Annotated in this window: 100 protein-coding genes, 5 tRNA genes and 3 pseudogenes (2 of these 108 only partly in view); 90 read left to right on the forward strand and 18 right to left on the reverse strand. The window is 66.1% G+C overall.

The features are described from left to right. Positions 1 to 821, forward strand: the 3' end of a protein-coding gene (gene leuS / locus ACSE4D_RS16595) for a leucine--tRNA ligase (RefSeq protein ID WP_436326316.1). 2,095 nt of this gene lie to the left of the window's left edge; the window shows 821 of its 2,916 coding nt (coding positions 2,096-2,916); its start codon lies off the left edge, out of view; it ends in the stop codon at positions 819 to 821. A gap of 34 nt (positions 822 to 855) precedes the next feature. Continuing rightward, on the forward strand, positions 856 to 1,689 hold the full coding sequence (nadE, locus tag ACSE4D_RS16600) for an ammonia-dependent NAD(+) synthetase (RefSeq protein WP_425119562.1): 834 nt from the start codon (positions 856 to 858) through the stop codon (positions 1,687 to 1,689). A gap of 133 nt (positions 1,690 to 1,822) precedes the next feature. Here nadE and ACSE4D_RS16605 read toward each other — a convergent pair whose 3' ends face one another. Next, positions 1,823 to 2,539, reverse strand: a complete 717-nt coding sequence (locus tag ACSE4D_RS16605; protein WP_425119561.1) for a hypothetical protein — start codon at positions 2,537 to 2,539, stop codon at positions 1,823 to 1,825. A 96-nt stretch (positions 2,540 to 2,635) separates the two neighbouring features. On the opposite strand from ACSE4D_RS16605, the gene ACSE4D_RS16610 reads away from it, so the two are divergent. The 5 genes from ACSE4D_RS16610 (at position 2,636) to holA (ending at position 9,190) form a co-directional block, all read left to right on the forward strand. Beyond that, entirely contained in the window at positions 2,636 to 3,943 is a 1,308-nt protein-coding gene (locus ACSE4D_RS16610) for a UDP-glucose dehydrogenase family protein (RefSeq protein ID WP_425119560.1), read from the forward strand. Continuing rightward, positions 3,940 to 4,815, forward strand: a complete 876-nt coding sequence (locus ACSE4D_RS16615; protein WP_425119558.1) for a DegV family protein — start codon at positions 3,940 to 3,942, stop codon at positions 4,813 to 4,815. Before ACSE4D_RS16610 ends, ACSE4D_RS16615 begins: the two co-directional genes overlap by 4 nt. A gap of 141 nt (positions 4,816 to 4,956) precedes the next feature. Further along, the gene (locus ACSE4D_RS16620) at positions 4,957 to 5,874 is read left to right on the forward strand and encodes a helix-hairpin-helix domain-containing protein (RefSeq protein WP_135541157.1); all 918 of its coding nucleotides are present in this window, start codon (positions 4,957 to 4,959) and stop codon (positions 5,872 to 5,874) included. Between the two features lie 85 nt (positions 5,875 to 5,959). Beyond that, entirely contained in the window at positions 5,960 to 8,110 is a 2,151-nt protein-coding gene (locus ACSE4D_RS16625) for a ComEC/Rec2 family competence protein (protein ID WP_436326317.1), read from the forward strand. A gap of 96 nt (positions 8,111 to 8,206) precedes the next feature. Then, positions 8,207 to 9,190 carry a DNA polymerase III subunit delta gene (gene holA / locus ACSE4D_RS16630; RefSeq protein WP_135541155.1) on the forward strand — a complete coding sequence of 328 codons (984 nt, stop codon included), beginning with the start codon at positions 8,207 to 8,209 and terminating at the stop codon, positions 9,188 to 9,190. Between the two features lie 143 nt (positions 9,191 to 9,333). On the opposite strand, the gene rpsT is transcribed toward holA, so the two are convergent. The 3 genes from rpsT to ACSE4D_RS16645 all read right to left on the reverse strand — a co-directional run bounded on the left by rpsT (position 9,334) and on the right by ACSE4D_RS16645 (position 11,327). Continuing rightward, a complete protein-coding gene (rpsT, locus tag ACSE4D_RS16635) occupies positions 9,334 to 9,594 on the reverse strand; it encodes a 30S ribosomal protein S20 (RefSeq protein ID WP_135541149.1) in 261 nt (86 codons plus the stop codon). A 291-nt stretch (positions 9,595 to 9,885) separates the two neighbouring features. Then, positions 9,886 to 10,515 carry a type II toxin-antitoxin system PemK/MazF family toxin gene (locus ACSE4D_RS16640; protein WP_135541147.1) on the reverse strand — a complete coding sequence of 210 codons (630 nt, stop codon included), beginning with the start codon at positions 10,513 to 10,515 and terminating at the stop codon, positions 9,886 to 9,888. A 47-nt stretch (positions 10,516 to 10,562) separates the two neighbouring features. Beyond that, a complete protein-coding gene (locus tag ACSE4D_RS16645; RefSeq protein WP_425120619.1) occupies positions 10,563 to 11,327 on the reverse strand; it encodes an endonuclease/exonuclease/phosphatase family protein in 765 nt (254 codons plus the stop codon). Positions 11,328 to 11,446: 119 nt separating this feature from the next. Between ACSE4D_RS16645 and lepA the strand changes: the two genes are divergently transcribed. Both lepA and hemW read left to right on the forward strand, forming a co-directional pair. Next, a complete protein-coding gene (lepA, locus tag ACSE4D_RS16650; RefSeq protein ID WP_135541143.1) occupies positions 11,447 to 13,315 on the forward strand; it encodes a translation elongation factor 4 in 1,869 nt (622 codons plus the stop codon). After that, positions 13,316 to 14,545 carry a radical SAM family heme chaperone HemW gene (gene hemW / locus ACSE4D_RS16655; RefSeq protein ID WP_135541141.1) on the forward strand — a complete coding sequence of 410 codons (1,230 nt, stop codon included), beginning with the start codon at positions 13,316 to 13,318 and terminating at the stop codon, positions 14,543 to 14,545. It begins immediately after the preceding gene. Between the two features lie 74 nt (positions 14,546 to 14,619). Here hemW and ACSE4D_RS16660 read toward each other — a convergent pair whose 3' ends face one another. From ACSE4D_RS16660 to ACSE4D_RS16685, 6 genes and pseudogenes are all read right to left on the reverse strand, one after another. After that, entirely contained in the window at positions 14,620 to 15,249 is a 630-nt protein-coding gene (locus ACSE4D_RS16660; protein WP_135541139.1) for a DUF4870 domain-containing protein, read from the reverse strand. Between the two features lie 37 nt (positions 15,250 to 15,286). Further along, positions 15,287 to 15,400 (reverse strand): DUF4870 domain-containing protein, encoded by a 114-nt coding sequence (locus ACSE4D_RS16665; protein WP_425120618.1) that lies wholly within the window; start codon positions 15,398 to 15,400, stop codon positions 15,287 to 15,289. Between the two features lie 128 nt (positions 15,401 to 15,528). Further along, positions 15,529 to 15,693, reverse strand: a pseudogene (locus ACSE4D_RS16670) (DUF4870 domain-containing protein); the annotation flags it as partial. Between the two features lie 570 nt (positions 15,694 to 16,263). Then, a pseudogene (locus ACSE4D_RS16675) lies at positions 16,264 to 16,989 on the reverse strand (transposase); the annotation flags it as partial. A gap of 34 nt (positions 16,990 to 17,023) precedes the next feature. Next, positions 17,024 to 18,207 (reverse strand): IS3 family transposase gene (locus ACSE4D_RS16680; protein WP_420896842.1). Its coding sequence is split into 2 segments (ribosomal slippage): positions 17,024 to 17,947 and positions 17,950 to 18,207, totalling 1,182 coding nucleotides; the frame shifts between segments, so codons are not numbered across the junction. A 61-nt stretch (positions 18,208 to 18,268) separates the two neighbouring features. Beyond that, positions 18,269 to 18,745 (reverse strand): annotated as a pseudogene (locus ACSE4D_RS16685) (IS110 family transposase); the annotation flags it as partial. 682 nt (positions 18,746 to 19,427) lie between these two features. Between ACSE4D_RS16685 and ACSE4D_RS16690 the strand changes: the two are divergent. Further along, positions 19,428 to 19,892 (forward strand): hypothetical protein, encoded by a 465-nt coding sequence (locus ACSE4D_RS16690; RefSeq protein WP_426936257.1) that lies wholly within the window; start codon positions 19,428 to 19,430, stop codon positions 19,890 to 19,892. A 49-nt stretch (positions 19,893 to 19,941) separates the two neighbouring features. Here ACSE4D_RS16690 and ACSE4D_RS16695 read toward each other — a convergent pair whose 3' ends face one another. Further along, entirely contained in the window at positions 19,942 to 20,583 is a 642-nt protein-coding gene (locus ACSE4D_RS16695) for a DUF4870 domain-containing protein (RefSeq protein ID WP_135542408.1), read from the reverse strand. A gap of 105 nt (positions 20,584 to 20,688) precedes the next feature. After that, on the reverse strand, positions 20,689 to 21,549 hold the full coding sequence (locus ACSE4D_RS16700) for a DUF3097 domain-containing protein (protein ID WP_205683402.1): 861 nt from the start codon (positions 21,547 to 21,549) through the stop codon (positions 20,689 to 20,691). Between the two features lie 174 nt (positions 21,550 to 21,723). Here ACSE4D_RS16700 and hrcA point away from each other — a divergent pair, with 174 nt between their 5' ends. The 8 genes from hrcA (at position 21,724) to zapE (ending at position 29,760) form a co-directional block, all read left to right on the forward strand. Beyond that, positions 21,724 to 22,767, forward strand: a complete 1,044-nt coding sequence (hrcA, locus tag ACSE4D_RS16705; RefSeq protein WP_135542410.1) for a heat-inducible transcriptional repressor HrcA — start codon at positions 21,724 to 21,726, stop codon at positions 22,765 to 22,767. Between the two features lie 129 nt (positions 22,768 to 22,896). Beyond that, positions 22,897 to 24,012, forward strand: coding sequence for a molecular chaperone DnaJ (gene dnaJ / locus ACSE4D_RS16710; protein ID WP_135542412.1), 1,116 nt, complete (start codon positions 22,897 to 22,899; stop codon positions 24,010 to 24,012). Then, on the forward strand, positions 24,009 to 24,761 hold the full coding sequence (locus ACSE4D_RS16715) for a 16S rRNA (uracil(1498)-N(3))-methyltransferase (protein ID WP_135542414.1): 753 nt from the start codon (positions 24,009 to 24,011) through the stop codon (positions 24,759 to 24,761). Before dnaJ ends, ACSE4D_RS16715 begins: the two co-directional genes overlap by 4 nt. A gap of 55 nt (positions 24,762 to 24,816) precedes the next feature. Further along, the gene (locus tag ACSE4D_RS16720; protein WP_135542416.1) at positions 24,817 to 25,869 is read left to right on the forward strand and encodes a PhoH family protein; all 1,053 of its coding nucleotides are present in this window, start codon (positions 24,817 to 24,819) and stop codon (positions 25,867 to 25,869) included. Further along, entirely contained in the window at positions 25,866 to 26,354 is a 489-nt protein-coding gene (gene ybeY, locus ACSE4D_RS16725; RefSeq protein ID WP_135542418.1) for an rRNA maturation RNase YbeY, read from the forward strand. The genes ACSE4D_RS16720 and ybeY overlap by 4 nt, the downstream gene beginning before the upstream one ends. 1 nt (position 26,355) lies before the next feature. Next, a complete protein-coding gene (locus tag ACSE4D_RS16730) occupies positions 26,356 to 27,669 on the forward strand; it encodes a hemolysin family protein (protein ID WP_135542420.1) in 1,314 nt (437 codons plus the stop codon). Between the two features lies 1 nt (position 27,670). Beyond that, positions 27,671 to 28,606, forward strand: a complete 936-nt coding sequence (gene era / locus ACSE4D_RS16735) for a GTPase Era (protein ID WP_135542422.1) — start codon at positions 27,671 to 27,673, stop codon at positions 28,604 to 28,606. Positions 28,607 to 28,752: 146 nt separating this feature from the next. Continuing rightward, positions 28,753 to 29,760, forward strand: coding sequence for a cell division protein ZapE (gene zapE, locus ACSE4D_RS16740; protein ID WP_135542424.1), 1,008 nt, complete (start codon positions 28,753 to 28,755; stop codon positions 29,758 to 29,760). 203 nt (positions 29,761 to 29,963) lie between these two features. Here zapE and ACSE4D_RS16745 read toward each other — a convergent pair whose 3' ends face one another. Further along, positions 29,964 to 30,440, reverse strand: coding sequence for a PGPGW domain-containing protein (locus ACSE4D_RS16745; RefSeq protein WP_240690104.1), 477 nt, complete (start codon positions 30,438 to 30,440; stop codon positions 29,964 to 29,966). 136 nt (positions 30,441 to 30,576) lie between these two features. On the opposite strand from ACSE4D_RS16745, the gene ACSE4D_RS16750 reads away from it, so the two are divergent. The 17 genes from ACSE4D_RS16750 (at position 30,577) to ACSE4D_RS16830 (ending at position 47,163) form a co-directional block, all read left to right on the forward strand. Beyond that, a tRNA-Gly gene (locus ACSE4D_RS16750) sits at positions 30,577 to 30,649 on the forward strand. 26 nt (positions 30,650 to 30,675) lie between these two features. Beyond that, positions 30,676 to 30,746, forward strand: a tRNA-Cys gene (locus ACSE4D_RS16755). A gap of 30 nt (positions 30,747 to 30,776) precedes the next feature. Continuing rightward, a tRNA-Val gene (locus tag ACSE4D_RS16760) sits at positions 30,777 to 30,848 on the forward strand. Between the two features lie 37 nt (positions 30,849 to 30,885). Then, a tRNA-Val gene (locus ACSE4D_RS16765) sits at positions 30,886 to 30,957 on the forward strand. 161 nt (positions 30,958 to 31,118) lie between these two features. Next, on the forward strand, positions 31,119 to 32,396 hold the full coding sequence (locus tag ACSE4D_RS16770) for a DUF4352 domain-containing protein (RefSeq protein ID WP_436326318.1): 1,278 nt from the start codon (positions 31,119 to 31,121) through the stop codon (positions 32,394 to 32,396). A 207-nt stretch (positions 32,397 to 32,603) separates the two neighbouring features. After that, positions 32,604 to 34,610, forward strand: a complete 2,007-nt coding sequence (thrS, locus tag ACSE4D_RS16775) for a threonine--tRNA ligase (RefSeq protein ID WP_135542428.1) — start codon at positions 32,604 to 32,606, stop codon at positions 34,608 to 34,610. Further along, positions 34,607 to 35,212 carry an HIT family protein gene (locus ACSE4D_RS16780; protein WP_135542430.1) on the forward strand — a complete coding sequence of 202 codons (606 nt, stop codon included), beginning with the start codon at positions 34,607 to 34,609 and terminating at the stop codon, positions 35,210 to 35,212. Before thrS ends, ACSE4D_RS16780 begins: the two co-directional genes overlap by 4 nt. Further along, positions 35,209 to 37,155 carry an alpha/beta hydrolase family protein gene (locus tag ACSE4D_RS16785; protein WP_436326319.1) on the forward strand — a complete coding sequence of 649 codons (1,947 nt, stop codon included), beginning with the start codon at positions 35,209 to 35,211 and terminating at the stop codon, positions 37,153 to 37,155. Before ACSE4D_RS16780 ends, ACSE4D_RS16785 begins: the two co-directional genes overlap by 4 nt. 130 nt (positions 37,156 to 37,285) lie before the next feature. Continuing rightward, positions 37,286 to 37,765: an NUDIX hydrolase gene (locus ACSE4D_RS16790; protein ID WP_135542433.1), complete on the forward strand. Its 480-nt coding sequence runs from the start codon at positions 37,286 to 37,288 to the stop codon at positions 37,763 to 37,765. A 107-nt stretch (positions 37,766 to 37,872) separates the two neighbouring features. Continuing rightward, positions 37,873 to 38,625: a YebC/PmpR family DNA-binding transcriptional regulator gene (locus ACSE4D_RS16795; protein ID WP_436326320.1), complete on the forward strand. Its 753-nt coding sequence runs from the start codon at positions 37,873 to 37,875 to the stop codon at positions 38,623 to 38,625. Next, the gene (ruvC, locus tag ACSE4D_RS16800) at positions 38,625 to 39,221 is read left to right on the forward strand and encodes a crossover junction endodeoxyribonuclease RuvC (RefSeq protein WP_135542437.1); all 597 of its coding nucleotides are present in this window, start codon (positions 38,625 to 38,627) and stop codon (positions 39,219 to 39,221) included. Before ACSE4D_RS16795 ends, ruvC begins: the two co-directional genes overlap by 1 nt. Before the next feature lie 108 nt (positions 39,222 to 39,329). Continuing rightward, positions 39,330 to 39,926 (forward strand): Holliday junction branch migration protein RuvA, encoded by a 597-nt coding sequence (gene ruvA, locus ACSE4D_RS16805; protein ID WP_135542439.1) that lies wholly within the window; start codon positions 39,330 to 39,332, stop codon positions 39,924 to 39,926. Further along, on the forward strand, positions 39,923 to 41,020 hold the full coding sequence (ruvB, locus tag ACSE4D_RS16810) for a Holliday junction branch migration DNA helicase RuvB (protein WP_436326321.1): 1,098 nt from the start codon (positions 39,923 to 39,925) through the stop codon (positions 41,018 to 41,020). Before ruvA ends, ruvB begins: the two co-directional genes overlap by 4 nt. A gap of 81 nt (positions 41,021 to 41,101) precedes the next feature. Further along, positions 41,102 to 41,638 (forward strand): preprotein translocase subunit YajC, encoded by a 537-nt coding sequence (locus tag ACSE4D_RS16815; protein ID WP_240690106.1) that lies wholly within the window; start codon positions 41,102 to 41,104, stop codon positions 41,636 to 41,638. 38 nt (positions 41,639 to 41,676) lie between these two features. Next, the gene (gene secD, locus ACSE4D_RS16820; protein ID WP_240690108.1) at positions 41,677 to 43,833 is read left to right on the forward strand and encodes a protein translocase subunit SecD; all 2,157 of its coding nucleotides are present in this window, start codon (positions 41,677 to 41,679) and stop codon (positions 43,831 to 43,833) included. Then, entirely contained in the window at positions 43,830 to 44,846 is a 1,017-nt protein-coding gene (gene secF / locus ACSE4D_RS16825; RefSeq protein ID WP_425120457.1) for a protein translocase subunit SecF, read from the forward strand. Before secD ends, secF begins: the two co-directional genes overlap by 4 nt. A gap of 19 nt (positions 44,847 to 44,865) precedes the next feature. After that, entirely contained in the window at positions 44,866 to 47,163 is a 2,298-nt protein-coding gene (locus ACSE4D_RS16830; protein ID WP_135542442.1) for a RelA/SpoT family protein, read from the forward strand. Here ACSE4D_RS16830 and ACSE4D_RS16835 read toward each other — a convergent pair. Next, positions 47,142 to 47,696 (reverse strand): hypothetical protein, encoded by a 555-nt coding sequence (locus ACSE4D_RS16835; protein WP_135542444.1) that lies wholly within the window; start codon positions 47,694 to 47,696, stop codon positions 47,142 to 47,144. The two genes, ACSE4D_RS16830 and ACSE4D_RS16835, sit on opposite strands and share 22 nt — an antisense overlap. 142 nt (positions 47,697 to 47,838) lie before the next feature. Beyond that, positions 47,839 to 49,191, reverse strand: a complete 1,353-nt coding sequence (locus ACSE4D_RS16840) for a DUF349 domain-containing protein (protein ID WP_425120454.1) — start codon at positions 49,189 to 49,191, stop codon at positions 47,839 to 47,841. Positions 49,192 to 49,310: 119 nt separating this feature from the next. Between ACSE4D_RS16840 and ACSE4D_RS16845 the strand changes: the two genes are divergently transcribed. The 51 genes from ACSE4D_RS16845 (at position 49,311) to ACSE4D_RS17095 (ending at position 108,105) form a co-directional block, all read left to right on the forward strand. After that, positions 49,311 to 49,955 carry an MBL fold metallo-hydrolase gene (locus tag ACSE4D_RS16845; RefSeq protein WP_135542448.1) on the forward strand — a complete coding sequence of 215 codons (645 nt, stop codon included), beginning with the start codon at positions 49,311 to 49,313 and terminating at the stop codon, positions 49,953 to 49,955. A gap of 132 nt (positions 49,956 to 50,087) precedes the next feature. Beyond that, positions 50,088 to 51,422, forward strand: a complete 1,335-nt coding sequence (hisS, locus tag ACSE4D_RS16850) for a histidine--tRNA ligase (protein WP_135542449.1) — start codon at positions 50,088 to 50,090, stop codon at positions 51,420 to 51,422. A 58-nt stretch (positions 51,423 to 51,480) separates the two neighbouring features. After that, positions 51,481 to 53,265: an aspartate--tRNA ligase gene (gene aspS, locus ACSE4D_RS16855; RefSeq protein ID WP_135542451.1), complete on the forward strand. Its 1,785-nt coding sequence runs from the start codon at positions 51,481 to 51,483 to the stop codon at positions 53,263 to 53,265. After that, positions 53,265 to 54,692: a replication-associated recombination protein A gene (locus ACSE4D_RS16860; RefSeq protein ID WP_426936265.1), complete on the forward strand. Its 1,428-nt coding sequence runs from the start codon at positions 53,265 to 53,267 to the stop codon at positions 54,690 to 54,692. Before aspS ends, ACSE4D_RS16860 begins: the two co-directional genes overlap by 1 nt. Positions 54,693 to 54,799: 107 nt before the next feature. Continuing rightward, the gene (locus ACSE4D_RS16865; protein ID WP_436326322.1) at positions 54,800 to 56,377 is read left to right on the forward strand and encodes a cation:proton antiporter domain-containing protein; all 1,578 of its coding nucleotides are present in this window, start codon (positions 54,800 to 54,802) and stop codon (positions 56,375 to 56,377) included. A gap of 194 nt (positions 56,378 to 56,571) precedes the next feature. Continuing rightward, positions 56,572 to 57,213 (forward strand): 30S ribosomal protein S4, encoded by a 642-nt coding sequence (gene rpsD / locus ACSE4D_RS16870; RefSeq protein ID WP_425119349.1) that lies wholly within the window; start codon positions 56,572 to 56,574, stop codon positions 57,211 to 57,213. A gap of 274 nt (positions 57,214 to 57,487) precedes the next feature. Continuing rightward, a complete protein-coding gene (gene alaS, locus ACSE4D_RS16875; protein WP_135541111.1) occupies positions 57,488 to 60,142 on the forward strand; it encodes an alanine--tRNA ligase in 2,655 nt (884 codons plus the stop codon). Further along, positions 60,139 to 60,615: a Holliday junction resolvase RuvX gene (ruvX, locus tag ACSE4D_RS16880; protein ID WP_135541109.1), complete on the forward strand. Its 477-nt coding sequence runs from the start codon at positions 60,139 to 60,141 to the stop codon at positions 60,613 to 60,615. Before alaS ends, ruvX begins: the two co-directional genes overlap by 4 nt. Continuing rightward, complete coding sequence (mltG, locus tag ACSE4D_RS16885; protein WP_135541107.1) at positions 60,612 to 61,754, forward strand: endolytic transglycosylase MltG; 1,143 nt, start codon at positions 60,612 to 60,614, stop codon at positions 61,752 to 61,754. Before ruvX ends, mltG begins: the two co-directional genes overlap by 4 nt. After that, on the forward strand, positions 61,751 to 62,671 hold the full coding sequence (locus tag ACSE4D_RS16890; RefSeq protein WP_135541105.1) for a shikimate dehydrogenase family protein: 921 nt from the start codon (positions 61,751 to 61,753) through the stop codon (positions 62,669 to 62,671). The genes mltG and ACSE4D_RS16890 overlap by 4 nt, the downstream gene beginning before the upstream one ends. Positions 62,672 to 62,707: 36 nt before the next feature. Further along, on the forward strand, positions 62,708 to 63,460 hold the full coding sequence (locus tag ACSE4D_RS16895; protein WP_135541103.1) for a prepilin peptidase: 753 nt from the start codon (positions 62,708 to 62,710) through the stop codon (positions 63,458 to 63,460). 10 nt (positions 63,461 to 63,470) lie between these two features. Further along, positions 63,471 to 64,670 (forward strand): chorismate synthase, encoded by a 1,200-nt coding sequence (aroC, locus tag ACSE4D_RS16900; protein ID WP_135541102.1) that lies wholly within the window; start codon positions 63,471 to 63,473, stop codon positions 64,668 to 64,670. Continuing rightward, entirely contained in the window at positions 64,667 to 65,311 is a 645-nt protein-coding gene (locus ACSE4D_RS16905) for a shikimate kinase (protein ID WP_135541100.1), read from the forward strand. Before aroC ends, ACSE4D_RS16905 begins: the two co-directional genes overlap by 4 nt. Before the next feature lie 169 nt (positions 65,312 to 65,480). After that, a complete protein-coding gene (gene aroB, locus ACSE4D_RS16910; protein WP_135541098.1) occupies positions 65,481 to 66,596 on the forward strand; it encodes a 3-dehydroquinate synthase in 1,116 nt (371 codons plus the stop codon). Positions 66,597 to 66,809: 213 nt separating this feature from the next. After that, complete coding sequence (gene efp, locus ACSE4D_RS16915) at positions 66,810 to 67,370, forward strand: elongation factor P (RefSeq protein ID WP_135541096.1); 561 nt, start codon at positions 66,810 to 66,812, stop codon at positions 67,368 to 67,370. After that, on the forward strand, positions 67,371 to 67,781 hold the full coding sequence (gene nusB / locus ACSE4D_RS16920) for a transcription antitermination factor NusB (protein ID WP_135541095.1): 411 nt from the start codon (positions 67,371 to 67,373) through the stop codon (positions 67,779 to 67,781). Positions 67,782 to 67,891: 110 nt separating this feature from the next. Further along, entirely contained in the window at positions 67,892 to 68,443 is a 552-nt protein-coding gene (pyrR, locus tag ACSE4D_RS16925; protein WP_135541093.1) for a bifunctional pyr operon transcriptional regulator/uracil phosphoribosyltransferase PyrR, read from the forward strand. Further along, positions 68,440 to 69,420 (forward strand): aspartate carbamoyltransferase catalytic subunit, encoded by a 981-nt coding sequence (locus ACSE4D_RS16930; RefSeq protein ID WP_425119354.1) that lies wholly within the window; start codon positions 68,440 to 68,442, stop codon positions 69,418 to 69,420. Before pyrR ends, ACSE4D_RS16930 begins: the two co-directional genes overlap by 4 nt. After that, complete coding sequence (locus ACSE4D_RS16935) at positions 69,413 to 70,726, forward strand: dihydroorotase (protein WP_135541090.1); 1,314 nt, start codon at positions 69,413 to 69,415, stop codon at positions 70,724 to 70,726. Before ACSE4D_RS16930 ends, ACSE4D_RS16935 begins: the two co-directional genes overlap by 8 nt. Continuing rightward, positions 70,711 to 71,205, forward strand: a complete 495-nt coding sequence (locus ACSE4D_RS16940) for a PH-like domain-containing protein (protein WP_135541088.1) — start codon at positions 70,711 to 70,713, stop codon at positions 71,203 to 71,205. The genes ACSE4D_RS16935 and ACSE4D_RS16940 overlap by 16 nt, the downstream gene beginning before the upstream one ends. Beyond that, the gene (gene carA / locus ACSE4D_RS16945) at positions 71,202 to 72,362 is read left to right on the forward strand and encodes a glutamine-hydrolyzing carbamoyl-phosphate synthase small subunit (RefSeq protein ID WP_425119355.1); all 1,161 of its coding nucleotides are present in this window, start codon (positions 71,202 to 71,204) and stop codon (positions 72,360 to 72,362) included. The genes ACSE4D_RS16940 and carA overlap by 4 nt, the downstream gene beginning before the upstream one ends. A gap of 10 nt (positions 72,363 to 72,372) precedes the next feature. Continuing rightward, the gene (carB, locus tag ACSE4D_RS16950) at positions 72,373 to 75,648 is read left to right on the forward strand and encodes a carbamoyl-phosphate synthase large subunit (RefSeq protein ID WP_425119356.1); all 3,276 of its coding nucleotides are present in this window, start codon (positions 72,373 to 72,375) and stop codon (positions 75,646 to 75,648) included. Beyond that, complete coding sequence (pyrF, locus tag ACSE4D_RS16955; RefSeq protein WP_135541082.1) at positions 75,648 to 76,505, forward strand: orotidine-5'-phosphate decarboxylase; 858 nt, start codon at positions 75,648 to 75,650, stop codon at positions 76,503 to 76,505. Before carB ends, pyrF begins: the two co-directional genes overlap by 1 nt. A gap of 176 nt (positions 76,506 to 76,681) precedes the next feature. Beyond that, positions 76,682 to 76,993 carry an integration host factor, actinobacterial type gene (gene mihF / locus ACSE4D_RS16960; RefSeq protein WP_135541080.1) on the forward strand — a complete coding sequence of 104 codons (312 nt, stop codon included), beginning with the start codon at positions 76,682 to 76,684 and terminating at the stop codon, positions 76,991 to 76,993. 19 nt (positions 76,994 to 77,012) lie between these two features. Further along, positions 77,013 to 77,576 (forward strand): guanylate kinase, encoded by a 564-nt coding sequence (gene gmk, locus ACSE4D_RS16965; protein WP_135541078.1) that lies wholly within the window; start codon positions 77,013 to 77,015, stop codon positions 77,574 to 77,576. A gap of 12 nt (positions 77,577 to 77,588) precedes the next feature. Beyond that, positions 77,589 to 77,924, forward strand: coding sequence for a DNA-directed RNA polymerase subunit omega (gene rpoZ / locus ACSE4D_RS16970; RefSeq protein ID WP_240689955.1), 336 nt, complete (start codon positions 77,589 to 77,591; stop codon positions 77,922 to 77,924). Further along, complete coding sequence (gene coaBC, locus ACSE4D_RS16975; RefSeq protein ID WP_425119357.1) at positions 77,921 to 79,189, forward strand: bifunctional phosphopantothenoylcysteine decarboxylase/phosphopantothenate--cysteine ligase CoaBC; 1,269 nt, start codon at positions 77,921 to 77,923, stop codon at positions 79,187 to 79,189. Before rpoZ ends, coaBC begins: the two co-directional genes overlap by 4 nt. Beyond that, positions 79,186 to 80,391, forward strand: a complete 1,206-nt coding sequence (metK, locus tag ACSE4D_RS16980; protein WP_135541073.1) for a methionine adenosyltransferase — start codon at positions 79,186 to 79,188, stop codon at positions 80,389 to 80,391. Before coaBC ends, metK begins: the two co-directional genes overlap by 4 nt. Before the next feature lie 15 nt (positions 80,392 to 80,406). After that, on the forward strand, positions 80,407 to 82,494 hold the full coding sequence (locus tag ACSE4D_RS16985) for a primosomal protein N' (RefSeq protein WP_135541071.1): 2,088 nt from the start codon (positions 80,407 to 80,409) through the stop codon (positions 82,492 to 82,494). A gap of 29 nt (positions 82,495 to 82,523) precedes the next feature. Next, complete coding sequence (locus ACSE4D_RS16990) at positions 82,524 to 83,468, forward strand: methionyl-tRNA formyltransferase (RefSeq protein ID WP_425119358.1); 945 nt, start codon at positions 82,524 to 82,526, stop codon at positions 83,466 to 83,468. A 5-nt stretch (positions 83,469 to 83,473) separates the two neighbouring features. Continuing rightward, positions 83,474 to 85,027, forward strand: coding sequence for an RsmB/NOP family class I SAM-dependent RNA methyltransferase (locus ACSE4D_RS16995; RefSeq protein ID WP_425119359.1), 1,554 nt, complete (start codon positions 83,474 to 83,476; stop codon positions 85,025 to 85,027). A gap of 3 nt (positions 85,028 to 85,030) precedes the next feature. Then, positions 85,031 to 85,693 carry a ribulose-phosphate 3-epimerase gene (gene rpe, locus ACSE4D_RS17000; protein WP_425119360.1) on the forward strand — a complete coding sequence of 221 codons (663 nt, stop codon included), beginning with the start codon at positions 85,031 to 85,033 and terminating at the stop codon, positions 85,691 to 85,693. A 48-nt stretch (positions 85,694 to 85,741) separates the two neighbouring features. Continuing rightward, positions 85,742 to 86,407: a nicotinamide mononucleotide transporter family protein gene (locus ACSE4D_RS17005; protein ID WP_135541064.1), complete on the forward strand. Its 666-nt coding sequence runs from the start codon at positions 85,742 to 85,744 to the stop codon at positions 86,405 to 86,407. Positions 86,408 to 86,577: 170 nt separating this feature from the next. Further along, positions 86,578 to 86,841, forward strand: a complete 264-nt coding sequence (locus ACSE4D_RS17010) for a phosphoribosyl-ATP diphosphatase (protein WP_135541062.1) — start codon at positions 86,578 to 86,580, stop codon at positions 86,839 to 86,841. A 50-nt stretch (positions 86,842 to 86,891) separates the two neighbouring features. Beyond that, positions 86,892 to 87,731 carry an ATP phosphoribosyltransferase gene (hisG, locus tag ACSE4D_RS17015; protein WP_135541060.1) on the forward strand — a complete coding sequence of 280 codons (840 nt, stop codon included), beginning with the start codon at positions 86,892 to 86,894 and terminating at the stop codon, positions 87,729 to 87,731. After that, a complete protein-coding gene (locus ACSE4D_RS17020; RefSeq protein ID WP_135541059.1) occupies positions 87,712 to 88,173 on the forward strand; it encodes a PH domain-containing protein in 462 nt (153 codons plus the stop codon). The genes hisG and ACSE4D_RS17020 overlap by 20 nt, the downstream gene beginning before the upstream one ends. Before the next feature lie 2 nt (positions 88,174 to 88,175). Continuing rightward, positions 88,176 to 89,381, forward strand: coding sequence for a CaiB/BaiF CoA transferase family protein (locus ACSE4D_RS17025; RefSeq protein ID WP_135541057.1), 1,206 nt, complete (start codon positions 88,176 to 88,178; stop codon positions 89,379 to 89,381). Positions 89,382 to 89,392: 11 nt separating this feature from the next. Further along, positions 89,393 to 90,895, forward strand: a complete 1,503-nt coding sequence (locus tag ACSE4D_RS17030; protein ID WP_135541055.1) for a carboxyl transferase domain-containing protein — start codon at positions 89,393 to 89,395, stop codon at positions 90,893 to 90,895. A 9-nt stretch (positions 90,896 to 90,904) separates the two neighbouring features. Beyond that, positions 90,905 to 91,669, forward strand: coding sequence for an imidazole glycerol phosphate synthase subunit HisF (gene hisF, locus ACSE4D_RS17035; RefSeq protein ID WP_135541053.1), 765 nt, complete (start codon positions 90,905 to 90,907; stop codon positions 91,667 to 91,669). Continuing rightward, on the forward strand, positions 91,666 to 92,022 hold the full coding sequence (gene hisI / locus ACSE4D_RS17040) for a phosphoribosyl-AMP cyclohydrolase (RefSeq protein ID WP_135541051.1): 357 nt from the start codon (positions 91,666 to 91,668) through the stop codon (positions 92,020 to 92,022). The genes hisF and hisI overlap by 4 nt, the downstream gene beginning before the upstream one ends. A gap of 19 nt (positions 92,023 to 92,041) precedes the next feature. Further along, positions 92,042 to 93,601, forward strand: a complete 1,560-nt coding sequence (gene trpE, locus ACSE4D_RS17045) for an anthranilate synthase component I (RefSeq protein ID WP_135541136.1) — start codon at positions 92,042 to 92,044, stop codon at positions 93,599 to 93,601. Between the two features lie 7 nt (positions 93,602 to 93,608). After that, a complete protein-coding gene (locus tag ACSE4D_RS17050) occupies positions 93,609 to 94,121 on the forward strand; it encodes a Trp biosynthesis-associated membrane protein (protein ID WP_135541049.1) in 513 nt (170 codons plus the stop codon). A gap of 96 nt (positions 94,122 to 94,217) precedes the next feature. After that, positions 94,218 to 94,487 carry an HGxxPAAW family protein gene (locus tag ACSE4D_RS17055; protein ID WP_135541047.1) on the forward strand — a complete coding sequence of 90 codons (270 nt, stop codon included), beginning with the start codon at positions 94,218 to 94,220 and terminating at the stop codon, positions 94,485 to 94,487. Beyond that, entirely contained in the window at positions 94,484 to 95,281 is a 798-nt protein-coding gene (gene trpC, locus ACSE4D_RS17060; RefSeq protein WP_135541045.1) for an indole-3-glycerol phosphate synthase TrpC, read from the forward strand. Before ACSE4D_RS17055 ends, trpC begins: the two co-directional genes overlap by 4 nt. A 124-nt stretch (positions 95,282 to 95,405) precedes the next feature. Further along, positions 95,406 to 96,620 (forward strand): tryptophan synthase subunit beta, encoded by a 1,215-nt coding sequence (trpB, locus tag ACSE4D_RS17065; RefSeq protein WP_135541043.1) that lies wholly within the window; start codon positions 95,406 to 95,408, stop codon positions 96,618 to 96,620. Then, positions 96,617 to 97,408, forward strand: a complete 792-nt coding sequence (trpA, locus tag ACSE4D_RS17070; RefSeq protein ID WP_425119364.1) for a tryptophan synthase subunit alpha — start codon at positions 96,617 to 96,619, stop codon at positions 97,406 to 97,408. Before trpB ends, trpA begins: the two co-directional genes overlap by 4 nt. Next, positions 97,405 to 98,568: a prolipoprotein diacylglyceryl transferase gene (locus tag ACSE4D_RS17075; RefSeq protein ID WP_425119365.1), complete on the forward strand. Its 1,164-nt coding sequence runs from the start codon at positions 97,405 to 97,407 to the stop codon at positions 98,566 to 98,568. Before trpA ends, ACSE4D_RS17075 begins: the two co-directional genes overlap by 4 nt. A 185-nt stretch (positions 98,569 to 98,753) precedes the next feature. Continuing rightward, entirely contained in the window at positions 98,754 to 103,448 is a 4,695-nt protein-coding gene (gltB, locus tag ACSE4D_RS17080) for a glutamate synthase large subunit (RefSeq protein ID WP_135541037.1), read from the forward strand. Beyond that, positions 103,441 to 104,883, forward strand: coding sequence for a glutamate synthase subunit beta (locus tag ACSE4D_RS17085; RefSeq protein WP_135541035.1), 1,443 nt, complete (start codon positions 103,441 to 103,443; stop codon positions 104,881 to 104,883). Before gltB ends, ACSE4D_RS17085 begins: the two co-directional genes overlap by 8 nt. A 126-nt stretch (positions 104,884 to 105,009) precedes the next feature. Then, on the forward strand, positions 105,010 to 106,557 hold the full coding sequence (pyk, locus tag ACSE4D_RS17090; protein ID WP_135541033.1) for a pyruvate kinase: 1,548 nt from the start codon (positions 105,010 to 105,012) through the stop codon (positions 106,555 to 106,557). 183 nt (positions 106,558 to 106,740) lie between these two features. After that, entirely contained in the window at positions 106,741 to 108,105 is a 1,365-nt protein-coding gene (locus tag ACSE4D_RS17095; protein ID WP_135541031.1) for a dicarboxylate/amino acid:cation symporter, read from the forward strand. Between the two features lie 121 nt (positions 108,106 to 108,226). Here the strand turns inward: ACSE4D_RS17095 and ACSE4D_RS17100 are convergent. Further along, positions 108,227 to 108,308 (reverse strand) — tRNA-Leu (locus ACSE4D_RS17100). A 192-nt stretch (positions 108,309 to 108,500) separates the two neighbouring features. Between ACSE4D_RS17100 and ACSE4D_RS17105 the strand changes: the two genes are divergently transcribed. Continuing rightward, on the forward strand, positions 108,501 to 109,121 hold the full coding sequence (locus ACSE4D_RS17105; protein WP_425119370.1) for an ANTAR domain-containing response regulator: 621 nt from the start codon (positions 108,501 to 108,503) through the stop codon (positions 109,119 to 109,121). A 106-nt stretch (positions 109,122 to 109,227) separates the two neighbouring features. Here ACSE4D_RS17105 and ACSE4D_RS17110 read toward each other — a convergent pair whose 3' ends face one another. After that, complete coding sequence (locus ACSE4D_RS17110; protein WP_135541029.1) at positions 109,228 to 109,689, reverse strand: PaaI family thioesterase; 462 nt, start codon at positions 109,687 to 109,689, stop codon at positions 109,228 to 109,230. Between the two features lie 42 nt (positions 109,690 to 109,731). On the opposite strand from ACSE4D_RS17110, the gene polA reads away from it, so the two are divergent. Continuing rightward, positions 109,732 to 112,398, forward strand: a complete 2,667-nt coding sequence (polA, locus tag ACSE4D_RS17115; protein ID WP_436326323.1) for a DNA polymerase I — start codon at positions 109,732 to 109,734, stop codon at positions 112,396 to 112,398. Between the two features lie 160 nt (positions 112,399 to 112,558). On the opposite strand, the gene ACSE4D_RS17120 is transcribed toward polA, so the two are convergent. Beyond that, the gene (locus ACSE4D_RS17120; protein ID WP_135541025.1) at positions 112,559 to 113,398 is read right to left on the reverse strand and encodes a class I SAM-dependent methyltransferase; all 840 of its coding nucleotides are present in this window, start codon (positions 113,396 to 113,398) and stop codon (positions 112,559 to 112,561) included. A gap of 207 nt (positions 113,399 to 113,605) precedes the next feature. Between ACSE4D_RS17120 and rpsA the strand changes: the two genes are divergently transcribed. Both rpsA and ACSE4D_RS17130 read left to right on the forward strand, forming a co-directional pair. Further along, positions 113,606 to 115,090, forward strand: coding sequence for a 30S ribosomal protein S1 (rpsA, locus tag ACSE4D_RS17125; protein WP_135541023.1), 1,485 nt, complete (start codon positions 113,606 to 113,608; stop codon positions 115,088 to 115,090). Between the two features lie 46 nt (positions 115,091 to 115,136). Next, positions 115,137 to 115,343, forward strand: partial view of a hypothetical protein gene (locus ACSE4D_RS17130; protein WP_436326324.1) — the 5' end (the start) only. It continues 1,635 nt past the right edge of the window; the window shows 207 of its 1,842 coding nt (coding positions 1-207); it begins with the start codon at positions 115,137 to 115,139; its stop codon lies beyond the right edge, outside the window.

A 115,343-nucleotide genomic window follows, 5' to 3' on the forward strand; every position in this document is an offset into this window, starting at 1 on the left:
TCCAGGCGTATGCCTTCACCGATTCCCGCGGTGTCTACGTCCCCGCCGCCGAGGTGGAGGAGAGGACCGAGAGCAACGGCGAGCTGACGTTCTGGTACAACGGCGAGCAGGTCAACCGCGAATACGGAAAGATCGGCAAGTCGCTGAAGAACTCGGTCATGCCCGATGAGATGTACGACGCCTACGGTGCCGACACCTTCCGCGTCTACGAGATGTCGATGGGACCGCTGGAGCAGGACCGTCCGTGGGAGACTCGAGCCGTCGTCGGCGCTCACCGCTTCCTGCAGCGTGTGTGGCGACTCTTCGTCGACGAATCCACCGGCGAGTCCGTGGTCGAGGAGGGCGGCGCCGATGACGCCTCGCTCAAGGTCCTCCACCAGGTCATCGACGGAGTCCGTGACGATATGGACCATCTGCGGTTCAACACCGCGATCTCCAAGCTCATCGTGCTCACCAACCATGCGACCAAGCAGGGTGGGGCCAGCCGTGAGGTGCTGGAGCCGCTGACGGTCATGCTCGCACCCTTCGCACCGCACATGGCGGAGGAGCTGTGGCAGCGTCTCGGTCACGAATCGACGGTCACCTATGCGACCTTCCCCGAAGCGGACCCGCAGCACCTCGTCGACGACACCGTCACCTGCGTGGTGCAGGTCAAGGGCAAGGTGCGCGCCCGTCTCGAGGTCTCCCCGGACATCAGCGCCGACGACCTGGAGAAGCTGGCGCTCGAATCGCCGAATGCCGTGAAGGCGCTCGGCGGTGCGGGAGTGCGCAAGGTCATCGTGCGCGCACCGAAGCTGGTCAACATCGTTCCCGACGCCTGAGAAACGGCGCGGCCAATCGCAGGATCGAGAGTCAATGAGAGTCGAAACCGTTCAGGAGCAGATCCGTTCTCAGCTCGGAGTGAGACCGACGATCGACCCCGCCACCGAGGTGGCACGCCGGGTCGAGTTCCTCGTCGACTATGTCCTCACCACCGGTGCGAAGGGTCTCGTGCTCGGCATCAGCGGCGGCCAGGACTCCACCTTGGCCGGTCGGCTGTGTCAGCTGGCGGTGGAGGATCTGCGCCGCCGCGGTGCCGAGGCCGAATTCTGGGCGGTGCGCCTGCCCCACCATGTGCAGACCGATGAGCAGGACGCTCAGGACGCCATGTCCTTCATCGGTGCCGACCATGAGGTCGTCCTCAACATCGGTGCCGCCACGGATGCGGCCGCTGATGAGTACGAGAAGGCGACGGGCACACCGATCACGGATTTCGGCAAGGGCAATGTCAAAGCCCGGATGCGGATGATCGCACAGTTCGAGCTGGCGGGGGAGAAGCGCGCGCTCGTCGTCGGCACCGATCACGCCGCCGAGGCGGTCACCGGCTTCTTCACGAAGTTCGGTGACGGTGCGGCCGATGTCGTCCCCCTGGCCGGACTGAACAAGCGGCAGGGTCGGGCCCTGCTGGCCCACCTCGGCGCTCCCGAGCACCTCATCGTCAAGGTCCCGACGGCGGATCTGCTCGATGACGAACCCGGGCAGACCGACGAATCCTCGCTGGGTCTCAGCTACGACCAGATCGACGATTTCCTCGAAGGCAAGGAGATCGAGGCGGCGGCCGCCTCGGCGCTCATCGAGAAGTACCGGCGCTCCGAACACAAGAGGCGCACCCCGGTGGCCCCGACGGACACCTGGTGGATCCGGCACTGAGGACTTCTGCAGAACCGAGGCATCGGCGAAACATCTGACCGCCGCTGACGATTGCGTCAGCGGCGGTCAGATGTTTCCGGAGTCAGGACTCTTTGCCGTCGGGAGCTGCCGTCGGGATCCGGCAGATGCCCACTCAGTCGGTGAACGGTGGGGTTCCGGAGACGAGTCCGAGTTCGAGCGCAGTCTGGTTGAACTCCCAGCGGGAGGAGACGAATTCGTCGCTGAGGCGTTCGCCGCGGCTGCGAGCTTCCGTGTACTCGCGCCAGCCCTCGTTCCGGGCGTCACCGGGCCGGATCTCACGAGTCGTCGAATCCTCGTCCGATACCTGCGTTTCGTCCTTGACCCACAGCGACAGACCTTCTGCGGCCCGGTAGAGGTTCATGAACGCGGTGTGCGAGCGCGGATTGTCGAAACTGGTCTTCTTGAACTCTTCGCAGAACGTGTACAGGGGCTCGAGCTCGTCGACGGCGAGAGTGCCGAAGGTGGCATCGAGACGCAGCGACTGGACGAGGCCGCCTGAATCCGGGATGAGTTCGAGGATCCGTCGGGCGCGTCGCTCGTCGGGAAGCAGTTCGATCGTGTCTTCGACCGGGGTGAGACCGGGTGTGTCCATCCGTCCGCGCTCGGTGCTCAGCTGCTGGCGCAGCGCATCGATCTGCCGCTGGGACCGCCGCCATTCACCGTGGAACATCAGCAGCGCCACGATCACTGCCAGGCACAGCACGAGCCCGATGATCCACGCGGCAGGGTGCAGTGCGGGGATGGCGAAGGCCACAATGCCGAGCACGGTGAGCACCGCAAACGTCACGGCGGCCGGTGAGTTGGTGAGGAAATCCAGGAAACGCTTCACATTTCCCAGCCTACTGTTTCAACCTCCACATATCGTGCAACCGGGTGGCATATAGTGTGGTGCGAAAACGCATGCCTATTCGCAGGAGAGCTCAGCTTGAAGATTTCAGTCATCGGTTGCGGATATCTGGGCGCGGTGCATGCGGCGGCCATGGCCTCTCTGGGACATGAGGTCATCGGTGTCGACGTCGACGAAGCCAAGGTGGAGGCGCTGACCTCCGGGTGTCCGTCCTTCTTCGAACCGGGACTGAGTGAACTTCTCGTGAAGGCTCAGGACAAGGGCAGACTCGAATTCACCACCGATGCCTCCCGCGCGGCCGGTGCGCGCGTGCATTTCGTCTGTGTCGGCACTCCGCAGAAGCCCGGCGAGTTCGCCGCCGACGTCACCTTCGTCGACGCCGCCGTGGAATCCCTGCACGAGCACCTGACTCCGACATCCGTGGTTGTGGGCAAGTCGACCGTTCCCGTCGGCACGGCGGACCGACTGGCCGGTGTCATCGCCGACACGGGTGCGGCGATGATGTGGAACCCCGAGTTCCTCCGCGAAGGCCACGCCGTCGAAGACACCCTGCACCCGAACCGTCTGGTCTATGGCGTCGCGCCCGGTGCCGCCGGGCAGGAATCGGCGGCGGTCCTCGACGAGGTGTACGCGGCAATTCTTGCCGAGGACACCCCGCGCATGGTCACCGACTTCGCCACCGCCGAACTCGTCAAGACCGCGGCGAACTCATTCCTGGCCACGAAGATCTCATTCATCAACGCCATGGCCGAACTCTGCGAAGCCTCCGGTGCCGACGTCACCCAGTTGGCCGATGCCATCGGCATGGACGATCGGATCGGGCGCAAGTTCCTCAACGCCGGCCTCGGCTTCGGCGGCGGCTGCCTGCCGAAGGACATCCGCGCGTTCATGGCCCGTGCCGGTGAACTCGGCGCCGATCAGGCGGTGGCATTCCTCAAGGAGATCGACTCGATCAACATGCGTCGTCGCGTACGCATGGTCGACATCGCCCGCGACGCCCTCGGCGGGTCATTCATCGGCAAGAAGATCACGGTCCTCGGTGCGGCGTTCAAACCCGACAGCGACGATGTCCGCGATTCCCCGGCACTTGCCGTGGCCCGGCTGATCGCCACCCAAGGGGGAGTCGTCACCGTCACCGATCCGCAGGCGATCGGCAATGCCCGCATCTCGTTCCCCGAACTCAACTACGTTGCCGACACCGCGGAGGCGCTGACCGGTGCCGATGCTGTGCTGCTGCTGACCGAATGGCGCGAATACCGGGATCTCGACCCGGCGGAGACCGCGCAGCTGGTCAACGGGCACGTCCTCGTCGACGGCCGCAATGTGCTCACTCCCGCGCTCTGGCGCGAGGCCGGGTGGACGTATCGAGCTCTGGGCCGTCCATGAGGATCGGGCTGGTCACCGACTCCACGGCACAGCTGTCGCCAGCCGAATCGAAGGCGCTGGAAGAAGCCACCGACGGTCTCTTCGCTGTGGTCCCGCTGACCGTCCTCGTCGGCGGAGTCGCCTTCGCCGACGGCGAGATCGACGCCGGCCAGCTGTGCGCGAAGATGACCGCCGGCGCCGAGGTCTCGACCTCGATGGCCACCCCGGACCAATTCGCTCAGGCCTTCTCCGGTCTCCGCAGCCGCGGGGCCGAAGCCCTCATCGTCATCACCATGTCCGGTGAGCTCTCGGGAACCTGCGACTCGGCTGTCAAGGCCGCCGAAGCCGAAGACATGCTCATCGACGTCGTCGACTCCCGGTCCACCTCGGCGGGGCAGGCCGGAGCCCTGGACATCGCCGTGGCCGGCATCCGGCAGGGACTCGACGTCGAATCCATCGCCGGGACCGTCGCCGACTGGTGTGCGGGGGAGACCCGCACCTTCTTCGCCCCCGGCACCCTCGAACACCTTCGCCGAGGCGGCCGCATCGGAGCCGCGGAATCGCTGCTCGGCAGGGCCCTGCAGATCGTGCCGGTGCTCGGTCTCAATGCCGGCGTCGTCGTGCCCCTGGCTCGAGTGCGCACCCGCGCCAAGGCCCTCGAGAAGATGGTGGCGCTCAGCGTCGCCGCGGCCGATGAGCTCTCCGACTCCGGTGCGCATGTGGCCGTGGAGATCCAGCAGGCCGAAGGTGAGACCGACGATGCCGATGTCGCGACCCTGACCGACCGCCTGCGCGAGCTCGGCTTCGACACCCGGTTCCGGACGCTGTCGACAATCATCACCGCGCATGTGGGGCCCGGCACGATCGGGGTGAGCGTCCAGACGACCCCCTGAGGGTTGCAGCACCGACTCCGCCACCGAATCGTGGGGACGGGCGCCTGACTCAGGCGCCTGGGGGCTGGGGACGCAGAAGCGCCGTCCACAGGCCCTTTTCTGTGTCTCGCTCGCCGCCGGGACGCGTCCTAGCCTCGGACCATGGCTGTGTCTCCGGATGATCGATTCGCCGGGCTCCTCAACGCCAGCGCCGAGCGCGGCGGGTGGGTGCCGGGCGATGTCTTCACCGCTGACTCCGCCGGTGAAGAAGAGCCTGTGGCACCCCGGCGGGTGCGGTTGCCTGTCCTCGTCGCGGTCGCCATCGCCACGGTCGGAGTGCTCGTCCTCGGATTCTTCCTCTTCCGCCCCGCCGACCGGCACACACCGACAGCCACCGGCGAACACCCCGCAGAGCAGGCCGACGGTCGGGAAGCAGCCTCCGAACCGGTCGGGTCCTCGACGACGGCCGGGGACGATGAGTCCGGCCAGGCTGCAGCGGCGGGAACCGGCAATGGGGAGGCGGGAACCGCCTCGGCGAAGGCAGCCGGACAGGTCATCGTCCATGTCACGGGAGCCGTGAGATCACCGTCCGTGGTCACTCTCGACAGCGGGGCCCGAGTGGAGGACGCCGTCGAAGCCGCCGGCGGTCTGAAAGAGGGGGCCGACGCCGAATCGGTGAATCTGGCCCGGGTGCTCGCCGACGGCGAACAGATCCACATTCCGCAGGAAGGAGAAGAACCCGCCGGGACAGAACCGGAGTCGGCCGGCAACACCGCGGGCGCGGCCGAAGGCGCCGGCGCCGAGGCCGGAACCGGCGCAGACGGTTCCAGCGGCACCGGGCCGGACCCAGCAGGAGCAGGCGGGGCCGCCGGTGGCCCTGAAGCGGCAGGACAGGTCGATCTCAACACCGCCGACCTCACCACCCTGCAGACCCTGCCCGGGGTCGGTCCGGTCACCGCCGAGGCCATCATCAGCCATCGGCAGAGCCAACCGTTCGCAAGCGTCGAGGATCTGCTGCTCGTCAAAGGCATCGGACCGAAGACCTTCGAAAGCCTCAAAGACCTTGTCACGGTGGGCTGAACGCGCAGCGGCCGTGTCGGCCTGGCTGCGATCGCGGGTTCAACTGTGGCCGGGGTCGGTCCGGCTCCTGTGCTGCGCGGCAGGGTTGTGGACCAGTGCCCTCTTCGCCCCAGGACCCTGGGCGCTGACACTGACGCCGCTGTTCGGTGCCCTCGGGTTTCTCCTCCTGCGACGGCACCACCACCTCGGCGTGGGTCTCGTCGTCTTCGCGTGCCTGCTGACGATACAGATCACCGCCCTGACCGCCGCACGGGGACCGGACGGGAAGGACGAGAGCGTCGGCATCGTCGTCGGTCACAGCCAGCCCGGTGCCACCGGCTGGACCCGGCTGACCCTGCTCAGCGGCACCGGGTTCACCGAGGTGCTCAGCCCCGAAGCCGTCGACGACGGGGCGAAGGTGCGGATGCGCACCGAACGCCTCGACGACATCCGAACGACCGAGACCGCCCCCGAAGTGCTCATCGCACCGAATGGGACCTGGCAATGGCGTGAGCATCTGCGCACCGAGCTGCGCACGAACGCGCTGGCCGCCGGCAACGACGGAGGACGCCTCTTGCCCGGACTCGTCGTCGGGGACACCGGACCACAGGACGCGCGGATGGCCGAGGAGATGCGAGTTGTCTCGCTCACCCACATCTCAGCGGTCTCGGGCAGCAACGTCACGATCGTCAGCCTCGGAGCCGGCCTGCTCGCGGGCGCCTGCCGGGCAGGACCGCGCCTGCGTGTGAGCATCGGAGTGCTCACCTGCATCGGCTACGTCTTCATCGTCGGTTTCGAACCCAGCGCGATCCGGGCCGCCGGCATGGCCATCGCCGCGGCGCTCGTGTTCCTGCGCGGGGGAGGGATCTCACCGGTGGCGGTGATGTGCTCGACGGCGAGCCTGCTTCTGGCCTTCGTCCCGGTCCTGGCCACCTCGGTGGGGTTCGTCCTGTCCGTGGTGTCCACGGCCGCGATCATGTTCGTCGTCCCGATCCTGCTGCGCCGACTCGCCGTCCATTTCCCGCTGCTGCCGAGCGTGCTCGTCACCGCTGTCATCGTCCCGTTCGTCGCCCAACTGGCCTGCACCCCGGTGCTCGTGGCCATCGACCCGCGCATCGGGCTCTGGTCCGTGGCCGCCAACGCCCTGGCCGCGCCCGCCGTTCTTCCGGCGACCGTGGCCGGGTTCCTCAGCCTCGTGAGCTCCGGAATCGGTTCCACCGGACTGCTCGGCCCGGACCTCGTCGCGGCCGTGCTCGCCGGGCTCGGTTCTCTGCCCGCGTGGTGGATCGTCCTCATCGCCCGGTTCTGCGCGGGCCTGCCCGGAGCGGCTCTCGACTGGCCGGTCCCACCCTGGGGGACCCTGCTGGCTGTGGGGCTGCTCGGGATCGCCGCGGTGGGGACCTGGCTGCTCGTGCATCGTCGCCTATGGGGTCTGCCGGTCCTCGTCCTGTGCCTCGTCCTCACCGCCGCCGTCGTCATCAGTGTGCGGTCGAAACCTCCCGCCGCCGACTGGCTCGTCCTCGTCTGCGATGTCGGGCAGGGATCCGGAGCGGTCATCAACCTCGGCGATGGTCGGGGGCTCGTCGTCGACACCGGCAAGGAATCCGAACCCATCGACATCTGCCTCGACGAGTCCGGGGTCGAAGAGTTCGACCTGCTCATCTCCCACTTCGACGCCGACCACTTCGCCGGGTACGCGGGAACGACCTGGGGGAGGCAGATCGACCGGCTCTTCGTGTCCGCGAACGTCGCCGACTCGGCCGAGGCCAAGCGGATGGTCGCCGACACCGGCGCCGAGGTGGTCCCGACCCATCGCGGGCAGACGCTGAGCTTCGGTGCGATTACGGCGCAGGTGCTGTGGCCGCCTCGGCGGGAAGTGCCTGCTGGAGAGGACGAGGAGCTGCGCAATGAGGACTCGCTGGTCGTGCGCATCGAGCAGGAGGGGCTGAGCACTCTGCTGCCCGGGGACGTGGGGGCCGAGGAGCAGTTCGTGCTCGCGCAGAGTGTGCAGCCGGTCGATGTGCTCATCGCCCCGCACCACGGTTCGTCCGATCTGGCGACGGAGTTCTTCACCGCTGCACACCCGCGCCTGGGCGTCGTGTCCGTCGGGGAGAACAGCTACGGGCACCCCACCGGCAGATCGCTGCGGGCTTTCGGACCCGTGCCGGTGCTGCGGACCGACCATTGCGGGTCGGTCGCCCTCTATGCCGAAGGACGGTTCAGCACGGGCCGCGGCTGCCCGGAGAGCCCGGGATGAGAAGGAGCGGACCGGTTCCGGGGGCGACCGCCTCGGTGTGGTCGCACGGGCCGGTGCGTGCGGTTCGCGTCTGTCGACCGCGATAGGCTGGGAACCATGGCAGTGAAGAAGACCCTGGTCCCGTGGAGTTCGGCGAAACCGGCCCCCGTCGTCATGATCTCCGGCAGCGAATCGGTGCTTGTGCGCATGGCCAAGGACCGGATCGTCACAGCGGCACGGAAGTCCGATCCCGAGGAGATCGAATTCGACGCGGCCGGGTACCAGACCGGTGAGCTGGCCATGGCGGCCTCACCCTCCCTCTTCTCCTCCTCGAAGCTCATCGTCGTCGACGCCGTCGAGAAATGCTCGGAGGATTTCCTCAACGATGCGTTGGCCTACCTCGACGAACCCAATGACGATGCCGTCGTGCTGCTCCTGCACGCCGGCGGCAACCGCGGTGCGAAGCTGGTGAAGAAACTCGACGCCGCCGGATTCCCGCGCATCGATGCGGCCGTGCTGAAGAACGAGAGCGACCGGGCGAAGTTCGCGCAGACCCGGTTCAAAACGGCGAAGCGTCGGATCGATGAGGCGGGAATGGCTGCGCTCATGTCGGCGCTGGGATCGGATCTGGCCGAGCTCAACGCCGGTGTCGACCAGCTCATCGAGGACACCGAAGGCACCATCACCGCCGAAGTCGTCGACCAGTACTACGGCGGGCGGGTCGAAGCGACCGGGTTCAAGGTCGCCGATGCGGCCGTGGCCGGGGATGTGAAGAAGGCGCTCAGCCTGCTCCGGCATGCCCTGTCGACAGGGTCCGATCCGGTTCCGCTCGTGGCCGCAGTGGCGATGAAGCTGCGCGGCATGGCGAAGGTGCAGGGGTTCTCCGGCACCAGCGGGGAGCTGGCCTCGGAGCTGAAGATGGCGCCGTGGCAGGTCGACCGCGCCCGACGCGAGGTGCGGCGGTGGAACGAAGTGGCGCTGGGCCAGTCGCTCATCGCCGCCGCCGAAGCCGATGAGGCCGTCAAAGGTGGCGGACGTGACCCGGTGTATGCCGTCGAATGGTTCGTCTCCGAGGTCAGCCGCCTCGCCCGCATCCGCTAACCCCCACCACTTGCTACCCGACGGGCGCCCAGCAACCTCGCGCGAGGTTGCTGGGCGCCCGTCAAGTAGCAATTTGGGGAAAAAGACACGGGGTCCGATCCTTTCGGACCGGACCCCGTGAAGCTATAGCCTCAGTCGTCAGCTCAGAGAGCGTTGATCTGCGTAGCCATGCGCGACTTGCGGTTCGCAGCGTTGTTCTTGTGCAGAACACCCTTCGAAACAGCCTTGTCGAGCATGCGGGCCGCGGCAGCATATGCCTGCTGCGCTTCGTCCTTCTTGCCGGCAGCAATGTTCTCGCGCACGACGCGGACGTAGGACCGAACCTCGGACCGGACAGCCTTGTTGCGCTGACGAGCCTTCTCGTTGGTCTTGTTCCGCTTGATCTGTGACTTGATATTAGCCAATTTCAACACTCTTTCGTGTTAGTGGTACATGGTCGTGAGGGCGCATCGGACCGACCTGACCGTCTCCGCGGGGAAACACATCGACGATATCGGATCCGACGGCATCTTCACCCGACCTCGGCGAGACACACGCCTTGATGAAGACACAGCAACCAATGATACAGGCCGGAGTCCCCGGCCGGAAATCCGCGGCATGAGGGTGTCGGCGGTGCAGACCGACGGCAGGTGACGCGCGCCATGGGACGACACCGGCACTCGGCAGAGACGGCACTGAGACCGGGGAGAGAAGTCTCAGGCGCCGACGTTCTTCGCCACGTGGTCGAAGACCTCACGCGGCATGATCGCCCCCTCGCGGCGGATCGACGTCGGATCGAGTCGGATGACGCGGTCGAGCCGGATCTCCGAAGGGCGGCCCTGCGAATCCCAGTCACCGGAACCGATGTTCATCCAGCGGGCGTGCCGATCCTCGCGGACTTCGCCGACCCCTCCGGGAATATGGTCCTTGCTCGTGAGCATGAGCGCGAGCACCCATTTCCCGTCCCGACCGACGACCAGCGACGGCCGGTCCTTGCCTTGCGAGTAGTCCTCTTCGAAGGGAATCCAGCCCCAGACGACCTCGCCCGGATCGGCCTCGCCGTCGAGGTCGGGGGAGTAGCTGACCTTGAGCGGGCCCGTGAAGTCACCCGGGTAGGCACCGCCGGATCGAGGTGATTCACCAGATCCTGACGACCTGTTCGGGCCATTCGACTGCGAACCGCTCGTCCCGGTGCTGCCGCCCTGCGGCGCGGGAGACTGCCGCGGGACATCGGTGCGGCCCGGTGCAGTGCCGGACTTCCTCTTCGACTGCGACTGACGCAGATAGCGCAGGCCCTCCCGGACCCCGATCCGAGCAGCCCGGTTGACCAGTGATTTCCAATTCATGCCCACAGCCTAATGGAGGTGCGTGAACTCCGGCGGGACCCGCAGAGTCAGGTGAACTCGAGAACCGCCTCGACGGGAAAGTGATCGGACGGGTACTTCCCCTCCACGGCGAACGTGTCGATGCGCGTGGAGATCGTGCGCAGGCCCGCCGTGGTGAGGATCCAATCGATGCGGGGCTCGCCGGCCTTTGGTCCCCGGTACCGGTGGAAGGTGCCGATGTCTTCGCCGGGCACCTCAGCGGCCGTGTCGGTGAGGCCGAGCTCTGAGCAGAAGAAGTCGTAGACGGGAGATCCGGTGGCGACGTTGAAGTCACCGGTGACGACGCATGGGCCGGCCGCCTCGGTGATGGTGTCGGCCATGATCCGCCCCGACTCGAGCCGGGCACGTTCGGACCTGTGATCGAGGTGGGTGTTGAGCACCCGCAGGCCTCGGCCGGTGCCGAGATCGCGGACGTCGACGGTCGTCAGGGTCCGGGCGTGCGAGACGCCCCAGGACTCCGAGGCGACGGTCTCGGGCTGTTCTGACAGCCAGGAGATGTCGACGGCATCGACATCGAAGCGGGTCGAATCGAGGATCACCGCGGTGAACTCTCCGGAATTGCCGCCGGAATGGCCCTCGCCGAGCCAGATGTACTCTTCGGGCAATAGGCTGATGAGGGTCTCGAGCTGATCGAGCTCCCCTTCCTGGGTGCCGATGATGTGCGGATGGGCGGCGCGGATGAGCTCGGCGGCGATCGGCATCCGATCGGCCACCGGGTGGCCGTCCATCGCCGGGTAGCGCAGATTGAAGCTCATGATCGAGAATTCGCTCATGGCTCCATCTTCCCTGATCGGGTCCCGAATAGGCGCGGATTCCAGCTCCGCATGCAAGTCATGAAAGAATGAGTGATCTGGTCTGTCTGGAGATCTGATCTGTCAAAGGAAGGGCGTTCATGTCACCTCAGGTGAATAAGGAAGCACTCAAGCGGATTTCACCGTCTGCCACCTCACCCGAGCTGATCCGCAATTTCTGCATCATCGCTCACATCGACCACGGAAAGTCGACTCTCGCCGACCGCATGCTCCAGATGACCGGTGTCGTCGAGAACCGCGATATGCGCGCCCAGTACCTCGACCGGATGGACATCGAACGCGAACGCGGCATCACCATCAAGTCCCAGGCGGTGCGCATGCCGTGGGAGCACGAGGACACCCCGTACGCGCTGAACATGATCGACACCCCCGGCCACGTCGACTTCAGCTACGAAGTCTCTCGCTCCCTGGCCGCCTGCGAGGGCGCGCTGCTGCTCGTCGACTCCGCTCAGGGCATCGAGGCCCAGACTCTGGCCAATCTCTACCTGGCCATGGAGAACGATCTGACGATCATCCCCGTGCTCAACAAGATCGATCTGCCCGCGGCGCAGCCGGAGAAGTACGCCGACGAGCTCGCGAACCTCATCGGCTGCGAACCCGAGGACTGCCTGCTCGTATCCGGCAAGACCGGTGAAGGCGTCGAGGAGGTCCTCGACCGGATCATCACGGACATTCCCTCCCCGGTCGGCGACGCCGAGGCTCCGGCCCGGGCGATGATCTTCGACTCCGTCTACGACACCTATCGCGGCGTGGTCACCTATGTGCGCGTCATCGACGGTTCTCTGACCCCGCGGGAGAAGGTCGAGATGATGTCGACGGGCACGACTCACGAACTGCTCGAGATCGGCGCCTCCTCACCCGAACCGAAGGCGACGAAGGGCTTGGGCGTCGGTGAGGTCGGCTACCTCATCACCGGCGTCAAGGACGTGCGCCTGTCGAAGGTCGGTGACACCGTGACGGCGGCGGCGAAGCCTGCCGCCGAGCCGCTCGAAGGCTACCGGGAACCCAAACCGATGGTGTTCTCCGGACTCTTCCCCATCGACGGCTCCGACTACCCGGTGCTGCGCGACGCCCTCGACAAACTCAAACTCAACGACGCCTCCCTGGCCTATGAGCCGGAGACCTCGACGGCGCTGGGCTTCGGTTTCCGCTGCGGGTTCCTCGGACTCCTCCATCTCGAAGTCCTGCGCGACCGTCTCGAGCGGGAGTTCGACCTCGACCTCATCTCCACCGCCCCGTCCGTGATCTACGACGTGACGATGGAAGACGGCACCGAGACGATCGTGACGAACCCGAGCGAATATCCGACGGGCAAGATCAAGGAAGTCCGCGAGCCGATGGTCCAGGCCACGGTCCTCACTCCGAGCGAATTCATCGGTGCGGTGATGGAGCTGTGCCAGGACCGACGCGGCAAACTCCAGGGCATGGACTACCTGTCCTCGGACCGGGTGGAGATCCGCTACCGCCTGCCGCTGGCCGAGATCGTCTTCGACTTCTTCGACCAGCTGAAGTCCCGGACGAAGGGCTATGCCTCCCTCGACTACTCCGACGACGGCCAGGACGCCTCCGATCTGGTCAAGGTCGACATCCTGCTCCACGGCGATCAGGTCGATGCGTTCTCCGCGATCGTCCACCGCGACAACGCCTACTCCTACGGTGTGGCGATGGCCGGCAAGCTGCGCAAGCTCATCCCGCGTCAGCAGTTCGAGGTACCCATCCAGGCGGCCATCGGCTCGCGGATCATCGCTCGTGAGACCATCCGCGCCATCCGCAAGGACGTGCTGAGCAAGTGCTACGGCGGCGACATCAGCCGGAAGCGCAAACTGCTCGAGAAACAGAAGGAAGGCAAGAAGCGGATGAAGATGGTCGGCACCGTCGAGGTGCCGCAGGACGCGTTCATCGCCGCGCTGTCCTCCGACGAACCGGATACGAAGGACAGCAAGAAGTAAGTGCCCGCTCAACCGACCGGTGAGGTCCCTCCGCTCGACGGCTCCCTTCCCGCCTCGGCGGGCATCGGTGCCGCCGACCGCGGGCTGAGCCTCTACGTCCACGTCCCCTATTGCCGGGTCCGCTGCGGGTACTGCGACTTCAACACCTACACCGCCGAGGATCTCGGTCCAGGTGCCTCCCGTGACGACTACCGCGGCAATCTCGCCCGTGAGCTCGATCTGTCCGTGTCCACCCTCGCCGAGGCGGGGGCGGGCGATCGTGAGGTCGCGACGATCTTCTTCGGCGGAGGAACCCCGACGCTGCTGGAAGCCGAGGTCCTCGCCGGGGTGATGGACGACATCCGCGCCCGGTTCCGCTTGGCCGCCGACGTCGAGATCACCACCGAGGCGAACCCCGACACCTTGGATCCGGCCTATATCGCGACCCTGGCGGGTGCCGGTTTCAATCGGATCTCCATGGGCATGCAGTCGGCGGTGCCGCATGTGCTGGCGACTCTCGACCGGACGCACGATCCGAAGAAGATCCCCGAGGTGGCCCGCTGGGTCAAGGAGGCGGGTCTCGAACTCAGCCTCGACCTCATCTACGGCACGCCGGGGGAGTCGATCGAGGATTGGCGTCGGTCCCTCGACGTGGCACTGGCGAATGAGGTCGACCACATCTCGGCCTATTCGCTCATCGTCGAACCGGGGACGAAGATGGGGGCGATGGTCCGCCGCGGGCAGCTGTCGATGCCGGATGAGGACGATCTGGCCGACAAGTACGAGATCGCCGATGCGGCGATGACTGCGGCCGGACTGCACTGGTACGAAGTTAGCAACTGGTCGACGGGTGAAAAGACCCGGTGCGAGCACAATATGGCGTATTGGCGCAATGCCGACTGGTGGGGGTACGGTCCCGGGGCACATTCGCATGTCGGGGGAGTGCGGTTCTGGAATGCCAAACACCCGCGGGCGTGGGCCGACCGGCTGCTGGCCGGACAGTCCCCGTCGATCGGACGCGAGGTCCTCGACGCGGGCACGCGCGAGATCGAGAGGATCATGCTCGCCGCCCGCATCGACGGCGAGCTGCGTCTCGAAACCCTGGCCCCGGGCAGTCAGCAGGCGATCAGAACCTTCGTGAAGCAGGGGCTTCTCGATCACGATGCGGCAGAGGACGGCTGGTTCCAGCCGACGCTGCAGGGTCGCCTGCTCGCAGACCACATGGTGCGCATCCTCACCGAATACGTGTGAGACCCCGCGAACGGGGATGAGAAAGGGCCGGTGTCCGGGCAGAGACTGCCCGGACACCGGCCTCGGCTCTCAGATCACTTGATCCAGTTCGGGGTCATCGGGATTCGGTAGCCCTCACCGCGATTGGCGGCCATCGCCGCGATGATTTCGATGACGATCATGTAGATGGTCAGCAGCGGCAGGAGCAGGAGGATGAGCAATCCGATGCCCACGATCGTGAGGATGCCGCCGATGAGTCCGATGCCGAATCCGGCGATGACGCCGATGATGAGCAGATTGAGTGACTGCGCACCATGGTGCCGAAGGTACGGGGACTTGTCCTTGTTGATGATGTAGAGGACGAGGGTGACGATCCAGCCGAGTCCGATGACATAGGTCGCAGCGTGTGCGAGGTGAGACCACAGTGCGGTGGTGCGCTCCGTCTCGTCGGCGTTCCAGAATCCGACCGATCCCGGGCCGTAGGCGGCGGAGGGCAGCTCGGTTCCGATGGGCACCGAGGCGGCCGGGGACTGAGCGGAGGACATCCCCATAGGTCCTGCGCTGTAGCCTCCGTGCTGCCCGTACGGCGGCTGGGAGCCCTCAGCCGGCCAGGGTCCGGACTGCGGGATCTGTGTGTACGGCTGTTGTGGACCGGATGACTGCGAATAGTTCGGCGGCATCGGACGCGAGGGTTCGTCGTCGGGCCGCTGCGGATTCTCTGACATGTCTGTCCCTTCCTGGATTCGTCGGCCGGACGCCGACTCATTTCACAAAGTTGATGGTGAGCGGGAACCTGTATCCCTCACCCCGGTTCGCCGCTGCGGCGGCGATGATGCAGAAGACGAAGTTAGACCACGGGGACGATGAATGCGGCATACATGAGGAGGAAACCGAACCCGAAAGTCACGAGGGCGAGCAGGAACCCGAAGAAGCCGAAGACGAAGAACGGCTCCTGTCGTGATGATCGTGTTTGTGATCATCGCGTTGAGACCCTGCCGGGAATGCTCACGGATGTACGGTGATTCGTCCTTCTTGACCAAGTACATGATGAGCGGCACGAACCCGAAGAAGATGGCACCGAGGTGGCGCCACAGTGCCGTGGTCCGTTCGGAGTCCGAGGCCGCCCAGAACTGTTCGGAACCGGAACCATAGGCGTGTTCGGGCAGCATCTCGGAATTGAAGAGCACAGGATTGACCACCTGCCTCTGCTGACCATAATCTGGCTGACCGTTGTCACCGCTCTACTGCCCATAGTCCACCTGGGTGTAGAGCGTACCGTAGTTCGGTGATCGGTTCGCCTGGGAACCGTAGGGCTGGGTGGAGACCGGCTGACCGTTCTGGCTGGACTGCGTACAGGGCTGCTGGGGCCCGAAGCCTGGGAATAGTTCGGCGGCACGTGGCGCCCGCTGGTCGGCTGTCCGGGGTTGTTCGACATGGTGGTCCTTTCGAAGTTGCTGCCCTCTCACAGTAGTGGAGACCACCACCGGGCGGCGGTGCGGAAAGCCGGACATCTGTGCCAGTTCTGTGACAGAAGCGCAGGCATCGTCTATCGACGTCGACCACTCACTGTGACGATGTCGATGAGTTCCTCGCCCCGCCCGACCGAGTGGGGGGTGCCCCTATGGTTTTCGTCAAGGGGTGACCAAGATTTCTTCGAATAGTCTTGCCGGCTGATGCTGGGCAGGACTGATTGGTCCGGGACGCAGTCTCGGACTGGACGTGGGTGCTTCGGAACCTGTCTACGCGGCAGTGGCCTCCATCGGTACGTGGAAATAGGAACCGTCACGCAGCATCGCGAACAATACGTTGCAGCGTCGACGAGCCAACGCGATCAGAGCCTGGTTATGCTTCTTGCCCTGGGCACGTTTCCGGTCGTAGTACGTCCTCGACAACGGGTCTTTCAACGCTGCGAATGCCGAGAGGAATAGCGCCCGTTTGAGGACTTTGTTGCCACGGCGGGACGAATGATCACCACGGATCGACGTCCCCGATCGCCACGTCACCGGTGCCAAACCGGCGTAAGAGGCCAAGTGCCCGGCAGTGGCGAAGTCCTTGCCCACGACCTCGGTCAGGATCCTCGCCGCTGTCCTGACGCCGACTGCCGGCATCGATGTCAGGAGCTCGAAAAGAGGATGCGATTCCACCAACTCCTCGATCCGTGCAAAGACCTCGTCCCGCGACGACCTCGTCTGAGCCAAAGCTGTGGCCAGTTGCGGGAGAACGATCCCTGCCGCATCGGTGCCCGCGACCACCACAGTCTGCTCGTCCAAGGCGGCGAAGATCGCTGTCGCCCAGCGTTTCCACGCTCGTGGAGCGTGTTTGGCCAGCAGCGTCTCGACCCGGTGCTTGCCGGCCCGACGTAGAGCCTTCGGTGTCGGGTACTTCACCAGCAGCGCCGTCATTGCAGGATGGTCCAGGTGGGCACCGATGACGGCTTCTAGTCCGGGGTGTATCTGGGTGAGTAGGCGGGACTGCTGAAGGTTTGGTTGACTCCTGGGTTTATGCCGCCAGGGCGACGGCCTTTTGGTGAACAAGCTCGTATTCAACCGGGGTCAGTTTACCCAAACGTCGCTGTCGACGCTTCCGGTGATAGGTCCGCTCGACCCAGTGGACGATCGCTGTGCGCAACCTCGCTCGCGTGTCCCAACGGCCCCGATCGAGGACGTTCTTCTGCAACACGGCGAAGAACGATTCCATCGCCGCATTATCACCAGCAGCACCGACCCGACCCATCGATCCGACGAGCCCGTAATGCCGTAGAGCCTGCTGGAACTTCCGAGAACGAAATTGCGAGCCGCGATCCGAGTGAACGACACACCCGGCAATCATTCCAGACCCGCCACGACGGGCCACAGCATCATCAATCGCCGCCACAGCCAGGCGAGATTTCATCCTCGAATCGATGGCATAGCCGATGATTCTGTTGCTGAACACGTCCTTGACCGCGCACATGTACAGCTTGCCCTCACTGGTGTGGTGTTCGGTAACGTCGGTCAGCCACAACTCGTTGATTGCCTTGGCAGTGAAGTCGCGTTCGACGAGGTCGTCACACACTGGTGGGCCGGGCTTCTTGCCGTGTTTCCGGGCTCGTTTGATCGTGTGCGAGAACAACTGCTGCTGGGAGCACAATCGCCACACACGACGCTCTGACGTCTGCAGACCCGCGGCGTGGAGTTCATCGGCGATGAACCGGTGCCCGAACTCAGGATCGTCCGTATGAACGTCGTAGGCGGCATTGATCAGATGTGCCTCGTCCCAGTCCCGAGCTGAGACCGGATGAGCGCACCACTTGTAGAACCCCTGCTTGGTAAAGCCGAGCACCCGACAGGTCACTGCCACCGGCACCCCGGTGGCAGCAAGGTCAAGGACCAGCGGGTACATCATTTTGGGTGATGGCCACCGAGCTTCAAGTTCGCTTGCGAGAGGTACGCTGCGGCCTCGCGGAGGATCTTGTTCTCACGCTCGAGCTCGCGAATGCGTTTCAGCGCTGCCGCCTGGGCGCGTGACTCCTCGACATCACGGGAGGGCTCGAGTCCGTGCTCGCGTAGCCGCGAGTCACGCACCCAGGCCTGGAGAGCTGACTTCGAGATACCGAGGTCGGCACACACCTGCTTCTGGGTCATTCCATCGTCCAAGAGCTCGAGCGCTGATTGCTTGAACTCATCGGTGTAGATCTTTGGCATGACTACTATCCTTCCTGGAATTTATCCAGTCGTGAAGTCAACCAAACCTTCAGCAGTCCCGGCCCCGGATCCTGTTCGACGTGGCCGTGGCTTGTTTGGCGAGGTCATCGTCGTAGCCACACAGCATCGACAGTTCCGCGACGTTTTCATCGCTGACCCGAATCCCGCGCAGGGTATGTGGCATGGTGCGGGCGGCTTCAGCGATGATCGCGGCATCCCGGGCATCGGTCTTTGCCTCTCCTGGGTGCAGGTCCGCGATGCGGCGCATCGCCAACCCGGGGAGGTAGGCCACGGTGACGCCGGCTGCTTGTGCGACGGCGACGGGTAGGGCTCCGATCGTGGCGGGCTGATCGACGACGAGCAGGAGTGTCCCGTGGGTGCGGAGCTTGTCGATGAGTGCTCGGAGTTTTGCTTCGTTCTGGGGCAGGGCCTTCGACAGTAGTTGGGTGCCGTCCCTGGCCAGCGCCACGGCGTGGTGGTCGTGTTTGCCGACATCGATGCCGATGAATACGTCAATGGTGTCGTGGTTGGTGATCATGTCACTCATCTTCTTCGACTGGTGTGACTGCGGTTGTGAGTGGTTCGGCTGGCCGGTGGTGCTGGGTGGCTCCGGGGTTCGGCATCCACGTTACGGTCGGGCTCGAGGCATGTGTTCTGCCAGTGGTTCTGGCCCCTATCAGCGATTTCCCTGGTGCCTTCGAACCTCGGTGACAACACCCCCCGGATCATGACGACTGGGGGCATGAATCATGCCGAGGTCCTCAGGCCAGCGACCCCTTCTATCCTGACGGATGTTGAGGCTACTTAAAAGGTAACGGGGTGGGGAGAGAGAAGAGCTCAGATTCCTGCCTCAGTTCGGCAACGGCTGTAGTAAGGTAGCAGCGGAATCGGTCATTGATGCAGAAAGGGCTGCCACGTCGTCTATGAGTACACCGAATCCGGGGCATGGGCAGAGGAACTGGTCAGAAGCCTGGCCTGCTCCCGCGATGTCGCTGACGGGTCACTCTCATTCTGAGTGGGGACATGCGCTCGGTCATCTGCCGACCGAAGACCCACGCGAGATTGCCGCACGGGCAAGGGAGGACTTGCTCCGTCGCCGGCGCGCAACGGATCGCGCTTCCTTGATAGGGTCGCATCCGCTGGAACGGAATGGGCACGGGAAAGCATTCGATGTTGCACGGAACTATCCCGGGACCTACCGCTCTGCGCGAGATCTGCAAGTGAATGTGTTTGGTGTGCCTAAGCGTCCCTTCGAGGTCATCACCGCCTCGGTGCTGGGGTTCATTGCTCCGTTCTTCGTTCTTGCGGCTCTCGTCTGGATGGCCTTCACCGGTGGGCGAGCGTTCCGGATCGTCGGCTGGGTGCTGCGAAAGATCGGAGACCTGACGGATACAGCGGTACTGTCCTGGGCCGGCGATCTATCGAGTGGAATCGCCACGGGGATCGTCGCAATCGCGTTTGTGGTCGGCCTCATCGTGATTGTGGGCTTCACGGCCTATGCATGGCGTCTGGCCGTCGGTCGTGGGCGTGCTCGTTGGGTGGCAATGGGATGTCTTGGCCTGGCCTTCGTGGTGATGACCCCGCTCAATCCGCTGTTGATCGGCTGCTTTCTGCTGTTCGGCACTGCGAGCATAGTGTTCGCCTTCTTGCCCCGCTCCTCGGCGTGGTTTGCCCGCGGCCGGTGATCGGACCAGGCAACACCATTGGGCGCCGTCGGTCAGGACGTCGGACGGGTCATTTGACCATCGAAATCGCCAGGGGGATCCTGTAGCCCTGGCCGCGATTGGCGGCGATAGCGCCATTGATGTGGAAGACGATGTTAACGATTGCCGCAGCCAGAAGAATCAGCAGGCCGACTCCCGTCAATGTGAATATTGAACCGATGAAGAAGATCGGGAACAAAGTCAGTTCGAAATTCAACGACTGGCGGGCATGTTCGCGAACGAACGGGGACTCGTCCTTCTTGACGAGGAAGAGGATGAGCGGCAGTAGCCAGCCCAGCAGGATGGATCCGATATGGGTCCAGACTGCAGTACTGCGGTCCGAGGGTGGTGTTTGCCAGAACCCTTCGGACCCGGTGCCGAAGGCTTGCGGCGGCAACAGCCGTGAGTCGTACAGCGCCTGGTCAGCTGCCGGGCCGTGGGCGCCTGGTGAGACCGAGTAGCTCTGCGGCACACCGTATGACGGTTGGGAACCATAAGGCTGCTGGGAACCATAAGGCTGCTGGGAACCGTATGACGGCTGGGAACCATAAGGCTGCTGGGAACCGTATGACGGTTGGGAACCATAAGGCGGTTGGAGTCCGGGTGCCTCAGGGTAATTCGGCGGCATCGGTCGCGGGTGGCTGTTGTCGGGCTGCTGGGGATTCTGTGTCATGAGCTTCCTTTCGATTCCTCCAGTCATCCACGTTACCGCAGATGTTGTCAACGCAGACTGTGTTGTCGACTTGCGTCGTCATCCTCCGTGCCTCGGGCGCCCCGATCAGCCGACAGTGACGAAGTCGATGAGCTCCTCGACCCGGCCCGACAGCGTCGGTTCGACATCGGCGATCGTCGTCACCTTTCCGAGGATGCGCACCCATCCGCGCGCGACATCGCGGTGATCGGCATGCGGCCAACCGATCCGACGCAGGATCCCCGTCTTCCAATCCTCTCCGCGAGGGACGACCGGCCACTCTCTGATGCCGACGACATGGGGTTTGACCGCCTGCCAGATGTCGACATAGGGATGACCGATGATGTGGACGACGTCGCGGTAGCGCGGATCGGCGCGTACCGCCTCGGCGATCTTCGACTCCTTTGTTCCATCGACCAGGTGGTCGGCGAGGACGCCGACCCGATGCTCGCGATCCGGACCGAAGGCCGCGAGTTTGTCGGCGACGTCATCGAGGCCGCCGAGGGGTTCGACGACCACGCCTTCGATGCGCAGATCATCACCCCAGATCTTCTCGACCAATTCGGCATCGTGCTTGCCCTCGACCCAGATGCGCGACCCACGTGCCACCCGCGCTTTGGCACCTGCCACCGCACGCGAGCCGGAAGCCGTTCGCCCGGGGGCCTGCGCTTTCTTCTTCGTCGGCAGCCGCAGATCGACCGGTTGCCCTTCCAGCAGGAAGCCCGGGCCCAGGGGGAACGCATGCACCCGGCCGTTGCGGTCCTCGAGATTGACGACGACACCGGCCGTGGTCTTCTCCGCTCCGACGACCGCACCGACATATCCGCTCATCGCATCTTCGAGCACCATGCCCAGGCCGAGTTCGACCGGGCGGGACTTCTTCGGACGGTGAGACGACGGTGAGGAGCCGGAGAGCACATCGGGGCCATAGCGATCAAAAACATTCACGGGACACCACCCTAATGAAGGAGCGTCGGGGTCGCGCGCAGACCCGCGGGACACCCCTGAAATGAAATCAGCGGTCGAGAGGCGTAGAATTGGCACTCAGTCGCAATGAGTGCCAGTTCGGGCATGCGGAGACCGACACGGGCACCGGGAACAGAGGCGGGGAGGAGGTCCGCGATGAACGACAGCAGACGAGCACAGGTACTGCGCGCCATCGTCGAGGACTTCGTCGCCACCAACGAACCCGTGGGATCGAAGGCGATCGTGCAGCGGCACACCCTCGGCGTCTCACCGGCGACGATCCGCAACGACATGGCCCAGCTCGAACACGAGGGCTACATCGCCCAACCGCACACTTCGGCGGGCCGGATCCCCACCGACCTCGGATACCGGATGTTCGTCGACTGCATCGACGAGTTCAAACCGCTGACCGGTGCCGAACGCAGTGCGATCTTCCAGCTCATCGACGGTGAAGTCGACCTCGACGGAATGCTCGACCGCACCGTACGCGTGCTGTCGGGGCTGACCCACCAGGTCGCCCTCATCCAATACCCGACGGTGTCCCGCGCCCGGATCAAGCACGTCGAGATCGTCGGCCTCGGACCGGGGCGGATCCTCGTCGTCCTCATCACCGACGCCGGACAGGTCGAACAGAAGTCCATCATCACCCCGACGCCGGTCGATGACGACGCCGTCCGCGGCCTGCGCGACCAGATCAACGCCGAGTTCGCCGGCCGCAAGCTCTCGCAGGTCCTCGGTTCCGCCCCCGGCGCCGAGGCGGCCGCGACTCCCGATCCTGCCGAGCCCGGGGCCCTCGACGATTCCGGACTGCAGCAGGTCCGCGCCGCCGTCGTCGACCTCGTCGCCGCCACTCGTGAAGAGCGCATCATCATGGCCGGCACCGCGAACCTCGCACGCTCCGGACGTGAGTTCGGTGAGAAGATGGGCCCGATCCTCGAGGCCTTCGAAGAACAGGTGGTCCTCCTCAAGCTGCTCACCTCGATGGCCGAAGACCAAGAGGAGATCAGTGTGCGCATCGGGCGTGAGAATACTCACGAATCATTGAGTTCGACTTCTGTCGTGGCCGCCGAATATGGTCATGAGGCGGGTTCCTCGGCCAGACTGGCGGTGCTCGGCCCGACCAGAATGGATTATCCGACGACGATCTCGGCTGTCCGGGCCGTCGCGAAGTACGTGTCCTCGATCCTCGATCGAGGGTAGGGCCGCTGAAGACGAAGAGCTGGAGGCGCCCGAATCAGGGCGAGACCATATCGGTGAGGACTGCGTGGAAGCGCGGTCGCCACCACCAAGAACTGAGAAGACCACTACGTCAGGGAGAGAGAAGTTTCTGTGGCCGATCACTATGAAACACTCGGAGTGTCCAAAGATGCTTCCGCGGCTGAGATCAAGTCGTCGTACCGGAAGCTGGCACGCAAGTACCACCCGGACGTCAACCCCGGTCACGAAGACGAATTCAAGGCCATCTCACTGGCCTACGATGTGCTCTCCGACCCGGAGAAGCGGCGCAACTACGACATGGGCGGCGGCGAGAACGGTCAGGGCTTCCCGGCCGGCGGCGGCTTCGGCGGCTTCGGAGACATCTTCGAAACCTTCTTCGGCGGCGGAGGGGGACAGGCCGCCGGTCCGATCCCACGCACCCAGCGCGGCAAGGACGCCCTCGTCGGAGTCAGCATCGACCTCAAGACTGCGGCCTTCGGCGGCACCGTCGATCTCGATGTGACCACCGCCGTCGTCTGCGACACGTGCTCCGGTGCCGGCACCCAGGAAGGCACGAAGATCGAGACCTGCAGCCTGTGCCACGGCGCCGGCAGCGTCCAGCGCATGACCCGCACCCTGCTGGGCCAGATGGTCACGAACCAGACCTGCAACTCCTGCCACGGATTCGGCACCGTCATCCCGAGCCCCTGCCTCAACTGCCAGGGCGACGGCCGCGTGCGCAAACAGCGGACCATGAAGATCCGCATCCCCGCCGGAGTCTCCGACGGCACCCGCATCCAGCTGTCCAGCCAGGGCGAAGTCGGACCCGGCGGCGGCCCCGCCGGCGACCTCTTCGTCGAGGTCATGGTCACCCGCCACGAGGTCTTCCACCGCGACGGCGACAACTTCCGTGCCGCGGTGTCCGTGCCGATGACCGCGGCCACCCTGGGAGCGACGATTCCGTTCGAGACCTTCGACGGCACCCAGGACCTCAACATCGCCCCGGGCACCCAGTCGGGCACGGTCGTCAAACTCGCCGGACTCGGCGCGGCCCGCCTGCGCTCGGAGACTCGTGGCGACCTGCTCATCACCGTCGACGTGCTCACTCCCGACAAGCTCGACGACGAGCAGCGCGAGCTGCTCGAGAAGCTGGCACAGCTGCGAGGGGAAGAAGCCCCCCGCGCGCAGATCACCACCGAGAGCCGCGGCGTGTTCTCCCGCATGCGCGAAAGGTTCGCCGGTCGGTGAGTCTTCCCGTCTTCCGCTCCGCCCTGGCCGCCGAGGCGGTCATCGGTCAGGTCCTCACCCTCGGTGAGGACGTGGCCGGACATGCGGTGCGGGTGCGACGGATCGGACCCGGTGAGCAGATCGACATCGTCAACGGGGCCGGTGCGCGAGCTCGTGGCACCGTCACGACCGCTTCACCGACGGACATCGCCATCGACGTCACCGCGGTGACGACGGAACCGCGGCCGGCTCCGCGGCTCGTTCTCGTCCAAGCCCTGGCCAAGGGCGACCGTGACCTGCAGGCCATCGAAACGGCCACGGAGATCGGGGTCGACGATGTCATCCCCTGGGCCGCCGAACGCTCGATCGCCGACTGGCCGGCGAAGAAGCGGGAGAAGATCGCCGCGAAATGGGAGAACCTGCTCAACGCCGCCTCCCTCCAAGCCCGGCGCTCCCACTTCCCGCAGCTGCACGAACTCGTTCGCGGCACGTCCCTGGCCCAGCGGCTCTCTGCTGCCGATGCGGTCTTCGTCCTCCACGAGACCGCGGAAGCGAAGCTGTCCACGGCACTCGAAGAGGTGGCGGCAGGGGAGGCACCCGAGCGCATCGTCTTCGTCGTCGGACCCGAGGGCGGTATCAGCGACAGCGAACTTGCGGCACTGAAAGACCGCGGGGCCACACCCGTGCTGCTGGGTCCGACCATCCTGCGCTCCTCGTCGGCGGGATCCGCCGGCCTCGTCATGGCTCAGAATTCATTGGGCCGTTGGTGAGCCATCGGACTAGGATGGAAGCACACTCCGGCGTCGCCGGTGACGGCACGCTCGCATGCAAAGGAACATTCTGGACATCACCCACCCCACCCCGAACCCTGTGAACACTCCCGACTCTCACGCGGCAGACACCGACGCCCAGGCAGACTCTCATGCCGCTGACTCCGTACGCCTCGTCATTCCCGACTCGATCGACCTCGTCGAATTCTTCGGGCCCGGGGAATCGAACCTGCGCACCCTCGAGAAGTCATTCGACGACCTCGACATCCACGTGCGCGCCAACCAGGTCCAGGCCGCCGGGGATCCGAACCGGGTCCAAGCCTTCGTCAGCGTCATCGGGGAGCTGAAGAAGCTCCACGCCGCCGGTCATCGGATCAACGATGAGACGATCGAACGGGTCACGAAGTTCTCCTCCGAAGGGGCGGCCGCCTCGGCGGTGCTGGGCACGAACATCCTCTCCACACGCGGAAAGTCGATCCGCCCGAAGACGATGGGCCAGCACGACTACGTCAAAGCCATCCGCAACCACACGATCACCTTCGGCATCGGCCCCGCCGGCACCGGCAAGACGTACCTGGCGATGGCGATGGCCGTCAACGCCCTCCAGCACAAAGAGGTCTCGCGGATCATCCTCACCCGGCCCGCCGTCGAAGCCGGCGAATCCCTCGGCTACCTGCCGGGCACCCTGAACGAGAAGATCGACCCATATGTGCGACCGCTCTACGATGCGCTCCACGATATGGTCGACCCGGAATCGATCCCGCTGCTCATCGAGACCGGCACGATCGAGGTCGCACCCCTGGCGTACATGCGCGGACGGACTCTCAACGATGCCTTCGTCATCCTCGACGAAGCGCAGAACACGACGGCCGAGCAGATGAAGATGTTCCTCACCCGCCTCGGCTTCGGCTCCCGGATGGTCGTTACCGGTGACATCTCCCAGATCGACCTGCCGGGCAAGACCCGCAGCGGACTCAAGGTCGTGCGCGACATCCTCGACGGGATCGAGGACCTGCAGTTCTGCGAACTGGGCAGCAAGGACGTCGTCCGGCATTCGCTGGTGACGAAGATCGTCGAAGCCTACGACCTGTGGGGAAGTGCCGAATGAACACCGAGATCCTCAACGAGACCGACGCCGAGGTGGACCTCGACGAGGTCGTGGCCCTGACCGAGTACCTCGGGGAGGCCCTGCACATGCATCCCGGTGCGGAACTGGCCGTGACCATGGTCGATACCGCAGCGATGTCCGAACTCCACGTCACGTGGATGGACCTCGAAGGTCCGACCGACGTCATGTCCTTCCCCATGGACCAGCTCCACCAAGGAGAGCCGGACAAACCGACCGAAGGTCAGATGGGTGACATCATCATCTGCCCCGAGGTGGCCGCCGCCCAAGCCGACGCCGCCGGCCATTCGACAATGGACGAGATCCTGCTGCTCACGGTGCACGGATTCCTCCACCTCCTCGGCTACGACCACGGTGAGCCCGAAGCGCGGGAGGAGATGTTCGCCCTGCAGCGGCATCTGCTGCTGACCTTCTTCGCCGCTCGCTACGACGGTCGCACCGACATTCCCACCCCCACCGAGGTCTGAGGTGTTCGCGTACTTCCTCGGTGCGGCACTGTGCCTCATCATCGCAGCCATCCTCTCGGCGGTCGATGCGGCTCTGCTCAACGTGTCCCACCACGCCGTCGAGGAGGCGAAGGAAGAGGGCAAGCGCGCGGCCGTGCGGGTGGAGAAGATCCTCGGCGACCTGCCGACGAACATCAACGTCATCATCTTCGTCCGCAACTTCCTCGAGGCACTGGCCACGGTCTTCATCGCACTGGCCTATGACTCCTACTACTCCGTGGGACCGCTCATGGTCTTCCTCACGGTACTCACCGCCTCGGTGGCGGTCTTCATCATCACCGGCGTGTCTCCGCGCACGATCGGCAAGCGCCGGTCGCTAGCCGTGTGCCTCAACCTCAGCTGGATCGTGCGCATCGTCCTCGTCGTCCTCAAACCGCTCACCCGCATCCTCGTCGTCCTCGGCAACCTGCTGACCCCGGACAAGGTGTACAAGGACGGTCCGTTCGTGACTTCTGAGCAGCTGCGCGACCTCGTCGAGAGGGCCAGCGAATCCGATATCATCGAAGACGGCGAACGCGAGATGATCCAATCGGTCTTCAACCTCTCGGACACCTCGGCGAACGAAGTCATGGTCCCGCGCACCGACCTCGTCACCGTCGACGCCGACGTGGGTCTGCAGAAGACGATGAACCTGTTCTTCCGTTCCGGCTTCTCCCGGATCCCCGTGTGCGGGGAGGACCTCGACGACGTCCGCGGCGTCGCCTATCTCAAAGATGTGGCCCGCCGCCTTCAGCTCCACCCGGACGACACCGACAAGCCGATCGGGACGCTGGCGCGCAGTGTGCTCTTCGTGCCCGAGACCAAACCGGCCGACGATCTGCTGCGACAGATGCAGCTGGACTCCACGCACTTGGCGATCCTCGTCGACGAATACGGCGGCACCGCCGGGCTTGTGACCATCGAGGACATCGTCGAAGAGATCGTCGGCGAGATCGAAGACGAATACGACAACGGCGATGACGAACTCGTCGCCGCCGAGGACGGATCCTTCGTCATCAGCACGCGCATGTCGATCTCGGACTTCGCCGAATACTTCGACGTGCGCATCGACGAAGATGATGTCAACAGCGTCGGCGGGCTGCTGTCGAAGCTCATCGACAGGGTGCCCATCGACGGTTCGCATGCGAGCATCGCCGGCCTCCATATCGAAGCCATGGAAGGCCAGGGCCGCCGCCACCGCATCACCCATGTGCGGGTCACCCGCACCGCAGACGACACCGCCGCCGAGGCGCAGACCGCCGCGGCAGGAAGCCCGGGGACGAAGGAAGAGGACTGACATGGAATTTCGCACAGACTATCCCGAGGGCTACCGTGCCGGGTTCGCCTGCTTCGTGGGACGGCCGAACACCGGCAAGTCGACGCTGACGAACGCCTTGGTGGGGGAGAAGGTGGCGATCACCTCGGCAAAGCCGCAGACGACGCGGCACACGATCCGCGGAATCGTCCACCGGGACGATCACCAGCTGATCCTCGTCGACACCCCCGGACTGCACAAGCCCAGGACGCTGCTGGGCTCCCGGCTCAACGACCTCGTGGCCACCACCCTCAACGAAGTCGACGTCATCGGCTTCTGCCTTCCCGCCGATGAGGCGATCGGTCCCGGCGACCGTTACATCGCCTCCCAGCTGGAGCTGCTCGACGGGCGGACCCCGATCGTCGCGCTCGTGACGAAAGTCGACCTCGTATCCAAGGACAAGGTCGCCGAGGCGCTGCTGGCCGTCGGCGAACTCGCCGACTTCGCCGACGTCGTCCCGGTCTCCGCGGCCGACGGTTTCCAGATCGACACCGTCGACTCCGTTCTCTCCTCCCATCTGCCGGAGTCGCCGCCGCTCTACCCCGACGGCGACCTCACCGATGAGCCGGAGGAGAAGATGATCGCCGAACTCGTCCGTGAAGCCGCCCTCGAAGGCGTCCGCGACGAACTGCCGCACTCCCTGGCCGTCCAAGTCGAGGAGATGTACCCGCGGGAGGGCCGCAGCGAGGACAATCCGCTGTGGAACGTCCACGTCAACCTCTTCGTCGAACGACCCAGCCAGAAGGCGATCATCATCGGCAAGGGCGGCAGCCGACTCAAAGCGATCGGTTCGGAATCCCGCCAGGGCATCGAACGCCTCCTTGGCACCAAGGTCTACCTCGACCTCCACGTCAAGGTCGCCAAGGACTGGCAGCGCGATCCCAAACAGCTCGGCCGACTCGGCTTCGACTTCAGCTGAGACGAATAGATCCGCTTCGGCGGACGAAGGCGCGCCGAAGCTGTGCGTGTGCGTCCGTCCACCTCGGTTCTCTGCGCCTGTGATGGTCCTCACCCGCTCGGGCCCGATTTCCGTCGGGCCCGCGGGCCTGCCTTAGACTAGGCCGAGTGAATGCCGAGCAGACTCTGGTCGCACTGAGCGACCGATCCCCACAGGTTGCCCCCGAAGAGCTCATCGCAGGCCTTGTCCCGCCGCCTCAGTTCGAGGACGTGTCCTTCGACAGCTATCGCACGGACCCCACCGAGCCCTCGCAGGCCGAGGCTCGGAGAAGACTCGAGCAATTCGCAGCACAGTCGAACTCGAAGGGGTTCTTCGGCAAGCTCTTCTCGAAGGGGAAGTCCGGTCCCAAGGGCGTCTACCTCGACGGCGGCTACGGTGTCGGCAAGACTCACCTGCTCGCGTCCGCGTGGCACGCCAATGAGAAGCCCGCCACCTTCGGCACCTTCGTCGAATACACGAACCTCGTCGGTGCTCTGGGCTTCGCCCGCGCCCGCGACGACCTGTCGCAGATGAAGCTCGTGTGCGTCGACGAATTCGAACTCGACGATCCGGGGGACACCGTGCTCATGTCCCGGCTCATGCGCGAACTCACCGATGCGGGCGTGAAGATCATCGCAACGTCGAACACCTTGCCCGGCTCGCTGGGAGAGGGCCGCTTCGCCGCTCAGGACTTCCTCCGTGAGATCCAGGCGCTGGCCGACCAGTTCGAGGTCTTTCGCATCGACGGTCAGGACTACCGCCACCGTGCGCTGAGCTCCCCGGCAGATCCGCTGCCGGCCGACGAGCTCGATGCGGCCACGGCGAAGCTCGAAGGCACCGTCGCCCGAGATGAGTTCTCCCAGCTGCTGTCTCATCTGTCGACGGTCCATCCGTCCCGCTACGGGCGGATGGTCGACGGCGTGGACTCCGCCGTGTGGGAGGACGTCACGACGATCGAGAACGAGAGCGTGGCGCTGCGCTTCGTCGCTCTGGTCGACCGGCTCTACGACCGCAACGTCCACATCGTCAACTCCGGTGTGCCGTTGGACAAGATCTTCACCGAGGAGTCTCTGGCCGGCGGCTACAGGAAGAAGTACATGCGCTGCCTTTCGCGGCTGACCGCGCTGTCATCCTGACTCCACCGCTGTCATCCTGACAGCGGCTCCGCACGTGCCCGTCGACCACGGTGAATGGTCGGCGGGCTCTGTGCATTCGGCCACCGTCGGGTCAGAGCTACCGGCGGGTGAGGGACGGCGGCGGGACTGCGACCTCGGCATGTCAGCGGCGTCGGCCAACTGTGCGGACGTGCGTGGCGGGTTCGGGTGCGCGGGGCGGACGTTCAGTGCAGACCGAGCAGTTCGAGCACGGCGAGATCCGGCACCCACCCCGGCAGGCCGGTGAGGCGCAGGGTGCACCAGACGATGAAGCCGACGAAGGCCGCGGTGACCGCGCCGACGGTCCAGCGCACCCACAGCCGCTGGGCCATGATCCAGCGCGTCCACCGCTCGACATTCACGCGCACGAAGTGGAGCAGTCTCCGCGCCCAATGGAATTCGCTGGAGATGACGAACAGGCCGATGATGACGATGAGCCATCCCGGACCGGGCAGGGGCACAAGGACGAGGCCGATGAGCACGATGAGTGTGCCGAGTCCGCCGACGATGCTGCGATAGATGCGGGCGGTGTGATGGTTCGCCAACACCATCCTGCGCCAGCGGAGGAAACCCAGACGCAGTTTCCGCCACGGTCGGGGGCCTTGGCGATGGTGGCGTGACAACCAGCCCTTGGGGCGGGCGCGGGGACGTTCGTCGTTCACCCCACCACTATAAGTTGGCCAGCCTGAATGCTGGATCTGCGCATGTGATCACGATCACCCGATTCCGATTTTGCGTATGCCGCCCCCTCCGTATAGAGTTGTATCTCGTTGCGAGGGAAACCCCGCAGCGAGAAATGCGGATGTGGCTCAGTTGGTAGAGCATCACCTTGCCAAGGTGAGGGTCGCGGGTTCGAGTCCCGTCATCCGCTCGGAGGCGTCATGGCACTGCCTTGGCGGTGGCGTGGCCGAGAGGCGAGGCAGCGGCCTGCAAAGCCGTATACACGGGTTCGAATCCCGTCGCCACCTCGGATGGTCAGCAGCAATGCTGACCGACCAGCGCGATTGGCGCAGCGGTAGCGCGCTTCCTTCACACGGAAGAGGTCACTGGTTCGATCCCAGTATCGCGCACAGGGACCCTCGGGTTCCGGTGCAACAAAAGAATAGAGCGCGATTGGCGCAGCGGTAGCGCGCTTCCCTGACACGGAAGAGGTCACTGGTTCGATCCCAGTATCGCGCACAGAAGAAGCCCCGGGCGATCCGCCCGGGGCTTCGTGCATCCCCGAAGACTCGTGAACATCCGGCTCTGTTGCAGGTTTGGAACGCGAACATCATGCAGTGGCAGGCGGGTTTGCTAGTACGCTTGGCCTTGTATCTAACGACGATGACTTCGGAGCATTCATGTCTAATCCTCAGAACCCCTACGGTTCCGGTGACGGTTCGGGCGGGAACAACCCGAACGGCCAGAACCCGAACGGCCAGAACCCCAACGGTCAGAACCCGAACAACCAGCCGCCGAGCGCGCCCGGCTACGGCAACGACCAGAACGCGGGACAGCAGCCTCCCCAGTACGGATCCCAGCCGAACTACGGCCAGGGCGGGAATGACGGTTCGCAGGGGTACGGACAGCAGCCTCCGCAGTACGGTTCGCAGCCGAACTACGGTCAGCCGAACGACCAGAACCAGTACGGACAGCAGCCGAACTACGGTCAGCCGAACGACCAGTACGGCCAGAACCAGTACGGCGACAGCCAGTACGGACAGGATCAGTACGGCCAGAGTCAGTACGGCCAGAACCAGTACGACGCCAATCAATACGGACAGCAGCCGGCCTACCCGGGAGCCGAAGGGTCGTCCGATCAATTCATCCCGGCCAACCCGAACGCCGCTTACGGGCAGTACCCCTCGGGCGGCGGCACCTCGAAGAACATCTGGGGCATCCTCGCACTCATCGGCGGCATCGTCGGCGTTCTCGGCGCCTTCGTCTTCGGCGGCGGCGCGCTCTTCGGCATCGCCGCGATCGTGTTCGGATTCCTCGGACTCTCCGCGATCAAGAAGGGCCTGGCGAACAACAAGGGCTTCAACATCACCGGCATCGTCCTCGGCGGAGTGTCGATCCTCATCTCGATCGCCGTCGTGATCTTCACCATCCTCGGACTCGGTGCGCTGGCGAAGTGGGGCGAAGAGCAGGCGAGCCAGTCTCAGTCCGCGGCCCCGGCCGATCCGAGCCAGGGTGCCGGCCAGGACCCCGCCGAGAACAACGACGGCGAAGACGCTGCGCCCGCTCAGGCCGGCGAGGTCGAGATCGGCACCGATGTCACCGCCGCGATCAATGTCCGCTCGGGCACCGCGGGAGAATACGCCTCCGGTGCCGAGTCGACGAATGGTGAGATCGCCATCGTGACGATGACCGTGAAGAACGACTCGAGCTCTGACGTGAAGATGACTCTGACGAATCTGACCGCCACTGATGGAGGCAGCAAGGAATACGACGACGTCTTCGACAGCGGGAACTACAAGGGTTCGCTGGCCTTCACCGATCCCGTTCCTGCCGGCGGCGAAACGACCTATGAGCTCGCCTTCGGTGTTCCCAAGGCCGAAATCGATGGGATGCATCTCAAGCTCAAACTCGTCGACGATCTCGGCAAGGGCAAGGACTTCGAGTTCTACAAGCAGTGATGCTGTGAACCCGTGGCGTCGAGGCGGCCGATCGGCATCTCGACGCTGCGACGCCGGCAGCGGCAGGCTCGGTCTGGGCGGCGGTCACACGACTGCCGCCCGACTGATCTGTCACCGCCGAAGTGGTACTAGAATCTAAGGGCGAGAAGTCCTCGATCCGGACGACCCCGGCCGGACTCAGACGAACACAGACGAACGGAGAAATCAGTGGCAGACAGCATCGACTGCGCGGGCGAAAGCATTCCTTGGAAAGAGGGGCTGACCGGAACGGAGATCTTCTCCACCGACCGCACAGTCGTCGCGATGTGGCTGAACGGCGAACCCGCCGATCTCAGCCGCGAACTGCAGCCAGGTGATCGGATCGCTCCGATCACCATCGACTCCGAAGCAGGACTCGATATCCTCCGGCACTCGACCGGGCACGTCACCGCCCAGGCTGTTCAGGAGCTCTTCCCCGGCACCAAGCTCGGCATCGGCCCCTACATCACCGACGGCTACTACTTCGACTTCGACGTCGCCGAACCCTTCACCCCCGAGGACCTCAAGGCCATCCAGAAGAAGGCCGCTCAGATCGTGAAGTCCGGTCAGACCTTCAACCGCGTCGTCGTCACCGAAGACGAAGCACGTCAGCGCATGGCCAACGAGCCGTACAAGCTCGAACTCATCAACGACAAGGGCTCGGGCTCTGACGACGGCTCCTCCGTCGAGGTCGGCGGCGCCGAGCTCACCGTCTACGAGAACGTCGACCGCAAGGGCGAAGTGGTGTGGCAGGATCTGTGTCGCGGCCCCCACCTGCCGAACACGAAACTCATCGGCAACGGCTTCGCCATCACCCGGTCCTCGGCCGCGTACTGGCGCGGCGACCAGGCGAACGCGAGCCTGCAGCGCGTCTACGGCACCGCCTGGGCGACGAAGGACGACCTCAAGGCCTACCAAGATCGCATCGCCGAAGCCGAACGTCGCGACCACCGCAGACTCGGTGCCGAACTGGACCTGTTCTCCTTCCCCGAGGAGCTCGGCTCCGGCCTGCCCGTCTTCCACCCCAAGGGCGGAGTGATCAAGCGGGAGATGGAGGACTACGTCCGCGCCCGTCACATCGCCGAAGGCTTCGAATACGTCGGCACCCCGCACATCTCGAAGGAGACCCTCTACTACACCTCGGGCCACCTGCCCTACTACGGGGAGAACATGTTCCCGGCGATGTCCGTCGATGAGGTCCGCGACGACTCCGGGGCCGTCGTCAAGGACGGCACCCCGTACCGTCTCAAAGCGATGAACTGCCCGATGCACAACCTCATCTACCGCTCCCGCGGTCGGTCCTACCGTGATCTGCCGCTGCGGCTGTTCGAGTTCGGCACCGTCTACCGCGACGAAGCTTCCGGCGTCATCCACGGTCTCACCCGTGTGCGTGCCCTGACCCAGGACGACTCGCACTCCTACGTCGCCCAGGAGGACGCGGCGAAGGAGATCCGCCACCTGCTCAACTTCGTGCTCAGCCTGCTGCGTGACTTCGGCCTCGACGACTTCTACCTCGAGCTGTCGACCCGTGACGAAGAGGGGAAGAAGGCAGAGAAGTTCATCGGCTCCGACGAGCAGTGGGCAGAAGCCACCCGCGTGCTCGAGGAGGTCGCCGATGAGACCGGTCTCGAACTCGTCGCCGATCCCGGCGGTGCCGCATTCTACGGACCGAAGATCTCCGTGCAGGCCCGAGACGCAATCGGGCGGACCTGGCAGATGTCGACCGTCCAGCTCGACTTCAACCAGCCCGAACGCTTCGGCCTCGAGTACGTCGCCGCCGACGGCACACGCAAGCAGCCGGTGATGATCCACTCCGCGAAGTTCGGGTCCATCGAACGCTTCCTCGGCGTGCTCACCGAGCACTACGCCGGCGCTTTCCCCGTGTGGCTGGCACCCGTCCAGGTCACCTGCATTCCCGTGGCCGAGGAGTTCAACGACTACCTCGTCGAGGTGGCCGAGCAGCTGCGCGCGGCAGGTGTCCGAGTCGAGATCGACGACAGCGACGACCGCTTCGGCAAGAAGATCCGCAATGCCTCGAAGTCGAAGGTGCCCTTCACCCTCATCGCCGGCGGCGAGGACCGCGAGGCTTCGGCCGTGTCCTTCCGGTTCCGCAGCGGTGAACAGGACAACGGCGTTCCCGTCGCCGAGGCGGTGCGCCGCATCCTCGACGCGATCGAGACCAAGGCCCAAGTATGAGCGAAGGCCGCGAGGACGCGACCGTGCAGGACAACAGCGGCGGCCGCCTCGGTGAGGGGATTCCCTATCCCGAGGCCGCCGCCGGGTTCCCCGGTGAGCCCGACGGCTTCCAGCGCCTGTGGACCCCGCACCGGATGGTCTACATCGACGGTCAGGACAAGCCGAAGGATGCGGGGGAGTCCCAATGTCCGTTCTGTTCGGCTCCGTCGAAGACCGACGCCGAGGGGCTCATCGTCGCCCGCGGCGAGACGGTGTTCGCCGTGCTCAACCTCTACCCGTACAACCCCGGCCACCTGCTCATCTGCCCCTACCGGCACGTGGCCGACTACACCGATCTCACCGCCGACGAGACGAACGAACTCGCCCGGTTCACGCAGAAGGCGATGCGCGTCATCCGCGCCGTGTCCGGCCCCCACGGATTCAACCTGGGAATGAACCAGGGCCCCGTCGCCGGTGCCGGCATCGCCGCGCACCTGCACCAGCATGTGGTGCCGCGGTGGGGTGGAGATGCGAACTTCCTGCCCGTGATCGCGCAGACGAAGGCCCTGCCGCAGGTGCACGCCGATGTGCAGGCGCGGCTGTCAGAAGAATGGAACCGATGAACCCCGAAGACCTCGACACACTGGCCGAATACTCCTCACCCGTGCTGCGCGGCGACGAAGCCGTCATCACGATCCGCAGACCCGACCTCGAATCGAACAGCTACCTGTCCCAGCTGTTCACCCTGACCGCAGACGACTCGCGTCGGCTGACGCATGCCTGGCACGATTCGTCCCCGCTGGTCGGCCCGAATTGGTCCGGATACCTCAGCGCGGAGAAGAAGTCGCCTCCGCAGCTCCACGTCGGCGCCACCCTGGAGACGGCGCACCAGATCACGGACAGCCACCTCGGCGTGTCCGAATTCGCCCTCGACGATGCAGGGTCCCGTGCCCTCTACATCGCCCGCGCCGCCGAGCCCGGCCGCTACGGTCAGGACGAGGACATCCCCGCCGCCGAGGAGGCCCCGCGCCGGATCACCTCCGCGGCCTATCTGAGCAACGGCCTCGGGTACACGAACGACCGACCCGCCCGCGCCTTCCTCGTCGATCTCGCCGAACCCGGAACGGGCACGGTCGGAATCCGCGGAGCCGGGGAAGTTCCGCTCTCAACGTTTCTGAACGCACCGGTGACCGATGTCCACGATCCGCAGTTCTGCCCATCCGGAACCCGGATGTCCGTGGTCTCGGCACTCCACCCCGACGAAGGCCAGCCGGATCTGCGTTCGACGGTGTGGCTGCTCGGGGGCGAGGAGCCGACCCCGCTGCAGCTGCCGCGGATGAGCGTGAGCATGCATATCTGGCTCGACGAGGACTCCGTTCTGCTGATGGGAAATGATCTCACCCGCGATGAACTCGACTTCGTCGGACAGATGCCCGGGCTCTACGTCCACGAGCTGCGCACCGGAACCACACGGCGCCTGACCGACCCGGAGACCGTGGCACTGGCCCCCATCCGCCCGCAGATCCGCGGGGGAGCGGCCATCGCCGTCATCGACACCGATGGGGCGTCCCGGCTCGTGAGCATCGACCTTGGCGCCGAGGAGATCGGCATCGACGAACTCGACTTCCTCAGTGATGACACGACCGTCGTCAACGGCTTCGACATCGCGGATTCGACTCTCGTGTTCACCGGGGCGACCCCGAACTCACCTGCTGTGCTCGGCAGGATCGAACTCGACTCCGCCGCGGCCGCGGTCATCGTCAAGGAACACCCGGCACCGGCGAACTCCGTGACCCCGCAGGTCCTGCGCGTCGACGGCGAGGGCGGCTCCATCACCGGATGGTTGGCCACGCCGGAAGGACAGGGACCGTTCCCCGTCATCCTCAACATCCACGGCGGACCCTTCGCCCAATACACACACTCCTGGTTCGACGAGACCCAAGTGCTCACCTCGGCCGGCTACGCGGTCGTGTACTCGAACCCCCGCGGCTCGGGAGGCCGCACCCGCAGCTGGGGCACCGCGGTGCAAGGCGACATGGCGGCCCCGGCGATGTCCGATGTGCTCGCCGTGCTCGACTGTGCCCTGGAGACCGAACCCAGCCTCGACCGGAATCGGATCGGCATCCAAGGCGGCTCCTACGGCGGCTACCTCACCGCCATGACCATCGCCGCCGACCACCGCTTCCGCGCCGCCATCGTCGAGCGCGGATACCTCGATCCCGACAGCTTCGTCGGCACCTCCGACTTCGGACGCTTCTTCACCGAGGAGTACACGAGCCGCAGCCGCGAGGCCATCGCCGCCCAATCGCCGCTGGCCCACGCCGACCAGGTCGGAACCCCGACCCTGGTGATGCATTCGGAACTCGACTTCCGGTGCCCGCTCGAACAGGCCCAGCAGTACTATGCGGCTCTGCAGCGAGCCGGAGTCGACACGGAGATGCTCATCTTCCCCGGGGAGAACCACGAGCTCTCCCGTGCCGGGCAGCCACGCCATCGTCGACAGCGCTTCGAAGCCGTGCTCGACTGGTGGGACCGACATCTGGCGGCCCCCGCCGGACGGGCATGACCGTCGAGTTGGTCGGGAAGGCACGGTGCCGGTATCGTGCTCTCGACCCCTGTCGCGCTCTTGCCGAAAACCCCCAGCATCATTATTCTGCAAACACCTGCGTCCCCTCGTCGTCGACCACTGGAGAACCATGAAACCTCGTAAAGCCTCAAGGGTCGTATTACTCAATGAGCGCGACGAGGTTCTCCTGATCAGGGCCCAGGATCTGCTGACCCCGAGTCACCAATGGTGGATGACTTGTGGCGGCGGCTCCGAACTCGGCGAATCGGCCGCACAGACGGCGGCTCGCGAACTCGCCGAAGAGACCGGCATCGAATGCGAGCCGCACGAACTCATCGGCCCCCTGGCCACGCGTGACGAGGTCTTCAAGTTCACCGAGAAGTCACTGCGTCAGCTCGAGACCTACTTCGCGTTCCGGACGGCAGAGGACATCGAGCTCGAAGATGCGGTGTGGACGGACATCGAGAAGCGCAGCCTGCTGGAATTCCGGTGGTGGACCCGTGACGAACTCATGGCGACGACCGAAACGATCTATCCGAAGAATCTGCTCAGCCTCATCGATCTGGCGACGACCGGATCCGTGCCCGAGGTGCCGTTGGTCATCGACTGATGCGGGGCCACCCGCACCGTTGAAGCGGCGGGGACGGGCCCGGGCAGAGCGGAGAGCCTCGAGGAGCGTATAGACTTGAGAGGCTGTAACTACAGGAAGGAACACCAGTGGCAGGTCATTCCAAATGGGCAACGACTAAGCACAAGAAAGCGGCCATCGATGCCAAGCGCGGCAAACTCTTCGCCAAGCTGATCAAGAACATCGAGGTTGCGGCTCGCAACGGTGGACCTGACCCCGACGGCAACCCGACGCTCTTCGACGCCATCCAGAAAGCGAAGAAGAACTCGGTCCCCGCTGACAACATCACCCGCGCGGTCAAGCGCGGAGGCGGCCTCGACGGCTCGGGCGTCAACTACGAGACGATCATGTACGAAGGCTACGCCGATGGCGGAGTCGCCCTCCTTATCGAATGCCTCACCGACAACCGCAACCGTGCCACCTCCGAGGTCCGCGTGGCCGTGACCCGCAACGGCGGTTCGATGGCCGACCCGGGCTCGGTGACGTACAACTTCAACCGCAAGGGCGTCATCATCGTCAACGCCGCGGAGACCGACGAAGAATCGATCCTCCTGGCGACCATGGACGCCGGTGCCGAAGAGGTCAAGGACGAAGGCGAGAAGTTCGAGATCATCTGCGAGGCCACCGACCTCGTGGCTGTGCGGACGGCACTCGTCGACGCCGGCATCGACTACGACTCGGCCGAGGCCTCCTTCGTGCCTGGGCTCGAAGTCAGTCTCGATGCCGAGACCGCGCAGAAGGTCTTCACCCTCATCGATGCGCTCGAAGACTGCGACGACGTGCAGAACGTGTACTCGAACGCCGATGTCAGCGATGAGGCCCTCGCCGAACTCGACGCCTGATGCGCATCCTCGGCGTTGATCCCGGACTCACCCGCTGCGGGCTCGGTGTCATCGACACCCTGCCCGCACGGAAGGTGAAGATGGTCGCCGTCGACGTGCTGCGGACCCCGTCCGCGGACTCCGTCGACCTGCGCCTCGGATCCATCGCCGAGGCGTTCGACCAATGGTTGGACACCTACCGACCGGACGTCGTCGCCATCGAACGGGTCTTCGCCCGCAACGACGTCTCGACGATCATGGGCACAGCGCAGGTGTCCGGGCTGACGATGGGACTGGCCGCCCGCCGTGGCCTGCCCGTGGCCATGCACACGCCCTCGGAAGTCAAAGCCGCGACCACGGGATCCGGTCGCGCCGATAAGAAGCAGGTCACCACCATGGTGACGCGGATCCTCGGGCTCGACTCCCCGCCGAAGCCCGCCGACGCCGCGGATGCACTGGCGATCGCCATCTGCCATTCCTGGCGCGGGGCGCTGTCGGCGCAATCGACTCCGGGCAAGAACAAGGACCTCACCGAACGCAAGGCCGGCGGTCGGGAGGGCTCTGGGCTGACGAAGGCCCAGCAGCAGTGGGCAGACGCCATGCGCAAGGCCAAATAGTCGCCGGAACCAGCGGCATCGCGGGGTCTCTGGCGTGCCGGGACGAACGGTCAGCAGCGTTACTGCTAACCTGGATTCGTACACGTGTTCCCACCTGAAAGGCAGTCCGTGATCAGTTTCCTCAGCGGTACGGTGCATCGGATCGCAGCTGACCACCTCGTCGTGCTCACCTACGGGGTCGGCCGCAAGGTCCACGTCACCCCCGACACCCTGGCGAGCACCCGACACGGTGCGGAGATCGAACTGGTCACCAGCCTCGTGGTGCGCGAAGACTCGATGACGCTCTACGGTTTCGCCACCGAAGACGAGAACCACACCTTTGACGTCCTTCTCTCCATCTCCGGCATCGGCCCCCGCCTGGCCATGGCGATCCTGTCCGTTATGGGCCCCGACGAGCTCGCCGCCGCGATCGCGAATCAGGATGCGAACGCGCTCACCCGGGTTCCCGGCATCGGGAAGAAGGGCGCATCGCGGATCATCCTCGAACTCGAGAACAAGCTGCCGAAGCTCACCGCCTCGAGCCCGGGACCGACCCTGTCCTTCGGCGGCGGCAACCAGCAGGTCGTCGACGCCCTCGTGGGACTCGGGTGGAAGGAAGCACAGGCCGAGCAGGTCGTCGCCGACGTCGTCGAGGAGACCGGTGCTGAGGCCGGGACCTCTGTCATCCTCAAGGCCGCGCTCAAGGTGCTGGGTGCGAAGAAATGACCGGATCGTTCGAACCCGGAACAGGCGGCGATGACGTCGACTCCTATGAGATGGAATTCGGCGATCAGTCGATGACCGGCGCCGAACGCGACCGTCTCGTCTCCGGGCAGGCCGAGACGGCCGAACGCGACGCCGAGGCGGCACTGCGCCCGAAGGGCCTGGCCGACTTCATCGGTCAGCCCCAGGTGCGCGAACAGCTCTCACTCGTCCTCGACGCGGCGAAGGCCCGGCAGAAGGCGCCCGACCATGTGCTGCTCTCCGGCCCACCCGGGCTCGGCAAGACCACCCTGGCGATGATCATCGCCCACGAGATGAACGCGAGCCTGCGTGTGACCTCCGGCCCGGCCGTCCAGCACGCCGGGGACCTCGCGGCCATCCTGTCCTCACTCGAAGAGGGCGAAGTGCTCTTCATCGACGAGATCCACCGGATGGCGCGCGCTGCTGAAGAGATGCTCTATGTGGCGATGGAGGATTTCCGCGTCGACGTCATCGTGGGCAAGGGGCCCGGAGCCACTGCCATCCCGCTCGACCTCCCGCAGTTCACTCTCGTCGGAGCCACGACCCGCTCCGGTCTGCTGCCGGCGCCGCTGCGCGACCGTTTCGGTTTCACCGCACTCCTCGACTTCTACTCCAGCGCCGATCTGCTCACCGTGCTGCAGCGTTCGGCCCGGATGCTCGGCATCGAGGCGGATCTCGCCGGGCTGAAGGAGATCTCCACCCGCTCCCGTGGGACCCCGCGCGTTGCGAATCGGCTGCTGCGTCGCGTCCGCGACTGGGCGCAGGTGCGCGGCAGCGGCGTCATCGACGAGGAGGCCGCGGTGAATGCGCTGCGTGTCTACGAAGTCGATACGCTCGGACTCGACCGCCTCGATCGATCTGTCCTCCACGTGCTGTGCAAACGCTTCGGCGGGGGACCGGTGGGGCTGGGAACACTGGCCGTCTCCGTCGGAGAGGAAGCCGATACCGTCGAAACGGTGTCCGAGCCGTACCTCGTGCGCGAAGGGCTCATCAGCCGCACTCCACGCGGACGTGTGGCCACCTCGGCAGCCTGGAAGCATCTGGAAATGCAGATCCCAGCAAACTATGAGTACTGAACCCCGCAAATGAGTTCGCCTTGGACAGTGAGGACGAACTAAGCTGGTTCACTGGTTCATTCATATGAAAGGCTGATATCTGTGGATTTGTTGATCCCTCTTGCGCTTGCCGCGCTGCTGATCTTTTTCCTATTCAATTCTCGACGTAAGCAGAAGGCGCGTGCGGAGCAGATCAAGACGGGTCTGGTGCCCGGAGCGACCGTGATGACGACCTTCGGCGTCTTCGGCACCGTGCTGTCGATCGACGAGGAGAGCAACCAGGTGACCATCGAATCGGGTCCCGGCACCGTTCTGCGCGTCCACCGCCAGGCCATCGGCCAGATCGAGAACCCCGAGGCTGCCGCCGCCGCCCCTGTCGACGCTCCCGTCGCCGACGCTGCTGAGACGGATGTCGATGTCGACGACCAGGACGAGAAGCCGGCGATCACCGATGCCGAACTCGACGCTATGAACGCACGCAAGCGCGCCGAGCAGGATGCCCCTGACGACGATGCCGTCGCCGCCGAGGACGATGAGGCCGCGGCCTCCGACTCCGATGCCGGGGACTCGGCTGAGGCCGAAGACGCCGCCGAGGCGGATGCCGAGTCCTCCGATTCGGACTCCGACAAGAACAACTGACTCGTCCTCGCACTCTGCTCCCAATCGAAAGCTGAAACGTGTCCGATATCGAAGAAAAGCCACGTCCTGGTTTGCGCTTCCTGTGGCTGACGATCATCACCTTGGTGCTTGCCGGCATCATCGCCGCCGGTGTCATCTGGTCGAACGCCACGACGTCTCCGAAACTCGCCCTCGACCTCGAGGGCGGAACGTCGATCATTCTGGAACCGCAGGTGTCCAAGGGCACGGACATCAGCAAGGAGCAGCTCGACCAGGCCGTGGCGATCATCCGCCAGCGCGTGGACTCGACCGGGGTCTCCGAAGCCGAGATCACGACGCAGGGCGACCGCAACATCATCGTCAACCTGCCGGGCAACCCCGATGAAGAGACACGCAACCTCGTGCGGTCGTCGGCTCAGCTCGTGTTCCGCCGGGTGGCGCTGGTCGGTGACCCGCGCTCCCAGGAGCAGATCCAGAAGGAGCAGGAGCAGAGCGGCGACAAGGGCGAGAAGTCCGACGGCGATGATGGGCTGAGCGACGAAGAGCGCAAGCGCATCGAGGACCTCACCGGCAAGGACGGCCAGGGCGACGCTCAGGGCGAGGACCAAGCTCCGGAAGGCGGCGGCGAAGTCGCCAAGGCAGGAAGCGTCTCGTCGACGGACACCGAGGCGGCCGCGAAGTCGAAGGCCGCCGAACCCTCCGGTTCGGCCGGCACTTCGGCGAAGGACGGCGAGTCGAATCAGTCGAAGAAGGTCACCGATTCGACTCCGCGTCCGCTGTTCGATCCTGAGAAGGATGCGAGCGAATGGCAGTCCGAAGACATCATCAAGGAATACACGGAGCTCGACTGCTCGGATCCGAAGAACCGCACCGGCGGCGAACAGGAGCCGGCGGACAAACCCGTGGTCTCCTGCTCCGAAGACGGTCAGGCCAAGTACATCCTCGGTCCGGTGGAACTCTCCGGTGACCACCTCGCGGATGCGAACTTCGGCTACGCAGCGGGAGCCAACGGCGTGCAGACGAACAAGCCCGCCGTGAACCTCTCCTTCGACGCGACCGGGCGCGAGATCTTCAAGCAGATCACCTCGGACATCACCGGAAAACAGCAGCCGTACAACCAGTTCGCCATCGAACTCGATGGTCTTGTGCTCTCCGCGCCGACCTCGAACGCCGTGATCACTGACGGCAAGGCCGAGATCTCCGGCAACTTCACCCTCGATGAGGCGCAGACGCTGGCCAACCAGCTGAAGAACGGCTCGCTGCCGCTGAGCTTCCAGGTCCAGAGCGAAGACCAGATCTCTCCGACTCTGGGATCGAACTACCTGAAGATCGGTCTGCTCACCGGTCTCGTCGGACTCATCCTCGTCGTCATCTACTCGCTCCTGCAGTACCGTGTGCTCGGCCTGGTCACGGTGTCGAGCCTCGTCGTCGCCGGCGTGCTCACCTACCTGCTCCTGCTGCTGGCCTCCTGGAGATACGGCTATCGCCTCTCATTGGCGGGTGTCGCCGGCATCATCATCGGCATCGGCATGGCGGCGGACTCGTTCATCGTCTACTTCGAACGAGTGCGAGACGAACTGCGCAGCGGGCGCAATCTGCTCTCGGCAGTCGAAGTCGGCTGGGATCGTGCCAAACGCACGATCTACGCCTCGAAGGCTGTGAACATGCTCGCCGCGGTCATCCTCTACATCCTCGCGGTCGGTTCGGTGCGCGGCTTCGCGTTCACCCTGGGACTGACGGTGATCATCGACGTGCTCATCGTCTTCCTGTTCACCCACCCGATGCTCCAGGTGCTCTCACGCACGAAGTTCTTCGGTGAAGGACACCCGATGTCCGGTATGGATCCGCGTCTGCTCGGAGTCAAACCCGCCGCCTACCGCGGTGCGCTCAACCTCTCTGTCGACGACAAGGACAAATCCCCGGAGGCCAAGCGCCGTGAGAAGGCCCGGATGCGCAAGGCCGGTCTCGACAGTGGAAGCGAGGCGGTGGAAGCCGACTCGGCTGCCGGCGATGCGGCGGTCGAGTCCGAAACGACGAAGACAGCCGCGAAGGCCGAGCGGACGACTGAGAAGAAGCCCGCCGGCAAGAAGCGCAAGACCGGAGCGGTCGCTGCCGGCGGAACCATCGCCGAACGGAAGGCGGCCGCCCGTCGGGCAGCCGAAGAGGAGGCCGCCGAAGACTCGGCGGCCGACGAAGGCAAGGAGGCTGACAAGTGAAACGGTTCTTTGCCTGGGGCAACCGGCTCCACAGCGGCGAATCATCCATCCCGTTCGTCGGCAAGGCGAAGCTGTGGTTGGGCATCGCCGGGGTCCTCGTGCTCCTCTCTCTGCTCGTGCCGCTCATCTTCGGCTTCAACTTCGGCATCGCCTTCAAAGGCGGATCGCAGTTCCAGGTCGACCACGTCACGAACACTTCAGCGAGCAAGGGCGAAAGCCTCGTCAGCGACGTCGTTCCCGGATCCGAACCGCGGCTGACACCGACATCCGACACCGCGGTGCAGATCGAGACGAACCAGCTCACGGATGCGCAGATGCAGGAAGTCCGCGACGCCCTCGTCGCCGGCTACGACATCAAGCCCGAGGAGGTCACCTCGACCTTCGTCGGCCCCGAATGGGGCAAGGACGTGACCTCGAAGATGATCCGGGCGCTCGTGATCTTCGTGGGCATCGCGCTCATCGTCATGGCCCTGTACTTCCGGACCTGGAAGATGTCGATCGCGGCCATCGTCGGTCTCTTCGCCGTGATGATCGTGACGATGGGCATCTACTCGGCCACCGGCTTCGAAGTCACGCCCGAAGCGATCATCGGCTTCCTCACCGTCTTGAGCTTCTCGCTGTATGACACGGTCGTGGTCTTCGACAAGATCCGCGAGAACACCGCCAGGTTCGGGGACAAACGCAACCTGAAGTTCTCCGAACTCGTCAACCTCGGTGTCAATCAGACGACGGTGCGTTCGATCAACACCTCGATGGTCTCGGTGCTGCCGATCGCATCGATCCTGTTCCTTGGCGTGTTCCTCCTCGGTGCCGGAACGCTGGTCGATATCTCGCTGTCCCTGTTCATCGGTACTATAGTGGCAGCCGCTTCGACGCTGTTCGTCGCGAGCCCGCTCTACGCCCTGCTCCGGTCGAACGAACCGGCGGTCAAAGCGCAGGAGCAGGCCGTGCGTGAACTACGCTTGAAGAACGGGGAAGCAGACGTCCCACCGGTGATTCACGCCGAAGTCTGACCCCGAGAGAGGAGATGTTGTGGCTTCGTCCGCTGAATCGCGCCGTCCGCGAGGCATCTCCCGCTTAGCCTGGTGGGCGGCCAGGGCACAGAACAACCCTGGCTACCCCCGAGTGCTCGGCCCGATGATCAGGGCCCTGCAGTCGAACCATCCGAAAGCGGACATCGACCTCGTCGTACGCGCCTACAAGGTCGCCGAGGAGGCTCACCGCGGGCAGACCCGGAAGTCCGGTGACGCCTACATCACCCATCCGATCGCCGTGGGCACGATCCTCGCCGAGATCGGCATGCTGCCGGTCACGCTCGCCGCCGCGCTGCTGCACGACACCGTCGAAGACACCTCGTACTCGCTCGAGGAGCTCACCGAGGAATTCGGGTCCGAGGTCGCGGCCATGGTCGACGGGGTGACGAAGCTCGACAAGCTCACCTACGGCCAAGCGGCTCAGTCCGAAACCGTGCGCAAGATGATCGTGGCGATGGCCAAGGACATCCGCGTTCTCGTGATCAAGCTCGCCGACCGTCTGCACAACGCGCGCACCTGGCGTTTCGTCCCGGCTTCGTCGAGTACGAAGAAGGCCCGAGAAACACTGGACATCTATGCTCCGCTGGCGCACCGGCTGGGCATGAACACGATCAAATGGGAACTCGAGGACCTCTCCTTCCAGGTCCTTCACCCGAAGGTCTACGACGAAGTCGTCCGCCTCGTGGCCGATCGTGCCCCCGAACGCGAGAAGTACCTGGCCACGGTCTCTGACGAGCTGCAGGGCGAGCTCAAAGAGGCCGGGATCGAATCGGCGATCACCGGACGGCCGAAGCACTACTATTCGATCTACCAGAAGATGGTCGTCCGCGGACATGAGTTCGCCGACATCTACGATCTCGTCGGAGTCCGTGTGCTCGTCGAGTCCGTGCGCGAATGCTATGCGACTCTCGGCATCGTCCACGCCCGCTGGAACCCTGTTCCCGGGCGGTTCAAGGACTACATCGCGATGCCGAAGTACAACATGTACCAGAGCCTGCACACAACGGTGATCGGCCCGGGCGGCAAGCCCGTCGAAATCCAGATCCGCACCTACGAGATGGACCGTCGGGCGGAATTCGGCGTCGCCGCGCACTGGAAGTACAAGGATCTGAACAAGTCGTCGAAGGCCGCGACGTCGAACACCGCCCGGTCGGTCAAGGTCTCCGACGCCGGAGCGGTCGATGACGCGGCCTGGCTGCGTCAGCTGCTCGACTGGCAGCGGGAAGTCAGCGACCCCGACGAGTTCCTCGACAGCCTCCGCTACGAGGTGAACTCGAAGGAGGTCTACGTCTTCACGCCCAAGGGCGATGTGATGAGCCTGCCGGCCGGTGCCACCCCGATCGACTTCGCCTATGCCGTGCACACCGAGGTCGGACACAAGACCATGGGAGCCCGCGTCAACGGCCGCCTCGTCGCACTCGACACCGAGCTGAAGAACGGCGACTCCGTCGAGGTCTTCACTTCGAAGGACGAGAACGCCGGGCCCAGCCGCGATTGGCTCGGCTTCGTCAAGAGCCCGCGGGCCCGCAGCAAGATCCGCCAATGGTTCTCAAAGGAACGCCGCGAAGAGGCGATCGAGAACGGGCGCGAACAGCTGGCCCGCGCGATGCGCCGCCATTCGATCTCCGCCGCCTCACTGATGAGCCAGGAAGCCCTGCAGGTCGTGGCCACGGAGATGCGTCTGCCCGATGTCAGCGCCCTCTATGCCGCGATCGGAAACGGGGTGTCCTCGGCCCAGCACGTCGTCGACCTGCTGGCGAAGGAAGTCGGCGACGATGACGAAGAGGTGGTGCTGCCGCCGGAGCCGCGCAACCGCACCGGCCAGTCGTCGGGTCATCACTCATCGTCCGAAGGAGTGACGGTCAAGGGCGTCGACGATGTGCTCGTCAAGCTCGCCCGCTGCTGCACTCCGGTGCCCGGGGATGAGATCCTCGGCTTCGTCACCCGCGGTTCGGGTGTCTCTGTCCATCGTGTCGACTGTCCGAACGTCGCTTCTCTGAAACGGGAGCCCGAACGGATGGTCGAGGTCGCCTGGGGTGAGAAGACCAGCGGCATCTACCTCGTGCAGATCCAAGTCGAAGCGCTTGACCGCTCGGGTCTGCTCTCCGACATCACGAAGGTGCTCACCGAAACGCATGTGAACATCCTCTCGGCCTCCGTGGGCACCTCCCGGGCACGGGTGGCGCAGTCGAAGTTCGTGTTCGAGATGAGCGACGCGAGCCACTTGGACACCGTGCTCTCCGCCGTGCGGAAGGTCGAGGGCGTCTTCGACGTCTACCGCATCTCCGGCGGCTGAGTCCGCCGGTCGAGCGCCTGCCGCATCTGGGCGACGAACGGTCGGCGAGTGACAGCGGAGAGATACTCGCGGAATCTGCGGGCCAGACCGTCCGGGACCTCATCGAGGATGCCGCGCAGACTGTGTGCCGCCTCGTTACCGGGGTGCCGGAAGTGCGGGAAGAGCAGATCGTAGAGGGTCCGCTCCTCCGTTGTGATCGGCAGACCGTCGATGCGCAGCCATTCGTCATCGGCGATCGCGATCTCGTGGACGTCGACACCGTCATCGGCGACCCAGCGTCGCCGCGGCACGGTGATGAAGCTGAGCAATGACGGAGCCCTCCCGAGCCCCCGGTGGACCCACCAGGCGCTGTCATGGGAGAGGGCAAGCCCGGGAGGGATCGCCGAGTGCAGCGCCGCCATCCTGTCGGCGGGGGAGAGGATCGCCCCCTTGCGCACCCACGTCGATTCGGTGAGCCGGATGAGCAGACCGTCGAGCGTGAGCTCCGTGAGCTGCTCGTACCCGTAGTCACGCAGATGAAACAACGCCTCCATACTCCGACTATCGTCGGGTACGGAGGCGCTGACAAGACCCGCCGCCGGGCCTGTGGACAGTCACCGACTCGACCACCTGTGCCTGTGGACAGTCACTCAGCGGCCGGCCCGGGCCAGGCCGGAGCAGTTGAGGGTCGCGGTCTCAGTCGAGTTCGGCCGCCGTCTGCGCGAGCTGGTCCCGCCACGCGCGCCGGGCCTCGAGGGCTTCGAGAGCCTCGGCGACGGCCTTGTCGTCGCCGCCGGACTTCGCGTCCTCGAGCTTCTTCTCGAGTTCGACGATCGACTCATCCAGCTGGCTCAGAGCCCCCGAAGTGCGCGCCTTCGTCTCCGGGTTGCTGCGCTGCCACGCGGCCTCTTCGGCTTCGGCGAGGGCACGTTCGACCTCACGCAGGCCGTTCTCCATCCGTGAGATATCCGCGCGGGGAACCTTCCCGGCCTCTTCCCATTCGTCCTGGATGCTCCGCAGCTGCTTCTTCGCCGCCACCGGGTCCGTGATCGGCAGCAGCGCCTGTGCCTTCTTCAGCAGCTCCTCCTTGACGACGAGGTTGCCCTTGAACTCCTCGTCGAGCGCGGCGTTCTCGGCATCTCGAGCGGAGAAGAACACATCCTGTGCTGCACGGAAACGTGCCCACAGGGCATCGTCGTCCTTGCGCGAAGCCCGTGGAGCCGCCTTCCACTGGCTCATGAGTTCTTTGTACCTCTGGGAGACTGTGCGGAAATCGGTCGACGCGGACAGCGACTCCGCCTCGGTGACGATCTTCTCCTTGATCCGCTTGCCCTCGGCATTGAGTTTGTCGAGTTCGGCGAAGAACTCCTTGCGCTTGTGTTCGAAGGTGTTCCGGGCCTGCGAGAATCGTCCCCACAGTTCCTGGTCGACGGCACGCGGCAGACGCGGACCGCTGCGCTGCATGTCCTTCCACTGCGCGAACAGCTCCCGCAGCCGCGCCCCCGACTGCTTCCACTGGATCTTCGCGGGGTCCTGTTTGGCGAGGGCCTCGGCCTCGGCGACGAGCTCCTCACGGTCCTCCGCGGCCTGCAGCTTCGCCGCCTGGGCGCGTGCCGCCTGCTTCGACTCCGTGGCTTCGGCATCGGAGACGAGTGTGTCGAGAGTCGCGCTGAGACCCTTGAGATCACCGACGACATTGGCTTCGGGCAGCGTCTCCTGCAGGGACTTCGCCGCGGATACGATCTCCCGGCCGGGGGCCCCGGCCGAAAGGCGGTTGCGCAGCAGCACGGCGCTTTCGGCGAGTTCGACGTACTTCTTCGCGAAGTACTCGAGTGCCTCTTCGGGTGTGGCGTCCGGGTACTGGCCGACGGGACGCTCGCCGTCAGAGGTGGTGACGAACACATTGCCCTCGGCATCGGCACGACCATGTGTCACCGCGCGAGCCACCTCGGCGTCGTGGTCGATGTGGTTGGCACCGACCACCTGCGCGGCCTGCGGGCGAGGCAGGGACGACGGACGGGGGGTCGGCTTCGGTGTCGGGGTCGACATGGTTCTCACCTTGTTTCCATCGGTCGAACCGGCGGGGCTTTCCACCCGCCGATCACTCGATTACGGGATAGACGTTATCCCAGCATAACCATCAGCGTGCCGGTAGATAGACTTTGCACATGGATGTGTTCTCAACCCGTGCCGAATTCCTCGATGTCAACTGCTACGCCGTGCGTGCCGCCGGCGGCAGCGACTGCATTCTCATCGACTCCGGCTACGACTGCGCCCCCGGACTCGACCGCCTCCTGGTCAAGGAGGGACTCGAACCGCGAGCGATCTTCCTCACCCACGGGCACCCGGACCATATCCTCGGCCTGAGGAATGTGCTCGCCCGGTGGGATGTTCCCGTCCACCTCGGCGACGCCGACCGATACCGTTTGGACGATCCTGCATCGACACTCAACCCGCAGTTCGCGGCGATGCTCGCTCCTCTCGTCCAAGACTGGCACGCACCGGAGGTCATCGACGTCGCCGACGCCGAGAGCTTCGAATTCGCTGGTCTGACGGTCACGGCCCTGGCCGCACCCGGACACACGGAAGGATCGATGCTGCTGCGCGTCACCGACGGAGACGAGGAGATCATCTTCACCGGAGACGTCGTCTTCGCCGGAGCCATCGGCCGAGTCGATCTGCCCGGGGGAGACGCGCAGGCGATGCGGGAATCGCTCAAGGCCTTCGCGACACTGCCCGACGTGCCGATCTATCCTGGACACGGCCCGTCCTCGACAGTCGGACGCGAATTGGCCTCGAACCCGTTCTTCTGACACCGCGGGGACCGAACCCGCACCGGCAGAGGCGTCCTCCGCACCTGTTCATATCGACCGCAGAACCGCTGAGCAGCGACACTCAGCACCGATACACCGACACTCAGCACCGAACCGAAAGCAAGGAGCACCATGGCGAAGTCAGCCCGTCTGTCCGGATTCCCGGAACGACTTCCGGCCGAACGCGTGATCGAGAAGACCATCATCGACACCCTCGAACACACCTTCGCCCTGCACGGGTTCTCCGCGCTGAGCCACCGGGCGGTCGAACCGATCAGCCAACTGGCCAAGGACGGAGAGATCGACAAGGAGATCTTCGCCGTCTCCCGCCTGCACTCCGAAGGCACCGAACGCAACCCGCTCGGTCTCCACTTCGATCTCACGGTGCCCCTGGCCCGGTACATCGCGGACAACGCGAACGAACTGAGCTTCCCGTTCAAAGCCGCGCGCATCCAGCCCGTCTGGCGCGGCGAACGCCCCCAGGCCGGCCGCTACAGGGAATTCATCCAAGCCGATATCGACGTCATCGCCGACGGCGAACTGCCCGGCCACTTCGAGATCGAGATCCCGTTGGCCGTCGCCGATGCCTTCTCCCGACTCGCACCACTGGGCGTGCCCGGCGTCAGGATCGTCGTCAACGACCGGCGGCTGCTCGAAGGCTTCGCCCGCGGCATCGGACTGACGAACATCCAAGCCGTTCTGCGCTGCCTGGACAAGTACGACAAGATCGGGCCCGAGGAAGTGGCGAAGCTGCTCGCCGTCGAAGCCGGAGCGGATGAGGAACAGCAGCAGCTGTGCCTGCGGCTCGCTGCGATCGAATCCGACTCCCCGGACTTCGCCGCAGAGGTCCGCGCACTCGGCGTCGAACACCCGCTGCTCGATGCCGGCCTCGAGTCTCTGACGACGCTGCTGACAGCAGCGGCGGAACGGGCTCCCGGAGTCGTCATCGCCCAACTCAAGATCGCCCGCGGCCTCGACTACTACACCGGTGCCGTGTACGAGACGCAGCTCATCGGGCACGAAGAGCTCGGCTCCGTGTCCTCCGGCGGCCGCTACGATTCGCTCGTGAGCGTGGGGAAGAAGACCTACCCGGGGGTGGGCATGTCCATCGGCGTCTCTCGTCTCATGGCGTTCATCCTCGGCGAAGAATCGGACGTCCGCGCCACCCGCGGCACCCCCTCGGCGGTCGTCGTCGCGGTCACCGATGATGCCAAGCGGGGTGAAGCCGATGCCGTGGCCAGCGCGCTGCGAGCCCGCGACATCCCGTGCGAGGTCTCACCGAACGCGGCGAAGTTCGGCAAGCAGATCCGCTACGCCGAACGTCGTGGCATCCCCTTCGTCTGGTTCACCGATGGAGAGTCCGGCCACGAGGTCAAGGACATCCGCACCGGCGAACAGGTCTCGGCCGATCCCGCTGCCTGGGCTCCCAGCGCCGACGACCTGTGGCCGCGGGTGTACAGGGCCTGACCCGCAAACGACTATCATTGTTCACGCGCCAGACCACATCATCACAAAGGAGCCTTAGGTGCTGCGAAGCCACGAAGCCGGAAGCCTGCGAGCCGCGAACGCAGGAGAAACCGTCACCCTCACCGGGTGGGTCGACCGTCGTCGCGATCACGGAGGTGTCGCCTTCATCGATCTGCGTGACGCTTCGGGAATCGTGCAGGTCGTCGTCCGCGAGGATGACGCCCACCAGCTGCGCAACGAAACCGTCGTCAAGGCCACCGGCACCGTCTCGATCCGCCCCGAGGGCAACACGAACCCGAATCTGCCCACCGGCGAGATCGAGGTCATCGACACCACCGTCGAAGTGCTCTCCGAGGCTGCGGCGCTGCCGTTCCAGGTCTCCGATCATGCCGAGGACTCCGGTGCCGTCGGCGAAGAGACGCGTCTGCGCTACCGCTACCTCGATCTGCGCCGCTCCGGTCCGGCGAAGACGATCCGCCTGCGCTCCGATGTCAACAAGGCTGCCCGGTCGGTGCTCGACGCGCACAGCTTCGTCGAGGTCGAGACCCCGACGCTGACGAAGTCGACCCCGGAAGGCGCCCGCGACTTCCTCGTTCCGGCTCGCCTCAAACCCGGCTCCTGGTACGCCCTGCCACAGTCGCCGCAGCTGTTCAAACAGCTGCTCCAGGTCGCCGGCATGGAACGCTACTACCAGATCGCCCGCTGCTACCGCGACGAGGACTTCCGCGCCGACCGGCAGCCCGAGTTCACCCAGCTCGACATCGAAGCCTCCTTCGTCGAGCAGGAGGACATCATCGCGTTGGCCGAAGAGATCCTCACCGCGCTGTGGAAGCTCATCGGCTACGACATCACCACGCCGATCCCGCACATCACCTACCACGAAGCGATGGAGAAGTACGGTTCGGACAAACCGGATCTGCGTTTCGGTCTCGAACTGCACAACCTCACGGAGTTCTTCGCCGACACCCCGTTCCGCGTCTTCCAGTCCGACTATGTCGGCTCCGTGGTCTACCCCGGAGGCGGATCACTGCCGCGCCGTCAGCTCGACGGCTGGCAGGACTGGGCCAAGCAGCGCGGTGCCAAGGGTCTGGCCTATGTCCTCGTGGCCGAAGACGGAACCCTGACCGGTCCCGTGGCGAAGAACATCTCCGAGGAGGAGAAAGCCGGTCTCGTCTCCGCCGCGGGCGCCGAACCGGGCGACGCGATCTTCTTCGCCGCCGGCGAGCCGAACTCCTCCCGCGCCCTGCTCGGCGCCGCGCGCAATGAGATCGCTTCACGCACCGGGCTGATCAAGGACGGCGACTGGGCCTTCGTGTGGGTTGTCGACGCCCCGCTGTTCGAATCGGCCGCCGATGCTCAGGCAGCCGGAGACGTCGCTGTCGGCGGGGGGCAGTGGACGGCAGTCCACCACGCATTCACCGCCCCGAAGCCCGAGTTCCTCGACAGCCTCGAATCGGATCCGGGTGCCGCTCTGGCCTATGCCTACGACATCGTGTGCAACGGCAACGAGATCGGCGGCGGCTCCATCCGCATCCACCGCAAGGATGTGCAGGAGCGCGTATTCACGATCATGGGCATCTCCGAGGAGGAGGCGCAGGAGAAGTTCGGGTTCCTCCTCGAAGCGTTCAAGTTCGGTGCGCCCCCGCACGGCGGCATCGCCTTCGGCTGGGACCGCATCGTGTCCCTGTTGGCCGGAGTCGATTCGATCCGTGAGGTCATCGCCTTCCCGAAGTCCGGCGGTGGATTCGATCCGCTCACTCAGGCTCCGGCTCCGATCACCGACGAGCAGCGTGCCGAGGCCGGCGTCGACTACGAACCGGAAGACGACGACACCGAGGGCTGATGAGCCAAGAACCGAATCTGTTCTCCGACGGCCCGGACCAGGACGCCCCTGGTCCGGGCTTCGCCGGTTCCTCCGGTGCCTCCCAGGCTCGTGCCCTCGACCCTCTGGCCGTGCGGATGCGTCCGCGGACTCTCGAAGAAGTCGTCGGTCAGGAGCACCTGACGTTCCCCGGATCCCCGCTCAACCAGCTCGTCGAAGCCAGCGGGGGAGACCGGGCGGGGGCCTCCTCGGTGATCCTGTGGGGGCCACCAGGAGTCGGGAAGACGACCCTGGCCCATGTCATCTCCCACGCACCCGGACGGACGTTCGTCGAGCTGTCGGCGATCACGGCCGGAGTCAAGGACGTGCGCCAGGTGATCGAGAACGCCCGCCGCGAACGGGAGATGTACCAGCGCACCACGGTGCTCTTCCTCGACGAGATCCACCGCTTCTCCAAGGCACAGCAGGACGCACTGCTGCCGGCGGTGGAGAACCGACTGGTCGTCCTCGTCGCCGCCACCACGGAGAACCCCTCGTTCTCCGTCATCTCGCCGCTGCTGTCCCGGTCCCTGCTGCTGACTCTGCGTCCGCTCGACGATGAGGCGGTGGGCAGGCTGCTCGACCGTGCAGTCGAATCGGACCGGGGACTGGCCGGACAGTTCGAACTCGCCGAGGAGGCGCGGACGTTCATCGTCCGCATCGCCGGAGCCGATGCGCGCAGGTCACTGACCGTGCTCGAAGCCGCGGCGGGCATCGCCGCCGCCCAAGGCGAGCGTGGGAACGCCGCCGACTCCGCGGACGGTGCGGCGGCGCCGATCCTCATCACCGAGTCCGCCTGCGCCGAAGCCAGCAGCGAGACCGTGCTGCGCTACGACAGGAACGGCGACCAGCACTACGATGTGGTCTCGGCATTCATCAAATCGATCCGCGGCTCCGATGTCGACGCCGCCCTGCACTACCTGGCCAGGATGATCGTCGCCGGCGAGGACCCGCGCTTCATCGCCCGCCGCGTCGTCATCTCCGCGGCCGAGGACATCGGCATGGCCGACCCGCAGGCGCTGCCCATTGCGGTGGCCGCCTCGACGGCAGTGCAGAACATCGGGATGCCCGAAGGCAGGATCCCGCTGGCCGAGGCGGTCACCTACCTGGCCATGGCCCCGAAATCGAACGCCAGCTACCGGGCACTGGATGCCGCCATCGCCGATGTCAAGAACGGTCTGGCCGGCCAGGTGCCCACGCATCTGCGTGATGCCCACTACCCAGGAGCCAAGGAACTCGGCCACGGCGAGGGCTACAAGTACTCCCATGACTATCCTCACGGAGTCGCAGACCAGGAGTACCTGCCCGAGCCCCTGCGGGGCAAGCGCTACTACGAGCCGACCGGCAACGGACTGGAACGGACGATGGGCGAGCGGTTGGAGAATCTGCGACGACTGCTTCGCCCGTGAACCGCCCGTCGCTTTCGCGCCGAGGTCGAAGACGGTAATTTTAGTCACAGAGAGCAACGGCGCTGCATACGATGACAGGCGCTTCGGCACGGACGAAGGAGACCGCCATGGAGGAGATCATCGTCACCGTCGCGGCTGCTCTGGCTTTGGGCATGGTCGCCTATGAGCTGCGAGTTCCTCCTCTGGTCGGATTCCTCGCGGCGGGCTTCTTCCTCCATTTCCTCGGTTTCACCGCCTTCGCCGGGCTGCAGGAGGTCTCCGACCTCGGCGTCGTGCTCCTGCTGTTCACCATCGGCCTGAAATTCGATCTGCGTTCCCTCCTCCAGCCCGAGGCCTACGGCACGGCCGCCCTGCACATGATCACCGTGGTCCTCGTCGGCTCCGGCACCATCGGACTGGCCTCGGTCATCGGTGTCATCAGCCTCCACGGCGGACTCGGGACAGTGGGGCTGCTGGGCTTCGCCCTGTCGTTCTCATCGACGGTGCTCGTCGTCAAGGTGCTCGAAGACCGGTCCGACGACGGTTCCTACTACGGGCAGATCGCCATCGCCATCCTCGTGCTCCAGGACCTCGCCGCGGTCGCGTTCATCACGATCGCGGGGGAGGAGTCGCCGAGTCCCTGGGCCTTCGCCCTCGTCCTCCTCGTCCCGGCGGCATGGGTGCTCCACCGGCTGCTCGACCGCATCGGCCGCGGCGAGCTGCTCGTCCTCTTCGGAGCCGTCATGGCGCTGGGGCCCGGCTATGTCGCCTTCGAGTCCGTGGGCATCCACGGAGACCTGGGTGCTCTGGCGATGGGACTGCTCTTCGCCGGCCATCCCCGGTCGGGAGAACTGTCGAAGTCGCTCTTCAGCGTCAAGGAGCTCTTCCTCGTGGGCTTCTTCGTCGTCATCGGACTGCAGGCCGCTCCGAGTTGGTCGGACCTGGGGATGGCGCTCATCCTCTGCGCGGTCCTCCTGCCATTCAACTTCGTGAGCTTCTATCTCATGGGTCGGCTCTTCGGCCTGCGCAATCGCACCAGCATCCGCACCAGTCTGGCGTTGAGCAACTTCTCCGAGTTCGCTCTCATCGTGGTCGCCGTCGGTGTCGGCAACGGCGTCTTCGACAACAGCTGGCTGACGATCACGGCACTGGCCGTCGCCGTGGGAATGATCGCCTCCTCCTTGGCCAATGCCCGCAGCCTGCAGATCGTCGCCCGACTCGATGCGGTGCTCCCGAGTGAGAACGAGGCCAGGCTGCGGCCCACGGACCGCCCCCTTGACACCGGAGACGCCGAAGTCGTGGTGCTCGGCATGGGGCGCATCGGCCGCGGAGCGTATGAGAGGTTCGTCGACCTCGGTGCGCGCAGCGTCATCGTCATCGACAACGACCACGCCGTCATCGATGCGCTCATCACCGATGGCTTCACCGTCCTGGAGGGCGATGCGACCGATCACGAGTTCTGGCACCGACTGGTCGTCGGCGGCAATGCCCATACCGTGGTGCTGGCCATGGCGCTGCACGACTCGAACACCTTCGCTCTCGACCAGCTGCGCATCGCCGGCTTCGACGGAACCATCGCCGCCGTCGTGCAGCGACCCGACCAGGCGGCGCACTTCAACCAGTCGGGAGTCCACGCCGTGGTCAACATCTACAGCGGTTCCGGGGCGGCCGTCGCCGATGCGGCCATGAACACGCAGCAGAGGTGAGACCCGGGCGGCCCGCGCCGGCTGCCGCTTTGCGCGACCGCCGGAACAGCCGCTAAGATGGAGTGCTGTTGTGCCTGCACGCTAAAGGCGGTCGGTGCGAGCGGATCTCGACGCTCAATCCCTCCTTCCCATCCGGGGAAACAACGGTTGCGACTCGGGCGAGAACCGATGGCCGGTCGTGACGAATCATTGTGATGAAAGGTAACCAAGTGCCAGCACCAGCACGTAATCGCCGGATGACGCGCGTCTCGCGCGCCCTCGGCCTTGCTCTGACACCTAAGGCAGAGAAGTACTTCGAGCGTCGCCCCTATCCTCCAGGCGAGCACGGCCGTGCTCGCCGTCGCAACGACAGCGACTACTCGGTCCGTCTCAAGGAGAAGCAGCGTCTGCGCGCGCAGTACGGCATCCGTGAGGCGCAGATGCTCAAGACCTACAAGGAAGCCGCCCGTCTGCCCGGTCTGACCGGTGAGACCATGGTCGAGCTCCTCGAAATGCGTCTCGACGCACTCGTTCTGCGCTCCGGCTTCGCCCGCACCATGGCGCAGGCCCGTCAGTTCGTCGTCCACCGCCACATCACGGTCGACGGACAGCGCGTGGACCGTCCCTCCTTCCGCGTGAAGGAAGGCCAGACCATCCAGGTGCATGAGCGTTCGGCCTCGATGGATCCGTTCCAGGTCGCCGCTGCCGGCGGACACAAGGATGTCCTGCCCGCGGTTCCCGGTTACCTCAACGTCAACCTCGAAGGCCTGCAGGCCACCCTGCTGCGCACTCCGAAGCGCGAAGAGGTGCCCGTGACCTGTGACGTTCAGCTCGTCGTCGAGTTCTACTCGCGCTGATCGGCTGAGCCAAGCCACGAGCCGCCGCGACTGCCCGGGACCGTTGGTTCCGGGCAGTCGTGCATTCACCCTCGGGCGACCTCGACCGGTCGGGGCGAAGACCCCCGACGGGGTCGACCGGTCATCTGCGAAGAGTGCGGAGATCCGCTCCCGGTTCCCAGGCACGCCGCCCGACCTCGCATATTGCGGCCGAGCCATTAAACTAGTCCCTGTTAAGTGCGGGTACGCACGAGTAAGTGCGGTCACGCACGGGCAATACGTGAAAGGTCTTGGATTGAAGACGGCAGAGATCAAGCAACGCTGGTTGGACTACTTCGAAGCGAACGGGCACACCGTGGTCCCCTCGGCGTCGGTGATCAGCTCCGATCCGTCCATCCTGTTCAACATCGCAGGCATGGTCCAGTTCATCCCCTACCTCACCGGCCGGGAACCCGCACCATTCAACCGCGCCACCAGTGTGCAGAAGTGTGTGCGCACCGCCGATATCGAAGAGGTCGGCAAGACGACGCGCCACGGTACGTTCTTCCAGATGAACGGCAACTTCTCCTTCGGCGACTACTTCAAACGCGATGCCATCAAGTTCGCCTGGTCACTGCTGACGAACCCCGTCGCTGAGGGCGGCCTGGGCTTCGACCCCGAACTGCTGTGGGCGACCGTCCACGAGGACGACACCGAGACCATCGACATGTGGCTGGAGGAGACCTCCATCCCGCGTGCGCGCATTCAGCTGCGCGACAGCGAAGACAACTTCTGGCACACCGGCCAGCCCGGCCCCGGCGGCTACTGCTCGGAGATCTACTTCGACCGCGGTCCCGACTACGGCGTCGAAGGCGGCCCTGTGGCCGATGAAGACCGCTACATCGAGATCTGGAACCTCGTGTTCATGGAGTTCGAACTCTCCGAGGTGCGCTCGAAGGTCGATTTCGACATCGCCGGGGACCTGCCCGCGAAGAACATCGACACCGGTATGGGACTCGAGCGCGTGGCGTTCCTGCTCCAGGGTGTGGAGAACATGTATGAGATCGACGAAGTGTTCCCCGTCATCGAAGTCGCCAGCCGCCTCTCCGGCCGCGAGTACGGAGCAGACGAACACGCCGATGTGCAGATGCGCGTCGTCGCCGACCACGTCCGTTCGGCTCTCATCATCATCGGCGACGGAGTCCGCCCCGGAAACGAAGGCCGCGGCTACATCCTCCGCCGACTGCTCCGCCGTGCCGTGCGCGCGATGCGGCTGCTCGGTGTCAAGGACGAGGTCCTGCCCGAGCTGCTGCCCGTGTCCATGCAGGCGATGAAGCTGTCCTACCCCGAACTCGAAACCGACTTCGACCGGATCTCCCGGGTCGCCTACGCCGAGGAGAAGGCGTTCCTGCGCACACTGGAATCCGGCACCCAACTGTTCGCGAACGCCGCCGATTCGCTCACCGGACCCGAGAAGACCATCAGCGGCGACATCGCCTTCGCCCTCCACGACACACACGGCTTCCCCATCGACCTCACCATGGAGATGGCCGCCGAGGCGGGACTCAACGTCGACGAGACCGGGTTCCGTGAGCTCATGAGCGAGCAGCGCACCCGTGCGAAGGCCGATGCGAAGGCGAAGAAGGGCGGCGGGCACACCGACCTGTCCGCCTACTCCGCTCTGCTCGACGAAGGCAGCAGCGAATTCGTCGGCTACGACAGGCTCGAAGCCGATTCGCGGGTCCGCGGCATCGTCGCAGACGGGGTCGCCACCGAGGTGCTCACCGCCGGCCAGAGCGCCGACGTCGTCCTCGACCTCACCCCGTTCTACGCCGAATCCGGCGGCCAGCGCGCCGACGTCGGCCTCATCTCCGGGCACCGTTTCACCGCCCGCGTCACCGATGTGCAGAACCCGGTCAAGGGACTGCCCGCCCACCGTGTCGAGGTCATCGACGGTGAACTCCACGTCGGAGACGAGGTGCTCGCCGCCGTCGACCACGACCACCGGTTCCTGGGCGCCCAGGCTCATACCGCCACCCACCTCGTCCACGCTGCGCTGCGCGAGATCCTCGGCAACCACGCCGTGCAGGCGGGTTCGCTCAACCAACCCGGCTACATGCGCTTCGACTACTCCTTCCCCGAAGCCCCGAGCCCGCAGATGCGGGCCGAGATCGAAGAGGTCGCCAACCTCGCCGTGCGTTCGAACTACGAAGTCGGAACCGAATACATGCCCTTCGACGCGGCGAGGAAGTCCGGCGCCATGGCCCTGTTCGGTGAGAAGTACCCGAACGTGGTGCGCGTCGTCGACATCGGCGGGCCCTTCTCCCGCGAACTCTGCGGCGGCACCCACGTCGGAGCATCGGCCGAGGTCGGACCGATCTCCGTGCTCTCCGAAGCCTCCGTGGGATCGGGAGTCCGCCGCATCGAAGCCGCCGTCGGCATGGATGCCTTCCGCTCGCTGGCCGCCGAACGCACGATCGTGTCCTCACTGTCCGAAATGCTCAAGGTTCCCGGCACCGACGTCACCTCGCGGGTCTCGGACCTCATGAGCCGACTCAAGGACGCGGAGAAGGAGATCGCCCGCCTCAACGCACAGCAGCTGCTCGCCTCGGCCGGGAAGTACCTCGACGAGGCGCAGACCGTCGGTGACACCCTCTTCGTCGTCGCCGAGCTCGGCGATGTCTCCAACGCCGGTGACATCCGCACCGTCGTCACCGAGCTGCGCGGCCGCGTCAACGATCGGCAGGCCGTGGTCCTCGGGCTGGGTGTGAGCAACGGCAAACCCGTCGTCGTCATCGCCACCACCGAAAAGGCCCGCACCGCCAGTCTGCAGGCGGGCAAGCTCGTCTCCCTGGCCTGCAGCGAACTCGGCGGCGGAGGCGGCGGCCGGCCCGACCTCGCCCAGGGCGGCGGCAGCGACTCCACAGCGATCCCGGCCGCCATCGCGGCCGTCAAGGCGGCCATCCAGTGAGTTTCCGCCGAGGTCGCCGCCTGGGCCTCGACATCGGTTCGGTGCGGATCGGGGTCGCCTCCTGCGACCCCGACGGCATCCTCGCGACTCCGCTCTGCGTCGTCCGTCGCAAGGACGAACCGGCGGCATTGAAGGAGCTGCGCGAACTCGTCGAGGAATACGAACCCATCGAACTCCTCGCCGGTGACCCGAAGTCCCTCGACGGGGCTGCCCGCGCGGCGGCCGCCTCGGCGCTGGAATTCGCCCGCAAGGTCGCCGCCGCCACCGACACACCCGTCCGCCTCATCGACGAACGGTTCACGACCGTCGAAGCCCACCACGCCCTGGCTGCGGCCGGGAAATCCGTGCGTCAGCGGCGCGAGATCGTCGACGCCCAAGCCGCCGTCATCATCCTGCAGAACGCCCTCGAGTTCGAACACAACACCGGTGTCCCCGCCGGACGCGAGATGCCCGACGAGGAGAGTGAGCAATGAACCCGTTCCCTGGCGAGTTCTCAGCAGATGAAGGACTAACCCGTTCAGAGATCAAGGCGAAGGCGCGGCGGCGGATGATGCGCCGGCGGCGGACGACGACGATCATCGTCATCTGCGTCCTCGTCTTCGGCATCGGCGGATTCTTCGGGGTCAAGGCTGCCGGAGGAGTCTTCGACGACCTCTTCGGCCCCAAAGGCGATTACGAAGGCCAGGGCACCAACGAGGTGTCCATTGAGATCGCCCCCGGTTCCTCTGCGCGCACCGTGGCCAACCAACTCGTCGAAGAGGGCGTGATCATGAACTCGGGTCCCTTCCTCGACGAAGTCGAACGCCGGGATGCGACCATCCAGGCCGGCACGTGGACGATGCGGGAGAAGATGAGCTCGAAGGCCGCGGTCGAAGCGCTCATCAATCCCATCGCCCCACCGAAGATCACGGTCGCCGAAGGCAAGCAGGTCGAGGAGATCAAGGCGATCATGATCGAATCGGGGATGAATGCCGACGAGGTCGACAAAGCCCTCGACGACAAGACCCCGAAGGACTACGGCCTCGACATCGACGCCGAGAGTCTCGAAGGCTACCTCTATCCGGCGACCTACGAAATGAATAAGACGAAGACCGCCGAGGATGTCGTCCAGGAGATGGTCGACAAGACCGAAGCCGAACTCGACGACCTCGGCATCGAGGCCAAGGACGCCAATCGCATCCTCACCCTGGCCAGCCTCGTGGAGAAGGAATCCCCGGGCGATGAAGAGGTGCGCAGGAAAGTCGCCCGTGTGTTCCTCAACCGGATCTCGGACAAGTCGAAGACCGGCGGGCTGCTGCAGTCCGATGCCACCGTCGCCTACATCCACGGCGCCCGGTCGGACCTGACGACGACGAAGGAAGAGCGTCAGTCGGATTCGCCGTACAACACGTACAAGAAGAAGGGGCTGCCGCCCGGACCGATCAACGCCCCGAGCGAGGGCGCGGTGGAGGCCGCACTCAACCCGGCAGACGGTGATTGGCAGTTCTTCGTGGCCACGAACCCGGACACGGGGGAGACGAAGTTCGCGAACACCTACGACGAACACCAGAAGAACGTCGAGATCTACCGGAAATGGCTCAAAGAGCACAACTCCGACGGCGGCAAGGAATGAGGATTCGCGCCGCGGTGCTGGGATCGCCGATCGCGCATTCGAAGTCACCGCTGCTGCACCGCAGCGCCTTCGCCGCCCTCGGCCTGGGCACGAGCGAGTACTCCCGACACGAACTCGTCGCCGATGAGCTCGAGGCGTTCCTCGACGCTCATCCCGAGCACACGGGATTCTCGCTGACGATGCCGCTCAAGGACCGCCTCGTGACCTTAGCCGCCGAACGAGGCTGGTCGATCGATGACACGGCCGCTCTCACCGGAGCCGGCAACACCCTCGTGCGCACCGGAGACGAGACGGCGGTGGCGAACACGGATGTGCGCGGCATCGTCAGGGCCATCGCCCCGCACCTGAGTGCGGGACGGAACCACGATGTCACCCGGGAGAGCAGCGCGGGAACCGGACGAGCGACGATCCTCGGTGCCGGGGCCACGGCCGCCTCGGCGCTGGTGGCCTGCCGCGATCTCGGCATCGCCCATGTCGACTTCCGCGTCCGCAGACCCGACCGAGCCGGCCGGGTCCTCGACCTCGCCGCTCGGCTCGGTCTGACCGCCTCGGTGGGAGGCCTGGACCGGATCGATCCGTCAGCGGTCGTCATCTCCACTCTGCCCGCCGAGGCGGCCCCCGAACCGGTCTGGGGCGGACCCCGCGCGGATTGGGGTGGGGTGGCTCTCGACGTCGCCTACGCCGCGGATTCGGCGTTCCTCGCCGCAGCCGCAGCCCACGGACTGCACCCGGTCATCGGCACGGCGATGCTCGTCGAACAGGCTGTGGCCCAGTTCGAGATGTTCTTCGACGCCGCCGCGGCGACGGGCACCGACGAAGCCGGCGTGCAGCTGCCGGCGGGACCGGAACTGCTGGAGCGGATCGCGGACGCGATGTACGCTGCCCTGGCGGAGTCTCCCGCCCGGTCCCGGAACTGAGCGGAGGAGACGGTGGAGGCCGGGGTGCTGCACGGAATGGTCACTGGACTCACGGTCCTCACCGCTTTGGCCGTCGGCCTCCTGCTCGCCCGGACCCCGCGATTCTGGCTCCACGATGACAGCCATCTGGCCCGGTGGCGAGCCTTCCGGATCCCGCACGGACCCTGGCCGGTGCTGGTCGGAATCCTCATCGCCGTCGGTGCCGCCGGAGTCTTCCAGCTCACCGTGCTCGCACCGGTCACCGGATGGGCCGCCTCGGCGCCGCTCAGCGCGACAACGCTGACCGCTGTGCATCCGAACTCGGCCGACCTCATCGTCTCGGGCCTGTTCCTCGGACTCGCCGCAGGCGTCACACCATTCCTCATCCTCGCTGATGTCATCGTGCGCCGGCTGCCCGACCGGATCGTCTACCCGACGATGCTGGCCGGTGCGGCCCTGCTCATCGTCGGCTCCGTGAGCGGGCAGATGCGGTTCTGGTTCACCGCATTCTTCGCCGGTCTCCTCGCCCTCGTGCTCTTCGGTCTCCTCCATCTGCTCGGGCGGGTGCTGCGAACCCAGACGATGGGCCTCGGGGACGTCAAACTCGCGTTCCTCGTCTTCGCCGTCGCCGGACTCTATGACCCGTGGGCGCCGCCGCTGGTCCTTGTCGTGATGATGCTCATCGCCGGCGTGTGGGCGCTCATCGGAGCGATTCGAGCCCGGCGTCTGCGCGGGGTGACGATCGCTTTCGGACCGGCGATGCTATCCGGGATGTGGCTGGGGTCGGTGCTCGCTCCAATCCTTTTGTAGAATCGGTGGAATGTTGAGATGGCTGACTGCAGGCGAATCCCACGGCGAGGCGCTGACCGGGATCATTGAGGGGCTTCCGGCCCATGTACCGATCACCAGAGACGATATCCGCGCGAGCCTGGCTCGCCGCCGACTCGGCTACGGCCGCGGCGCTCGGATGAAGTTCGAAGCCGACGAGGTGAGGCTCCTCGGCGGCGTCCGCCACGGCGAGACCCTCGGCTCACCCGTGGCCATCGAGGTCGGGAATACGGAATGGCCGAAATGGGAGTCCGTGATGAGCGCCGGCCCCGTCGACGCAGCCGAACTCGAAGGACTGGCCCGCAACGCACCGCTGACCCGTCCCCGTCCCGGCCACGCCGACATCGTCGGCATGCAGAAGTACGGCTTCGACGAAGCCCGTCCGGTGCTCGAACGCGCGTCCGCCCGCGAAACCGCGATGCGCGTGGCCCTGGGCACCGTGGCCGCGAACTTCCTCGGTGAACTCGGCATCACCCTCGTCTCCCACACCGTGGCCATCGGCGGAGCCGAACACGACTCCGAGGCCGTGCCCGATCTGCCCACCGCCGCCGACGTCGACGACCTCGACGCCGATCCGGTGCGCTGCTTCGATCCCGCACTGTCGGCGGCGATGGTTGCTGAGATCGACACGGCGAAGAAGGCCGGGGACACGCTCGGGGGAGTCGTCGAGGTCCTCGCCTACGACCTGCCGCCGGGGCTCGGCTCCCATGTTCACTGGGACCGCCGGCTCGACTCCCGCCTGGCTGGAGCCCTCATGGGCATCCAGGCGATCAAGGGAGTCGAAGTCGGTGACGGCTTCCTCACCACGAAGCGTCCCGGTTCGCAGGCCCATGACGAACTCGAAGTCGGCCCCGATGGCTTCCGCCGCGGCAGCAACCGTGCCGGAGGCACCGAAGGCGGAATGTCGACCGGCGGGCCGTTGCGGGTGCGTGCCGGAATGAAGCCGATCGCCACGGTGCCGCGTGCCCTGTCGACCGTCGACGTCGAGACCGGCGAGGCGGCGAAGGCGAACCACCAGCGCTCCGATGTCTGCGCGGTCCCCGCCGCCGGAGTCGTCGCCGAAGCGATGGTCGCGCTCGTCCTCGCCGAGGCCGTGGTCGAGAAGTTCGGAGGCGACTCCGTCGCCGAGACGAAGCGGAATCTGGACGCCTACGCAGCGGCGATTCCGGAGAACCTTCGCATCGGGCGATGAACCAGGCCCCGCTCCCGAAACCGGTTCCGCCGTTGGAACCGGTTCCCGCCGCGCTCTCGCGCATCGTGCTCTCCGGACCGCCGGCAGCCGGAAAGTCGACGATCGGTCGGCTGCTGGCCGACCGGCTCGGACTGCCGCTGACGGACACCGATGCGAATATCGTCGAGAAGTACGGGGTCATCTCCGAGATCTTCGTCGAGCGCGGAGAAGACCACTTCCGTCGGATCGAGCGCGAGGTCGTGCGCCGGGCCCTGCGGCGACTGCTCGACCGGCCGGGCATCGTGTCCCTCGGCGGAGGAGCGATCCTCAACTCGGGCACCCGTGCCCAGCTGCTCCACCCGGCGATCAAGGTCGTGCACGTCGATATCGATGTCGACACGGTGTCTCAGCGCCTGACCGCCCCGCATCGTCCGCTGCTGCGCGGAGCCGGCACGGCGGTGGAGAACTGGCTGGCGCTGGTGGAGGAACGCGAACCGTATTACGAACAAGTCGCGACCTTTCGCGTCCAGGCCTCGAACTCTCCGCCGTCGACGGTGGTCAACCGTGTCGTCGATGTGCTCACCGGTCTGCAGCGGGCCGAAGAATACGCGAAGTACGCTCACCTCGATGACGACGGCAGCAGCGGGGCGCACGGGGAGTAGGCCGCCGGCGTCGTCGCACCCGCTGAGCGCCCGCGGGATGAGACGTTGCCCACCACGAGCGCGGGACTCCTCGCCCGCACCCGCCCCGCAGGGCTAGGCTGAGACGGGGCCGGTGCCGCATCGGACACCGGACGAAGAAGACGCTGAGAACGATCAGAAAGACGGACGAATGAGCCTCACACGCATCAATGTGGACGCCGGTGGAACCTACCCGGTCCTCGTCGGCCAGGGACTGCTCGGCGAACTGCCCGGGCTGCTGGGCAATCGAGTCGAGAAGGTCCTCGTCATCCACCCGCGTGCCCTGCGCACCACCGGTGAGAGCGTCCGCGACGACCTCGCCGCCGCCGGTCTCGAGGCTGTGGCCGCGGAGATCCCGGATGCCGAAGAAGCCAAGCACGTTCAGGTCGCGGCCTTCTGCTGGCAGGTGCTCGGTCAGTCCGACTTCACTCGCACCGATGCCATCGTCACCGTCGGCGGGGGAGCCGTGAGCGATCTCGGCGGCTTCGTCGCCGCCACCTGGCTGCGCGGCATCCGCGTCGTCCACATCCCCACCACCGTGCTCGGCATGGTCGACGCCGCAGTCGGCGGCAAGACCGGCATCAACACGGCCGAAGGCAAGAACCTCGTCGGGTCATTCCACGCCCCGGCCGGAGTGCTCGTCGACCTCGACACCCTGGGCACCCTGCCGGAGAACGAGCTCTTCACCGGACTCGCCGAGGTGGTCAAGACCGGCTTCATCGCCGACAAGTCCATCCTCGATCTCATCTCCTCCCACTCGAAAGAGGAGATCGGTGATGTGCAGGGTCCGGTGCTGCGTGAACTCATCGAACGCTCCATCCGCGTCAAGGCCGAAGTCGTCTCCGGCGACTTCAAGGAATCCGGCCATCGGGAGATCCTCAACTACGGACACACCCTCGGACACGCGATCGAACACAAAGAGCGCTACCAGTGGCGGCACGGGGCCGCGGTGTCCGTGGGCATGGTCTTCGCCGCCGAGGTCGCCTCGATGGTCAAGAGCCTCCCGTATGAAATCGTCGACCTCCACCGGGAGCTTCTGAGCAAGCTCGGCCTGCCCACCGGCTACCGCTCGGATGTGTGGCCGCAGCTGCTGGACACGATGAAGCGAGACAAGAAGGCCCGCGGAGCAATGCTGCGCATGGTGCTGCTGAGCGGAATCGGAGATCCGAGCACCGTCGAGATCCCCGACGCTTCGATCCTCTTCACCGCCTACCAGGAGGTCGGTGAGAGCGCACCGACGGTCTCGCTGCGCACCGACCTCGGCTGACAGCACAGCCCGGCCCCGGACCGAGCACGGCCTGGGCACTCAACCGAAAGCCTGCGCAACACCCGCTCCGGCCCTCGGATGGAAGCCGCTCTGCGAGCTTGCTAGAATTGCCCAGTGGCGCATTCGTCGACCCTCAGCAGAGGGTCGCGCACGGCGCCGGCCAACTGCGATCACCGCTCGGTGATCTGGACTGAAGCGAAGAAGGACGAATTAGTGGCGACAACGAACGACCTGAAGAACGGCCTCGTGCTCAACCTCGACAACCAGCTGTGGCAGGTGCTGGAGTTCCAGCACGTCAAGCCCGGCAAGGGTCCGGCGTTCGTTCGCACCAAGCTCAAGAGCGTGACCTCCGGCAAGATCATCGACAAGACCTTCAACGCCGGCACCAAGGTCGAGACCGCCAATGTCGACCGCCGCGACATGCAGTACCTCTACCATGACGGCACCGACTACGTCTTCATGGACGCCGAGGACTACGATCAGGTTCCGATCTCGCCCGAGCTCGTCGGCGATGCGGCGAACTACATGCTCGAGAACCAGCAGCTGCAGGTCTCGTTCCACGAAGGCACCCCTCTGTCCGTTGAGCTGCCGCCGTCGGTGGAACTGAGCATCACCCACACCGAACCCGGTCTGCAGGGCGACCGTTCGACCGGTGGTTCGAAGCCCGCGACGCTCGAGACGGGCTACGAGATCCAGGTTCCGCTGTTCCTCGAAGAGGGCACCAAGGTCAAGGTCGACACCCGCACCGGCGATTACCTCGGACGCGTCAAGTAAGTGGCGTCCGCACGAACCCGAGCCCGTCGCAGGGCTCTCGAGCTGCTCTTCGAAGCCGGGCAGCGTCGACTGGCCATGGACGAACTCGTCACGATGCGGTCGAACGACCCCGACTATCCGATGAAGGAATACGCGGTCGAGATCGTTCGAGGCATCACCGAGAAGCAGGCGGAGATCGACGAGATCATCTCCACCCATTCTCAGGGCTGGACGCTGGACCGTATGCCCGCAGTCGACCGATCCCTGCTCGAGATCGGCACCTGGGAGCTGCTGTTCAACGATGACGTCCCCGACAAGGTGGCCATCGACGAAGCCGTGTCCCTGGCACGGCAGTTCTCCACGGATGACTCACCGAACTTCGTCTCGGGTCTGCTCTCACGCATCCTCGACGTCAAACCGACGCTCATCTGAGTCGGCGGGTCCGGACTCCGGACCCGCCCACCAGCGTGAGAAGCGCTGGGTCTACAATCGAATCGAACCACTCCTTTAACCACCGTCCGGAGAGGCGGAGAAGGGGAAGCATGACACAGCGAACAGTGCTGGACGCAGCCGATATATCGCGGGCGATCACGCGGATTGCCCATGAGATCATCGAATCCAACAAGGGCAGCGACGACTTGGTCCTCCTCGGCATCCCACGCCGCGGAGTCCCGCTGGCCCTCCGGCTCGCCGAGGCGATCGCCTCGATCTCGGGACGCCCGGAAGCCGCGACCGAACTCGCCGGCAGCCTCGACATCACGATGTACCGCGATGACCTGCGCGGCGGCTCCTACCGGGCACCCGAACCGACCTCGATCCCGGCATCAGGAATCGATGCGAAGACCGTCGTCCTCGTCGACGATGTGCTCTTCTCCGGCCGCACCATCCGTGCCGGACTCGACGCCCTGGCCGATGTCGGCCGTCCCGCGAAGGTCCGCCTCGCCGTCCTCGTCGACCGCGGCCACCGGGACCTGCCGATCCGCGCCGACCATGTGGGCAAGAACCTGCCGACCTCGAGCAGCGAACGCGTCAACGTCAGCCTGGACGAAATCGACGGATCGGACTCCGTGACCATCTCGGGAGGCCGGGAATGAAGCATCTGCTCGACACCGCCTCCCTGAGCCGTGAGGACGCCATCGGCATCCTCGACATCGCCGAAGAGATGACGCTCGTGTCGGAACGCGAAGTCAAGAAGCTGCCCGTGCTGCGCGGACGCACGGTCGTCAACCTCTTCTTCGAAGACTCCACTCGCACCCGACTGTCCTTCGAGGCCGCCGCCAAACGACTCTCGGCCGATGTGCTCAACTTCTCCGCCAAGGGCTCCTCGGTGTCGAAGGGCGAGAGCCTCCAGGACACCATCCAGACGATCTCCGCGATGGGTGCCGATGCCATCGTCGTCCGCCATGGCGGCGCGGGAACGGCACACCGGCTCGCCCACACCGGATGGATCGACGTGCCCGTCATCAACGCCGGTGACGGCACCCACGAACACCCCACCCAGGCGCTGCTCGACGCATTCACCCTGCGCCGGGCGCTGGCCGGGGTCCCCGCCTCGGGGCCGGTGGCCGGGGGACCGCGGGGGAGAGGCCTCGACGGGGCGAAGGTCGCCATCGTCGGAGACATCCTCCACTCCCGGGTAGCCCGCTCGAACGTCCACCTGTTGGCCCGCCTCGGCGCTGATGTCCACCTCATCGCCCCGCCTACTCTCCTCCCGTGGGGTGTCGAGCACTGGCCGGTGACCGTCCACTTCGACTTCGACGAAGCACTGCGCAGCGAGGACTTCGCGGCCGTGATGATGCTCCGTGTCCAACACGAGCGGATGCACGAATCCTTCTTCCCCAACGAACGCGAATACGCGCGCCTGTGGGGACTGAGCGCCGCGAGGTTCGAGAAGCTGCCCGCCCACACCTTCATCATGCATCCGGGACCGATGAATCGCGGTTTCGAGATCTCCGCTGCCGCAGCGGATTCACCCCGCGCCCTCGTCCTCGACCAAGTCGAGAACGGAGTGAGCGTGCGCATGGCGGTCCTCTACCGTCTGCTGACCGGTCAGGAGGAGACCAATGACTGATTACCTCATCCGCGGAGCCGATGTGCTCGGACGCGGAGTCGCCGACATCGCCGTGTGCGAGGGACGCATCGTCGACCCCGAACTCGTCGCCGGAAGCGATCCCGAGATCGTCGACGCCGCCGGCCTCGTGGCCCTGCCGGGACTCGTCGACATGCACACCCACCTGCGCGAACCCGGCAAAGAAGACGCAGAGACCGTGCTCAGCGGCTCCCGTTCGGCCGCGGCCGGCGGATACACCTGCGTGCACGCCATGGCGAACACCGCACCGGTGGCCGACACGGCCGGCGTCGTCGAACAGGTGCACCGCCTCGGGCGAGCCGCCGGCTTCACCGAAGTCGTGCCCGTCGGCGCCGTCACCACCGGGCTCGAAGGCAAGCAGCTCGCGGAACTCGGCGCGATGGCCCGCTCAGAAGCGCGCGTGCGGATGTTCTCCGACGACGGGATCTGCGTCTCGGACCCGTTGCTCATGCGCCGCGCGCTCGAATACGTCAAGACCTTCGACGGGATCATCGCCCAGCACGCTCAGGAGCCGCGCCTGACCGAAGGTGCGCAGATGAATGAGGGCACCGTCTCCGCCGAGCTCGGACTGCCCGGCTGGCCGGCCGTGGCCGAGGAGTCGATCATCGCCCGCGATGTGCTCCTGGCCGAACACGTCGGCTCGCGCCTGCACATCTGCCATGCCTCGACCGCCGGCAGCGTCGACCTCATCCGCTGGGCCAAGTCGAGGGGAGTGGCGGTCACCGCCGAGGTGACTCCGCACCACCTCATGCTCACCGACGAACTCGTGCGGAGCTTCGACCCCGTCTTCAAGGTCAACCCTCCGCTGCGCACGGATGCCGATGTCCAGGCGCTGCGCGAAGCACTGGCCGACGGCACCATCGACGTCGTCGGCACCGACCACGCCCCGCACACCGCCGAACACAAATGCAGCGAATGGACCGCAGCGGCCATGGGCATGGTCGGCATGGAGACCGCCTTGTCGATCGTCGTCGAAGCCATGCGCGAGCACGACTTCGACTTCGGCGATGTCGCCCGCGTGATGTCGGCGACACCGGCACGCATCACCGGTGCCTCCGGACACGGCAGCCTCGCGATCGGCGCGAGTGCCAACATCGTCCTCGTCGACCCCGACGCTCCGCACCGGATCGAACCGTCCGCTCACGCGACGAAGGGACGCAACAACCCCTTCGACGGTCTCGAAGTCAGGGCACGGATCACCGACACCTTCTTCTACGGCCACCGGGTTCTGGCCGCAGGGGCACTCACCACACCCCACCCGGCAGGAGCAACATGGACCGATCAGTAGGCACCCTCATCGTCGCCGTCGTCATCGTCGTCGTGATCATCGCGATCGCGTGGGGATGGAGCCGACGCAAGCAGTCCCAGTCAGAGGTCGTGACCCCGCCGAAGCCGCACATGGGCATCACCCCCGTGGCCGATCCCGTCGAAGGCTCCTATGTCTCGACGACGAAGGCGGGACATCCCCTCGAACGCGTCGCCGTCCACGGCCTGGGCATCCGCACCACCGGCGAACTCGTCATCACCGACGGGGGAGTGATCATGGACCTGGCCGGCCGCGAGGACTTCCTCATCCCGCGCCGCGACATCGTCTCCGTGGACACCACGTCCGGGATGATCGGGAAGTTCGTCGAACGCGGAGGCATCGTCCGCATCACCTGGCGCCTCGGCGACACCCTCGTCGACACGGGTTTCCGTGCCCGTTACGCCGCATCCACCACTTCCACCGTCGACCGCATCCGCGAAATGATCGAAGAGGCACAATGAGCTTTTCCACCACACCCGCCATCCTCATCCTCGAAGACGGCCGGACCTTCCACGGATCCGCGTACGGAGCCATCGGCGAGACGACCGGCGAAGCCGTGTTCGTCACCGCCATGTCCGGTTACCAGGAGACTCTGACAGACCCGTCCTACCACCGGCAGATCATCATCCAGGCCGCCCCGCACATCGGCAACACCGGCATCAACCGCACCGACGACGAATCCGCTCAGATCTGGGCAGCCGGCTACGTCGTCCGCGACGCCTCACGGATCTCGTCGAGCTGGCGCTCCGAAGGCGACCTCGTCGACTGGCTGACCGAGTCCGGAGTCGTCGGCATCAGCGACGTCGACACCCGTGCCCTGACTCGTCACCTGCGCGACAAGGGCGCCATGCGAGTCGGCATCTTCTCCGGACCCGCCGCCGAGGCGCCCGAGACCGAACTGCTCGCCCGGGTCCAGGCCTCCCCGCAGATGGCCGGGGCCAACCTCGTCGACGAAGTCTCGATCACCGAGCCCACGCTCATCCCCGCCCGCGGACAGAAGAAGTTCAGCGTCGCCGCCGTCGACCTCGGAATCAAGTCGATGACACCGGAGCGCCTGACCGAACGCGGCATCGACGTCCACCTCGTGCCGTCGTCGATCAGCTTCGAGGAGATCCAGGCGATCGGCGTCGACGGAGTCTTCTTCTCCAACGGTCCCGGAGACCCCGCTGCCGCCGATGACCAGGTCGAACTGCTGCGAGCCGTGCTCGATGCCGGCCTGCCGTTCTTCGGCATCTGCTTCGGCAACCAGCTGCTCGGCCGTGCCCTGGGCTTCGGCACCTATAAGCTGCCCTTCGGCCACCGCGGCATCAACGTGCCCGTGATGGACCGTACGACGAACAAGGTCGAGATCACCTCGCAGAACCACGGCTTCGCCGTCGACGCACCGCTTGAAGGCGAGACGATCGCTCCGCACAAGGCCGACTACGGTCGTGTCACCGTCTCCCACGTGTGTCTCAACGACGATGTCGTCGAGGGTCTGGCATGCCTCGACATCCCGGCCTTCTCCGTCCAGTTCCATCCCGAGGCCGCGGCCGGCCCGCACGATTCGAGCTACCTGTTCGATCGCTTCGTCGACCTCATGTCCGCTTCCCCGGCCCACCAGGCTGCACAGGCCTAAGGAGAACCCCATGCCACTGAGACAAGACCTCAAATCCGTCCTCGTCATCGGATCCGGCCCGATCGTCATCGGCCAGGCCTGCGAATTCGACTATTCCGGCACCCAGGCCTGCCGTGTCCTGCGGTCCGAGGGACTGCGCGTCATCCTCATCAACTCCAATCCGGCGACGATCATGACCGACCCGGACATCGCCGATGCCACCTACGTCGAACCGATCGACCCCGAGGTGATCGAGACGATCATCGACAAGGAACGCCCCGATGCGCTCCTGCCGACGCTCGGCGGACAGACCGCCCTCAACGCTGCGATCGCCCTCTACGAATCGGGTGTGCTCGAGAAGTACGGCGTCGAACTGATCGGCGCCGACGTCGACGCCATCCAACGGGGCGAGGATCGGCAGAAGTTCAAGGACATCGCCGTCGACTGCGGCGCCGAGGTGGCCCGTTCGGCCATCTGCCACACCCTCGACGAGGCTCTGGCCGCCGCCGAGGAGCTCAACTACCCCGTCGTCGTCCGTCCCTCCTTCACCATGGGCGGACTCGGTTCGGGCATGGCATACGACGAAACAGACCTGCGCCGCATCGCCGGCGCCGGACTCGCCGACTCCATCACCCACGAGGTGCTGCTCGAGGAGTCGATCCTCGGGTGGAAGGAATATGAGCTCGAGCTCATGCGCGACAACAAGGACAACGTCGTCGTCGTGTGCTCGATCGAGAACGTCGACCCGGTCGGGGTGCACACCGGTGACTCGATCACCGTGGCCCCGGCGCTGACGCTGACCGACCGCGAATACCAGGAGATGCGCGATATCGGCATCGCCATCATCCGTGCCGTGGGTGTCGACACCGGTGGCTGCAACATCCAGTTCGCCGTCGACCCGAAGACCGGGCGGATCATCACCATCGAGATGAACCCACGCGTCTCCCGCTCCTCGGCGCTGGCGTCGAAGGCCACGGGCTTCCCGATCGCGAAGATGGCGGCGAAGCTCGCCGTCGGGTACTCGCTCGATGAGATCCCCAACGACATCACGAAGGTGACCCCGGCCAGCTTCGAACCGACCCTGGACTATGTGGTCGTGAAGATCCCGCGCTTCACCTTCGAGAAGTTCCCGGCCGCGGATCCGACCCTGACGACGACGATGAAATCCGTCGGAGAGGTCATGGCCCTGGGACGCAACTTCACCACCGCTCTGCAGAAGGCGATGCGGTCGCTGGAGCAGAAGGACTCCTCCTTCGGCTGGACCGATCTGCCCGACGTCACCGACGAGGATGTCCGCGAATCCGTGCTCGAAGCGATTTCGCACGCCACCGCCGATCGCATCCACTCCGTCCAGCGGGGCCTGGCCGCCGGACTCACCGCTGCCGAGGTCTTCGACGCCTGCGAGATCGATCCCTGGTACCTCGATCAGATCCAACTCATCAACGAGGTCGCCGCCCATGTCCGCGACGCCGAGGAACTCGACGAGCAGGTGCTGCGGATCGCGAAGAACCACGGCTTCTCCGATGAGCAGATCGCGCAGCTGCGCAGCCTCAGCACCGATGTCGTCACCGGCATCCGTCATGCGCTGCGCGTACGCCCGGTGTTCAAGACCGTCGACACCTGCGCCGGCGAATTCGAAGCGAAGACTCCGTACCACTACTCGTCCTACGACGCCGAGACCGAGGTCATGCCGCGCGACCGACCGGCCGTGATCATCCTCGGTTCGGGCCCGAACCGGATCGGCCAGGGCATCGAATTCGACTACTCGTGCGTGCATGCGACGATGGCGATCTCCTCGGCGGGGTACGAGACGATCATGGTCAACTGCAACCCGGAGACCGTGTCGACCGACTACGACACCGCCGACCGCCTCTACTTCGAACCGCTGACCTTCGAAGACGTCATGGAGATCTACCATGCCGAGCTTGCCGCCGGTGAGGTCCTCGGCGTCGTCTGCACTCTCGGCGGCCAGACTCCGCTCGGGCTGGCCGACCGTCTCAAGGCCGCCGGCGTGCCCGTCCTCGGCACCCAGCCCGAAGCGATCGACCTGGCCGAGGACCGCGGCGAATTCGGTGCGGTGCTCAGCCGTGCCGGACTGACCGCACCGAAGCACGGCACGGCCGTGACCGCTGCAGAGGCCGCGACGATCGCAGAGAACATCGGCTACCCCGTGCTCGTGCGTCCCTCCTACGTCCTCGGCGGGCGGGGGATGCAGATCGTCTACGACCGCACCCAGCTGCTCGACTACATGGCCACGGCCACGGAGATCTCCAGCGACCGTCCCGTGCTCGTCGACCGGTTCCTCGAAGATGCCATCGAAATCGACGTCGATGCGCTCTTCGACGGAGAGCAGGTCTACATCGGCGGCATCATGGAGCACATTGAGGAAGCGGGAATCCACTCCGGTGACTCCGCATGCGTGCTTCCGTCGCTGACTCTGGGCGAGGACGTCCTCGAACGCGTCCGTCAGGGCACGAAGGCCATCGCCGAAGGCGTGGGGGTGCGCGGACTGCTCAACATCCAGTTCGCCATCGCCGCCGACGTCCTCCACGTCATCGAAGCCAACCCCCGCGCCTCACGCACCGTGCCGTTCGTGTCGAAGGCGACCTCGACGCAGCTGGCCAAGGCCGCCGCACTCATCGCGGTGGGACGGACCATCGCGGATCTGCGCGGTGACCTGCTGGCTGCAGAGGGCGATGGGTCCACACTGCCGCTGGACCACCCGATCGCCGTCAAGGAGGCGGTCCTTCCCTTCCGTCGCTTCCGCACCGTCGAAGGCAAGATCGTCGATTCGATCCTCGGCCCGGAGATGCGGTCGACCGGTGAGGTCATGGGCATCGACCACAACTTCCCGACCGCGTTCGCCAAGGGTCTCCTCGGGGCCGGAGTGAAGCTGCCGACCTCGGGAACCGTATTCGTCTCCGTCGCCGACCGCGACAAGCGCGCCATGGTGCTGCCGGTCAAGGAACTCGTCGACATGGGCTTCGACGTCGTCGCGACCACCGGAACCGCGGCCGTGCTCTCGCGCTACGGGATCAAGACCACACAGGTGCACAAGCACTTCGAAGCCGACGCCGAGGACCGCACGGTCATCGACTATCTCACTGCGGGCACCATCGACATGGTCATCAACGTGCCTTCGGGCCGGCAGGAACGCGCCGACGGCTACGAGATCCGTGCCGCCGCGACCGCGAACTCCGTGCCGTTGATCACCACGCTGGCCGAATTCGCCGCCGCGGTGACCTCCCTCGAAGTGGTTCGGGACGAGAAGTTCGACGTCCGCAGCCTGCAGGACTGGAGCGCCTGATGTTCGGCACCCGACTGGCCGCAGCCATGGCGAAGCACGGACCGCTGTGCGTGGGCATCGACCCGCACGAGCATCTGCTTCAGTCCTGGGGGCTGCCGCGCAGCGCGGCCGGTGTGCGGGAGTTCGCTCTGCGCACGATCGAGGAATTGCAGGGAACGGTCGCCGCGGTCAAACCGCAGTCGGCGTTCTTCGAACAGTACGGCTCGGCCGGTGTGGCCGCTCTCGAAGAGACCCTCGCCGCGGCGCGGGAAGCCGGGATACTCACCGTCCTCGACATCAAGCGCGGCGACATCGGGTCGACGATGGGAGCCTATGCGAAGGCGTACCTCGATCCCGCCTCGGCGCTGGCGGCCGATTCGATCACCGTCTCGCCTTACCTCGGATTCGGAGCTCTGGAGCCGGCATTCGAACTCGCCTCCGCCCATGGCAGGGGAGTGTTCGTCCTCGCTCTGACCTCGAACCCGGAAGGCAGAGAGATCCAGCACGCACAGGGACGCGGCGGATCCGTGGCCGGGACGATCGTGACCCAGGTCGCCGAACGCAATGCGCAGGCCCTGGCGGCAGCGGCGGAGCCCGCGGGGCCGGTCGGACCCTTCGGGCTCGTCGTCGGAGCCACCATCGGAGAGGCCGCGCGGAAGCTGGGATTCGACCCGGTCGACTGCGGGGGTCCGATCCTGGCACCCGGCGTCGGCGCGCAGGGAGCGGGCATCGGTGAGCTGCGGGCCGTCTTCGGCGACGAAGCCCTGGCTTCGGGACAGGTGCTCGCCACGGCTTCCCGGGCAGTGCTCGGGGCCGGACCGGAAGGGCTGGCCGATGCTGCACGGGAGCTCAACCGCACGCTCTCAATGCTGAACTGACGCCGCCTGTGTCCGGGCCGCTGCGGCGGCCGCGGACACGGCGGCGGCGGTTCCCGGATGGACGAAAACGAGGCCACGGAGAGTTTAATTCCGTTGGTTGCGCATCTCCGCGGGGATTTTGTCTTAGACTGAGACAACTTCCCTACCTGCCCGTTCATGGTGACAGAGGAGATAATGTGGCACTCGAACCGTTGACCCCGCAACAGCGAACCGCTGCTCTGGACAAGGCGTTCAAGGCACGTCAGGCACGAGCCGAAGTGAAGTCGGCACTGAAGAACGGTGATACCGATCTCGCCGCCGTGCTCAAAAAGGCCGCTGACGACGAGGCTCTCGCGAAGATGCGGGTGCTCGATCTGCTGCGCGCCCTGCCCGGTGTCGGCGACCGCCGCGCCGAAGCAGCGATGGAAGAGGTCGGCATCGCCACCTCACGGAGGATCAAGGGCCTGGGCGTGCACCAGAAGTCCGCCCTGTTGGAGAAATATTCCTGAGTGTGACAACCTCAGATCTGTGAATAATCGACTCACCGTCCTCGCGGGTCCGACCGCCGTCGGAAAAGGCACCATCAGCACGTACATCCGGCAGAATCACCCCGCGGTCTGGTTCTCCGTCTCCGCCACCACACGGCCCAGACGCCCCGGCGAAGTCGACGGTGTCCATTATCACTTCCTCTCCGACGATGACTTCGACGCGCTCATCGCCGCCGGCCAGCTGCTCGAGTACGCGGTCGTGCACGGGCGGCACCGCTACGGGACTCCGTCCGCTCCGGTGCAGGAGAAGCTCGACGCGGGAGTCCCGGCGCTGCTCGAGATCGACCTGCAGGGAGCCCGGCAGGTCAAGGAGAAGATGCCCGACGCCCGGTTCGTCTTCCTCGCCCCGCCCAGCTGGGACGAACTCGTATCCCGGCTCACCGGGCGCGGCACCGAATCCGCGGAGGAGCAGGAGCGCCGATTGGCCACAGCGAAGCGCGAACTCGCCGCCGAATCCGAGTTCGACGTGACCATCATCAACGACCACGTTCGCACTGCGGCCGAAGAACTCCTATCATTGATGGGTATATCCACCTCCGATTAGATGGGAATCTCCTTGCCCGCACAGCCCGAAGGCATCACCAATCCTCCGATCGACGATCTGCTCAGCGTCACCGGATCGAAGTACGAACTCGTCTCGATCGCGGCCAAGCGCGCTCGGCAGATCAACTCCTACTACGCCCAGCTGCAGGAGGGACTGCTCGAAAACGTCGGTCCCCTCGTCACCCCGGGCACCAACGAGAAGCCGCTGTCGATCGCTCTGCGTGAGGTCAACGAGTCGAAGATCGTCGCCCGCGAAGTCTCCGAAGAGGACTTCCTCCAGGCCGTACCGGAGACCGAGACGCCCGCACCCGTGAGCAACGACGGCGCGATCGACTTCAGCGACCAGTGAGAACCGTACTCGGCGTCGCCGGTGGGATCGCCGCCTACAAAGCGGCACACATCATCCGGCGACTCCGGGAACTCGACCACAGCGTCAAGGTCGTGCCCACGGCCAATGCGCTCAACTTCGTCGGTGCCCCCACCTTCGAGGCCCTGTCCGGCCAGACCGTGACCACCGACGTCTTCGATGAGATCGACACCGTCAACCATGTCCGCATCGGGCAGGACGCCGAACTCGTCATCATCGCTCCCGCGACCGCGAACCTCGTCGCGAAGATCGCCGCGGGAATCGCCGACGATCTGCTGACAGCGACCGTCCTGACCACCACCGCCGAGGTCGTCGTGGCACCGGCCATGCACACGGAGATGTGGCAGAACCCCGCCACCGTCGCCAACATCGCGACCCTGCGCTCCAGGGGAGTCCACGTCCTCGAACCGGCCGTCGGCCGACTCACCGGACCCGATTCGGGCCCCGGACGGCTGCCCGAACCCGAGGACATCGTCGCCTACGCCCTGTCCGTCGCCGATGCCGCAGGCTCGGCCGACGCGGCCCCGGGCACCGGACACGCTAGGCAGAGCCTGGACGGCCGCCGCATCGTCATCAGCGCCGGCGGCACCCGTGAGGCCCTCGACCCGGTCCGCTTCCTCGGCAATCGGTCCTCGGGCAAACAGGGCATCGCCTTGGCCCGAGCCGCCCGAGCCGCCGGCGCCGAAGTCGAACTCGTGGCGGCGAACATCGACTCCGGGCTGCTCACCGACCTGCCCGCAGGGATGACCGTCACCCCGGTCGAATCCACCCTGGAGCTGCAGACGGCGATGCGCGCCTCCCAGCCGGACGCCGATGCCCTCATCATGGCCGCGGCTGTCGCCGACTACCGACCGGAGGAGACGACCGAGTCGAAGATGAAGAAGACCGGCGACGATGGTCTGACGCTGCGTCTCGTGCAGAACCCGGACATCCTGCGCGGCCTCGTCGATGACCGAATCGGCACCCAGCTCATCATCGGCTTCGCCGCCGAAACCGGAGACGCACAGACGACAGCACTCGACTACGCCCGCGCGAAATTCGAGCGCAAGGGCGTCGACCTGCTCGTGTTCAACGACGTCTCCGACGACCGTGCCTTCGGCCACGACCACACCGCGGTTCAGATCATCGGCTCCGCCGCCGGTGAGATCACCGTCGGTGAGGAATTCCAGGGTTCGAAAGACGATGTTTCACAAAAGGTCATTGCTACCCTGGCCGAACAGCTCACCCACTTAGAATCGACACCGTGACTCAATCAAATCTTCGCTTCTTCTCATCCGAGTCCGTCACCGAGGGACATCCCGACAAGATCTGCGACCAGATCAGTGATGCGGTGCTCGACGACCTGCTGGCGCAGGACCCCAACGCCAAGGTGGCCGTGGAGACCATGGTAACCACCGGACTCGTCCACGTCGCCGGTGAGGTCAACACCGCCGCCTACGCCGATGTGGCCGGAATCGTTCGCAGCCTCATCACCGGAATCGGCTACGACTCCTCCGACACCGGCTTCGACGGCCGTTCCTGCGGAGTCTCCGTGTCCATCGGCAGCCAGTCCACGGACATCCACTCCGGAGTCACGAACCCGCTGGACTTCCGCGAAGCCGTCGCCTCCGACGACCACGGAACGAGCCTCGGTGCCGGCGACCAGGGGCTGATGTTCGGCTACGCCGACAACTCCACCGATGTGCTCATGCCGCTGCCGATCCACCTGGCCTCCCGGATGGCCGAGCAGCTCTCTGCGGTGCGCAAATCGGGACGCCTCGACTACCTGCGCCCCGACGGGAAGACTCAGCTGACCCTCGGCTACGACGGCGACGAAGCCGTGACGATCGAGAACGTCGTCGTGTCCACCCAGCATTCGGCCGAGACGAACCAGGCTCAGCTGCACTCCGAGATCAGGGAACTGGTCATCGACCCGGTTCTCGCTGGTTCGGGCCTCGACACGAGTGAGGCGAACATCCACATCAACCCGGCGGGGCCCTTCGTCACCGGCGGACCGATGGGCGATGCCGGACTGACAGGGCGGAAGATCATCGTCGACACCTACGGCGGTTTCTCCCGCCACGGCGGCGGCGCCTTCTCCGGCAAAGACCCGTCGAAAGTCGACCGTTCGGCCGCGTATGCGATGCGATGGGTGGCGAAGAACGTCGTCGCCGCCGGACTCGCCGACCGTGCCGAGGTCCAGGTGTCCTACGCCATCGGCCGCGTCGACCCGATGGGCCTCTACGTGGAGACCTTCGGCACCGAGAAGGTCGATCCCCAGAAGATCTCCGCCGCCATCCGTGAGGTCTTCGACCTCCGCCCGGCGATGATCATCGCCGAACTCGACCTGCTCCGCCCGATCTACTCGCAGACCTCGACCTACGGCCACTTCGGTCGTGAGCTGCCGGACTTCACCTGGGAGGTCACGGACCGCGCCGACGACCTGCTGCGCGCCGTGTCCGCCCACTGAGCCTGGCGTTCCAGAGTGGACGAACCCCTTCCGATCGACACCGGCACCTCGGCCGAAGGCCAGGTGCCGCTGGCGTCTGAGAACCCGGTCGCGCGCGTGCTCGTCGACCATCCCGTCCCGCACCTGGCACGGACCTTCGACTATGCCGTGCCCGAAAAGCTCGCCGAGGCGGCCCTGCCCGGAGTACGAGTGCGGGTGAAGTTCGCCGGTCGGCTCCGCGACGGCTACCTCGTCGAACGGGTCGACTCCTCCGACCACCTGGGACCGCTCGCGACGATCCAACGCCTCAGCGGCCCCGTGCAGGTCCTCGGCCCCGACCTGCTCGCCCTGTGCGAAGCCACGGCGCGCCGTTACGGCGGCACCCTGGCCGATGTCCTCCGCTTGGCGATCCCGCCCCGCCACGCGCGAGGCGAGAAGACCGTCCTTCGAGCCGAGACGTCCCAGAACCCGAAACCGGCAGACGCCCCTGACCGGTCGCGGGACGCTTCCCGGGCGGAACCGGAGACCGGTGACGGCACACCGGCCGACGACGAAGCCGGCGGGGGCACGAATCTGCTGGGCCGCCTCGGCGACTGGGTCCTCAACGCCGAGATCGATCCGCCGCCTGCCGATCAGACTCCGCGGCGACGTGTCCTGGCCGCAACCCCCGGTGCGACGCCCGGGATGAGCTGGATCCGGGCGGGACTGGCCGCAGCACGCCAGACTCTGGCGGCCGGGAAGTCCGTGCTGTGGCTCGTGCCCGATCACCGTGAACTCCTGGTCCTGCAGGCGAGCCTGACCGCCGCCGAGATCACCGAGGTGTCCGTGCTCAGCGCCGACCAGTCACCCGAACAGCGGTGGCAGGCCTGGCTGCGCGGCCTCCTCGGCCACACCCGCCTGACCATCGGCACCCGCGCCGCGGCCTTCGCGCCGCTGCGCGATCTCGGCCTCATCATCTGCACCGACGATGCCAACCGCAACTACCTCGACCAGCATGCCCCCTACCCGCACGCCCGCGAGGTCAGCCTGCTGCGTTCGACGATCGAGGACACCGAGCTGTTCTTCGTCTCCACCGACCGCAGCGCCGAGGTGCAGCGCCTCGTCGAGATCGGATGGCTGGCCGACATCACCCCGACCGGGCCGGCACGCCGACACTCCGCCCCCCTCGTCTTCGTCCCCGACGAAGACCGCGACCCCTTCGCCTGGCAGCGCATCCCCAGCCGGGCATGGCAGATCATGCGCACCGCCCTGCGACCGCGACCGCGCGACGGCGGAGTCCCCGGGCCCGTGCTCGTCCAGGTGCCCCGCTCCGGGTACTACCCCGTGTTCGCCTGCGCCCGCTGTCAGGAAGTCGCTCGCTGCCCGCGCTGTCAGGAGACGCTGACCACCCAATCCGAGGTCGGACCCTTCGCCTGCCGTGCCTGCGGATACCATTCGGAGACCTTCAGCTGCGCGCGCTGCCGGTCGAACCAGGTGCGCTCCATCGTGCGCGGGCGGGCCCGCACCGTCGAAGAGCTGCGCCGGGCGCTGCCCGACACCGAGATCATCGAATCCGGGGGAGACGAGATCTCCGCAGTCCTCGACGAGACGCCGCGGCTCGTCGTCGCCACGACCGGCGCCGAACCCTATGTGCTCGGCGGCTATGCGGCGGCGATCCTGCTGGACTCCCTGTGGCCGGGACCGTGGATGCGCTCGATCGACGAGAGCGTGGCCAGGCGGCTGCGCGCCGCCGCGCTCGTGCGCTCGCGCGAACAGGGCGGAACCGTCTATCTCGGTGACGAAGACGAACTCATCCGCTCGACCCTGACCGCCTTCGATCCGGTCACTTTCATGTCCCGTCAACTGGCCGACAGGAAGGTGCTGGGGTTCCCGCCCTACCGGCGCATCCTCGAACTCACCGGAGCCGGCACCGACATCGATGCCGTCCTCACCGAGATCGGTGAGGTGGGCGAGATCGACGAGCTGCTGCGCGATGAAGCCGAGGACGGTCAGCGCAGCGTCTGCGCCTACCCGATTGCGGCGGGAGATCGCATCGGAACCCGAATGGCCGAGATCACCGCATCCCGCTCGGCGAAGAAGCAGCCGCAGGTTCGGGCACGCATCGACGATCCCCGGTCACTGTGACGACTCGGCCACGCAGTAGAATCCGAGGCGTGGATATCGTCTTCGCCGGAACCCCGGATGTCGCAGTTCCCGCCCTCGAGGCCCTCGCCGAATCCGAGCACCGCATCCGTGCGGTGCTCACCCGACCCGATGCCCCGGTCGGGCGCAAGCGGGTGCTCACCCCGTCACCGGTGAAGACCCGGGCGCTCGAACTCGGACTCACCGTCATCGAGGCCGACAGGCTGCGCGGAGAGGTCATCTCCGATTTGCGCGCCCTCGAGGTCGACGCCGTCGCCGTGGTGGCCTTCGGCGCCATCGCCGGACCTGCTGCTCTGAGCACGGCCCGGCTCGGCTGGTACAACCTCCACTTCTCCCTGCTGCCTGCCTACCGCGGGGCGGCCCCGGTGCAGCGGGCCCTCATCGACGGTGCGGCTCGCAGCGGAGTCAGCGTCTTCCGGATCGACGAAGGCATGGACACCGGGCCCGTGCTCCGCCGCCTCGAACTCGACCTCGACCACCCGGATGTCGCAGCGGCCCTCGACGACTACGCCCGCCGCGGAGCGGTCGAACTCGTCACCGCCTTCGACAGCCTGGCCGCCGGCACCGCAGTGGAGACTGCGCAGACCGGTGCGGCCAGCTGTGCAGAGAAGATCACCGTCGCCGACGCCCACCTCGACCTGCGGGCTCCCGCCGACCGTGTCGTCGATCGGGCTCGCGGCACCAGCCCGGCACCGGGCCCCTGGGTGGAACTGAACGGCAAACGCACCAAGCTCTTCGGCCTCGCCCTCGCCCCGGAAGCCACCGAGGAGGCCATGGCAGCCGCACCGGTCGGAACCCTGACGAGTTGGAACAGGACCCCGATTCTGCGCTGCGGGGACGGCTGGGTCACGGTCGCCGGGATCCAACCCTTCGGCAAGCCCCGCATGGACGCCGGTGACTTCCTGCGCGGTCACGGCGACATCACCTTCGATCCGCACACCGAGCAGGAAGCATAAGAGCCATGGCCGAGACTTCAGGCAACAGCGGCGTCCCGGGCGGACGTCGAGGCAACGACCGGGGCCGCGGAAATGACCGCCGAGGCGGCAACCGCCGCAGCGACGACCGGGGCCGCGGGCACGAGCGCCGCAGCGACAATCGCAGAGGCGACCGGGGCCGCCCGGGCCGCGGAGCGCCGCAGGACGAACGCATCGGCAAGAACCTGCCGCGGCGGATTGCCTGGGAGGTCCTGCTCGACGTCGCGACGAAGGACGCCTATGCGAACCTGCTCCTGCCCGCGAAACTCGCCCGCACCCATCTCAACGCCCAGGACGCCGCCTTCACCACCGAACTGACCTACGGGGCGCTGCGGCGGCAGAAGTTCTACGACGCGGTCATCACGATCGCCGCCTCCCGCGCCATCGACGAGATCGACCCCGAACCCCTGGCCGCGATGCGTCTGGGCGCCCACCAGCTGCTGTCGATGCGAGTCCCCGACCATGCGGCCCTGTCCGAGACCGTCGCCGTCGTCAAGCGCTCGGCGGCCAAGACCGCGGGATTCGTCAATGCGGTGCTGCGCCGCATCTCCGAAGCCGATCACGACGAATGGCTCGCGCGGGTCACCGCGAACGTCTCCGAGACCACACGACTGGCGATCGAACACTCCCACCCCGAATGGATCGTGCGGGCACTGACCCAAGCGCTCAAAGGCCACGAATGCGATGCCGACGAGCTCGAAGCTCTGCTCATCGCCGACAACGCTCCCGCCAGGGTCGGACTCAGCGCTCTGCCCGGACTCATCGACCGCTCCGAACTGCCCGGCGACGCGACCGAGCTGTCACCGATCGGCGTGACCATGGACACCGCTGTGCCCCGCGATGTCCGGGCCGTGGCCGATGGTCGGGCGCGCGTCCAGGACGAAGGATCGGCTCTCGTCGCCCTCGCCCTGGCCGAGATCGATGCTCCTGCGGGTCCCTGGGCCGACCTGTGTGCCGGGCCCGGAGGCAAGGCCGCGGTCCTCGGTGCCGCGGCCGCCGCAGAATCGGTCCGGCTCGAAGCCTTCGACTCCAGCGACCACCGCGCCGAACTCGTCCGGGACTCGACTCAGGCCCTCGACAACGTCAGCGTCGAAGTCCGCGACGGCCGCCGGGTGCGCGGACCCTACTCCAAAGTGCTCGTCGACGTGCCCTGCTCCGGTCTCGGCGCCCTGCGTCGGCGGCCCGAAGCCCGCTACCGCAGACAGCCCTCGGACATCACCGCCCTGTCCGGTCTGCAGTCCGAGCTGCTCGGCGCCGCCCTCGACGCCTGCGCGCCCGGGGGTGTGGTGGCGTATTCGACGTGCTCACCGCACTTCGCCGAAACCGTGCTCATCGTCGACGAGGTCCTGCGCCGACGCGCGAAGTCCGGCACCGACGACGTCGAGTTCCTCGATGCTCCGTCCGTGCTCGAGGCGATCACCGGCACACAGGCGCAGTCGTTCGCTTCGGTCTCCCGAGGCGAGGGCCGCTGCGTTCAGCTGTGGCCCCATGTGCACAACACCGATGGAATGTTCCTCGCTCTCCTGCGAAAGGCGAAATGACCCATGGCAATCGACATCAACCCGAGCATCCTGTCCTCGGACTTCTCCGACCTGCGCGGTGAGCTCGACAAGATCAGCACCGCGGACATGGCCCATATCGACGTGATGGACAACCATTTCGTGCCGAACCTCACCTTCGGCCCGCCCGTCGTCGAACGCATCCGCGCGATCTCCCCGATCCCGCTCGACGCCCACCTGATGATCGCCGATGCCGACCGCAACGCTCCCGTGTACGCGGAGATCGGCTGTGCCTCGGTGACCTTCCACGCCGAGGCGGCCGCCGCACCCGTGCGCCTGGCCCGTGAGCTGCGCAAGCTCGGTGCCAAAGCGAGCCTCGCGCTCAAACCGGCGACCCCGATCGAACCGTTCATCGACCTCCTCGGCGAGTTCGACCAGATCCTCATCATGACCGTCGAACCCGGATTCGGCGGACAGAAGTTCCTCGACGTCTGCCTGCCGAAGATCCGCCGCACCCGGCAGGCGATCTCGGCCTCCGGCCTGGAGATCCGTCTGCAGGTCGATGGGGGAGTGTCCGCGTCGACGATCGACCGTGTCGTCGACGCCGGCGCCGACGTCCTCGTCGCCGGTTCCGCCGTCTACGGAGCCGAGGACGCCGCCGCGGCGATCAGCGAACTGCGCACCCTGGCCGAAGCCCACACCCACTGACCGCACCGGGCCGCCCACCCCGGGCCCACCCTCTCAGGAGAGCCGCCGATGGATCTGTTCGACTGGTTGAACACCCCCGCATTCGAGTTGCTGGGCAAGCCCGTGCCCTACTCCGATCTGTTCGGCAACATCTGCGCACTGGCCACGGTCGTGCTCGCTCTGCGACGCAACATCCTGTCCTGGCCGGTGCAGATCCTCGGGTCGATCCTGCTGTTCTCCGCGAGCATCTCCGCCGGACTCGGAGGCAACGCCTCCCGGCAGGTCGTCATCATCGTCGCCGCCGTCTGGGGCTGGACGCAATGGAAGAAGTCGAAAGAGGCCTCCGGCGAGGTCATTGTCAGGTGGGCGAGCTGGAAGGAGCGCGGACTGCTCGTGGCCGGCCTGCTCATCGGCACCGGTGTCTTCGGCTGGGTGCTCGCTCAGGGCGGTTGGTCATGGAATCCGTACCCCGACGCCTACATCTTCATCGGCTCGGTTGTCGCGATGTACGCACAGGGGCGGGCGATCGTCGAGTTCTGGTTCGTGTGGCTGGCCGTCGACCTTGTGGGCATCCCCCTGGCAGTGGCCGGAGGGCTCGTGTTCTCCGGAGCCGTCTACCTCGTCTTCCTCATCATGGTCATCCTCGGCCTCATCGACTGGTCGAAACGCTCGAGGCAGACGATCTCGGCACCGCACCGCTCGGCCACCGACATCGGCCGCGACCCCGAAGCCTGAACTGCGATCGGGAGTTCGCTGCGACGGTGTGCAGGCGCCCGCAGGCTGGTCATCGCAGACAGCGCCTGCTTGGGCCCGCAGCCAGGACATCGCCGGCAGCGCCCGCCGGTGCGGTTCGCAACGTGAGACCCCGCATGCTTCACCCCGAGACGATGCATTAGGCTGGACGGGTGAAGACCTTTGACTCTCTCTACGCCGAACTCCTGCAGAAATCCCACGATCGTCCAGCCGATTCGAAGACCGTGGCCGAACTCGACGCCGGAGTCCATGCGATCGGCAAGAAGGTCGTGGAAGAGGCCGCCGAGGTGTGGATGGCCGCCGAATACGAATCCGAGGACGAGCTCGCCGAGGAGATCTCGCAGCTGCTCTACCACGTGCAGGTGATGATGATCGCCAAGGGACTCACCCTCGACGACGTCAACGCCCACCTCTGAGACGCTCCTGCGAACTCCACTCCGACCACATCGAACTCCAAAGGGACCCCATGCTGCGTGTAGCCGTGCCCAACAAGGGCGCACTGTCCGAAGCCGCCTCCGAAATGCTCAGCGAGGCCGGATACTCCACTCGACGCGGAACCAAGACGCTGGTCCATCAAGATGAAGTCAACGGGGTCGAACTCTTCTACCTGCGTCCACGCGACATCGCCGTCTACGTCGGCTCCGGCATCCTCGACGCCGGCATCACCGGCCGTGACCTGCTGCTGGAATCGAAGGCCGAGGCCCAGGAAGTGCTCGGCCTCGGGTTCGGTGCCTCCCGCTTCTTCTACGCCGGCGCCGTCGGCAGCTTCACCTCCCCGGAGGAGCTGCGAGGGGCACGCATCGCCACGAGCTTCCCGAACCTCGTCTCCGCCGACCTCGCCGAGCGCGGCATCGACGCGACGACCGTGCAGCTCGACGGCGCGATCGAAGTCTCGATCCAGCTCGGCGTCGCCGACGCCGTCGCCGATGTCGTCGAAACCGGCTCGACGCTGCGTGCTGCCGGGCTCGAGACCTTCGGCGAGCCGCTGCTCGAATCCGAAGGCGTGCTCATCCAGCGTGCCGGGGCCGAAGACCGCATCGGGGTGCTCAAACGCCGCCTCGAATCCGTCATGGTCGCCCGCCAGTACGTGCTCGTCGACTACAACATCGAACAGCGTCTCGTGCCCGAGGCGATCTCGCTGACCCCCGGTCTCGAATCCCCGACCGTCTCACCGCTGCAGGAGACCGGATGGGTCGCCGTGCGCGTCATGGTCGAGGCGAAGGAAGTCAACAACGTGATGGACCGACTCTACGGTGTCGGTGCCCGCGCGATTCTGGTGACGAACATTGGCGCCTGCCGAATCTGATCTGGCCGTCTTCCGGCCCCGACAGGTGCGCATCATCGGCATCGTCGGCGCCATCGCCGTCACGCTCGGATTCCTGATCCTGTCCGTGGCGCTGCTCGTCGTGGACTGGGAGCCCTGGACCGTGCTCGACATGGTGTGGATGAACCTGCTCGGCGTCCTCTTCGGCCTCGCCCTGCTGCGCATCGCGGACATCCAGGCCCGCCCCACCGAGAAGGGGCTCGTGGTCAAGAACATGGTGCGCACCCACCGCTTCGACTGGGGACAGATCCTCGGGGTGGCGTTCTCACCCGAAGGCGACGACCCCTGGCCGCTGCTCGATCTCAGCGACGGCACCACCTGCGCGGTGATGGCGATCCAGCATGCCGATGGACCCCGCGCCCATGCGGAGGTCGCACGATTGCGTATGCTCATCAGCAGAAGCACCCACTTCAAGGAGGAATAGGAATGGCGAATGAGACACCGGAGACCGCGACGGGGCCGCTGACCGGCTATACCGTCGTCGATCTCTCGCGCGCCCTGGCAGGACCGCATGCCGGAATGATGTTCGGCGACCTCGGTGCGCGGGTCATCAAGGTCGAGAACCCGGGAAGGGGAGACGACTCCCGCTCCTGGGGGCCTCCTTTCGTCGGGCCCGAGGACAACCCGCAGGCCACCTACTTCTTCTCCTGCAACCGCAACAAGGAGTCGATCGCCCTCGACCTCAAATCCGAAACGGGCAAGGACACTCTCACCGGGCTCATCGCCCGCGCTGACGTGCTCATCGAGAACTTCCGCTCCGGCGTCCTCGACCGGCTCGGATTCTCCACCGCCCGGTGCATGGAGATCAACCCGCGCTTGGTCATCCTCTCGATCACCGGGTTCGGCCACGACGGCCCCGAAGCCTCCCGCGCCGGCTACGACCAGATCGCCCAGGGCGAGGCCGGCCTCATGTCGCTGACCGGCTCAGGATCCGACGACATGCAGCGGGTGGGCGTGCCGATCGCCGACCTGCTCGCCGGAATCTACGGCTCCTACGGCGTGCTCGCGGCACTTCTGGAACGCGAACGCACCGGCAAGGGCAAGGTGGTGCGCACCTCGCTCATCGCCGGCATGGTCGGCGTCCACGCCTTCCAGGGCACCCGGGCGACGGTGGCCGGACAGGAACCGCAGCCCGGCGGCAACCACCATCCCTCACTCTCTCCGTACGGACTGTTCACCTGCCGTGACGGTGCAGTGCAGATCTCCGTGGGCAACGAGAACCTGTGGCAGAAGTTCTGCGCGGCCTTCGACATCGACCCCGCCACCGAGGGGCTGGCCGACAACGCCTCCCGCGTGGCCAACCGTCCCGCACTCATCGAGCTCATCGAAGACCGGTTCTCAGCCTTCGACGCCGAAGATCTGCTGGCGAAGCTCACCGAGGCGGGAATCCCCTCGGGCACCGTGCGCACCCTGCCCGAGGTCTACCAGTGGGATCAGGCACTGAGCCAGGGTCTCAAGGTCTCCGTCGATCACCCGGTGCTCGGCGACATCGATCTGCCCGGACCGCCGCTGCGCTTCTTCGACGCCGAGGGTTCCAGCGAGGTCGAGACGACCCGCACCGCCCACGATGCTCCGCCGCTGTTGGACGAAGACGCCGAGTCGATCGCGGCGTGGCTCGCCGGCGGAAACTGAGGGGTGCGCGAATGCCACGATTGAACGCACACGAACTCGTCGACATCGTCCTCGACGAGGGATCCTTCCGCTCTTGGGACACCACCCCGATCAGCCCGGCCGGCGGGGTCTCCGAGGAGTACGCCGCCGAGCTCGCTGCCGCGGCCGAGAAGTCCGGAGTCGACGAAGCGATCATCACCGGTGAGGGCACCATCGAGGGCAGACGGGTCGCCGTCATCGCCGGAGAGTTCCGCTTCCTCGCCGGATCGATCGGCGTGGCCGCCGCCGAGCGCCTCGTCGACGCCATCGAACGCGCCACCCTCGAAGGGCTGCCGCTGCTGGCAGGACCGGCCTCCGGTGGGACGCGGATGCAGGAAGGCACCATCGCGTTCCTGTCGATGGTGAAGATCACGAACGCCGTGGTCGCTCACCGCAGGGCCGGTCTGCCCTACCTCGTCTACCTGCGCCACCCGACCACCGGCGGAGTCTTCGCCTCCTGGGGTTCGCTGGGCCACGTGACGGTGGCCGAACCCGGTTCACTCATCGGCTTCCTCGGCCCCCGCGTGTTCGAAGCCATCTACGGGGAGAAGTTCCCGGACAACGTGCAGACGGGTGAGAACCTCCACAAGATGGGCATCGTCGACGCAGTCATCGGTCCCGAACGCATCGCCGGCACGGTCTCCCGAGTCCTCGACGTGCTCATGGGAGCCAAGGAGATCCCGGCCCGTGTGGCCGACCCGGACACCGCACCGGCGACGGTCGACCCGAACTCCGACGCCTGGGCGGCGATCACGAGTTCCCGCCGTCCCGAACGCCCCGGTGTCCGCGACCTGCTGCGTACCGCCGCGAACACCGTGCTGCCGCTCAACGGCACCGGCGAAGGCGAGAAGGACCCGGGACTGCTGCTGGCGCTGGCGAAGTTCGGCTCCGCCCCGTGCATCGTGCTCGGACAGGACCGGTTCCGGCAGGATTCCCGGGCCCCTCTGGGACCGGCCGCGCTGCGTGAGGCCCGCCGTGGAATGCGTCTGGCCGCAGAGCTGCACCTGCCGCTCGTGACGGTCATCGACACCCCGGGCGCGGCCCTGTCGAAGGACGCCGAAGAGGGCGGCATCGCCGGCGAGATCGCCCGCAGCCTCGCTGACCTCGCCAACCTCGATGCCCCCTCGGTATCGCTCATCCTCGGTGAGGGATCCGGGGGCGGAGCACTCGCGCTGATCCCGACCGACCGGGTGCTCAGCGCCGAGCACGGGTGGCTCTCACCCCTGCCGCCCGAGGGCGCCTCGGCGATCGTGCATCGGACGACGGAGAGAGCCGCAGAGATGGCGCAGAGCCAGGGTGTGCACGCGCCCATGCTCCAAGCCACCGGTGTCGTCGACCGGATCATCGCCGAGCATCCCGATGCCAGCGACGAACCGCTCGACTTCGTCTCTCGGGTCGGTGCGACACTCGAATTCGAACTCATCTCGCTCATGCGCGAACCATCGGGCCGCCGACTGGCCCGCAGGATGGATCGCTATCGGGGCCTGGGAATCTAGGAGGTCTGCGTGGTAGCTGTCAGAGTCATCCCCTGTCTGGACGTCGACGGCGGTCGCGTCGTCAAGGGCGTGAAGTTCGCCGACCTCAAGGATGCCGGGGACCCCGTGGAGCTGGCCAAACGCTATGGGATCTCCGGGGCCGACGAACTCACCTTCCTCGACGTCACGGCCAGCAGCGGCGACCGCGAGACCGTCCACGACGTCGTGCGCGCCTGCGCCGAAGAGGTCTTCATCCCGCTCACCGTCGGCGGGGGAGTGCGCAGCGTCCATGACGTCGACCGGCTCCTGCGCGACGGTGCCGACAAAGTCTCTGTCAACACCTCGGCCGTCGCGCACCCGGAACTCATCAGTGAGATCTCACGGCACTTCGGCAACCAGGTCCTCGTGCTCTCCCTCGACGCCCGCCGCACGCAGGGAACGAGCACGGCCTCGGGCTTCGAAGTCACCACCCGCGGCGGCCGTGAAGGCACCGGCCGCTGCGCGATCGACTGGATCCGTGAGGCCGCCGAACGCGGGGTCGGTGAGATCCTGCTCAACTCCATCGATGCCGACGGCACCCGGGAGGGCTTCGACCTCGAACTCATCGCCGCCGCCCGAGCGGCCGTCGATGTGCCGCTCATCGCCTCCGGCGGGGCCGGTCGGGTCGAACACTTCGCCCCGGCCGTGGCCGCCGGAGCCGATGCGCTGCTGGCCGCCAGCGTCTTCCACTTCGGGACCCTGAGCATTGCCGAGGTCAAGGACGCGCTGCGGGCAGAGGGGATCGAGGTCCGATGAGCAGGGACATCGACGCCACCCCGGAGAACTGGCGCGAACTCATCCGCCCGGACTCCGCCGGTCTCGTGCCCGTCATCGTCCAGGAGGCCACGAGCCGGGAGGTGCTCATGCTCGCCTGGATGGACGTCGAGGCCGTCTCGCGCACATTGGCGACCGGGCGCGCCACCTACTGGTCACGGTCCCGCCGGGAGTACTGGGTGAAGGGGGAGACCTCCGGACATGTGCAGCATGTGCGCTCACTCAGCCTCGACTGCGACGCCGATGCCCTGCTCCTCCTCGTCGACCAGACCGGACCCGCCTGTCACACGAACACACCGACCTGCTTCACCGGAAGGACGATCAGTGCCGACTGAACACGTGTCGAGCGACCGCATGCCGGATCCGCAGCAGCTGCCGATCCGCCCCAGCCTCGAGGAGTTCCGCTCCCTGGGAGCCGAACACCGGCTCGTGCCCGTGCACACGCAGGTGCTCGCCGACTCCGAAACCCCGTTGAGCCTCTATCGCAAACTCACCGACGGTGGTCCCGGCAGCTTCCTGTTCGAATCCGCCGTCGCAGGCTCCTGGGCCCGCTACTCCTTCATCGGATCGGCGCCCGTGGCCACGCTCCTGTCCACCGAGGACGGCTTCCGCTGGACCGGCACCCCGCCGGTGGGCATCCCCACCGACGGCGATGTGCTCGAGGCGGTCACCGCCGCTCTCGAACTGCTCGACGTCGATGCCGGGGAGTCGGACCTGCCGCCGATGGTCTCGAGCTTCGTCGGCTACTTCGGCTGGGACATCATCCGCCGCTTCGAACGTCTCGGACCCCCGCGCCCCAACGAACACCACCTGCCGACCGTGCAGCTGATGATCCCGGGCGACATCGCCGTCTACGACCACTATTCGGGCATGGTCACCCTCGTAGCCAACGTCTTCAACGTCAACGGCGCCGACACCGGCATCGACGAGGCGCACGCGAGCGGAGTCGAGCGGATCGAATCGATGCTCGACCGCCTCCGCGCCCCCAGCCCGGCCGACATCATCGACGTCCGCAGGCCCGACCCCGAGGTGACCCTGCGCACCCCCCGGCAGGTCTACCTCGACGGAGTGGAACAGGCGAAGCGGAAGATCGTCGAGGGGGAGATCTTCCAGGTCGTCGTCGGACAGCGCTTCGATACGCCGTGTGCGGCCGATCCGCTGAGCGTGTACCGGATGCTGCGGCACTCGAACCCGAGCCCGTTCATGTACCTGCTCAACCTCCACGACGACGCGGGAGCCCCGGTGAGCATCATCGGCTCCTCACCCGAAGCCCTCGTCACCGTCCGTTCCGGCGAGGTCGTCACCCATCCGATCGCCGGTTCGCGTCCCCGCGGGGCGACGCCCGAAGCCGACGACGGTCTGGCCCGTGAGCTGCTGGCCGATGAGAAGGAACGCGCCGAGCACCTCATGCTCGTCGACCTCGCACGCAACGACCTGGCGAAGGTGTGCCGGGCCGGGACCATCGACGTCAGCGACTTCATGGACATCGTCCGCTACAGCCACATCATGCACATCTCCTCGACCGTGCGCGGCGAACTCCAGCCGGACACGACCGCCGTGGACGTGCTGCGCGCGACTTTCCCCGCCGGCACTCTCTCGGGTGCGCCGAAGCCGCGTGCCCTGCAGATCATCGACGAACTCGAACCCGTCGGGCGCGGCATCTACGGCGGCGTCGTCGGCTATATGTCCTTCACCGGTGACCTCGATCTCGCCATCGCCATCCGCACCGGAGTCCTGCGCGACGGCACGATGAGCGTCTACGCCGGCGGCGGAATCGTCGCCGACTCTGTGCCCGAAACCGAATATCAGGAATCCGAGAACAAAGCCGCAGCCGTGCTGCGTGCCGCCGCCGCTGCGAACGCGCTGTCTGCGACAGCGAACGCCGGGTCCGGCACGGCCGAAAGCCAGGAGTGATCCCAAGTTGTCGAAGTCACGCGGAGTCCTCATCGTCCTCGTCATCGCCGCCGCCCTGTGGGCGTTGACGATCTCGGCCTGGCAGGCCGGAGTCGGGGGAGACACTCTCGGCCCGGCCGGTGTGGCCACGGCCACCGATGACTCGAGTGCGCAGGCCTCGCCCGTAGCCACCGCCTGTGTGGCGATCATCGCCGTCTGCGGTCTCCTCGCAGCGATGCTCGGTCGCCTCGGGCGCTTCGTCGTCCTCGGGCTCGCCGCGGTTGCCGGAATCGGCTACGGAATCACCGCACTCAGCGCCGCTTCCAGACCGGGGGCGACCTCCTGGCCGATCATCGCCGCCGTGGCAGCAGGCATCGGCATCATCGGCATCATCTGGGTGGCGACCGCCTCGGCGCGGTGGACGAACTCGAACCGCTACGCCCGCACCGCCGAAGCCGACGGCGAAGAATTCGACTCGGCCGCCACCTGGGACGCCCTCTCCCGAGGCGAGGACGTCGAGGACGACCCGGATTCGAAATGACCTTGTGACCGGGTCGGTGCCCGGTCCGCAGAAGAAGCGTGACACAATGGAGGAAAGTTTCCACGCGCGTGCCACGCAGTCACAATAAGGAGCACCATGTCGCAGTCCCTCGCCCGCAACGAGGCCACAGATCTCGACAAGTCCACGATCGACTACGCAACGATCGCCGACCCCGGCCACGGCAACTCGGTGGCGGGATGGACCGGCGTCGTCATCATGCTCATCGGCGTGACCATCGGCTGTGTGGGCTTCACCATCCACAACCCCACGATCACCTACGTCGCCATCGGCGTCGTCGCCCTCGGCATCATCGTCGGGCTCATCCTGCGCGCCGTCGGTCTGGGCAACAAGCCGAAGAGCAAATGACGGTCCTCAACGACATCGTCGCCGGCGTGCATGAAGATCTTCAGGCACGCCGGAACGAGGTTCCGCGCACCGAGATCATCGCGCGCGCCGAGGCGGCGGATCCCGTCCGTCGCTTCGACCTCGACGCAGACTTCGGAGTCATCGCCGAGGTCAAGAGGAAATCGCCCTCGCGCGGCGACCTCGCCCACATCCCGGACCCCGGCACATTGGCCGGGCTCTACGCTGCCGGGGGAGCCCACGCCATCAGCGTGCTCACCGAATCCCGCAGATTCAACGGCAGCCTCGCCGACCTCGACTCCGTGCGTGCTGCCGTCGACATCCCGGTCCTGCGCAAGGACTTCATGGTCGACGAATATCAGTTCTATGAGGCCCGGGCCCACGGAGCCGACCTCGTGCTGCTCATCGTGGCCGCCCTCGACCCGGCCCAGCTGCGCGAGTTCCACGCCCTGGCCACCGAACTGGGCATGACCGTCCTCGTCGAGACCCACAACCGCGAGGAACTCGAGATCGCCGCCGAGCTCGGGGCCGATCTCATCGGCGTCAACACCCGCAACCTCAAGGATCTCAGCGTCGACACGGATCGATTCGCCCCGCTGGCCGAATTCGTTCCCGCCGGCTGCACGCTCGTCGCCGAATCCGGTGTCGCCGGCGGTCGCGAGGTCGCGAAGTACGCCGATGCCGGCGCCGACGTCGTGCTCGTCGGCGAAGCTCTCGTCACCGGGGGGCGTCCGCAGGCCGCGGTCGAGGAATACGCTGCCATCGGCCGCGAACGCCGCGAACTGTCCGCATCCTGAACCCTGCCCGCGTCGGCCGCTCGAGGTGGCCGACGATGGGCGAACACCGCACCCATCCGGCCGGCGTCCGGCCGAGGCTCGGCCTCATCCGGACGCGACCACGAGGAGATCGAGAAGGACCGCAATGACCGATGTGAGCGAGGAGACCGGACCGTATTTCGGCGCGTTCGGAGGCAGGTTCATCCCCGAAGCGCTGATCCCGGCGCTTGATGAGATCGAAGAGACCTGGCGCAAATCCCAAGTCGACCGGGCCTTCACCGACGAACTCCTCGACCTGCAGCGCAACTACATCGGCCGTCCTTCGCTGCTGACCGAGGCCACGCGGTTCGCTCAGCACTGCGGAGGAGCCCGCGTGTTCCTCAAACGTGAGGACCTCAACCATACGGGCAGCCACAAGATCAACAATGCCCTGGCTCAGGCCCTGCTGGCCAAGCGCATGGGCAAGACCCGCCTCATCGCCGAAACCGGTGCCGGACAGCACGGTGTCGCGACCGCGACCGCTGCGGCCCTGCTCGATATGGAGTGCGAGGTCTACATGGGTGAGGAAGACACCCAGCGGCAGGCGCTCAATGTCGCGCGCATGCGCCTGCTCGGAGCCACGGTCAACGCCGTGACCAACGGCACCCGCACGCTCAAAGACGCGATGAACGAGGCCATGCGCGACTGGGTGGCCAATGTGGACGTGACCCACTACGTCATCGGCACCGTCGCGGGTCCCCATCCGTTTCCCGCGATGGTCCGCTCCTTCCAGAACGTCATCGGCATCGAAGCCCGCGACCAGATCGTCGATGCGGCCGGGCGTCTGCCCGACGCCGTGTGCGCCTGCGTGGGCGGCGGGTCGAACGCGATGGGGCTCTTCGCCGCGTTCCTCGGCGACGCCGATGTGAAGATCTACGGCTTCGAAGCCGGCGGCGAAGGCGTCGACACCGGTCATCACGCCGCACGCTTCTCCGGCGGTCGACCCGGCGTCCTCCACGGTTCGGCGACCTACATCCTCCAGGACTCCGACGGCCAGACCCAGGCTTCGCACTCGGTGTCGGCGGGCCTCGATTACCCCTCGGTCGGACCCGAACACTCACATCTGCACGACACCGGGCGCGTGACCTACGAGCCGGTCGTCGACGACGAAGCAATGGAGGCCATGCGGCTGCTCTCACGCACCGAGGGCATCATCCCGGCGATCGAATCCGCTCACGCTCTGGCCGGCGCGATGCGCGTCGGTGAGGAACTCGGGCCGGAAGCGGTCCTGCTCGTCAATCTCTCCGGCCGCGGCGACAAGGACATGACCACGGCCGCGAAATGGTTCGACTACATCGATGAAGGGGCGGTGCAGGTATGACGCACTCCGGTCCACGCACAGGCACGACTCTTGCTTCCGTCGAGGAGTCCGGCCGCAAAGCCGCACTCATCGCCTACCTGCCCGTCGGCTTCCCCAGCGTCGAAGGCTCGATCGACGCGATGGTCGAACTCGTCCGCAACGGCGTCGACATCGTCGAGGTCGGGATGCCGTACTCCGACCCGGGAATGGACGGTCCCGTCATCCAGCGCGCAGCCGAGACGGCACTGGAGTCCGGCGTGCGCACGAAGGACGTCTTCACCGCCGTCGAGGCGATCGCCGAGGCCGGTGGCACCGCCGTGGTCATGAGCTACTGGAACCTCGTCCTCCAATACGGCGTCCGCGACTTCGCCCGCGACCTCGACGCAGCCGGCGGCGGCGGAATCATCACCCCCGATCTCATCCCCGATGAGGCCGGCGACTGGCTGGCGGCCTCCGGCGAGTTCGACCTCGACCGGATCTTCCTCGCCGCCCCGTCCTCGACTCCCGAGCGACTGTCGCGCATCGTGGCAGGCAGCCGCGGATTCGTCTACGCCGCGTCCACGATGGGTGTCACCGGAGTCCGCTCCGAAGTCGACAATCACGCCCGCGATCTCGTCGCTCGCCTCAAAGAAGCCGGCGCCGAACGCGTCTGTGTCGGACTCGGCGTGTCGAACCGCGATCAGGCCGCAGAAGTCGCCGAATACGCCGACGGCGTCATCGTCGGCTCCGCCCTCGTCCGCGCGCTCGACTCCGAGGGCGTGCCCGGACTGGGCCGACTCGCCGCCGAGCTCGCAGAAGGGTGTGCATGAGCTTCACCACGGCATGGCTCGTCTTCACCGTCCTCGGACTCGGACTTGCACTGTGGATGACGCGCATCCAGTGGCGTGCCCGCGGCGGTCACAAGGGCGATCTGTGGGCGATCGCGGTCATCGGTGTGCCCGCCGCCGTCGTCGGCGGACGCATCGGCCATGTGCTGTCCGCACCCGATACCTACTTCGGTCCCGGCCACCGGCCCCTGCAGTTCCTCGAACTCTGGGACGGCGGGCTGAGCTTCTGGGGTGCCACGATCCTCGGGCTGCTCTCCGTGTGGGTGCTCACCCGCTTCCAAGGGATCCGCTTCCTGCCTCTGCTCGATTCCGTCGCCCCCGGGCTCATCCTCGGCCATGTCGCCGGCGCCTTCAGCGAATGCTTCGACGGACGCCTCGAACTGTCCACGGTGGTCGTCGAATCGATCTGGAACCTGCTCGCGTGCATCCTCCTCATCGTCGTGTCCAAACGGCTGAGACTCGGCTACGGGCAGGTTTTTGCGCTCTACCTCGTACTGTTCGGCCTCGGTCGGATCCTGCTCGAAGCCCTGCGCATCGGCACTCCCGCCGCAGAGACCGCGCGGCTGCTGCTCGGCCTGCCCGTCTCCGTCTGGACGGCTGCGGCGACCCTGCTCGTCGGCTTCGTCTGGCTCATCGTCTCCCGGCTGCGGCACCGCACTCAGGAGACCGGCGTCTACACCAGAGGGTCGCGCACTCTGCTGCGCAGACACCGCCGCGGCAAGCACACCTATGAGGTCAACGCGGTCAACATCGCCGACGCCGGGCAGTCTGCTCCTCTCACACACCCCCAGCAGATGCCAGCTGCACCGTCGGCCCATTCGGATCGGGCAGCGGGAGACGCCGCCGGCCCGGACCTCGCTGACCGGTCGAACCGTACCCCCGCGCCTCGCTCGAGAGCCGATAGGAACGACGACGCCGCCGCTGACGGCGTCACCGGAGCGAACCCGGCAGCCGAGGGGACCAACGCCGCCGACGACGAAGCGGGCATCGACCTCAGCGGCCGCCACAGCTTCGGATTCTTCGGAGCAGTCACCTCGGCGATTTCGATCGTGCCCGACGTCCGCGGCGTCTCCGCCCCCGAAACACACGGGGAAGCGGGCCCGAAACGAGACCAGAACGCACCCCGTCCGTCCGAGCACTGAGACGAATTGGTTCGCAGTTCGTTCCTTTTTCCGTTCTTCCATCCCTGCGCCCCCGGTGTAAATTGAAACTCCGGCTGTGAGAGCGATCTCACAATCGGGCACGGAGGGAATGCCTCCGCGCACGTCAAGGCCGCAGAGGACAGCGCCGTCTTTTCGACAGGTCGAACACACCGAGAAGGCAGCATATGAACCCCAGCACGGCAGCGACCCAGAAACGCCCGGCACCGCCGGGCCGAATCGGACTCTACGATCCCGCGCTCGAACACGACGCCTGCGGACTCGCCCTCATCGCCCGCTACCGAGGCGGACCCGATCATCAGGTCATCGACCAGGCTCTCGACGCGCTGCGCCGCTTGGAGCACCGCGGCGGCATCGGCTCCGACGAAGGCACCGGTGACGGCGCCGGCATCACCATCCAGATCCCGCACGACTACTTCGCCGAAGAACTCGCCGCCGCCGGCACCACTCTGCCCGAACCCGGTGAGTACGCGATGGGCATCGGCTTCTTCGCCCAGGACTACTCCGCCGACCTCAACCGGACCACCGCCGCTCTCAACGCCTCGACCGAGACTCCGGTGTCGGCCGAGCCGGCCGCGAGGGACCAGGAGGACCTGCTGCGCACGATCGGCGCCGAAGAGGGCCTGGCGGTGCTCGCTGTCCGGGACGTGCCCGTCGATCCCTCCGTCCTCGGGCAGATCGCCCGTCGAACCATGCCGACGATGCGCCAGGTGTTCTTCGTCAGCAGCCCCGAACACCCGCTGCGCGATGCCTCCGACCTGGCCCGCCGGGCCTATATCGTGCGCAAACGACTCGACAACGCGGGCCTGTACTTCCCGTCACTGTCGCCGACGACGCTGACGATCAAAGGCATGCTCTCGACCGGGCAGCTCGACGCCTTCTACACCGAACTGCGCGATCAGCGCCTGAAGTCGGCCATTGCGCTCGTCCACTCCCGGTTCTCGACGAACACCTTCCCCTCCTGGCAGCTCGCCCAACCGTTCGGCACCATCGCCCACAACGGTGAGATCAACACGGTGCGCGGCAACCGCAACTGGATGCAGGCCCGCGAAGCGGCCCTCGTGAGCGAACTGCTCGAATCCCCGGTGCCCGGCACCGAACGCGGGCTCGAACGGATCCTGCCGATCATTCCGGCCGGTGCCTCGGACTCCGCGTCCTTCAACGCCGTACTCGAACTCATGGTCGCCGCAGGGCGGTCCCTGCCGCAGGCGATGCTCATGATGATCCCCGAGGCCTGGGAGAACAACCCGGGACTGGGCGACGATCGCCGCGCCTTCTACGAATACCACTCCCTGCTCATGGAGCCGTGGGACGGACCGGCCTGTGTGTCCTTCACCGACGGTCGCCTCGCCGGAGCCGTCCTCGACCGCAACGGTCTGCGCCCGGCACGGTACGCGATGACCGACGACACCGTGGTGCTGGCCAGCGAAGCCGGCGTCGTCGATCTGCCCGAAGCAGAGATCACTGCGCGGGGCCGACTGACCCCGGGCCGGATGTTCCTCGTCGACGTCGAAGCCGGACGGATCATCTCCGATACGGAGATCAAGAACCGGCTCGCGACCGAACACCCCTACCGAGACTGGGTGTCCGAATGCTCGACGCATCTGGCCGAACTGCCCACCCGCGTCCACGTCAGCCATCCGCAGTCCTCGGTGCGCCGGCGGCAGCGGACCTTCGGCTACACGGAAGAAGAGCTGCGGGTGCTCATCGCTCCGATGGCCGAGACCGGAGCCGAACCGCTGGGAGCAATGGGCAGCGACACCGCGATCGCGGCCCTGAGCACTCGCCCACGCCTGCTCTTCGACCACTTCCACCAGAATTTCGCCCAAGTGACGAACCCGCCCTTGGACTCGATCCGGGAAGACATCGTCACCAGCATGTCCGCGGGCATCGGCCGCGAAGGCAACCTGCTGTGCTCGACCCGCCCGGACTCGACCCACATCCTGCTGGAACGCCCCGTCATCGACAACGACGAGCTCACAGCGATCGCGCATCTGGACGTCGACCACCTCGGCGCGGACGTCACCACTGCCTCGGTGACACTGTCCGGTCTGTACCCGGTATCCGCCGGAGACGAGGCGATGGCCGACCGGATCGCGGCACTGTGCGAGGAGGCGAGCGCAGCGGTGGCCGCCGGAGTAGTGTTCCTCATCCTCACCGACCGAGAGTCGAACTCCGACTATGCTCCGATCCCGTCGCTGCTGCTGACCTCGGCCCTGCACCACCATCTTGTGCGGGAACGCTCCCGCACCCAGGTGAGCATCGTCGTCGAAGCCGGAGACGTCCGCGAGGTCCATCATGCGGCCGCGCTCGTGTCCTTCGGTGCCTCCGCGGTCAACCCCTACCTGGTGATGGAGACCGCCGAAGATCTCGTCCGCGCCGGTCGGATCCCGGGCATCAGCGAAGAGGCGGCCGTGGCGAACGTGCTCACCGCGCTCAACAAGGGCCTGCTGAAGATCATGTCGAAGATGGGCATCTCGACGGTCCAGTCCTACCACGGGGCGCAGACCTTCGAAGCCCTCGGACTGGCCGCCTCCCTCATCGAGGAGCACTTCACCTCCACGCCGCATCAGTTGGGTGGGAAGACACTGACCGATATCGCGGCCGAGACTTCTGCCCGGCACGCCGAGGCCTACCGCGACGATCATCCGCGTCCGGCCCACAGGAACCTGCTCGTCGGCGGGGAGTACCAGTGGCGCAGGGAGGGCCCGGGGCACCTGTTCGATCCGGAGACCATCTTCCGGCTCCAGCACTCCACCGCCACCGGACGGTTCGACATCTTCAAGCAGTACACCCACGCCGTCGACACGCAGTCCGCGGAACTGATGACCCTGCGCGGACTCTTCGACTTCGTTCCCGTCGAATCCGGACCCATCGACATCGACGAGGTCGAACCCGCCGAGGCGATCATGAAGCGCTTCTCGACCGGAGCGATGAGCTACGGCTCACTGTCGGCAGAAGCGCACGAGACGCTGGCGATCGCCATGAACCGGATCGGCGGGAAGTCGAACACCGGCGAAGGGGGAGAGGACACCGAACGGCTGCTCGACCCCCAGCGGCGCTCAGCGATCAAGCAGATCGCCTCCGGTCGATTCGGGGTCACCAGCCACTACCTCTCGGCCGCCGATGACCTCCAGATCAAGATGGCGCAGGGGGCGAAGCCCGGTGAGGGCGGTCAGCTGCCGGGGGAGAAGGTCTACCCGTGGATCGCGAAGACCAGACACGCCACCGCCGGCGTCGGACTCATCTCCCCGCCGCCGCATCACGACATCTACTCGATCGAGGACCTCGCCCAGCTCATCCACGACCTCGGGCGAGCCAATAAGTCCGCCCGAGTCCACGTCAAACTCGTCTCCGGCATCGGTGTCGGCACCGTCGCCGCGGGCGCAGCGAAGGCCGGCGCCGATGTCGTGCTCATCTCCGGCCACGACGGCGGTACGGGAGCCAGCCCGCTCAACTCGCTCAAACACGCGGGCACCCCATGGGAGCTCGGATTGGCCGAAGCGCAGCAGACGCTCGTGCTCAACGGACTGCGCGACCGCATCAGCGTCCAAGTCGACGGACAGCTCAAGACCGGACGCGATGTCATCATCGCCGCCCTCCTCGGCGCCGAAGAATTCGGGTTCGCGACGACCGCGCTCGTCGTCTCCGGGTGCATCATGATGCGCGTGTGCCACAAGGACACGTGCCCCGTAGGGGTGGCCACGCAGAACCCGAAACTGCGTGAGCGCTTCGCCGGACAGGCCGATCACGTCGTCAACTTCTTCACCTTCATCGCCGAGGAGGTCCGCGCCCACCTCGCCCGACTGGGGCTGCGCAGCCTCGACGAAGCGATCGGAGCGGTCGAGAGACTGCGCATCGACGAGGAGCGAGCGGCCGCCTCGGGGCTGGGCCTCGACCTCGCCCCGATCCTGACCGTGCCCACCGACATCCACGGTGAACCGGCCCGGGTGCGCACCAGCAGGAACCGATCCCCGCGAGACTTCACCGGGGAGCTCGACGTCGACCTGCTGCGGCAGGCCGAGTCCTCGATCGGCGCGAGCACCCCGATCGAGCTCAGCGCGAGCATCGGGAACACGGATCGCTCCGTCGGCACCCTGCTCGGGCACAAGGTGACGATGGCCCACGGCGGGAACGGACTGCCCGCGGGCACCGTGCGCGTGAACCTGCACGGCACCGCCGGACAGTCCCTCGGCGCGTTCCTGCCGCACGGAGTGAGCATCGCTCTGCGCGGAGAGGCCAACGACTATGTCGGCAAGGGTCTGTCCGGCGGGACGATCAGCCTCGCCCCGCACCCGGAGAACCCGAACCGGCCCGAACACAACGTCATCGCCGGCAACGTCATCGGCTACGGGGCGACCGAGGGGTCGCTGTTCCTCTCGGGCCAGGTCGGGGAGCGCTTCCTCGTGCGCAGCTCCGGTGCCGAAGCCGTCGTCGAAGGCATCGGCGACCACGGTCTGGAATACATGACCGGGGGCACAGCCGTCATCCTCGGACCGATCGGCCGCAACTTCGCGGCCGGTATGTCCGGAGGCACCGCCTTCGTCCTCGACTTCAACCCGAGCCGACTCAACCCGAAGGAGCGCGCGGCCGGGGTCTTCCGATTCACCGGAATCGGAGTCACCGATGCCGAGGTGCTCGAAAGGCTGCTCGCCGCGCATGTGGAGGCCACGGGATCTCCGCTCGCGCACGAGCTGCTCACCGGGCTGCACCGCGGGCAGGACGTCCTGTCCCGCTTCACGAAGATCATCCCCGCTGCCTATGCACGGGTCAAAGAACTCCAGGACGAGCTTGCGGGCACCGGCGAAGCCGCTGACTCCGATCAGACCTGGCAGACGATTCTGGAGGCCGCTCATGGCTGATCCGCACGGATTCCTCACCTTCACCGAACGCGAACTGCCCGCCCGCAGGCCGGTGCCCATCCGGCTCATGGACTACTCGGAGGTCTACGAGTCGGGTGACCCCGCGCAGCTGCGCCGGCAGGCCTCCCGCTGCATGGACTGCGGTGTCCCGTTCTGCCATCAGGGCTGCCCTCTGGGCAACCTCATCCCGGAGTTCAACGATGCGATGTATCGCGGGGAGCTGCCGCGGGCGGTCGAGCTGCTGCATGCGACGAACAACTTCCCCGAATTCACCGGTCGTGTCTGCCCCGCCCCGTGCGAGAGCGCCTGCGTGCTCGGCATCAATCAGCCGGCGGTGACCATCAAACAGGTCGAAGTCTCCATCGTCGACCAAGGCTTCGCCGCCGGGCTCATCACCCCGGTCGTGCCCGACCGGATCACCGGGCAGACCGTTGCCGTGATCGGTTCCGGACCGGCCGGACTCGCCGCCGCCCAGCAGCTGACCCGGGCCGGACACACCGTCGTCGTCTACGAACGGGAGGACCGCCTCGGCGGGCTGCTGCGGTATGGGATTCCCGACTTCAAACTTCAGAAGCACCACATCGACCGCAGGCTGTCCCAGATGCGGGCGGAAGGCACCCGGTTCGAAACCGGAGTCGAGATCGGCCGCGATATCGAACTCTTCGAACTGCGCGCCCGCTTCGACGCCGTCATCGTCGCCACCGGCGCCACCGTGGCTCGGGATATGCCGCTGACCGGACGCGACCTCGACGGCATCGAATTCGCCATGGACTTCCTCGTGCCCTCGAATCGGTCGCAGGCCGGGTCCGCTGCCGAACTGCCCTTCGATGCGGCGGGAAAGAACGTCGTCATCATCGGCGGCGGAGACACCGGTGCCGACTGCTTGGGCACGGCGTTGCGGCAGGGGGCCGCTTCGGTGACGACTCTGGCGATCGGGGCGAAGCCGCCGACGGAACGGGGCGCAGACTCGCCGTGGCCGATGGTGCCGCGGATCTTCGAGGTCCAATCCTCTCACGAAGAGGGCGGCACCCGACGCTATCTGGCATCGACGACCCGGTTCGTCGGCGACGGGGCCGGGCGGGTGCGAGGGATCGAAGTCGCCGAGACCCGGTTCGCCGATGGTCGTCGCGTGCCGACGCCGGGCACCGAACATGTCATCGATGCCGATCTCGTGCTGCTGGCCCTCGGGTTCAGCGGCCCGGAAACGAACTCCATCGACCTCGGCACCCGAGCCGGGGGAGCGTTCGAACGGGATGAGGACTATGCCTCGGTCCCGGGCGTCTTCGTCGCCGGCGATGCCGGTCGGGGACAGTCGCTCATCGTCTGGGCCATCGCCGAGGGGCGAGCCGCGGCCGCTGCGGTCGACCGTTTCCTCACCGGTTCGACACGGCTGGAGTCGCCCGTGCGACCCACGGATGCGGAGTTCAAATGCTAAGATAGTCCATGTCAGACAGTGAGAAGAGACGGTGGAGCGGCACAGCGCAGTGCCGTCGGTCCACCGCTCGTGACCAGCGGTGAGCGGCAACAGCCGCCCGCTGAGACTTTAGGTAGGGTGGAGCGTATGAGGCGTGCAAAGATAGTCGCAACTTTAGGTCCGAACCAGAACTCCTATGAAGAGATCCGCGAGCTCGTCGATGAAGGCGTCGATGTCGCCCGATTCAATCTCAGCCACGGAACACGAGACGAACACGAAGAGAAATTCGCCTGGGTCCGCCAGGCCGCACTCGACACCGGCAAGGCGGTCGCGGTGCTGCTCGACCTGCAGGGTCCGAAGATCCGGGTCGGCACCTTCGCCAACGGCAAGGAGGAACTCGTCGAAGGTGCCACCTTCACGATCACCAGCCGCGACGTCGACGGCACCGCCGAACTCGTGAGCACGACGCTGCCGACCCTGGCCGAAGACGTCTCCGTGGGAGACCCGCTGCTCATCGACGACGGGCGTCTGCGCCTGCGTGCCACCGAGGTCACCGCCACCGATGTGGTCACCGAGGTCGAGATCGGCGGCACCATCTCCAACCACAAGGGCATCAACCTCCCCGGTGTGCCCGTGTCTGTTCCGGCCCTGTCGGAGAAGGACATCGACGACCTCAAATGGGGGCTGCATCTCGGCTTCGACTGGGTGGCCCTGTCCTTCGTCCGCAGCCCCGAGGATATGGATGATGTGCGTGCGGTCATGGACGAGGTCGGAATCACCGCGCCGGTCATCGCGAAGCTCGAGAAGCCGCAGGCCGTCGAGCAGCTCGATGAGATCATCGACGCCTTCGACGGGATCATGGTCGCTCGCGGCGACCTCGGCGTCGAACTGCCGCTGGAACAGGTGCCGATCGTGCAGAAACGCGCCGTCGAGATCGCCCGCCAGCAGGCCAAGCCCGTCATCGTCGCCACCCAGATGCTCGAGACCATGATCGACGCCCCGCGGCCGACCCGCGCCGAGGCCAGCGACTGCGCGAACGCGGTCCTCGACGGCACCGATGCGCTCATGCTCTCCGGAGAGACGTCGGTGGGTGCGCACTGGGTGGAGGCGATCCGCACGATGAGCCGGATCATCGGCTCCACCGAAGAGCACGGGCTCGAGCGGATTCCCCCGCTGGGCACCGATCCGCACACGAAGGGCGGAGCCGTCACCGCGGCTGCCGTGCAGATTGCTCAGCAGCTCGATATCGATCTGCTGTGCACGTTCTCGCAGACCGGTGACTCGGTGCGCCGGATGTCGCGTCTGCGCCCGGCCTGGCCGATCCTCGGCTTCACCCCGGACCCGCAGGTCCGCCACCAGCTGGCGCTGACCTGGGGAGTGCGCCCCTACCTCGTGAAGACGGTGCGCCACACCGACCAGATGGCACGCCAGGTCGATGCGGTCCTCCTCGCCGACGGCACCGCCCGTGAAGGCGATCAGAGCATCCTCGTGGCCGGGTCTCCTCCGGGAATCCCGGGATCGACGAACGCTCTGCGCATCCACACCATCGGTGATGCGGCCAAGGGCGTCACGGCCGCCTACCAGGACTCGTCGGACTCCGAAGAGGACCCGCTGGCCGGCTACGGGGTGGTGTCCGAGTCGCCGATCACCCGCGAGATGCCGATCGTGCGAGACCACCACTCGCCCCGGCACTGACTCTTCGGAGCCTCCGCGACCAGGCGGCGTCCGATCCGCAACCGGATCGGGCGCCGCCTTCGTCGTCTGCGATGTGTGTCACAGGGATTTGCGGAATTTCCTCGATTGCTCAACAGTTGTTCTCCGTGTTGCCATTCCTCCCTTCGGCACCTCGCGGGGAGGGCCAGCTAGGAGAGGAAATCAATGAGACTGCCCGCTTGGAGCAAGTCCTTCGGAGTGCAGGTGACGATCGCACTCATCGCCGGCGTCGTCCTCGGGCTCATCGCCCGGTCCTGGGGTCCGCTCAATGAGAGCGCGGACAACTGGCTGGGACAGACCCTGGACACCATCGGCTCGTCCTACGTCACCCTGCTCAAGGCGGCCGTCGTGCCGCTGGTCATCACCGCGATCATCGCGAGCATCGGCAACCTGCGCAAGGTCACGAATGCCGCGAAGCTCGCGATGTCGACGCTGCTGTGGTTCGCCCTGACCGCGCTCATCGCCGTGGTCCTCGGCCTCATCCTCGGCGTCGTCATCCAGCCCGGAGCCCATGCCGATGCCGCATCGCTCAACGCTGCGGCCCCGGACTCGCAGGGCAGCTGGGTCGGCTTCCTCACCGGACTCGTGCCGCAGAACGTCCTCGGGCTCGAGGTCTCCACCGCACCCGATGAGTCCGGTGGCCTCGCCTCCCAGGTCGACTTCAACATCCTCCAGCTCATCATCGTCTCCGGCGCCATCGGCATCGCCGCCGTCAAGGTCGGCAAGGCCGCGGAACCGTTCCTCGAATTCATCGAGGCGGCCCTGGCCGTGGTGCAGAAGGTCGTGTGGTGGATCGTGCGCATCGCTCCGATCGGCACCCTCGGACTCATCGGCAACGCGGTGAACTCCTACGGCTGGTCGACCATGGGCTCCCTGCTGTGGTTCGTCGTCGCCGTCTACATCGGCTTGGCACTCGTCTTCTTCGGCGTCTACCCGGCCCTGGCTCGCGCCAACGGACTGTCTGTGCGCCAGTACTTCTCCGGAGTCTGGCCGGCCGCTCAGATGGGATTCGTCTCGCGGTCCTCGATCGGTACGATGCCCGTGACGCAGAAGGTCGCGACCGACAACTTCGGTGTGCCCCACTCCTATGCCGCCTTCGCCGTGCCCTTCGGCGCGACGACGAAGATGGACGGCTGCGCCGCGATCTACCCGGCCATCGCAGCCGTGTTCGTCGCCCAGTTCTTCGGGGTCGACCTCTCCCTCATCCAGTACCTGCTCATCGTGTTCGTCGCCGTCATCGGTTCGGCCGCGACCGCCGGCACGACCGGTGCGACCGTGATGCTCACACTGACCCTCTCGACCCTGGGCCTGCCGCTCGAGGGCGTGGGACTGCTGCTGGCCATCGAGCCGATCGTCGACATGGGACGCACCGCACTCAACGTCTCCGGTCAGGCGCTCATCCCGGCCATCGTGGCCAGACGCCATGACATCCTCGACGTCGACCGCTACGATGCTGAGCGCATCAACGGCTACGTGCCGGTCGCGGAGGACGCCGACGACGATGCACCCAGCACCGAGGCGGTCCGTTAGGCGGATCCGGGTCAGCGGTCCGGAAGTGCGCACAGCCGGTGTGCACTGCCTCGGGGACGAGAGAAGGCACTGAGACGAAAGAAGGCACTGTCGAATTCGCATTCGACAGTGCCTTCGTCCGTACCGGATGCGGGACTCGAACCCGCACGTCTTTCGACAATGCATTTTGAGTGCACCGCGTCTACCGATTCCGCCAATCCGGCTCGCGTCCGACCGCCCCGTGGGGCCGCCTCGGCGACGGGGACGATTCTACTGCGCGAGCACACGGATTGCACATTTTCCCGCCGTCGGACTGGATGCGCCGGTGGTCGCCGTCACCGGTGGTGGCCACCCTCACAGAAGAAACTTCACCGCCCGCTGGCATGGACCTCACCGGCCTGGTCTAGACTGGTCTCGTGCTTTCAAACAGCGAAGAGTCAACTGCAGATGAGTCCGTGCCTGTCCGCCGCGTAGTCGTGGCCGAAGACGAGGCCGTGATCCGTCTCGATATCGTAGAAATGCTCCGCGAGGTCGGCTACGACGTCGTCGGTGAAGCCGCGGACGGCGAATCCGCCATCCGCCTGGCCGAGGAGCTGCGCCCCGATCTCGTCGTCATGGACATCAAGATGCCCATCCTCGACGGGATCTCCGCGGCCGAGCGCATCGCCCGCGCCCGCATCGCCCCGGTCGTGCTGCTCACTGCCTTCTCGCAGAAGGAGCTCGTCGAACGGGCCCGTGACGCCGGTGCCATGGCCTATGTCGTCAAGCCGTTCACCTCGGCCGACCTCATCCCGGCCCTGGAGATCGCGCTCTCGCGCCACGCCGAGATCAGCTCGCTCGAATCCGAGATCTCCGATCTCACCGAACGCTTCGAGACGCGCAAGCTCGTCGAGCGCGCCAAGAGCCTGCTGCAGACCTCGATGGGCCTGAGCGAACCCGAAGCCTTCCGCTGGATCCAGAAGACGTCGATGGACCGTCGTCTCACGATGCGCGAGGTGGCCGAGACCGTGCTCAAGCAGATCGGCACGAAGAAGTAGAACCGCCGGGCAGCGACCGCCCGAATCCGACACCGAACAGGGGCCGGCGAATCCATCATGGATTCGCCGGCCCCTGCGTTTCGGCGCTCCGAAGTCGTTCGCTCGTTCAGCCCTTCGGTTCTGTCCTGAGGATCATGTTCGTGATCCGCACGATCGACAGCAGGCGCCCCGCCTCGTCGGTCATCTTCACCTCATGGGAGACGATCGTGCGGCCCTGATGAAGCACTTCGGCGCGGCCGGTGACCGACCCATCGCGGGCGGCCCGCAGGTGGGTGGCGTTGAGATCGACGCCGACGACGCTCTTGCCGCCCGAGAGCAGGAACGAATGCATCGAGGCCAAGGACTCGGCGAGGACCACGTGTCCGCCGCCGTGGAAGAGACCCATTGGCTGCCGATTTCCCTCGACCGGCGCCGTGGCGGTGAGATGATCGTGACCGAGCTCGGTGAACTCGATGCCCATCTTCTCGCACAGCTCGCCTCCCGCGCCCGGAGCGCGCAGCGACTCGAGCAGGTCGGTGACCTCCTCGGCGGTGGTGTGTGAGGTCAGGGAATCGTTGGGACGCAGCATCGGATCTCCTTCAAGTCAGGTTCGAACGCTAGGCTATGCCATGTGAGTCACTCAAACGAATCCCTCCTGCTCATCGACGGACACTCCCTGGCCTACCGGGCATTCCACGCCCTGCCGGTCGAGAACTTCTCCACCAGCACCGGTCAGACGACGAACGCCATCTACGGCTTCATCTCCATGCTCATCAACGTCCTCCGCGACGAAGCCCCGAGCCATGTGGCCGTGGCCTTCGACCTGGGACGACAGACCTTCCGACTCGAGGAGTACCCCGAGTACAAGGCCGGTCGGGCGAAGACTCCGCCGGAGTTCCACCCGCAGATCGACCTCATCAAGGACATCGTCACCGCGATGGGCATCAGAGTCGTGGTCAAAGAGGGCTTCGAAGCCGATGATGCTCTGGCCACCATGACCCGGATGGGCACCGAGGCGGGAGCGGCCGTCGAGGTCATGAGCGGAGACAAGGACTCCTTCCAGCTCGCCTCCGAGGACGTGACGATCCTCTACCCGAAGCGCGGGGTCAGCGACCTCAATCGGATGACGCCCGCCGCGGTCGAGGAGAAGTACGGAGTCAGTCCGGCCAACTATCGCGGTCTGGCCGCGCTCGTCGGCGAGAAGGCCGACAACCTGCCCGGTGTCCCCGGCGTCGGTGACAAGACAGCCGCCAAATGGCTCGCCGCACACGGTGACCTGCCTGGTGTGCTCGAGAACGCGGAGAAGATCGGCGGCAGGGTCGGTGAGAAGCTGCGCGATCACATCGCCGAGGTGGAGCGGAACTACCGACTCAACCGCCTCCTCGACGACGTCGATCTCGGTCTGCGCTTCGACGACCTCGTCTGGGGAGAAGGGGACCCGAGCGAACTGTCGAGCCTGTTCGATCAGCTCGAATTCCAAGCCCTCGGCAAGCGCCTCGCAGCGATCTTCCCCGAGGCCGCCGGCACTGAGTCCGACGCCGCAGCGGCACGGGAGACCACCGTCGAGACCGTCGACATCGATGCGCTGCTCGGTCATATCGCCGACCACGATGTCCTCGCGCTCGATTCCGATGCGCGCTTCGAACTCGGTCACGGAGAGGCCCGCATCCTCGCCGTCTCCGCCGAACCCGGGCAGGCCTGGGTCGTCGACCTCGCCGAGGCGGGAGAGACGACTGCGGCCCGGCTCAGCACGGCTCTGGCTGCCCGATCGCTCATCCTCCACTCGGCGAAGCTCCAGATCAAAGCCTTCGCGTCGATCGGACTCAACGTCACCGACATCAGCGGAGACACGGCGCTGGCCGCCTACCTCCTCGTCCCCGATGCCCGATCCTACGAACTCGGACAGATCGCCTCCGAACGTGCCGGCATTGACCTCAGCGAACCCGAAGCTGACTCCGGACAGCTCGCTCTCGACCTCGACACGGATGCGACGGTGACCACTCACGGTCAGCGCGCCGCAGCCCTGCTCGAAGTCCACGAGGTCCTCGCCGCCGCCGTCGACGAAGCGAACATGACTCAGGTGTATCGCGACATCGAACTGCCGCTCGTGCCCGTGCTGGCTCGGATGGAGGCGACCGGAATCGCCGTCGACGAGGCCGGACTGTCCAACCTCATCGAGGAGTTCACGAAGCAGGCCGAAGCGAGCGCGCAGGAGGCATACGACGCAATCGGCCACGAGGTCAACCTGGGTTCGCCGAAGCAGCTGCAGACCGTGCTCTTCGATGAGCTTGACATGCCGAAGACGAAGCGCACGAAGACCGGGTACACGACCGATGCCGAGGCGCTGGCCGAACTCTTCGTCAAGACCGAGCATCCCTTCCTCCAGCATCTCTTGGCGTACCGGGACTCGACGAAGCTCAAACAGACCGTCGTCGGCCTGCTCAAGACCGTCGCCGATGATGGGCGCATCCACACGACCTACCAGCAGACGGTCGCGGCGACCGGGCGACTGTCCTCTCTCGACCCGAATCTGCAGAACATCCCGGTGCGCACCGAATCCGGTCGCCGCATCCGCGAGATCTTCATCGCCGACCCCGCGGAGCCCGACGGCTGCCTGCTGACCGCCGACTACTCGCAGATCGAGATGCGCATCATGGCGCATCTGTCCGGCGATGCCGCTCTCATCCAGGCGTTCAAGGACGGCGAGGACCTGCACTCCTACGTCGGGTCGAAGGTCTTCAACGTCGGTATCGACGAGGTGGACTCGCAGATGCGCTCGAAGGTCAAGGCGATGTCCTACGGCCTCGTCTACGGTCTCTCCGCCTACGGGCTCTCCCGGCAGCTGGCGATCGGCGTCGACGAGGCCAAAGGGCTTATGGAGCAGTACTTCGAACGTTTCGGCGCCGTCAAGGACTACCTCGACGAGATCGTCGAGCAGGCCCGCGCCAACGGCTACACGGAGACCATCATGGGCCGTCGCCGCTACCTGCCGGCCCTGCACAGCGACCGGCGGCAGCTGCGGGACATGGCCGAACGCGCCGCACTCAACGCTCCGATCCAGGGTTCGGCCGCGGACATCATGAAGATCGCCATGCTCAGGGTCGCCTCCCGCCTCGACGAGCTGCAGTCGCCGATGCTTCTGCAGGTCCACGACGAGATCATCGTCGACGTCCACCCGGGGGAGATCGACGAGGTGACGGCGATCGTCACCGAAGAGATGGGTTCGGCCTTCGAACTCGATGTCCCGCTCGACGTCAACGTCGGCACCGGACGGTCCTGGCACGACGCGGCCCACTGAGCAGCGGTCGGATCGGTCCGGTCCACGCCGTCGTTCAACGCTGAGTCAGGATTTCGCGCGGGCCTCGCATTGAAAAGCTGACTCAGTGTTGAACGAGCCGGAATGCCTGCCTGCGTGAGGACAGAGGCCGGCCGGGCGGGTGCAGCAGCCCCCGTGCGGGTCAGTCCTTGTGCAGGGTCGTCGAGAAGATCACGGTGCCGGGCATGAGCGCGCCACGCAGCGGCGACCATCCGCCCCAAGCCTTCTGATTCTCCTCAGGCCATTCGGGTTCGGTCACCGAGTCGATCGTGAACCCGGCGCCCACCAGCAGCTGCACCCAGTCGCTCATCGTCCGATGGTGCTCGGCGTAAACGGGCTGACCGGACGAGGACAGTTCGACATACGGGGTGCGATCGAAGTACGAGTACTCCACCGTCAGACCGGCCTCACCGGGAACGTCGGGAAACATCCACCGCATCGGGTGAGTGGTCGAGAACACCCACTGCCCGCCCGGACGGACGACGCGGGCCACCTCGGCGAACACCACTTCGGCGTCCTTGACGAAGGGGAGTGCGCCGTAGGAGGAGAAGGCGACGTCGAAGCTGTTCGACGCGAAGGGCAGCTGACGGGCGTCGGCGAGGAGGAAGGTCGGGGGAGTCGCCTCGGCGCTGAGCGGATGGTCGCGCTGCAGACGGGAAGCCTGCTCGAGCATTCCGGCCGAGACGTCGACACCGGTGGTGATGGCTCCCTCTTCGGCGAGCCATCGGGAACACTGTCCCGCGCCGCAGCCGACCTCGAGGACCTGTTTGCGGTCCACCGCGCCGAGGAGGTGGACGTCGGATTCGTGAATTCCCTCGGGACACCAGATGAAATCCGAAGCTCCGAGGAAGGTGCCGTGTTCGGCCAGATACTCCTCCGCGGAGTTGTCCCAGTAGCTGCGATTGGCCCGGACAGACGCCTCTTCGTCGATCGGCAGATAGCCGCCGCTGATGACCTCGGCTCCGTCAGTTCCCTCGCTCATCGTTCCTCCGTCGCCTCGGCTGCTGAAAAATAGAATCCTCGGCGTGCATTCACGCCCGTGTTGGTGCTAGCATTGACAACCGTATGCGCCTGTGCATGCAAGTCCAAATTCGCAATCGAGACCGGATGCGGATCCGCCGGCAACAATTTACGACCTGCCGACAGGGTACCGGATCTGGACCAATATTCCATCGGAGTCCCTACCTATATGACCACCACCACGCCGGAATCGGTGCAGCCGAAGCAGGTCGCTGTCAACGACATCGGAACCGCTGAGGATTTTCTCGCCGCCGTCGATGAGACCATCAAGTACTTCAACGATGGCGACATCGTCGAAGGCGAAGTCGTCAAGGTCGACCGTGACGAAGTCCTCGTTGACATCGGATACAAGACGGAAGGCGTCATCCTCGCACGTGAGCTTTCCATCAAGCACGATGTCGATCCCGGCGAAGTCGTCGAGGTCGGGGACGAGATCGAAGCCCTCGTTCTTCAGAAGGAAGACAAAGAGGGCCGTCTCATGCTCTCGAAGAAGCGGGCTCAGTACGAGCGCGCCTGGGGCGACATCGAGAAGATCAAGGAAGACGACGGCGTTGTCACCGGCACCGTCATCGAGGTCGTCAAGGGCGGCCTGATCGTCGACATCGGACTGCGCGGCTTCCTGCCCGCATCGCTGGTCGAGATGCGTCGTGTCCGCGACCTCGCCCCCTACATCGGCCAGCAGGTCGAAGCCAAGATCATCGAGCTCGACAAGAACCGCAACAACGTGGTCCTGTCGCGTCGCGCCTGGCTCGAGCAGACCCAGTCCGCCGTTCGCCACGACTTCCTGCAGACCCTGCAGAAGGGCCAGGTCCGTCCTGGTGTCGTGTCCTCCATCGTCAACTTCGGTGCGTTCGTCGACCTCGGTGGTGTCGACGGACTCGTCCACGTCTCCGAGCTGTCCTGGAAGCACATCGATCACCCGGGTGAGGTCGTCACCGTGGGTGACGAGGTCACCGTCGAGGTTCTCGACGTCGACATGGACCGTGAGCGCGTATCGCTCTCGCTCAAGGCCACCCAGGAAGATCCCTGGCAGCACTTCGCCCGCACCCACGTCATCGGACAGATCGTGCCGGGCAAGGTCACGAAGCTCGTTCCCTTCGGTGCATTCGTGCGCGTCGAAGACGGCATCGAGGGCCTCGTCCACATCTCCGAGCTGGCCGTGCGCCACGTGGATCTGCCTGAGCAGGTCGTCTCGGTCGACGAGACCATCTACGTCAAGGTCATCGACATCGACCTCGAACGTCGCCGCATCTCGCTGTCGCTGAAGCAGGCCAACGAGGGCGTCGACCCCGAGGCCGAAGAGTTCCTCGACCCCGCTCTCTACGGCATGCCGCAGGAGTACGACGAGGACGGCAACTACAAGTACCCGGAGGGCTTCGACCCCGAGACCAACGAGTGGGTCGAAGGCTACGAGGCTCAGCGCGAGGCCTGGGAACAGCAGTACGCCGCTGCTCAGGAACGCTGGGAAGAGCACAAGAAGCAGGTCGCCAAGGCCATCGCTGCGGACGCCGAGGCCTCCGCCGCCGATGCCGTCGGTTCTGCCGAAGCCGCTCCGGCCACCGGTTCGTTCTCCTCGGAAGAGGCAAGCGACGAAGGCACGCTGGCCAGCGACGAAGCTCTCGCAGCCCTGCGTGAGAAGCTTGCAGGCAGCTGATAGCAGCCACCACAAGGGCTCCCGGTCGGAAGATCGGGAGCCCTTTGTGTATGCCCCCGCAGCAGCGGCCGCATCTGCGCGGACCGTGATCCGCCCACCGCTGTACCGGCGGCTGCGGCCTTGGCTGTGGTACACGCTGCTGCTGGCTCTGGTCAGCCTCATCGTCTTCGGATCCGTCGCCGCAGACCCAGGCGGTTCGGTCGTCGGCTCCAACGACGACTCCTCCCTGTTCATCTGGTGGCTCGGCCATGGG

It is taken from the genome of Brevibacterium sp. FAM 27836, from assembly GCF_051351055.1.
Classification (GTDB): Bacteria; Actinomycetota; Actinomycetes; order Actinomycetales; family Brevibacteriaceae; genus Brevibacterium.

Bases quoted from the DNA above. Each gene is read 5' to 3' on its own strand.
- nadE (WP_425119562.1), top strand. From the start codon at position 856: ATGAGAGTCGAAACCGTTCAGGAGCAGATCCGTTCTCAGCTCGGAGTG.
- ACSE4D_RS16615 (WP_425119558.1), top strand. From the start codon at position 3,940: ATGAGGATCGGGCTGGTCACCGACTCCACGGCACAGCTGTCGCCAGCC.
- ACSE4D_RS16620 (WP_135541157.1), top strand. From the start codon at position 4,957: ATGGCTGTGTCTCCGGATGATCGATTCGCCGGGCTCCTCAACGCCAGC.
- holA (WP_135541155.1), top strand. From the start codon at position 8,207: ATGGCAGTGAAGAAGACCCTGGTCCCGTGGAGTTCGGCGAAACCGGCC.
- ACSE4D_RS16640 (WP_135541147.1), bottom strand. From the start codon at position 10,515: ATGAATTGGAAATCACTGGTCAACCGGGCTGCTCGGATCGGGGTCCGG.
- ACSE4D_RS16645 (WP_425120619.1), bottom strand. From the start codon at position 11,327: ATGAGCGAATTCTCGATCATGAGCTTCAATCTGCGCTACCCGGCGATG.
- lepA (WP_135541143.1), top strand. From the start codon at position 11,447: ATGTCACCTCAGGTGAATAAGGAAGCACTCAAGCGGATTTCACCGTCT.
- ACSE4D_RS16660 (WP_135541139.1), bottom strand. From the start codon at position 15,249: ATGTCAGAGAATCCGCAGCGGCCCGACGACGAACCCTCGCGTCCGATG.
- ACSE4D_RS16665 (WP_425120618.1), bottom strand. From the start codon at position 15,400: ATGCCGCATTCATCGTCCCCGTGGTCTAACTTCGTCTTCTGCATCATC.
- ACSE4D_RS16695 (WP_135542408.1), bottom strand. From the start codon at position 20,583: ATGACACAGAATCCCCAGCAGCCCGACAACAGCCACCCGCGACCGATG.
- hrcA (WP_135542410.1), top strand. From the start codon at position 21,724: ATGAACGACAGCAGACGAGCACAGGTACTGCGCGCCATCGTCGAGGAC.
- ACSE4D_RS16720 (WP_135542416.1), top strand. From the start codon at position 24,817: ATGCAAAGGAACATTCTGGACATCACCCACCCCACCCCGAACCCTGTG.
- ybeY (WP_135542418.1), top strand. From the start codon at position 25,866: ATGAACACCGAGATCCTCAACGAGACCGACGCCGAGGTGGACCTCGAC.
- era (WP_135542422.1), top strand. From the start codon at position 27,671: ATGGAATTTCGCACAGACTATCCCGAGGGCTACCGTGCCGGGTTCGCC.
- ACSE4D_RS16770 (WP_436326318.1), top strand. From the start codon at position 31,119: ATGTCTAATCCTCAGAACCCCTACGGTTCCGGTGACGGTTCGGGCGGG.
- ACSE4D_RS16780 (WP_135542430.1), top strand. From the start codon at position 34,607: ATGAGCGAAGGCCGCGAGGACGCGACCGTGCAGGACAACAGCGGCGGC.
- ACSE4D_RS16785 (WP_436326319.1), top strand. From the start codon at position 35,209: ATGAACCCCGAAGACCTCGACACACTGGCCGAATACTCCTCACCCGTG.
- ACSE4D_RS16790 (WP_135542433.1), top strand. From the start codon at position 37,286: ATGAAACCTCGTAAAGCCTCAAGGGTCGTATTACTCAATGAGCGCGAC.
- ruvC (WP_135542437.1), top strand. From the start codon at position 38,625: ATGCGCATCCTCGGCGTTGATCCCGGACTCACCCGCTGCGGGCTCGGT.
- ruvB (WP_436326321.1), top strand. From the start codon at position 39,923: ATGACCGGATCGTTCGAACCCGGAACAGGCGGCGATGACGTCGACTCC.
- ACSE4D_RS16835 (WP_135542444.1), bottom strand. From the start codon at position 47,696: ATGGAGGCGTTGTTTCATCTGCGTGACTACGGGTACGAGCAGCTCACG.
- ACSE4D_RS16840 (WP_425120454.1), bottom strand. From the start codon at position 49,191: ATGTCGACCCCGACACCGAAGCCGACCCCCCGTCCGTCGTCCCTGCCT.
- ACSE4D_RS16845 (WP_135542448.1), top strand. From the start codon at position 49,311: ATGGATGTGTTCTCAACCCGTGCCGAATTCCTCGATGTCAACTGCTAC.
- hisS (WP_135542449.1), top strand. From the start codon at position 50,088: ATGGCGAAGTCAGCCCGTCTGTCCGGATTCCCGGAACGACTTCCGGCC.
- ACSE4D_RS16860 (WP_426936265.1), top strand. From the start codon at position 53,265: ATGAGCCAAGAACCGAATCTGTTCTCCGACGGCCCGGACCAGGACGCC.
- ACSE4D_RS16865 (WP_436326322.1), top strand. From the start codon at position 54,800: ATGGAGGAGATCATCGTCACCGTCGCGGCTGCTCTGGCTTTGGGCATG.
- rpsD (WP_425119349.1), top strand. From the start codon at position 56,572: ATGAAAGGTAACCAAGTGCCAGCACCAGCACGTAATCGCCGGATGACG.
- mltG (WP_135541107.1), top strand. From the start codon at position 60,612: ATGAACCCGTTCCCTGGCGAGTTCTCAGCAGATGAAGGACTAACCCGT.
- ACSE4D_RS16890 (WP_135541105.1), top strand. From the start codon at position 61,751: ATGAGGATTCGCGCCGCGGTGCTGGGATCGCCGATCGCGCATTCGAAG.
- ACSE4D_RS16895 (WP_135541103.1), top strand. From the start codon at position 62,708: ATGGTCACTGGACTCACGGTCCTCACCGCTTTGGCCGTCGGCCTCCTG.
- aroC (WP_135541102.1), top strand. From the start codon at position 63,471: ATGTTGAGATGGCTGACTGCAGGCGAATCCCACGGCGAGGCGCTGACC.
- ACSE4D_RS16905 (WP_135541100.1), top strand. From the start codon at position 64,667: ATGAACCAGGCCCCGCTCCCGAAACCGGTTCCGCCGTTGGAACCGGTT.
- aroB (WP_135541098.1), top strand. From the start codon at position 65,481: ATGAGCCTCACACGCATCAATGTGGACGCCGGTGGAACCTACCCGGTC.
- pyrR (WP_135541093.1), top strand. From the start codon at position 67,892: ATGACACAGCGAACAGTGCTGGACGCAGCCGATATATCGCGGGCGATC.
- ACSE4D_RS16930 (WP_425119354.1), top strand. From the start codon at position 68,440: ATGAAGCATCTGCTCGACACCGCCTCCCTGAGCCGTGAGGACGCCATC.
- ACSE4D_RS16935 (WP_135541090.1), top strand. From the start codon at position 69,413: ATGACTGATTACCTCATCCGCGGAGCCGATGTGCTCGGACGCGGAGTC.
- ACSE4D_RS16940 (WP_135541088.1), top strand. From the start codon at position 70,711: ATGGACCGATCAGTAGGCACCCTCATCGTCGCCGTCGTCATCGTCGTC.
- carA (WP_425119355.1), top strand. From the start codon at position 71,202: ATGAGCTTTTCCACCACACCCGCCATCCTCATCCTCGAAGACGGCCGG.
- carB (WP_425119356.1), top strand. From the start codon at position 72,373: ATGCCACTGAGACAAGACCTCAAATCCGTCCTCGTCATCGGATCCGGC.
- pyrF (WP_135541082.1), top strand. From the start codon at position 75,648: ATGTTCGGCACCCGACTGGCCGCAGCCATGGCGAAGCACGGACCGCTG.
- ACSE4D_RS16995 (WP_425119359.1), top strand. From the start codon at position 83,474: ATGGCCGAGACTTCAGGCAACAGCGGCGTCCCGGGCGGACGTCGAGGC.
- rpe (WP_425119360.1), top strand. From the start codon at position 85,031: ATGGCAATCGACATCAACCCGAGCATCCTGTCCTCGGACTTCTCCGAC.
- ACSE4D_RS17005 (WP_135541064.1), top strand. From the start codon at position 85,742: ATGGATCTGTTCGACTGGTTGAACACCCCCGCATTCGAGTTGCTGGGC.
- hisG (WP_135541060.1), top strand. From the start codon at position 86,892: ATGCTGCGTGTAGCCGTGCCCAACAAGGGCGCACTGTCCGAAGCCGCC.
- ACSE4D_RS17025 (WP_135541057.1), top strand. From the start codon at position 88,176: ATGGCGAATGAGACACCGGAGACCGCGACGGGGCCGCTGACCGGCTAT.
- ACSE4D_RS17030 (WP_135541055.1), top strand. From the start codon at position 89,393: ATGCCACGATTGAACGCACACGAACTCGTCGACATCGTCCTCGACGAG.
- hisI (WP_135541051.1), top strand. From the start codon at position 91,666: ATGAGCAGGGACATCGACGCCACCCCGGAGAACTGGCGCGAACTCATC.
- trpE (WP_135541136.1), top strand. From the start codon at position 92,042: ATGCCGGATCCGCAGCAGCTGCCGATCCGCCCCAGCCTCGAGGAGTTC.
- ACSE4D_RS17055 (WP_135541047.1), top strand. From the start codon at position 94,218: ATGTCGCAGTCCCTCGCCCGCAACGAGGCCACAGATCTCGACAAGTCC.
- trpC (WP_135541045.1), top strand. From the start codon at position 94,484: ATGACGGTCCTCAACGACATCGTCGCCGGCGTGCATGAAGATCTTCAG.
- trpB (WP_135541043.1), top strand. From the start codon at position 95,406: ATGACCGATGTGAGCGAGGAGACCGGACCGTATTTCGGCGCGTTCGGA.
- trpA (WP_425119364.1), top strand. From the start codon at position 96,617: ATGACGCACTCCGGTCCACGCACAGGCACGACTCTTGCTTCCGTCGAG.
- ACSE4D_RS17075 (WP_425119365.1), top strand. From the start codon at position 97,405: ATGAGCTTCACCACGGCATGGCTCGTCTTCACCGTCCTCGGACTCGGA.
- gltB (WP_135541037.1), top strand. From the start codon at position 98,754: ATGAACCCCAGCACGGCAGCGACCCAGAAACGCCCGGCACCGCCGGGC.
- ACSE4D_RS17085 (WP_135541035.1), top strand. From the start codon at position 103,441: ATGGCTGATCCGCACGGATTCCTCACCTTCACCGAACGCGAACTGCCC.
- pyk (WP_135541033.1), top strand. From the start codon at position 105,010: ATGAGGCGTGCAAAGATAGTCGCAACTTTAGGTCCGAACCAGAACTCC.
- ACSE4D_RS17095 (WP_135541031.1), top strand. From the start codon at position 106,741: ATGAGACTGCCCGCTTGGAGCAAGTCCTTCGGAGTGCAGGTGACGATC.
- ACSE4D_RS17110 (WP_135541029.1), bottom strand. From the start codon at position 109,689: ATGCTGCGTCCCAACGATTCCCTGACCTCACACACCACCGCCGAGGAG.
- ACSE4D_RS17120 (WP_135541025.1), bottom strand. From the start codon at position 113,398: ATGAGCGAGGGAACTGACGGAGCCGAGGTCATCAGCGGCGGCTATCTG.
- rpsA (WP_135541023.1), top strand. From the start codon at position 113,606: ATGACCACCACCACGCCGGAATCGGTGCAGCCGAAGCAGGTCGCTGTC.